Below are 114572 nucleotides of genomic sequence, written 5' to 3'. Positions count from 1 at the left end.
CACCATCTTGAGCACGCGATCTCCGGCAACATGACCAAAGCGGTCGTTGACCTGCTTGAAAAGATCGATATCGCCCAATATCACGCCATAAGGTCGCAGCTGATTCTGAGCCTGGAGCTGGTTGCGCTTGAGCTCGATCTCGCCTGCATGGCGGTTGAGCAAGCCGGTCAGCTTGTCGCGGTTTGCACGCTCACGCAACTCCATCTCTCGTTGCACCATGCGACTGATGTCTTTTGATGCCCCTACATAGTGGCTGATCTGCCCTGACTCGTCGCGCAGAGCTGCAATGCTTTGCTCGGCGTAATACACGCCGCCGCTTTTGTGACGGTTGATGAAGGTGGCGCGAAAATTGTGGCCAAGACTCAATGCTTCCTGCAACTGGGCATAGAACTCGGGCTCATGCAGGCCCGAGCGCAGCATCTCGGTGGGCTGGCCCAGCAGTTCCGCCGCGCTATAGCCCGTGAGAGCTTCAAAAGCCTGGTTGACAAAGACGATGGTGGAGTCGCGATCCGTGATCAAAATGCCGTCATTGGCCGCATTCAATGCCCTGGCGAGCAGCGCGCGCTCCTGCTCGGCCTGCACACGCTCCGAAATATCGCGCTGCACCGCCACAAAATGCCGAATGACGCCCTTGTCATCACGCACAGGGGAGATATTCCACTCCACATGGTAGGTGCTGCCGTCCTTGCGGTAGTTCACCACACTGCCCTGAAGTGGCAGGCCTTGCTCCAGGGACTCATGCAAACGCTGCAATACCAGTTGATCCGTCAGCGGCCCCTGCAACATGCGCGGCGAGTGGCCCAGAAGCTCTGCTTCGGTGTACCCGGTCATCTCGCACATGGCCGCATTGCAGTACTCGATGACAGGCCCCTCTCCATCCAACCTGGCATCGGTAATCATCACCGCGCAAAAGGACTGAGCCATGGCGATCTCCAGCAGCGGGCCGGTGATCGTTCGCTTTGTGATGGCATTGGCACGAATCATGTTTGGAACCTCGAGCGCGCTTGCAGTCGTGGAGGCTCATTATTCGTTACTTTGCGTCACTTGCGTATACCAAAAACACAGCATCTCAGCTTGTCCACGCGGAGCTGCCCGCGCCCGCTCCCCGTGCGCATCCCCATGCGCAGGGATATCGACAGCTCAGACCGTGCATACCCGATACCTGCATGACACGAATACTGAACACCGCTTCCGGATGCCATCGGATGGCAGCTGCCAGCCTCAGTCCGAGCGCAATGTGAGCACGGGGCCGCCCCTTACCAGCCGGTTTTGCATTGCCGAAGCCGCCGAGCGGCAAATCCGGAAAAGGCAGCCACCCCAGTGGCGTGCCGCAGCCATGTCCATGATTCCTGGAAGTAAACACCCATCAAAAGAAAGCACGGTGGCTGGCCTCAAGGACCAGACCGTTGTGGCGTCCGGCAGTGGCTGCGGCATGGGCCGGGGCACGCATCGTGATTGCCGAAATCGAGGCTCTGGCTACCCAGGGCGATTGAGCCACGAGGCCCATGGGCACGCTCGCGCCACCTGACCTGCGCGGGGTCGCCTTCCAAGCATAAGCACCTCGTGCACCAGGCGGAAAAAAGGCGCAACGTCCCGGCCTCTGACAGGAAAGGTGCGCCACGGGACTCTCTGTCAGGCTGCTTTCCAGAAAATATAGTCGGCCTGATACTGCACGACCTGCTTGCTGCCCAGATTCGCGGCTGCGCAGGCCATGCTCGGCGCGACGCCCCCCCTGGTTGCCACACGCTGGATATAGGTCACCCCCTGCATGGCTCCCATGCCGGTGGCAGGATTGGCCTTGACCAGTTGCACAGGGATATTGCCCGCTCCGGCAGGAGCCACGGCAAGCTGCGTGGCAGTGACCTTGGAGCCGTCGTTATTCTCCCAAGTCGCTGGCGGCCCCCAGTATTTGCCGATGACCGTACCGCTTCGCGTTTGCAGCTTGGCATCGGGGCCTACAAACACCCATTCGTGCTCGGCTGCCATGTCCTTTTTGGCCCGGCACTCATAGGTGATCTGGCCAACACCCACGGTCTCCATGGCCACTTTGTGTCCTGCGGGCACTTGCACGGAAACCGGAAGTTCTGCTTGTGAGTACATGGAGTGAGAGCCCATGGATGAGCAAGCGCTCAGGCCAAGCGCGGACAGGCACAGAGCGGTTAGCGAAAGTGTGTATCGGTGCGTCATGAGTATTCCCTCAAACAAGATAAAAAAATGCACCGGGCGAGACTGCCCGGTACCCGGGGCTTCGCTAGGTCAGCCACCAAATGACAAGGCATTGCTTGGCAAGGGGCGGCCGAGGGCCGAGATCAGGGCCGTGTAGTGCATGGTTTCATCGGCGGCCAGACGTCCTGCGACCTTGGCCAGGTCACGGTTTTCGAAAGCAGGAATGACGCCCAGGTAGGCATTGGTCGCACCAAGCTCCAGTCTTGCAGCGAGAGCCAGTACATCAGCCTGGCTTTTCAGGGTTGCTGCCTTCAGCGATTCGGCATAGGTCTGCATCGAGGCCTCGGCCACCGGTTTTCCGCCCATCTTCTGGATGGTGGCAATCAGAGCGTCACGGTGGGCCTTGTGATGGCTTTGGAACAGCAGGGCCACATCCAGCACGGGCTTTTGCAGCAGGCCGCTACCAGCACCCAGCTGGTAGGCGTTGATGGCCTCATGCTCCAGCCCCAGGGCCACATTGAGAATGGATACATCCTTGGCTGGATCATTGCCCATGCCTTGGGCCAGAGCCTCGTTGCCTGCCAACATGGCGACCGCCACCGCTGACAAAGTGCCGGTAGTACCCAGAAATCCGCGACGCGAGGCCATGGGTGAGGAATGGCCTTCAAACAGATGGATGCTCATGATGACTCCTAATTGGATGTGGGGATCTGTCGGCTATTGCGGTGTCCGACATTTGGAATACGCATCCTTTGGCGCGGTGGATTCAAGTTTTCTGAAATTTTTTTTCAGCCATTTCGCGCGTTGTCCAAATCCAGTGGCTGAGTTGCTGCGTATAGGTGATTACCAGGAACTGCAACATGCCTTGGCAGTTATCCAACAGCACAGCATGAAGCAGGTCCGACTGATCAAAATGGCTGCATGAGCGCCAAAACACCGGACCACCAACTGATGGACTTGATCGACCGCGTAGCAACCCGGGACGAGGTTGCTCTCAAGCTGCTGTACGACCAGACCGCCTCACGGCTGTATGGCCTGGCTCTGCGCATACTTGGTAATAAAGAGTGGGCAGAAGATGTGCTGCAGGAGAGCTTTCTGGGTATCTGGCGCAGTGCGCAGACCTACCGGGACTCGCTCAGCCCACCCCTGGCCTGGATGGGCATGCTGGTGCGCAGCCGGGCCCTGGACTTTTTGCGCCGGCGCAGAGCCGAGCGCCTGCATCTCAATTTACCGATTGAGGACTTTGAGGAGTTGCCCCAGGACAAGGACGCGCAAGGACCAATGCAATTGGTGGAGGCCAGTGAACAAGCTGTGGTCTTGCACCAGTGTCTGCAAAAGCTGGAGCAGCCACAGCGCCAGGTGGTAAGCCTGGCCTATCTGAATGAATTAAGTCATAGCGAACTGGCCAGCAGCCTGAAGCTGCCGCTGGGCACCGTCAAGACTTGGATGCGCCGCAGCTTGGAGCAACTGCGCAAATGCATGGCGCGCCACGTCTGAGTGCCAGGAGTCGACATCATGAATCTGACCCAAAACCCTGAATTACTTGACCGACTGGCTGCCTCCTATTCACTGGGAACTTTGCACGGAGGGGCACGCCGTCGCTTTGAGCAACTGGCACGCGAATATCCACAGGTACGGGCGGCAGCATTGCTGTGGCAAGGTCGCTGGTCGGCCTTCTCCGAGGTTCAGACTCCCATACAGCCCGATGAAGCGGTCTGGACACGCATAGTCAATGTGCTGCAAGCCGAAAATGCCAACATCAGACTGGCTCGCCAACGTGAGGCTGCTGCGTCGAAGTCGCCAGTGCGGTCACTCTCTTGGTGGCGTGGGCTGGCCATGGCAGGCGGATTGGCCACTGTGGCGGCTGTCTCGGTGGGGCTTTGGTCTCATCAGGGGCTCAAAGACGCCTCACAGCAACAACTGTCTGCGCTGCAAGCTCAGCTCCAGATGACACAGGCTGCACTGCAGTCTACGCCCCAGATTCAGTATGTGGCGGTGCTGGCCGACGGCAAGGCCGATGCATCCATGCTGGTGACGTTCGATCCTCGACATAGGCAATTGGTGTTGCAGCGTGTGAGCGGCTTTAAGGAAGCGGATAACCAGTCTTTGCAACTGTGGGCCTTGCCCCAGCAAGGCGCACCGCGCTCCTTGGGCGTCATGGGTGATGGAAAGCATGAGCAACTCACTGCGCAGGAGAGCGATGTGAACGCAATCCCGGCCCTGGCCATCAGCCTGGAGCCGAAAGGCGGCGTCCCCAGCTCAACGGGGCCGACTGGCCCGGTGCTTTTCAAGGGCGCACTCATTCGCCGAGATCTCTGATTGGCGTCTGCATGGACACTGCAGCGCACTGTGCCCGATTTGTCCTGAACCATTGAGGTGCAACAGCTGCGATCAATGGCGAGTCCTGTCGCTGCTTTGTGCTGCAAAAACGGTGTAGCAGCTTGCTCTGCCGAATGAGCGCTTTTGATTGCTTGGCAAATGCGCGACCATCTTTCAGGCCTCTCGGAGGCGCAATATAAGTTGCGGCATCGCTGTATGACCACAGTGGCGCTGTTGCATAAAACAGTTTCGTGCCAGGCTATCGGCTTGTCCTTTGCTTTCGTGACACAGCTCAAGCGACGAATACGTGCAGAGTCGGAGCCGGCATTGTTAGCTCGCACCGATGGGCCGACGGACTTGAACAACCGCCGCAGACTCGACGAAATGCTGGATCAGGAATCGCACAGGGCAAGACGAAACCATAGTATTTTTTCATTGCTATTCGTCGATATTGACAGGTTCAAGGTCTACAACGACACATACGGACACCAAGCTGGGGATGACGTCATCGCAACCATCGCCAAATACATCGGTGACAGTATTCGCAGGCCAGGAGATATCTCAGCTCGTTATGGAGGCGAGGAGTTCATCGTTGTTTTGCCGGATACATCTCTAGAGGGTGCGTCATGCATTGCGGAAGACATCCGCGCCGTCGTTTCGCAACTCTCTGTTGAGCACTGCGGAAGCGAATTCGGCTACATCACAGTCAGCATTGGTTGTGCGGCATGGGTGCCAGAACACGATGCAGATGTAGCCTCGGTGATCCGTTCGGCCGATGAGGCGCTGTACAGGGCCAAGACGACAGGTCACAACAAAGTTGTTGTATTCACCAACAGTCCGACACAGCAAGTAGCAGACTTTCGGGGCACAACGCAAAGCCATAGCCAGTCCCTCATCTGAATCCGCCATGGAAGCGGCACCAGTACTGGTGCTCGATGAACACAAGAAAGAATGACGAACAGCTTGCAATGCCGCTTACCAATGTCTGCTTGCCCTGGCAGCAGCAAAGGCCGCAACGGATCTTGCCGAAGGCCAGAAGCTGTCTGTCACAAACTTCAGCTTCTGCGCTGGTGAGCTGCACTACGATCAACACCAAAACTGCCACTACATCCCCAGCGAACCAATCGAGCGACATCGAGTTGAGGAACGGATGCATGCGCATTGGCTGCTCAGGCTCTCGGAAGCCACAGACAATGTTGAAAGGCCATGCTCAGCCTGGATTGCTGGAGCATGCTCTGCGAGCTCAAGGGGTCCAGGCTGCGTGCACTACAGCCACTGGCCCTGCGGGCATTGTGAATGCGGCGCCAGCTCCGCATCTAACGGTCAATTCAGCAGGAGGAAGAGATGTCATATATCGATGGTTTTGTGATCGCTGTCCCCACCGCCAACAAGCAGAAATTCATTGAGCACGCGCGCAAGCTCGACCCGATATTCATCGAGCTGGGCGCAATCAGGGTGATCGAGGCTTGGGGAGATGACGTCCCCGATGGCAAAGTCACCGACTTCCGCCGCTCGGTTCAGGCTACGGCCGAGGAGACGGTTGCTTTTTCATGGGTCGAATGGCCGGACAAGGCCACGCGTGACGCCGCCATGAAGAAGATGATGGAAGACCCGCGCATGGACCCATCCGCCCCCGGCAACCCGCCCATGCCCTTCGATGGCAAACGCATGATCTTTGGGGGTTTCGAACAGGTCGTCGAAGTGAAGCCTTGAGGTCTGATGTTCAGCTCATTGAGCTGTCAGGTTCAAACCCAGGCGACATCCCCCTCTCACCCAGTTGCTTGATGCAATGCAGCCTGGTCTCCGCCAAGCTGCGCCGGTGATCCCCACGCCAGCCATGGCATGGCCTGCGTCCAAAGCGCCTGCATGCGGCAGTCGTTCTCATTGCGATGCATAAAGACATCGCCTTTGCGCATCCGGGCGCTCTCTCGGGGGAAGTGATGGGTGTGGAGGGGCGATATGCAGGGGCTACGTGTCATGAGCTCCATGAACTGTGACGGTCCACCGTAACTCGTCGCAGTGGGTTGTGCCTGCAATCTCGGCAGCACAGCCGCCCCGGGGGAATTTGAGTTCAGTGGACTCAGCAAGCACAAGCAGCCAACCTCGCTGGATTGATGCGCCGCTTGCCGATACCGGCTATCGCCACCTCCGGCACAAAGGCGGCGGCTGAGCGCTGCCTCGTACTGCGTCCAGTTGGTGCTCGATAGCGGGGCTGGACTGCTGGGAGCTGTGCCCAGAGCATCCAGACCTGCCTGCTGCCGCGACACTGATTGATTCAACAATGCCGCCGCAAGCATCCGCCAGATGAGGTTCAATGACGGTAGCACCTGGGCACACATGGGCATCCATATGTGACCGGGTGCATGTCAATCGTGCTTATTTGGGAGAGAACAGGAAGTTCATCACATCGCCGTCCCTGACGATGTACTCCTTGCCTTCGGCGCGCATCTTGCCGGCATCCTTGGCACCCTGTTCGCCCTTGAAAGCGACGAAGTCTTCAAAGGCAATGGTCTGGGCACGAATGAAGCCGCGCTCGAAGTCACCGTGAATCACGCCTGCTGCCTGAGGAGCCGTAGCGCCGACACGCACCGTCCAGGCACGCACTTCCTTTTCACCGGCGGTGAAATAGGTCTGCAGGCCCAGCAGTTTGAAGCCTGCACGGATCAGGCGGTTCAGGCCAGGCTCTTCCAGGCCCAGCTCCTGCAGGAACATATCGCGGTCTTCGTCTTCCATCTCGGCCATCTCGGCCTCGATCTTGGCGCAGATGGCCACCACGGGTGCGCCCTGAGCTTCTGCATATTCCTTGAGACGATCCAGAAAAGGATTGTTTTCAAAGCCGTCTTCGGACACGTTGCCCACAAACATGGCGGGCTTGGCAGTGATCAGGCAGAAAGGCTTGAGCAGGGGCGCATCTTCCTTGGACACCGGCACCACACGGGCGGGCTTGCCTTCATTCAGGGCTGCTTGAATGGGCGTCAGCAGCGCCACCAGCTTGGCAGCTTCCTTGTCGTTACCGGACTTGGCAGCCTTGCTGTAGCGGTTCACCGCCTTTTCCACCGTGGCCAGGTCGGCCAGGCACAACTCGGTCTGGATGACTTCGATGTCGGAAATCGGGTCCACCTTGCCCGCCACGTGGATCACGTTGGGATCTTCAAAGCAGCGCACCACGTTGACGATGGCATCGGTTTCGCGGATATGGGCCAGGAACTGGTTGCCCAGTCCTTCGCCCTTGGAAGCACCAGCCACCAGGCCGGCGATGTCCACGAACTCCACAATCGCGGGAACAATACGCTCGGGCTTGACGATCTCGGAGAGCTGATCCAGACGTGGATCGGGCACTTCCACCACGCCGGTGTTGGGCTCGATCGTGCAGAAGGGATAGTTTTCGGCGGCGATGCCGGCCTTGGTCAGGGCGTTGAAAAGAGTGGACTTGCCCACGTTGGGCAGGCCCACGATGCCGCATTTGAGGCTCATGGAAATTCCTTATGTATCAATGCACTATCGAGCACCACACCCATGTGGCGGAAGTGCCCGATCCGCATCGTCGCGAATCCGGTTCTTTTGAAGCGTGACCCATACGCACTCTGTTCACCCAGAGTTTCGTCCTGGTTTGGCCACGGAAAGCCCCCGATTGTAATGACCCGGCAATCTCTGCTCATCTGCGGTAGATTGCGCCGCTGTTGCGGCCAGACAGCAAAAAAGCCTGCGCAAAGACAGGCTTGGGAGAAAAAGTCCGAGAAATGCCGAATCAATCGGCAGCCAACGCCGGCGAACTCTGTCGCATGGGGCCAAACAATTGCTCCAGCCCGGCAGTCTCCTGCAGCAGCCGGAACTGGGATTGCGGACTGCACAGATATTTGGTCATGCAGGGTGTGCGACAGCCGCGCATCAAGGCCGGCACCTTCTGGGCAAACTCCAGCACCCAGTCTCCGGCCTCACAGCCAATATGACCATGACCGTCGGGCAGACAGAAATCGCTGCCGGGAGCACGAAAAGTCAGGCGAGCGATCTTTCCGGCAAACGCACTGCTGCCGGTGAGAACCACGAAATCGCCAGTTTTGAATTCAGCCATGCCGCCCTCCCCTCGTTGCCGCTGCCAATGGCCTTATTGGACACTGGTTCCGCTGCATCACTATTACAGGGATGCCCCAAGTCTTTGAGGGTCAAAGGCCTACTCCCTCAATCAAAGCGCAGATTACCCGCCAGTTGCTGGCCCACAGCCAGCTCTGCTGCTGCATCCGCAGCGTCCGGCAGACCCAGCACTAGGGCATTCATACCAAAAGTAATAGCACCATCCACACGCGAATCTTGGCGATAGCTGGAAATGGAGTCTCCCACTGCCGTGCCGGGTTCGGCGGTGTCGGGATCGATATCGGGAATCGGGCAGCGCGTACAGGGCTTGCAGGGCAGCAGGCTCAGACCGGGCAACTGGGGCAGCTCCAGCTGTTCCACACGATCTTCATCATGGGCCTCGATATCGGCAATCACGATATTCGGGCGAAAGCGCCGCGCATCGACAGCAGCCTCGCCGGCCTGCATCAGTCGCTGATTGAGCTCGTCCACGGCCGACTGGCTGAGCAGCAGCAAAGGGTAGCCGTCGGCAAAATGCACCGGAGCATCGCTATCGCCCACCCAGCGTTCGCTGGCCCGGCGCGGTTGCGAACTATCAAAGCGCACCAACTGGCAGTTATCCGCCAGAGCCCGGCTCAGCCAGCTGCGTGCAGGCGCGGCCCATTCACCGAGGTCCCAGGCATCGACCGTATCCTTCCAGACCCGCGCGCGGCATTTGCTGCCCTGTACCAGCAAAGGAATCTGCAAGCTGTCCATGCCCGGAAAATGCAGCAGCAAGTACTCATTCGTAATCTCGGGCCGGATCAGAGCCATGCGCGGATGACTGCGCTGCGTCAAGAAATCGCCATTGGCGTCGACCACCATCCAGTGCCGGTCCCATTGCAGGCCGTGGCGCGAGAGCTGGGCCTTCGGCACGGCAATACCGGCGCAGGATTTGACGGGGTAGATCCACAGTTCGGCAATCCGGCCCTGCACGTCATAGGCGTTGTCGGTCATCACATCTCCTTCGAATACGGATTCATCTCTCATTTTGCCCTCTAGTCCCTGCTTGACCTGCACAGCCCGCTATCAACAGCATAGCTGGCTGCAGCCAGCGACCGCATGGCACGAGGTTTCCTCTATGAGCGCAGGCCCTGTCCGCGCCTCCTACAATGCCGGACATGGCGCAAACCTTTGATGTATGTATTCGTGGAGCCGGCATTGTGGGCCGGACCTTGGCTCTTTTGCTGGCGCGTGAGCGTCTGCGTGTGGCGCTGGTGGCGCCGCCTCAGCCTCGATCCCCGCAACAAAAGGATGTGCGCGCCTATGCGCTCAATGCCAGTTCCAGGGCCGTGCTGCAGTCGTTGCGCTGCTGGCCTGACGACGAAGATGCCACACCCGTGGTCGGCATGCAGGTGTTTGGCGATCTGGACGGCCAGATCCAGTTCGACGCGGCTTCTCAGGAAGTGCCGGCACTGGCCTGGATCGTCGATGTCCCCGCGCTGGAGCAGCGCCTGGCCGAGGCCGTGCGCTATCAACCCCAGGTGGAAATCGTCAAGGAACCGGTGGAGGCCGCACTCACCGCCGTCTGCGAAGGCCGCTCCAGCAGCACGCGCACCGAATTCGGCGTGGAGTTCTCCGTCACGCCCTATTCCCAGCACGCCATTGCCACCCGGTTGAGCTGTGAGCTGGCGCATGGCGGCATTGCACGCCAGTGGTTCACGCCGGAAGGGATTCTGGCCTTTCTGCCCATGGGCGGACCCGACGGTCACGAAGTGGCCGTTGTCTGGTCGCTGGAACAATCGCTGGTGCCTGACTGGCTGGAAAGCGACGAAGAGAGCTTTACCACCCGCCTGCAGTCCATCAGCCAGGATGCGCTGGGCCAGCTGGAGCTGGTGGCCGAGCGCGCCACCTGGCCTCTGCAGCAGGCCGTGGCCGACCGCTGGTGCGGACCGCTGGACAGGAACAGCCAACAAAGCTGGGTGCTGGCAGGTGACGCCGCCCACAACGTCCACCCGCTGGCCGGCCAGGGTCTGAACCTGGGCCTGGGCGATGTGCAGACTCTGGCACGCATCCTTCAGGAGCGCGACTACTGGCGCAGCCCCGCCGATCTGAAGCTGCTGCGCCAGTACGAGCGTGAGCGCAAGGCATCTCTGGCCCCCATGGGCCTGGCCATGGACGGGCTGCAGCAGCTGTTTGCCCGTCCCGAAGTGCCTGTGCAGATGCTGCGCAACTGGGGCATGAAGGGTTTTGAGCGCAGCGGCCTGCTCAAGTCCTGGATGGCCAAGCAGGCCATGGGTCTGCTCTGAGAAGACGGCTCAGGGAACCCTTGACTCAGTCCGTAGTCCAAGCAACAGCCCTGCCGTTCATGCATAGTGGATGGCAGCCGACCTCATCCTTTCCACGCTGCAGCGCGCTGCAGCCCCATACATCTTCCATGAAACTTGTTGCCTGCCTGCTGGCCACCGCCAGCATGACCTTCGGCCTGAGCGTGCATGCCCAGGATGCCAACCTCAAGAAGACGCTGACCGAGCGCATTCCCCAGCTAGAGAAAATCGACGAGGTCCGCTCCACCCCCATGAGCGGCCTGTACGAAGTACGCGTGGGCACGGACATCTTCTACACCGATGCCAAGGGCAACTATCTGATTCAGGGCGAGCTGATCGACACCAAGGCGCGCCGCAACCTGACCGAAGACCGCATGACCCAGCTCACGGCCGTGGACTTCAAGCAGTTGCCCATCAAGGACGCCATCACCATCGTGCATGGCAAGGGCGAGCGCAAGATGGCCGTGTTTGAAGACCCGAACTGCGGCTACTGCAAGCGCTTTGAGAAAGACCTGCAGAGCGTGGACAACGTCACCATCCACCTCTTTCTCTACCCCATCCTGAGCCCGGACTCGGCCGAGAAGTCGCGCAATATCTGGTGCGCCAAGGACCAGGCCAAGGCGTGGCAGGAGCAGATGCTGAACAGCAAGAACGCGCCAGCCGCCCAGTGCGACCCTGCCGCCATCCAGCGCAATCTGGCTTTCGGCCGCAAGTACAAGATCACCGGCACGCCCACCGTGATTTTTTCCAACAATGTGCGTGTGCCCGGCGCCATCTCGGCTGCCGAGGTCGAAAAGCACCTGGCTGCCGCCAAGTAATCCCTGTCTCATTGCCGGAGCAGCGTGCACCTGATGAAGTTTCAGGCACGCTGCGATAGGTTCGCATGCTCCGGCCCGCATTTCTGGAGCTGCCATGACCTCTGATCCCAATACCTGCGGCATTCACTCCGACATCCGCTTCGCCGTGCAGGCCAGCGCGGTGGACGCCCATCTTTTTGATGTGGAGCTGCATATCGCCCAGCCTGCGGCGCAGCAGCTGCTGTCGCTGCCGGTGTGGATTCCGGGCAGCTATCTGGTGCGCGAGTTTTCCAAGAATCTGCAGGGCTTGAAGGCCACGCAGAACGGTGAGCCCGTGACCGTGCAACAGCTCAGCAAGAATCAATGGAAAATCGACTGCAACGCTGATTCAGCATGCGTTATCAGCTATCAGGTTTGCGCCTATGACACCTCGGTGCGCACGGCCTGGCTAGATCGCCGGCGTGGCTTCTTCAACGGCACCAGCCTGTGCCTGCGCGCGCATGGCCAGGAAGATCACCCCCATGCCCTGGAGCTGCTCGGCAGCCCCGCCACCGAGGGCTGGCAGGTGGCCACCGGCCTGAAGCCGGCGCAGGTCGACGCCAACGGCTTCGGCCTCTACACGGCAGCCCATTACGACGAGCTGGTGGACTGCCCCGTCGAAATGGGGCGCTTCTGGCGCGGCAGCTTTACGGTCGGCGGCGTGCCGCACGAGTTTGTGGTCGCCGGTGCCGCGCCCAGCTTTGATGGCGAGCGCCTGCTCGCCGATACGCAAAAGATCTGCGAGGCCGAGATCGCCTTCTGGCATGCCGACGGCAGCCAGCCGCCCATGGATCGCTATGTCTTCATGCTCAATGTGGTCGATGACAACTATGGCGGCCTCGAGCACCGCAACAGCACGGCACTGATCTGCGGCCGCCGCGATCTGCCGCGCAAGGCAGAAGCCAGGGCCGGCGAGGGCTACAACACCCTGCTGGGCCTGATCAGCCACGAGTACTTCCACACCTGGAACGTCAAGCGCCTGCGCCCGGCAGAACTGGCCCGCTACGACTACGAGCAGGAGAACTACACCGAGCTGCTGTGGTTCTTTGAAGGCTTCACCAGCTACTACGACGATCTGTTCCTGCGCCGCGCCGGACTGCTGGACAACAGCCAGTACCTCAAGCTCGTCACGCGCACCATCAACCAGGTGCTGCAGACGCCGGGCCGCCTGGTGCAGTCCGTGGCCGAGTCCAGCTTCGACGCCTGGGTCAAGTACTACCGCCAGGACGAGAACACTGCCAATCACACGGTCAGCTACTACACCAAGGGCTCGCTGGTTGCTCTGTGCCTCGATCTGGCCCTGCGCGCCAACGGTACGGGCAGCCTGGACGATGTGATGCGCGGCCTGTGGCGCTGCAGTGAAGGCGGCCCCATCAGCGAAGCCGATGTGCTGGCCGTGGTCAGCGAAGTGGGCAACCCCGAGATTGCCGGGCAGCTGCAAGCCTGGGTGCATTCCACCGAGGATCTGCCGCTGCGCGAGCTGCTGGCCACGCATGGAATCAAAAGCAAGGCCGAGCCCGCACAGCTGGCACAGAAACTGGGCCTGCGTGTCCAGGAAAACCATAGCGTGCAGATCAAGACCGTGCTGCGCGGCGGAGCTGCCGAGCAGGCCGGCATGATGGCTGGGGACGAATGGCTGGCCGTCGAGGCCGATGGTCAGCGCTGGCGCATCAACAAACTGGACGATGTGCAGCTGTACGCGGCCGGCTCCAATCAGCTCACGGCCTGGGTAGCACGTGACCAGCAGATTCTGCAGCTGACGCTGAACCTGGGCGGCCTGCTCGCCAAAGCCGCCAGCGAGGATGCAGATAGCGCCAGCCCCATCAGCAATCTGGGGCTTGAAATCAGCGACAAGGCCGCTGCAGAGCGCTGGCTGACGGGCATTGCGGCCTGAGCCCGCCCCCAAAGTGACGCTGCTGTGCGACAGCCGGCAGCCAGGCTCAGCGGTTATTCTTGGCAACAGCGATTCATTCTTTAGCAGGAGACAAACTTGGCCTACGAAACCATCGAAGTCCGCGTGGAAGCGGAAAAAGTCGGCATCATCACGCTGAACCGCCCCAAGCAGCTCAATGCCCTGAACGACCAGCTCATGGACGAACTGGGCGATGCGCTCAGGAAGTTCGATGCAGACAAAAGCATTGGCTGCATGATCATCACCGGCAGCGAACGCGCCTTTGCCGCCGGTGCCGACATCGGTGCCATGGCCAAGTACAGCTTTGCCGACGCCTATGGCGGCGACTACATCACGCGCAACTGGGAAACCATTCGCAGCATCCGCAAGCCCGTGATTGCCGCCGTCAGCGGCTTTGCCCTGGGTGGCGGCTGCGAGCTGGCGATGATGTGCGACTTCATCATCGCTGCCGATAACGCCAAGTTCGGCCAGCCAGAGATCAAGCTGGGCGTGATTCCCGGTGCCGGCGGCACGCAGCGCCTGCCGCGTGCCGTGGGCAAATCCAAGGCCATGGACATGGCTCTGACCGCCCGCATGATGGATGCCAGCGAGGCCGAGCGTGCCGGTCTGGTCAGCCGCGTCGTGCCTTTTGACAAGCTCATGGAAGAGACGCTGGGCGCCGCCATCATCATCAGCGGCTTCTCCCAGCTGGCCGTAATGGCTGCCAAGGAGTCCGTGAACCGCGCCTTCGAGAGCGGACTGTCCGACGGCGTGATGTTCGAGCGCCGCCTGTTCCACGCCCTGTTTGCCACCCAGGACCAGAAGGAAGGCATGGACGCCTTCGTGAACAAGCGCCCCGCTAACTTCACCCACCAGTAAGCACCAGGTTTTTCGCAAGAAATTTCAGCAAACCAATTGAAGCAGCTATTTTTTTGCATATAATCGCTGTCTTCGGTCGTATAGCTCAGTTGGTTAGAGCGCAGCATTCATAATGCTGATGTCGCAGGTTCGAGTCCCGCTACGACCACCAAACAGGAAACCGCAGTGCTTGCAAAAGCACTGCGGTTTTTTCTTTGTCCCCGAGACCGCTGCAGGCTGCGCACAAAAAATCCCAACTTGGCTGCCAAGGCAATTTCTTCCTATACAATTGCGGCCTGTCGGTCGTATAGCTCAGTTGGTTAGAGCGCAGCATTCATAATGCTGATGTCGCAGGTTCGAGTCCCGCTACGACCACCAAATTCAGGCCCCAGTTGCTCACGCAACTGGGGCTTTTCGCTTTTTACAGAGGCGACATTGCGCCGCGCTGCCCTTTCTGCCCCGCAGAAATCAACGCAGTCCGCGCCGCCATGCTCCAGCCGCTCAAACCTCCCCTTCAAGGACTTTTCCGTGCCCGTTGCACCTCAAGGATGCTGCACGCACGCTGCGTGCCCGCGCGCTGGTCTTGCGCCCAGCGGGGGCCTGCTTTTTTCTGCAAAAGCAGGCTCACAGGCCCGAAAAGTCCGTCTTCGCTCAAGGACTCTCCCGTGACCATACAAACCACAGGCGCCGTGGCAGGCACAGCCGCGCCCGCCGCTCCAACAGAAGTCAACGGATACAGCTGGAAAGCACTCATGGGCTCGGCCGTCGGCTACGCCATGGACGGCTTTGACCTGCTGATCCTGGGCTTCATGCTCTCGGCCATCTCCAAGGACCTGAACCTCACGCCCGGCCAGGCCGGCTCCCTCGTGACCTGGACCTTGATCGGTGCCGTCTTCGGCGGCATCGTCTTCGGCATGCTCAGCGACAAATACGGCCGCATCCGTGTGCTGACCTGGACGATTGTGCTGTTTGCCGTCTTTACCGGCCTGTGTGCTTTTGCACAAGGCTATTGGGACTTGCTGATCTACCGCACCATTGCCGGTATCGGCCTGGGCGGAGAGTTCGGCATCGGCATGGCACTGGCCGCCGAGGCCTGGCCCGCACGCCATCGCGCACGCGTCTCGTCCTATGTGGCGCTGGGCTGGCAACTGGGCGTGCTGGGCGCAGCCATGCTGACCCCGCTGCTGCTGCCCTCCATCGGCTGGCGCGGCATGTTTCTGGTCGGCGTGATTCCTGCTGTCGTGGCCTGGGTCATCCGCAACAAGCTGCATGAGCCCGAAGTGTTCGTGAACCGCAGCAAGCAGGAGCAGCCCTCGGCCATGCAATGCCTGAAGCTGCTGATGAAGGACAAGGCCACGCGCAAGATCAGCCTGGGCGTGATCGTGCTGACCTCGGTGCAGAACTTCGGCTACTACGGCATCATGATCTGGATGCCCAGCTTTCTGTCCAAGCAGATGGGCTTCAGCCTGACCAAGTCGTCGGTGTGGACGGCCGTCACCATCGTCGGCATGTCGCTGGGCATCTGGGTCTTTGGCCAGCTGGCCGACCGCATCGGCCGCAAGCCCACTTTCCTGATCTTCCAGGTCGGCTCCGTGATCTCGGTGCTGGCCTATTCCCAGCTCACCGATGCCACGGCCATGCTGTGGGTGGGCGCCATCATGGGCCTGTGCGTCAACGGCATGATGGGCGGCTATGGCGCCGTCATCAGCGAAGCCTACCCCACCGAAGCCCGCGCCACGGCTCAGAACGTGCTGTTCAACATCGGCCGCGCCGTCGGCGGCCTGGGCCCGGTCGTCATCGGTGCGCTGGCCATGGCCTACTCCTTCCAGGTGGCCATTGCCCTGCTGGCCGCCATCTATGTGCTGGACATGCTGGCCACGGTCTTTCTGATTCCCGAACTCAAGGGCAAGGAGCTTCATTAAAGATAGCTGCCATCGCAGACCCATCAAGCGCCAGAGCCTTAAAGCCTGGCGCTTTTTTTATTGCCCCTGAGTCGTCCCAAGGCAACAAACCTCCGCTTGGGCGCCCGACGCAGGGGCAGCGCGGCCACACGAAGCGGGCACGTATGAGGGCCTAGCCCCTTATCTGCGCTGCCCGAACACTTCGCTGACCAACTCCCTCAGCCACAGGTTCGCGGGCTCCTGCGCAAAGCGCCAGCTCCAGTGCAGCGACACATCGAAGGCACTGTCTGGCAGATCGGCCTGCAGCACCACATAGCCACCCTGTGCTTCAAACGTCTCGGCAATCTCGGCGGGCATGATGACGGCCAGATCCGTCTGGTGCACGATGGAGGGCACGGCCATGAAGTGGGCCGCCGACAGCCGCACCTGATCCTGCAGCTCGAGCTTGCGCAGAATGTGCAGCGTCTCGGAATGCGAGCGCACGGCCACATAGTCGAGCCCGCGCAAATGTTCAGCACTCAGCCTCTCGGTCTTCAAGCCCTTGAGCACCGGATGCCCCTGGCGCAGCAACAAGGCGTAGTGATCGGACAGCAGCACCTTCTGCTGCGTGCCCGTCACACCGGGCAGAAAGCCGATGGCGATATCCAGCGAGCCACGATCCAGCGCATCGGCAATCTCGCCCATGGGCATGGGCAGGGTTTGCAGCTGCACATGGGGCGCCCGGCCTCTCAAGGCCTGCATCAGTGGTGGCAAGAAGCGCGCCTCACCGATGTCGCTGAGGTGAATGCGAAAGCACTGATTCGCCTGCAAGGGATCAAAACTGTGCGCCTCTGCCAAGGCCACCTCCAGCGTTGCCAGCGCAGTTCTGACCGCCTGAGCCAGCCGCTCGGCACGCGGCGTGGGGCGTACGCCCCCATGCATGCGCTCGAACAGCGGATCGCCCAGCAAATGGCGCAGCCGCGTCACCGCCTGACTGGCTGCGGGCTGGGACAGGCCCAGCTCCTGCGAAGCGCGGCTGACGCTGCCGTGGCGAAACACCGCATCGAAAACACGCAACAGATTGAGATCCAGACCTGATATATCCATTAAACGAATATCTCTTAGATGTTTTATTCAATTGCTGGAAATTATCGCCAAAGGCAGGATGGATGCCAACAGTGCCAAGGCCCAGTGCCAGCCCGATCCAAGGAGAAATTTTTGCCTGCCAACACCGCCCCCAATGCCCAGGCCGCCGAGGTCTTCACCGTCCGCCACGCCGTCATCAACATGCTGCGCGAGCTGGGCATGACGCGCATCTTCGGCAACCCGGGCTCCACCGAGCTGCCCTTGTTTCGCGACTATCCCGAGGACTTCTCCTACATCCTCGGCCTGCAGGAAACCGTGGTCGTGGGCATGGCAGACGGCTATGCCCAGGCCACGCGCAATGCCAGCTTCGTGAACCTGCACTCAGCCGCCGGCGTGGGCCACGCCATGGCCAATATCTTCACGGCCTTCAAGAACCGCACGCCCATGGTCATCACAGCCGGCCAGCAGACCCGCTCGCTGCTGCAGTTCGACCCCTTCCTGCACTCCAACCAGGCCGCCGAGCTGCCCAAGCCCTATGTGAAGTGGAGCTGCGAGCCCGCACGCGCCGAGGACGTGCCCCAGGCCCTGGCGCGTGCCTACTACATCGCCATGCAGGAGCCGCGCGGCCCGGTCTTCGTCTCCATTCCCGCCGATGACTGGGATGTGCCCTGCGAGCCCATCACGCTGCGCAAGGTCGGCTTTGAAACCCGACCCGACCCACGCCTGCTGGAGAGCATCGGCCAGGCGTTGGAGAGTGCGCGCGCACCGGCCTTCGTGGTCGGAGCGGCCGTGGACCGCAGCCAGGCCTTCGAGGCCGTCCAGGCCCTGGCCGAACGCCACCAGGCTCGCGTCTATGTGGCCCCCATGAGCGGGCGCTGCGGCTTCCCCGAAGACCATGCGCTGTTCGGCGGCTTCCTGCCAGCCATGCGCGAGCGCATCGTGGACAGGCTCTCGGGCCATGATGTGGTCTTCGTCATCGGCGCACCAGCCTTCACCTACCACGTCGAAGGCCACGGCCCCTTCATCGCCGAGGGCACGCAGCTGTTCCAGCTCATCGAGGACCCCGCCATCGCCGCCTGGGCCCCCGTGGGCGACGCGGCCGTGGGCAATATCCGCATGGGCGTGCAGGAGTTGCTTGCCCGCCCCCTGACACATCAGCGCCCTGCGCTCCAGCCCCGGCCCGCCATACCGGCGCCGGCGGCACCCGAGCCGGGCGAGCTGATGACCGATGCCTTCCTCATGCACACACTGGCCCAGGTGCGATCGCGCGACAGCATCATCGTCGAGGAGGCGCCAGGCTCGCGCTCCATCATCCAGGCCCATCTGCCCATCTTCGCTGCCGAGACCTTCTTCACCATGTGCAGCGGCGGGCTGGGCCACAGCCTGCCTGCTTCCGTAGGCATCGCGCTGGCCAAGCCCGACAAGAAGGTCATAGGCGTCATCGGCGACGGCTCGGCCATGTACGCCATCCAGGCACTGTGGAGCGCAGCCCATCTGAAGCTGCCGATCACCTACATCATTGTCAAGAACCGCCGCTACGCCGCCCTGCAGGATTTCTCCAGGGTGTTCGGCTACCGCGAGGGCGAGAAGGTCGAGGGAACGGACCTGCCCGACATCGACTTCGTGGCCCTGGCCAAGGGCCAGGGCTGCGACGGCGTGCGCGTCACCGAAGCCGCCCAGCTGCCCCAGGTTCTGCGGGACGCCCTGCGCAGCCCGCGCGCCACGCTGGTCGAAGTCGAGGTCGCCTGACCCGCCCCGCGCCCTCGGAGACAAGACATGCACAACACACAAGAGCCGCAAGCGGCCACCGTCGGCATCCTGGGAGCGGGGGCCATGGGCACCCTGTTCGGCACCCGGCTGGCCCGGGCCGGCATCCCCGTCACGCTGGTGGATGTCAACGCGCAGCTGCTCCAGGCCATCCGCGAGCACGGCGTGCACTGCGAGACCGACCAGGGCCCGCTGCACGCAGGCGTTCAGGCCCTGCAGGCCCATGAGCTGACGCAGCCGCCCGCGCGCTGGCTGATCTTCACCAAGGCCGCCCACACCCAGGCCGCGCTGCAAAGCATTGCCCACCTGATAGGGCCCGGGACCCTGCTGCTCAGCCTGCAAAACGGCATAGGACATATCGAGACCCTGCACGGATTTGCCGATGCCCAGCAGATCGCCGTAGGTGTGACGACATGGCCGGCCCGGTTGCTGGCTCCCGGAAAAGTGAGTTCGCTGGGCAGCGGCAAGATCCGTTTCATGCCGCGCACCGGACAGGTGGAAGCCGGCTTCCAGGACTTCTGCGACGACCTCAACCGCGCCGGGCTGCATTGCGAGATCGATCCCGAGGTCGAGACGGCCATCTGGGAAAAGCTGGCCTTCAATGCGGCCTTCAACGGTCTGTGCGGCATCACGCGCCAGACCGTGGACGCACTGGCCAGCCCCCTGGGCCGCAGCCTGATCCGCGAAGTCCTGGACGAGGTCGTTGCCGTGGCTGAGGCCAACGGCATCGCTGTGGACGCCCTCCGTATCCAGGCCACGGTGGAGGATGCACTGAACCACCATGTGGGACACCAGCCGTCGCTGCTGCAGGACCTGCTGGCGGGGCGCCCCACCGAGACCGACTCCATCCACGGTGCGGTGGTGCGCGCGGGCGAGCGGCATGGCATAGCCACGCCCATGACACTTACCCTGCACCGGCTCATCAGCATGACACAGCAGCGCACGCCATAGGACCAGGACTGGGCGAAGACGCATCGAAGGCTCGGGAAGACAGCAAAACAAAAAACAGCAGGGACCGGGCCCACGGATTCAACAACAAGGAGACAACATGCGCAGAACCTTTCTCAAAGCCGGCGCTGCTTGCGGTGTACAGCTCATGCTGGGTACGGCCCACGCCCAGCCGGCGTCCGGCAGACCCATGGAATGGGTGGTCGGCTTTGCCGCGGGCGGTGGCTCGGATGCTGTGGCTCGCGGCGTAGCCGAGGCCTGGGCCAAGCCCATCCATCGCAACATCGTGGTGATCAACAAGCCGGGCGCCGGCACCAACATCGCCGCAGAATATGCGGCGCGCTCGCGCGACTATGGCAACCTGGTCTTCACCGCCGACTTCGCCACCCTGGCCGCCAACCCGCATCTGTTCCCCAAGCTGGCCGACAACGCCGAGCAGGACTTCGTCCCCATCAGCCTGCTGGCGCGCTTTCCGCTGCTGCTGGTTGTCAACAACGACTTGCCGGTGCGCAGCTTCCAGGAATTCGCGGCCTGGGCCAAGGCCAACCCCGGCAAGCTCAGCTATGGATCTCCCGGGCTGGGCACCCCGCACCACCTGGCCACCGAACTGCTGGCGCAGAAGATGGGCGTGAAGATGACCCACGCACCCTATCGCGGCGCCGGCCCGGCCATGCTGGATGTGATCGGAGGCCAGATTCCCTTCATGCTGGTGGACAGCGCCGCAGGCCTGCCCCACATCAACACGGGCAAGGTCCGCGCCATCGGCGTGGCCAGTGCGCAGCGACTCAAGACTCTGCCCCAGATGCCCACGCTCATCGAGCAGGGCGTGGCCGGCTTCGAGGCCTACGCCTGGCAGGGCCTGGTCGCGCCCAGGGGCACGGATGACGCCACCATACAGATGTGGTCCAGGACGCTGCAGGAAACCCTGAAGACGCCGGCGGTGCAGGCCCGCTTCGAATCACTGGCCCTGGAGCCCCTGCCCAGCACTCCCGAGCAGATGCGCGAGTTCTGGCTCTCCGAGAAGAAGCGCTGGGGTGAGGTCATCAAGACCGCAGGCATCAAGCTGGACTGAGCGATATCAATGACAAGCAGGAAAACACATATGGAGACTCCCATCACTCAACGCCCCTGTGCACACAAGCCGCTGCGCGCCCTGATCACCAAAGGCTGGGCCAGCCTGGGCATGGCGCTTTGCCTGGCGCCGGCCGCCCAGGCGCAGACATGGCCGGATCGCCCCATCCGCCTGATCGTGAACTTCGCCCCTGGCGGCGCCGCCGATGTGATGGGGCGCGCGATCTCGCCCGCCATGAGCCAGGTGCTGGGCCAGTCCGTGGTGGTGGACAACAAGCCCGGAGCCAACGGCAATATCGGTATCAGCGAAACCGTGCGCTCTGCCAAGGACGGCTATACGCTGCTGCTGAGCAGCGGCGGCGGCATCAGCATCAATCCGCTGATCTACAGCAAGCTGCCGTTCAACCCTGAAAAGGACTTGATCCCCGTGGCTGCCGTGGCACGCGTGCATGTGTTTCTGGAAACCAACCCCAGCCTTGCCGTGAGCAATGTGCAGGACTTCATCAAGCACCTGCAGGCCAACCCCGGCAAGCTGTCCTACGGCTCGCCAGGCCCGGGCAGCTCGCCTCATCTGGCCGGTGAAATGTTCAAGCGCGCGGCCAAGGTCGATGCCAGCCATATTCCCTACAAGGGTGCCGGTCCGGCCCTGACCGATGTGCTCAGCGGCCAGTTGCAATACTGGTTCGATCCAGGCCCGGGACTCAAGCAGGTCGAGGCCGGCAAGCTCAAGCTGCTGGCCATAGGCAGCCCACACCGCTCGCCGCTGTACCCCAAGGTACCCACGCTGGCCGAAAGCGGCCTGCCGGGCTTCGATGCCGACACCTTGTTCGGCGTCTACGCTCCGGCCGGCACGCCCGCACCCGTGGTGGATGCCGTGCGCGCCAGCGTGATCAAGGCACTGGAGCAAAAGAGCGTGGTCGATGTGATACAGGGCCTGGGCGCCACGCCCGAGCCGCGCATGAGCCGCCAGGACTTCGTGGACCACCATGCCAAGGAACGCGCCCGCTTTGCACCGCTGATCAAGGAAATCGGCTTGAAAGTGGATTAAGGAATTTGAGTTCAACGTGGGAGTCCGGTTGCCCGAAAACTCCCTTTTGACCGCCCGTCTGCAAGGACCGGCGGTCTTTTTTTTGGCTTACGCCAACAAGAATGCTCAACAGGCATGCCTACCGACAAAACACCAAGCCAGATCCGAATTTGCGCAAGTCGTGTTTTAGTGGGACGCCACCGCCACCACTACCGCAGACTCGGCCACCTCCAGCCAGACATTGTCATTGGCCACCAGAGCGCTCATGGCCGGCGCAAAGCCCACGATCTGCGCGCCCCAGCTCAAACGACAGATGGCTTCGTCGCAAGCCAGGCTCTCTTCCGTCACCGTGGCTGCGCCGTAGGTCGCGCGCTGCACCACGGCAGGCCAGATATTGATGGGCTGCGCGGATGCCGCAGGTCGCTCCTGCCCCGGCCAGACCTTGACGGCCGTGGCCTTGCACAACGCCAGCACCTGCACACCGGGTGCCAGACCCAGCAGCTCATAGCTTTCGGGCGTGATGCGCGCAGCAATCGTCCAGTCCGAGCCTGCATCGCTTGCGGCACGCAGCCAGACCCGAATCTGCCCGCCTATGGACTCGACCTTGAGCACGCTGCAAGGCCACTGATTGCGCATGCTGGTCATCAGACCCAGATTGGGCTGGCCGCCACCTGGCGTGCCGGCCTGCATGCGTTGCAGCAACTCGGCACGCAAGCGCATCATGGCCTCGGCCGCATGCAGCAGCTCCTCGCCCGCCGGCGTGATCTGTGCGCCGCCGCCGCCGGCGCCGCCCACGCTGCGCTCGACCAGCGGCACGCCAGCCAGATTGGTCAGGGTATCGATGGCCTGCCAGGCCGCCTTGTAGCTCACGCCCACGTCACGGGCAGCCTGAGAGATGGAGCCGCTTTGCGCAATGCCGCGCAGGATGGCAATGCGACGGTCGGCCATGTCATAGCCCAGCGCCTGGGAGACCGAGTCGGACGATAGTGCGCCACCCGACGCAGCCTCGTCGCCGGCCATATCCAATTGTTCTTGTTCGAAATTTTCTGTGTCTGACATAGACCGCCATCATGCCCTGACAGCCAATTTCCTCGCTCGACCTCAGTTGTTCATTCACGTTACACTCGCTATTCCATTAATGAATAGCGAAATTTCAATGACTCAGATCACTGCCCGCTCCACCGGTTTTTCCTTTCAACTGGCTCGCTCTGCGGCCGTGATCGGCACAGTCGTGCTGGGCCTGTGGTCTGCGCAGGCGCAGGCCGCTGAAGTGGCGGTCGCCGTGGCTGCCAACTTCACCGCTCCCATGAAGAAGATTGCGGCCGAGTTCGAGAAGGATACAGGCCACAAGGCCGAGCTGTCGTTTGGCGCCACCGGCAAGTTCTACGCCCAGATCAACAATGGCGCGCCCTTCGGCATTCTGCTGGCCGCCGATGACACTACACCCGAGAAACTGGCCAAGGAAGGCAAGGGCCTGGCCGATTCGCGCTTTACCTACGCCATCGGCACGCTGGTGCTGTGGAGCCCCAAGGCCGGCTATGTGGACGACAAGGGCGATGTGCTCAAGAGCGGCGACTACAAGCACATCGCCATCGCCAACCCCAAGCTGGCCCCTTACGGAACAGCTGCCATGGAAGTGCTGAACAAGCTCGGCCTGAGCGCTCAGGTGCAGCCCAGGGTGGTGATGGGCGAGAACATCGCCCAGACCTACCAGTTCGCCGCCACCGGTAATGCGCAGCTGGGTTTTGTGGCCCTGTCCCAGGTCATGGAGAACGGCAAGATCCGCGAGGGCTCGGCCTGGCAAGTGCCCGGCAATATGCATGAACCCATCCGCCAGGATGCCATTGTGCTCAATAGCGCCAAGGACAACGAAGCCGCTGCGGCTTTGATGAAGTACCTGCGCAGCCCCAAGGCGCACGACATCATCCGCTCCTACGGCTATAGCTTCTGACGCTAATCCACAAGCGCTAGAGCCCCATTCAACGCGAACTGTTCCGCTCTACCCTTGGCGCTGCTCGGCTAAGCTGGGCGCTCCAAGGGTCTTTTTCTGACGACTTGCGCAAATTCGGACCGGACATGGCGCTTTGCCGATAGAGATGTCCGTTGTGCATACTGGTTTGCGCAAGTCCTGTTTTTGATTCCATGCAACTGAATGCCGAAGACTACGCAGCCATCTGGCTCACGCTCAAGCTCGCGGGCGTGACTACCGTGCTGCTCATGCTGTTGTGCACACCGCTGGCCTGGTGGCTGGCCCATACCCGTTCGCGCTGGCGCGGCCCGATCGGTGCCGTGGTGGCACTGCCGCTGGTGCTGCCGCCCACCGTCATCGGCTTTTATCTGCTGGTCACCATGGGCCCCAACGGGCCCGTAGGCAAGCTCACGCAGGCCATCGGCCTGGGAACTCTGCCGTTCACCTTTGCCGGTCTGGTGGTGGGCTCGCTGATCTACTCCATGCCGTTCACCGTGCAGCCGCTGCAGCGCGCGTTCGAGGCCCTGGGCCCGCGCCCCATGGAGGCGGCGGCCAGCCTGGGCGCCAGTCCGCTGGACCGCTTTATGACCGTGGCACTGCCGCTGGCGCGCCCCGGGTTCATCACTGCCGCCGTGCTGACCTTTGCCCACACCGTGGGCGAATTCGGCGTGGTGCTGATGCTGGGCGGCAATATCCCCGGCGTCACGCGCGTGGTCTCGGTACAGATTTACGACCATGTGGAAGCCATGGAGTACGGCCACGCCCATATGCTGGCGGCCGGCATGGTGGTGTTCTCCTTCATCGTGCTGCTGGCTTTGAACTGGCTGCAACCCAAAGCGGAGCGCCGCGCATGACAGCCACGAATTTCATCACCGCGCAGCTCAGGCTGAGCCGGCCGGACTTCGAACTCGATGTGGATCTGCAGCTACCCGGCCAGGGGGTCACGGCGCTTTTCGGGCCTTCGGGCTGCGGCAAGACCAGCTGTCTGCGCAGCCTCGCCGGACTGGAGCGGGCGCAAGGCCGCGTCACCGTCAACCAGACCGTATGGCAGGACGACGCCGGCCGGCAATGGCTGCCCACGCACCAGCGCGCGCTCGGCTATGTGTTTCAGGAAGCCAGCCTGTTTGCGCATCTGTCGGTACAGCGCAATATCGATTACGGACTCAGGCGCACGCCGCAGGAGCGCCGCAAGGTCTCCAAGGAGCGGGCCGTGGAACTGCTGGGCATCGCCCATCTGATGGATCGCATGCCCGCCACGCTGTCGGGCGGCGAACGCCAGCGCGTGGCGATTGCACGGGCTCTGGCCACCAGCCCCGAAGTGCTGCTCATGGACGAGCCCCTGGCCGCGCTCGACGCCCAGCGCAAGGCCGAAGTCCTGCCCTATCTGGAGCAGCTGCAGCGCCATCTGCGGATTCCAGTGATCTATGTCAGCCACTCCATGGACGAGGTCGCGCGCCTGGCCCAGCATATGGTGCTGCTGGGTGCAGGCAAGGTGCTGGCGCAGGGCGGCGTCCCCGAGTTGCTATCCAGTCTCGATCTGCCGCTGGCCCATGGCGACGTGGCCTCCAGCGTGGTGCATGCCACGGTGCAGGCACATGACACGGCCGATCATCTGAGCACCCTGATCTTTGACGGAGGCCGGCTGCAACTCGTCATGGCCCGCCCGCGCGAGCCCGGCAGCACGGTGCCGCTGCGCGTGCAGGCGCGCGATGTCAGCCTGAGTCTGCTCAGGCCCGAGGGCAGCAGCATTCTCAACATCCTGCCGGTACAGGTGCTGGCCCTGCGCGAGGACGGACCGGGGCAGGTCATGGTTTCGCTGCAGGCGGGCGGCACGCGGCTGCTGGCCAGAATCACCCGGCACTCGGCCCGGGCCTTGCAGCTGCAGCCCGGCATGCCGGTGTATGCACAGATCAAGGGCATGGCGCTGCTGGACTAAGTGTCGGCTCAAATACTTGATTTACATCAAGAATTTTTCATCGCATACCCGAGGTATGCGCTAGCCTTTGCTGGACAAACATTCGCTTACTGAATAGATTCGCCATCCTTTGACTTTTATCTAAGAGTCAAACGACAAAAAGCTTGAGGGCTTTTGTCGCGCTTCCTCGCTTTGCGAGCCTGGCTGTGCCAGCCGGCTCAATTGCTTGCCATTGGCATCCCTCAACATTCGACGTGGCCCGTGAGGTCCGGCAATGCGTGAGCAATCGTCAAGGTCGAGGCCCCGAGTCCGGGCTGTTCCCCCGGCTCACGGGTGGCTGCATCTGCCCATGCAGCCACCTGCAAACCTAACGCCCTCCATGGTCATGGGAGCGCGGTTGAAGAAAACAACACATGATGAATCACGGCAGAAGACGTTTCTTCAAGCTGTGCGGTGCCGGTGTAGCCGGCGCCACTGCTGCATCCCTGGGCTTTGCCCCCTCGGTGGCCATGGCCACACTGCCCCGCCAGTACAAGCTGCTGCGCGCCAAGGAAACCCGCAACAACTGCACCTACTGCTCGGTGGGCTGCGGCATGCTGATGTACAGCCTGGGCGACGGCGCCAAGAACGCCAAGTCCAGGATCTTCCACATCGAGGGCGACCCCGACCACCCCGTCAGCCGTGGCTCGCTGTGCCCCAAGGGTGCAGGCGCGCTGGACTACATCCATTCGGAGCAGCGCCTGAAATACCCCGAGGTGCGTGAAGCCGGCAGCAACGAGTGGAAGCGCATCAGCTGGGACGAAGCCAACGAACGCATCGCGCGCCTGCTCAAGGACGATCGCGACGCCAACTTCATCGAGACGAACGACAAGGGCCAGCGTGTCAACCGCTGGCTCAGCACCGGCATGCTGGCCTCGTCGGCCGCCTCCAACGAAACCGGCATCCTGGACTTCCGCTTCGGCCGCGCCCTGGGCATGCTGGGCTTCGACTGCCAGGCCCGCCTGTGCCACGGCCCCACGGTGTCGGCCCTGGCGCCCTCTTTCGGTCGCGGCGCGATGACCAACCACTGGGTGGATATCAAGAACGCCAACGTGATCCTGGTCATGGGCGGCAACCCTGCCGAAGCCCACCCCGTGGGCTTCAAGTGGGCCATCGAAGCCAAGATCCACAACAAGGCTCACCTCATGGTGGTGGACCCGCGCTTCAACCGCACGGCCTCGGTGGCCGACTTCTACGCCCCCATCCGTGCGGGCTCGGACGCCGCCTTTCTCATGGGCGTGGTCAACTACCTGCTGCAGCACGACAAGATCCAGCACGAATACGTCAAGGCCTATACCAATGCCAGCCTGATCGTGCGCGAGGACTATGGCTTCGACGAAGGTCTGTTCAGCGGCTACGACGCCGACAGAAAAGCCTACGACAAATCCAGCTGGACCTATGAGCGCAATGCGCAAGGACATGCCCTCACCGACGAGAGTCTGCAGCACCCGCGCTGCGTGCTGAACCTGCTGAAAAAGCATGTGGAGCGCTACACGCCCGAGATGGTGCAGACCATCACCGGCACCCAGGTCGCCGACTTTGTGCATGTCTGCGAGCAACTGGCCAGCACCTGCGTGCCGGACCGCACGGCCACCTTCCTCTATGCCCTGGGCTGGACCCACCACACGGCCGGCGCACAGATCATCCGCGGCGCGGCCATGATCCAGCTGCTGCTGGGCAATATCGGCATGGCCGGCGGCGGCGTCAACGCGCTGCGCGGTCACTCCAACATCCAGGGCTATACCGACCTGGGCCTGCTCTCCACCCGCCTGCCCGGCTACCTGAACCTGCCCGAGGACAGGCAGCAGACAATAGAGCAGTACCTCGCGGACGCCACACCCAAGGCCGACCTGCCCGGCCAGGTCAACTACTGGAAGAACACGCCCAAGTTCTTCGTCAGCCTGATGAAGGACCTGTACGGCGAGCACGCCACGCGCGAGAACAGCTGGGGCTACGACTGGCTGCCCAAGTGGGACCGCAGCTACGACATGCTGGCCTATTTCGATCTGATGTATCGCGGCAAGGTCAACGGCTACATCGCCCAGGGCTTCAACCCCGTGGCCGCCATGCCCGACTCAGGCAAGATCCGCGACGCCCTGTCCAAGCTGAAGTTTCTGGTCATCATCGATCCGCTGCAGACCGAGACCTCCACCTTCTGGAAGAACTACGGCGAATTCAACGACGTGGACCCCGCGAAGATCCAGACCACGGTGTTCCGCCTGCCCTCTTCCTGCTTTGCCGAGGAGAACGGCGCCATCGTCAACTCCGGCCGCTGGCTGCAATGGCACTGGGCCGCGCAGGAGCCGCCGTTCGAGGCGCGCCACGACAGCCGCATCCTGGGCGGCATCTTCATGAAGCTGCGCGAGCTGTATGCCAAGGAAGGCGGCACCTGCCCCGAGCCCGTGATGAATATGCGCTGGGACTACCATGACCCTCACGACCCCCATCCCGAGGAAGTGGCCAAGGAGGCCAACGGCTACGCACTGGCCGATCTGTTCGACGACAGCGGCAAGCTGATCGCCAAAAAGGGCGAGCTGCTCTCCGACTTCGGCATGCTGCGCGACGACGGAACGACCTCCAGCTACTGCTGGATCTTCGCAGGCTCGTGGACCGAGGCCGGCAACCAGATGGCGCGCCGCGACAACACCGACACCGGCCTGGGCAACACGCCGGGCTGGGCCTGGGCCTGGCCGGCCAATCGCCGCCTTCTCTACAACCGCGCCTCGGCCGACCCGGCCGGCAAGCCCTGGGACCCCAAGCGCCAGATCCTGCATTGGGATGGCAGGAAATGGGGCGGCTCCGACGTGCCCGACTATCCGCTGACCGCCGCACCCAACAGCGGCGTGAGCCCCTTCATCATGCAGCCCGAAGGCCTGGGACGCCTGTTCTCGGCCAAGGGCATGAACGACGGGCCCTTCCCCGAGCATTACGAACCCACCGAAAGCCCGATTGCGGCCAACCCGCTGCACCCCAAGGTCAGCAAGAGCCCCGTGGCGCGCGTGTTCGCCGACGACGCGGCCCGCATGGGCTCGCGCGAGCAGTTCCCCTATGTGGCGACGACCTACTCCATCACCGAGATGTTCCGCCACTGGACCAAGCACTCGCGCCTGAACGCCATCGTGCAACCCGAGCAGTTCATCGAGCTGTCGGAAAAGCTGGCCGACAGGAAAGGCATCAAGGCCGGCGACATGATCCGGGTCTCCAGCAAGCGCGGCCACATCAAGGGCAAGGCCGTGGTGACCAAGCGCGTGATGACGCTGCAGGTCGATGGTCAGGAGATCGAGCAGATCGGCATCCCCTGTCACTGGGGCTATGAAGGCACGACGCGCAAGGGCTATCTGGCCAATACGCTGAGCCCCGGCATCGGCGATGCCAATGCCCAGACCCCCGAGTTCAAGGCCTTTCTGGTCAACATCGAAAAGGCATAAGGCGAGCACCCATGACCATGCAATCCCAAGATATCGTGCGGCGCTCGGCCACCAACGCGCTCACGCCCGCCGCGCGCGCCCGTGACCACAAGGCAGAGGTCGCCAAACTCATCGACGTCAGCATCTGCATTGGCTGCAAGGCCTGCCAGGTGGCCTGCAGCGAATGGAACGATCTGCGCGACGATGTGGGCGAGAACTTCGGCGTCTACGACAACCCGCGCGATCTCTCGCCCGAGAGCTGGACGCTGATGCGCTTTGACGAGTATGTCAACGAGCAGGGCAAGCTGGAGTGGCTGATCCGCAAGGACGGCTGCATGCACTGCGAAGACCCGGGCTGTCTGAAGGCCTGCCCCCAGCCCGGCGCCATCGTGCAGTACGCCAACGGCATCGTGGACTTCCAGTCCGAGCAATGCATTGGCTGCGGCTACTGCGTGGCCGGCTGCCCCTTCAACATCCCGCGCATCAGCAAGAAGGACAACAAGGCCTACAAGTGCACGCTGTGCTCGGACCGCGTGGCCGTGGGCCAGGAGCCGGCCTGCGTCAAGACCTGCCCCACGGGCGCCATCGCGTTCGGCAGCAAGGACGACATGCTGATCAAGGCCGAAGGCCGCGTGCAGGAGATGAAGACCCGCGGCTTCGACCAAGCCGGCATCTACGACCCGCAAGGCGTGGGCGGCACCCATGTGATGTATGTGCTGCACCATGCCGACCAGCCCGAGCTCTATCACAAGCTGCCCAAGGATCCCAAGATCAGCGCCGTGGTCGAGGGCTGGAAGGGCTGGTTCAAGCCGCTGGCCGCCCTGGGCTTCGTGGCCACGCTGGCCGGTGCTGCGGCCCACTACATGGCCACCGGCCCCAACGAGATCGACGAAGACGATGCGGGCGAGGACCGCGCCAAGAAAGGAGAAACGGCATGAACAAAGACCGCATGATCTTGCGCACCCCGCTGCCCGAGCGCCTGTGCCACTGGGCCATGGTGGTGTGTTTCTTTCTGGTCGCCCTGTCGGGCCTGTCCTGGGTGTTTCCCAGCCTGAACTGGCTCAACAGCGTCTTCGGCACGCCGCAGCTGGCGCGGCTGCTGCACCCCTTCTTCGGCATCGTGGTGTTTGTGGCCCTGGTCTATCTGTTCGTGCGCTTTGTGAAATACAACCTGTTCGTCAGGGAAGACCGCATCTGGGTGGAGAACGTGAAATCGGTGGCGGCAGGAGACCACAGCCAGCGGCTGCGCATCGGCAAGTACAACGCAGGCCAGAAGCTGCTGTTCTGGGGGATCATGAGCCTGATCTGCGTGCTGCTGCTCACCGGCCTGGTGATCTGGCGTGCCTACTTCGCACATCTGTTCCCGATCCCCGTGCTGCGTGTCGCGCTGGCGCTGCACGCTCTGGCGGGCGTGGGCCTGATATTGCTGATCCTTGGCCATATCTATCTGGCCTTCTGGGTCAAGGGCTCGATCCGCGGCATGGTCACCGGCTATGTCAGCCATGCCTGGGCTCGCGCCCATCACGACCGCTGGCATGAGGAGATCAGCGCCAAACCTGCGGCAGCAGGCAAAGCCAAGACAGGGAGCACACGATGAGCATCCATCTGGTTCCCGAAGCCGAACGCTCGCCGGGTGTGGGCCATATCGCTGCCGTGCAACTGCCCGCCGCCAAGCTGCCCTATGCCCGTCGCGCCAGCCGCCTGCAGCATCTGGCCCAGGGCCATGCCATGGCCGAGTATCTGCTGTGGGCCGCCGAGCTGGCCGGTGCCCAGCAGGCCACGGCCGAGGCCCTGCCCCTGCCCGAGCAGGAAGCCGCCGGCCTGGGCGCGGCCCTGCAACAGCGCACCCAAGCGCCTTTGCATTCGGCCCTGTGGCCGCGCTCTGCCCACTGGCTGGCCCTGCTCGACGAGCTGCTGAGCCGCATGGCACAGCAACCCCGCATGCAGACTCCCGCCATCGGCCAGGCATTGGCGCGCTTGCAACAGGCCGATGCAGCCCAGCGCGAAGCCTGGGCCGACGCCCTGCTGAAGGCGCTGCGCAGCGAAGCACTGGCCGACGACGCGGTACTGCCCGAAGCGGGCGTGGCCCAGCTGCTGTGGAGCGCACTGTCGCTGTACTGGCGCCAGCTGGCCAGCCAGTTGCCCGCCGCCGGCCGGGCCGAGCCGGGCGAGCAGCGCCATCTCTGCCCCGTCTGCGGCCATGTACCCACCGGCAGCCTGGTGCTCGGCGGCGCCCAGGCCGGCGTGCGTTATCTGCAATGCAGCCTGTGCGAATGCCAGTGGCATGTGGTGCGCAGCAAGTGCAGCAACTGCGACAGCACGCATGCACTGGACTACTGGTGCCTGGAAGACGAAAAAGCGCCCATCAAGGCCGAGAGCTGCAACGAGTGCCAGACCTATCTCAAGGCCTTCTACCAGCAGGCGGACCACCAGCTGGAAATGGTGGCCGACGACCTGGCCAGTCTGGCCCTGGATGCCGAGATGGAGGAAAAAGAGCTTGCGCGCAGCGGCATCAACCCCTTGATGCTGCCGCTGCTGGCCTAGGCACCGGCCGCAGGCCTGCACCGCCCCCCTGGCCGTGCAGGCCGGCCACGGATGCCCGGGAGCGCTGCCATGGCCTCCCCTCCACCATGCGTCGGCAGGCCCGCCGCGCCGGGCACTGAGCCAGAGTCCGCCCCTTGCCGGCAAGGAATGCGCCTGCTGACTATCATCAGCCCATGACCGAGTCCGCCTGCCCCATCCCTGCCCAGCCGATAGCACCGCTGCACACCCATGCCGTGAGCTTCTTCCACGCCGGGCAGCAGCAGCGCCAGGAGCGCGTGCTGGCGGCCGAGGTGCCGATTGCGCTGGTCTTCAACGGCATCTCGCATGCGGTGATGATGGGCTCGCCCACCGATGCGGAAGACTTTGCACTGGGCTTTGCGCTGACCGAGGGCATCATCGACAGCGCCGCTGACTGCTACGGCATCGAAGCCCGCCCCGTGTCTGCCGCAGCAGCCGGCCTGCCCGAAGGCATGGACGGCATGGAAGTGCAGCTCGACATCGCCTCGCGCTGCTTTGCCCGGCTCAAGGACCGGCGCCGCAGCATGACGGGCCGCACGGGTTGCGGCGTCTGTGGAGTCGAGAGCTTTGCGGCGCTGGACCTGTCGTTTGACGCCCTGCCGCCCCAGGACTGGCTGGAGCAGGTCGACGCAGCCACCGTGCTCAAGGCGATTGACGCCCTGCCACCACACCAGATTCTCAATGCCGAGGCCGGCGCCATCCATGCCGCAGGCTGGGCCACTTTGGCGGGCGACATCACGGATGTGCTCGAAGACGTGGGCCGCCACAATGCGCTGGACAAGCTGGTCGGCCGGCTGGCGCGCACGGGCCGCCTCGGCGAGCCCGGCTTGGTAGTGCTGTCCAGCCGCGGCAGCCATGAACTGGTGCGCAAATGCGCCAAGGTCGGCATCGCGGCGCTGGCCACGATTTCCGCGCCCACCTCCATGGGCGTGCGCATGGCTGAGCTGACGGGCCTGCGCTTCTGGGGGCTGTGCCGTCCGCCCCGGGCGGTGCTCTATGCGGCGGGCGGCAAAGCCTGAGCAAGCCCTGCTGCCAAGCGCCAGCCTCTAGAATCACGGCATTGCGGCCATGACTAAAGCTCTGACCGCCCCACGATCAGCCCCTGGATATACACCATGAACCGCTGCACCACCGACCTCATCAGCCGCCGCTTCGTGGCCTGCGCCTTGCTGGCTGCTGCCGCCAGCGCCGGCCTGCCGGCCCATGCCCAGGGCCTGCCCTCGGACGAGACGCGCAACTTTCCGCCCACGGCGCAGTTCGGCGAACTGACGGTCACCAACTTCCCCGAAGTGGCCATCAACGGCACGGCCATTCGCACCACGCCCGGCTTTCGCCTGTTCAGCAGCGAGCGCAGCATTGTTTTTGCCAGCAACTATGCAGGCCAGAAGATGCTGGTGGGCTATGTGATCGAGCCGCAGACCCAGGGCCTGCACACGGCCTGGATTCTGACCCCTGCCGAAATCGAGAAATACAAGCCGATCCAGCCGCGCACCCTGCTGCAGCGCGTTTTCGGCAGCTGAGTCCGGCTCGCGCCGACCGCTATTGATTAAAGAGCTGCTTGCGCTTTTTCCGCAAGCTTTTCAAACTGTTTTCATATCCAAATCAAGTGATGGCAAGCGCTAGCAGCTATCACTTTGTGCTTGCGAACTCTGCAAGCCCCGCACCCGACAACACCTGACAAGAGCGCCCCATGAGCAAGAAAGTCTTTATCAAAACCTTTGGCTGCCAGATGAACGAGTACGACTCGGACAAGATGGCCGATGTGCTGGGCGCGGCCCAGGGTTACGAGCCCACGCAGAACGTGGACGAGGCCGATCTGATCCTGTTCAACACCTGCTCGGTGCGCGAGAAGGCCCAGGAAAAAGTATTCAGCGATCTGGGCCGCATCCGCCACCTCAAGGAAAAAGGCGTGCTGATCGGCGTGGGCGGCTGCGTGGCCAGCCAGGAGGGTGCCGAGATCATCAAGCGCGCGCCGTTTGTCGATGTGGTCTTCGGCCCCCAGACCCTGCACCGCCTGCCCGAGCTGCTCAATCAGCGTGCGGCCAAGGCCAAGCCCCAGGTCGATATCTCCTTCCCCGAAATCGAGAAGTTCGACCACCTGCCGCCGGCACGCGTGGAAGGCGCTTCGGCCTTTGTCTCCATCATGGAGGGCTGCTCCAAATATTGCAGCTACTGCGTCGTGCCCTATACGCGCGGCGAGGAAGTCAGCCGCCCGTTCGAGGACGTGCTGGTGGAAGTCGCGGGCCTGGCCGAGCAGGGCGTCAAGGAAATCACGCTGCTGGGCCAGAACGTCAATGCCTACCTGGGCAAGATGGGCGACAGCAGCGAGATGGCCGACTTCGCGCTGCTGCTGGAATATGTGGCCGAGATTCCCGGCCTCGAACGCATCCGCTACACCACCAGCCATCCCAACGAGTTCACGCCGCGCCTGATCGAGGCCTACGCCAAGATTCCGCAACTGGTCAGCCATCTGCATCTGCCCGTGCAACATGGCAGCGACAAGATCCTCATGGCCATGAAGCGCGGCTACACGGCCATGGAATACAAGAGCACCATCCGCAAGCTGCGCGCCATCCGTCCCGATCTGGCCATGAGCAGCGACTTCATCGTGGGCTTCCCCGGCGAGACCGAGGAAGACTTCCAGAAGATGATGAAGCTCATCCACGATGTGCGCTTCGACAACTCGTTCAGCTTCATCTTCAGCCCCCGTCCCGGCACGCCTGCAGCCAATCTGCACGACGACACGCCGCACGAAGTCAAGCTGCGCCGCCTGCAGGAGCTGCAAGCCGTGATCAACACCCACATCAAGGAGATCAGCGAAGAGCGTGTCGGCACGGTGCAACGCCTGCTGGTCGAAGGCGTGAGCAAGCGCGACGGCAGCGAGCTGATGGGCCGCACCTATTGCAACCGCGTGGTCAACTTCCCCGGCAACGAGCGTTTGATTGGGCAGATGGTGGATGTGAAGATTACCGAAGCCAAGGCTTACACCTTGCGCGGCGAAGTCCTGCTCAAGGATTGACGGCCCGACAGTCCCTGGACTCATCCACCAAAAGCCTGCTTGCAATGCCAAGGCAGGCTTTTTTCATGACTGGTTATAAATTCTGTAACAAATGGTGATGCCCTGCCGGATGGCACACGCCTCTTCAATCCGCCGCTAGGATGATGGCCTATTGGGGCCAAGCTGCCTCGGATTGAACTCTGGACACCATGAACCAAACTGCCGCACTGCAGGGCGATGCCATCTACGCCTTGCTGGATCAAGCCCATGAGCTGCTGAACGACTACAACGACGACAAGCCCGGCAGCATCAGCCGTCAGGACCGCATCGCCGCTGCGGTGGAATTGATGGGGCAGCAGAACTTTGCCCCAGCCACCGTGCAGGAGCTCGAGCGCATTCACGACTTCTGGCTCTACCTCGATCAGCCCGAAGCGGCCAACAAGCTGCTTCAGCAGCATCGCGGCGCCGCCCTGGCCGCGGCCGACGAACTGAGCCCCGCAGAAGCCGCGCTGCGCCTGAGCCTGAGCGACATCCAGAGCCGCATGGGCTTTGACCAGCCCTCCGCGCAAGCCTTGCTGGGTTCGGCGGCACAGGCCATTGCCAGGCTGCCCGAGGATGTGGACAGCGACAACTACTGGCATGGCTGGCACTGGATGGCCTCGCAGCTCCAGGCCTGGGAAGCTGCGGCCACGGGCCTTGAGCTGCAACGAGCCCAGGAGCGTCGCAACCCCGATCTGGCCGAAGATGCGGCCTACCTCGATGCCATCGTCTGCGTTCGCAAGGCGGAAATGGCCCAGAAAAGCGGCCACGCCAGCGAGGCCGCCAGCCTGGTGCAGAACGCCATCAATCTCCTGCGCGATGCTGCGCCCGACCAGCAGGTGGACTTTGACCGCTGGATGACGCTGGCCGATCATGTGCTGCCGCTGGCCCCACAAAGCCTGCCCGCCTTGCTCATGGCCTGCGAGCAGCAATTGGCCGCCCTGGAAAATCCCCCGCCCTCGCAAGCCGTCAAGGTGCATCGCCAGGTCAAGATCGTGCGGCTGCAGGCCCAGGCCTGCGCTCAGGCCGGTCAGCTGGAGGCAGCCATTCAACTGGCGCCTCAGGGACACTTCGGACTGACGGATGACTCGGGCGACCCCTTCACCGCTTCCTGGCTGGGCTGGCTGGAGCAGGCCGGGCACCTGAAGCAAGCCGCCGATCTGGCGCTGCAAAGCGTGCTCCACGCTCGTCCCGTCTCGGCCGTGGCCGCCTTCGAGCTGGCCAACAAGCAGTTCAGCAACGACCCGGAAAACGCCATCACCTGGGCCCTGGTTCTGGCCATTGGTCAAACCGACGAGGACATGCGCCAGCTGCTTGCGCAAGAAGAGAGGCCGCTGCACCCGGCGGATTTCTATCTGAGCATGGTGCGCGCAGCCCAGCCGGCGCATCCGGTGCTGGCCTTGCTCGACGGTCTGCGTCTGGCACGCAAGCGCCAGATGGAGCAGGCTCTGCCGCTGCTGGAAATCGGCGTGGGCCAGCACCCCGAGATGGCCGACAGCGACAAGCTGCCCGCGCTCTGGGCTGCCCGCTTTGCCGCGCTGCCGCTGGAAGAAGCGCTGGCTCGGCCCTTCCCCCAGGGCCATGGCGCGCACTGGTGCTACGCCGCCGGCGTGGTCCTGGACGATGCAGACGATCTGGCTCCGCTGATGGGCGGCAAGAAGAAAGTGCCTGCGCAGGAGGTGCGCGAGCCTCTGGTCGTGCGCTACTACGAGGAAGGTCTTGCCCGCTTCGAGCATTTCTGGGCGACTGGCCAGGGCCGCTTCAAGGATGGCGACCTGCATGTGTACTCCATGCTCTGCAACAACCTGGCCATCAAGTACCGCTTCATGGATCGCTACGACGAGGCCGCCGAGCTGCACCACAAGGGACTGGGCAGCAGCCCGTTTGCCGAGCATCACAACGGCCTGCTGTGGTGCGCCGTGGGCAAGGACGACGATGAGCAGACCGTAGTCGAGGCCGAGCGCCTGTGGCATTTCGCCCAGGAGCATGGCTACAGCCGCCATGAACCCACGCGTTACTTCTCCACCGTCGCCCTGTCGCTCTACAAGCTCAACCGCGATGACGAGATCAGCATCTGGATGGAGCGTCTGGACCAATGGTTCCACGACCTGGATGAAGACGAGCAGCGCGACGTGCGCCGCAACTACCTGGCGTCCCTGATGTCCATGCTGGACTTTTTCTCCAGCACACGCCCCGAGCTGGTGCTGCCGCGCCTGCGCACGCATCAGCAAGAAGTCATTGCGCTGCAGGACTGCTATCCGCTGCGCCGCCTGGCCTGTGCGCTGGAAGCCTACCCCGAGCTGCTGGAGGAATCCGTGGCACTGCACAAGCAGGCCAACAGCTATCTGGACAAGGACGACGATGAGGACGAGCGGCGCATGTCGCAGTCCGGCATAGAGCGCGCCGAGCGCAAGCTGGCCGAGCGCGACGCCCAGAGCGGCGCAGCGGCATCGGGTCGCAAACCATGGTGGAAATTCTGGTGAATCAGGTCGTTGAAAAAGCCGCTGCCGCCAGTGCCTACAAGGCGCGCGATGTCGTCAACGCCCCAGCCATCAAGCAGCGCATCAAAGAGCGCAGCGCAGAGCGCGGTGACGCTGCCGATGTCGCCGCCTGGCTGGGCAACCATTTCTACCGCCATGTGGTGGGCAATCTGCAGGCCGACGAGCCTGCCGTGCTGCGCATTGCCGACGCCCGGCAGTTGCAGGAGCTCGCCGGCCGTCAGGAGCCGCCGGCCTGGGCGCTGGAGCGGCTGGCGCGCAAGCAGGCCGGCTTCGAGCTGCCCGACCTCTGGTGGGTGCTGCCCGACAGCGCCGCCCTGCTAGCGCTGGAGACGCGGCTGGTGGAATTTCTCTCCACCCGCAAGGGCACCTCTCTGGAAGGCAAGCTTCAGCGCGTGAACTGCCCACAGGCGCTGGCGCGCTGGACGCTGGAGCATCTGGCTTTCGAGAAAAAACAGAACAGCGGCCGGGTTGAGCACAGCCCAAGCGCCGTGCACGGGCTGCTGCGTGGCCAGCACGGCACGTTTGTGGAGTTTGACGCCACAAGTGCGCAGATGCGCCAGGAAATGGCCTATGAAAGCCAGATGATGGGCCACTGCGTGGGCCAGTTTGCCAACCGCAAGTCCTTCAGCGGCGGCTATGGAGAACATTACGCCGAGGGTCTCGAATCGGGGCGCATGCGGCTGTTCAGCTACCGCACGGGCACGGCCCAGCCCCGCATCACCGTCAATGCCTATGTTCAAAAGGACGGCAAGCTTCAGATCGAGCAGATCAAGGGCAAGCAGAACCGGCCGCCGATTGCACGCTATACGCCCGATGTGGTGACCCTGCTCAACCATCTGCCGCTCAACGACGAGGTACCCGAAGACGCTCTGTCCATGGGCATTGTGCGCCGCCCGCCCGAGCTGCTGAAGGCCCATCCGGGGCTGGCACCCTGGTGCTCGGTGCAGGAGCTGCAGACCGACGACGAGCAACTGTGGCTGATGCAGCAGCACCCCGCCCTGCTGCCCCGGCTCAATCTGCAGTCACCACTGATGCAGTGGATGGTGGCGGCACGCAAGGATTCGCTGGACAGCGAAGTCATTGAACGCATGCCCAAATCCGCCGCACTGAAACAGACCTTGGTGATGGCCAGAAAGCGCCCCGGTCGCGCAGGAGTGCGCACATGAGCATCTGGACGATCCTTTTGCTCATCGCTGCCCTGATCTACTGGGTGCTGCGCGGCGGCTTCAAGCGCCTCAAGGAGGCCAAGCAACGCGGCGACATCATCAGCTACCAGGCGGGCAGCCAGGAGCGCAACTGGGCCCTGGCGCTGGCCCACCCGATGGCCTACCACGCCATGCAAGGCGGCTTTGCCAGCGATCTGCATGGCGCTGACGAAGCGCTGGCCAGACAGCTGCGCCCCATGATCTTGCACCATCTTGGCCTGCGCACCGACCTCAGCGACGAACAGGTGCGCCTGCAACTGCCCGATGCACTGCGCCAGCGCTGGTTCATGCTGGATCTGCAGCGCCTGCAGCGCAGCGACGACGTGCGCGCCGCGATGGCGTTTGCCTGCGCGCGCGTGACCTTTTTTGTGCGCAGCGCCAGACTGCTGGAATGGACGGACGAAGCCCTGCATTGGGATATCCTTGAGCTCAACGCCCAGCGCGCCCAGCAATGCTTTGACAGCTGGCTTGCTTTCGGCCAGGCCTATGCCCAGGGCCGCGCGCAATGGCTGGCACAAGGCCGCAGCGATGTGCTGGGCAAGGCCTTCACGTCCGAAGAAGTGGCGCAATGGGTGACGCAGGAGCAGCACCCCTGGCATGCGATGAGCTGGAATCTGCCGCTGACCGGCGATGAGGCAAAGCCTGCCTCCGCGCCTGCGGCATAAGTGCGAGACACCCGCAAAAACCGAGGGACTGCCAGGCAGTCCCTTTTTTCATCCGCAGCGCAGGCGTTCAGGCAAAGATACTGCGGGCTTCCGTGAATCGCTTGGCGAAGTACACATTGTCCATGCGTACCCGCTGCACCGTTCCGCCGCTGGACGGCGCATGCACGAACTGTCCGTTGCCCACAAAAATTCCCATATGGGAATAGCGCCCGCCCAGAGTGTTGAAGAACACGAAGTCGCCGCGCATCAGATCACGTCCGCCGACCGGGTTGCTGGCCTGCGCCCATTGCGATGTGGTGCGGGGCAGACGGGTTTCCGTGATGCCGCCCACGGCCCACTGAATCAGACCGCTGCAGTCAAAACCGCCTTCAGGCGAGTTGCCGCCATAGGTGTAAGGCGTGTTGACCACCAGCATGGTGCGCGCCAGCAGTGACTCGCGCAGCTCTGCATCCAGGCTCAGGGCATTGGCCGGACGCACGGAGGACCCGCCTTGCGCAGCAGGCCGGGGCTTGTCTTTGGTGGTGGAGCACCCTGCCAGCACTGCCAGCAGCGAGCCCGCAAGCATCAGCGCGCTGCGGCGCTCCAGACATTGAGGCAGAGGTTGCCGCTGACCCGCCTCCACGAAAGTCCTGTCTTGTAGCTTCATGGAAAGGCATGTTCTCAGAAAGCCGCCGCCACATCCAGTATTTGCCCTGGATTGGCGCGCTTCTTTACAAAAAAGTGAGCTGCTCTCGCTTGCCATTCCTTAGATTCAGATGCATTTCTCATCAAAACTCATAAAAAACAAGCGCAAGTAGCTCACTTTTTATAGATCGCTGATCTCGAACCAAGCACACCCCAACTCAGGGACAGCGAGCAAGCGCCTATGCCGGCCGCGCCGCCGCGCAGCGAGGCTGTCGTCCTCCTCCCATAGCGCGCAGCGCGTAGAGAGAGGGGGAAGCGGCGGAGCCGCCTAGGCAAAGCCGCTCAGGGGGAGCTATCAGAACGGCAGCTTGGGCATGCCGCCGCCGCCCATCATGCCCTTCATCCCCTTCATGCCGCCCATCTTCTTCATCATCTTCATCAGGCCGCCGCCCTTGAACTTCTTCATCATGGTCTGCATCTGCTCGAACTCCTTGAGCAGGCGGTTGACTTCCTGCACCTGGACGCCGGCACCGTCGGCAATGCGCTTCTTGCGCGTGGCCTTGATGATTTCAGGCTTTTTGCGCTCCTTGAGCGTCATGGAGCAGATGATGCCTTCCTTGCGCTTGATCTCGCGCTCGGCCTTGTCCATATCGACCTGACCGGCCTTGCCGGCCAGCTCGGCGGGCAGCTTGTCCATCAGGTTCGAGAGACCGCCCATCTGCTTCATCTGCTGCAGCTGGGCCAGAAAGTCGTTGAGGTCGAAGCCGTCGCCGCTCTTGAGCTTCTCGGCCATCTTCTGCGCGGCTTCCATGTCCACGCCCTTGGTGACCTGCTCGACCAGGGCCACGATGTCGCCCATGCCCAGCACGCGCTGTGCGTGGCGGTCGGCATCGAAGACTTCCAGTCCGTCGATCTTTTCCGAGACACCGGCAAACTTGATGGGAGCGCCCGTGATCTGGCGCACCGACAGCGCCGCACCGCCGCGCGAATCGCCGTCGAGCTTGGTCAGAACGATACCTGTCAGCGGCAGCGCTTCCTTGAAGGCCTTGGCGGTGTTGACCGCATCCTGGCCCTGCATGGCATCGACCACGAACAGGGTTTCGACGGGCTTGAGCGTGGCGTGCAAATCCTTGATTTCGGCCATCAGCAGCTCGTCGATGGCCAGACGGCCGGCCGTATCCACCAGCAGCACATCGAAGAAATGCCTTTTGGCGTAATCAATCGCGGCCACGGCGATATCGTGGGGCTTCTGGTCGGGAGTGGAGGGAAACCACTCGGCGCCAGCCTGGGCCGTCACGGTCTTGAGCTGCTCGATGGCCGCAGGGCGATACACGTCACCCGAGACCGTGAGCACCTTTTTCTTGCGCTTTTCGATCAGATGCTTGGCCAGCTTGGCCGTGGTGGTGGTCTTGCCGGCGCCTTGCAGACCGGCCATCAAAATGACGGCGGGAGGCTGGGCATTGAGATTGATGTCGGCCACGCCCTCGCCCATGGTCGCCGCCAACTCCTTGTTGACGATGGACACCAGCACCTGGCCGGGCTGCAACGAGCTGATGACTTCCTGGCCCAGCGCCTTTTCCTTGACGCGGGCAATGAAGTCGCGCACCACGGGCAGAGCCACGTCGGCCTCCAGCAAGGCCATGCGCACTTCGCGCAGCATGTCCTGCACATTGGACTCGGTGATGCGGGCCTGGCCGCGCATCTCTTTGACAAGGCGCGAGAGTTTATCGGTGAGTGCGGAGGCCATAAGCAAAAAGCATTCGAAAGTTATGGATGGACGGGAGTCGTGCGCGAGCGAGCAGCACGACTATCCGGGCAGCTTGAGGACCCAGCTCAGGCGAGGCGAGGCTGCATGAACAGGCATTTTACCCGCTGCCCTTGATTGACGATGCCCCGCAGGCTTGTCCGTGATCTGCCTCAGATGTGCAACGTCGCTGCGCTTTGCTCCAAAGCTCCCCCGAAAAAGAGACCAGGCCGGTCCTGAATGGACCTGAATCAAGCTCTCCAGCCAGTCCTTGCTCCTGGCGCAAGACCGGCCCGCTGCCTGCTGCGCGGCAAGGCTGGAGACATCGCCCGGCCGCAGAAAATCCTTGAAGACCGGGCTCAAAAGTCGACGATCTGCTCTGCAAACACGCAAACACGCGCTCATGACCGGGCTCAGGCAGCGCTTTATGCGCAAAATTGACGGACGGCAGCGGCCTGCAAAAGAAGAGTAGGGGCCGGCGGCACTATCATAGAAAGCATGCTCTCCCAACCGCTCACTGCAGCTGGCCCCATTGGCTGGATCCTGGCCATGGCAGCGGCCATTGCCTACGCCATTCCTGCACTTGCCACCCAGCACCTGCAAGAAGCTGGTGCCCGTCGCTGCCTGCGCCTGGCCTGGGCACTGCATGCCCTGCTGCTGGGCTGGGGTTTGCTTGGCGAGCTGCCGCACTTCGGCTTTGCTCCCGCCCTGTCGATCACTGCCTGGCTGGTGCTGACCGTCTATGTGGTGGAGCAGCAGCTCTACCCGCAGCTGCGCTCGCGCTGGCCGCTGTCCATCCTGGGAAGCGTGGCCGTGCTTCTGGCGGTGGTGTTCCCCGGCACTCCGCTGCACGTCAACGCCTCGCCCTGGCTGCCGCTGCATCTGGCTCTGGGTATTGCCTCCTACGGCCTGTTTGCCGCAGCCGTCGTTCATGGCGCGCTGATGAGCCATGCCGAGCGGCAGATGCGCCAGGGCGGCGACCATGACAGCGGACTGCCGCTGCTGACGCTGGAGCGGCTGACCTTCCGTTTTGTCGGAGCGGGCTTTGTGCTGCTGACCGCCACACTGGCCGCAGGCTGGCTGTTTGGCGAGCAGCTCTATGGCAAGGCATGGGTGTGGAATCACAAATCCATTTTCTCCCTGCTGTCCTGGCTGGCATTTGCCGTGCTGCTGTTCGGCCGCAAGCGATTCGGCTGGCGCGGCCAAAGCGCCGTGCGTGTTCTTTATATCGGCGCCATCTTCTTGCTGCTGGCCTATGTCGGCTCGCGCTTTGTGATTGAAGTGCTGCTGGAGCGCGCAGCATGAAGTATTTGCTGGTCCTGCTGGTCGTGGTGGTGGCTGTCGGCATCTGGCGCGGCAAACGTCGCGCTGAAGTGGCCGAGCAGACCAGGCCTGCCAGCCCTCCCAAGCGCCTACAGTCCATGGTAGCCTGCGCTCACTGCGGCCTTCACCTGCCGCAGGCTGATGCCGTGAGCGACGCCTCTGGCAAGATCTTCTGCAGTGCAGAACACCGCCGCCTGGCCCAGCAAGACACTGAGCGCCACTGACCGCATGGTGAACTCCGCCTCGCCCTGGCAGCACACCGCCATCCCACTCGATGAAGCCATCAGCCGGCGCGCGGACGCCAGCCTCAATGCCCCGTTTGTGCGTCTGTGGCAGGCCTTCCTCAGCGGCCGCGTGCTGCTGGCGCTGGCGCTGGTCCTGCTGCAGACGCTGAATCTGCAGCTGCAGAGCATCAGCTCCCCCCTGGCCTGGCTGATCTGCTTCAGCTATCTGACGCTGACCATCGTGCTGCGCCTGGCTGCCGGACGCCACTTGCCAGCGCCTCGCGCAGCCCTGCAATGGCTGCCCGTGATCGGCGTCGACATTGCAGCGATCCTTTTGCTGCAGATCTTTCAGGTCAGCTCGCTCAACTACACCGCGCTGCTGGCCATTCCCGTCCTGATCTCCTCGGCGCTGGGCGGACTGATGCTGGCCTTTGGCACCACGGCCTGCATCACGCTGCTGACGCTGGCCTACACCTTCTGGCAATACCACGGCGGGCTCAACGACGACGCCCAGTCTTACTACCAGACGGCTTTTTCCTGCGCCGGCTATTTCTGCGTGGCCTATCTCACGCACGAGCTGGCCAAGCGTGTCCGACGCGAGCGTTCCCAGGCCCTGTTCAACCGCCTGCGCACCCAGACCCAGGAGCAGGTCAACAGCCTGGTGATCAACCACTTCTCAGACGGCGTGCTGGTGGTCGACTCAAGCTTGCAGGTGCTGCAGGCCAACCCGGCCGCATTGCAGCTGCTGGGCCTGCCCATAGATCATCCCCAGCCTTTTTCCCTGCAGGCCCATAGCTGGTGGGAGCCACTGGCGCATTCCACACAAGCGAGCTTTGCCCATGCCCGCCCGCTGTCCGCGACGATTCACCTGCAGGCCCATGAACGACACGGTGCCACCGGCATGCATGTGCGCACACGCATCACCGAGGTTTCGGCGCCCTATCTGGACGAGGGTCCGCAGGCGCAAGCCAGCCACTCGCTTTGCGTCATGTTTCTTCACGACCTGCGCGAGATGGAAGCGCAGCTGCGCACCGAAAAGCTGGCCTCCATGGGCCGCATGTCGGCTGCCGTAGCGCATGAAATACGCAACCCGCTCGCTGCCATCACCCAGGCCAATGCGCTGCTGGCCGAAGACCTGGCGAGCCAGCCCGGTCCGCAACAGCTATGCCGCATCGTGGGGCAGAACGCCGACCGTCTGGCCCGCATCGCCGAAGAAATCCTCAACCTGGCACGCGTGCAGCAGGGCGCAGAAACCCATCAGGGCCAGTCGCTGCCGCTGGACACCCTGCTGGCCCAGATCAGCCATGAATGGCGCATACAGGCCGCCCCGCCGCGCCAGCTTCTGCTGCGGCTCAATGCAACGGCCCGCCATATCCTGTTCGATGAAGAGCACCTGCGCCGCGTGCTGATCAACTTGCTGGACAATGCCCAGCGCCACCGCAGCCATGCCGGCAATGAAGCGGGCCTGCAGCTGATCAGCGGCTACGGGCCCTTGAACGGTCAGATCCAGGGTCTCGCACCGCAGGACGACACCTGCTGGTTCATGGTCTGGAGTGATGGAGCACCGCTGGAGTCCAGCGTCGAACGCCATCTGTTCGAGCCGTTCTTCTCCTCTCAAAGCCGCTCCAGCGGCCTCGGACTCTATATATGCCGCGAGCTGTGCCAGCGCTACGATGCCTCCATCAGCTATCAACGCCTGGCTCGCAACACACCGCAAGGCGATGTGAACGGCAACGCCTTTATCGTGACTCTGCGCAGCGGCCCTTCATCCCTCGCAAGCCACTCCCTGTTTGACTCGATCATGGTGTAAGCCCAGTGACCTCCTCGCCTCACTCATCCTCAGCGGCCAGCATTCTCGTGGTCGATGATGAACCGGATCTGCGCACGCTCTACGAGCTGACCCTGCTGCGGGAAGGCTACCGCGTGGAAACTGCGGGCTCGGTCCAGGAAGGCATGGCTCAGTTGCAAGGCCGCAACTTCGATGTCTTGATTACCGATATGCGCCTGCCCGACGGGATCGGCATGGAGCTGCTGCAGCTGCTGCGCGAGCAGTCACGCAGCGAGCGCTGCATCGTCATGACGGCCTACGGCTCTGCCGAAAACGCCGTCGAGGCCCTGCGCGCGGGCGCGTTCGACTATCTGACCAAGCCCGTGGACCTGCGCCAGTTCCGCCAGGTCGTGGCATCGGCCGTGCAAGGCATTGGCGCTGTGCCCAAGCCCGGCAACCCGCCAACCAGCGGCACAGGGGCGGGAGCGAAACCTGGCGCACTGGAGGCTCTGGTTGGCCAGTCTCAGGCCATGCAACTGGTCAAACAGCGCATTGTCAAGGTCGCCAAAGGCATGGCTCCCGTGCTGATTCAGGGTGAATCGGGCACGGGCAAGGAACTGGTGGCACGCGCCCTGCACGGCTGCAGCCAGCGGGCCGACGGTCCCATGGTCGCGGTCAACTGCGGTGCCATCCCGGAAAACCTGCTCGAAGCCGAGTTCTTCGGCGCGCGCAAGGGCTCCTACACCGGTGCCACGCAGGACAGGCCCGGCTACTTCCAGGCCGCACAGGGCGGCACCTTGTTTCTCGATGAAATCGGAGACCTGCCCCTGGCCATGCAGGCCAAGCTGCTGCGCGCCATTCAGGAGCGCAAGATTCGTCCGCTGGGCAGCACCCAGGAAGAAGCCGTCGATGTGCGCATCGTCAGCGCCACCCACCGCGATCTGGGAGCGCAAGTGCAGGCAGGCAATTTCCGCCAGGACCTGTTCTACCGTCTCAATGTCATCGAAATCGAGCTGCCCGCGCTGCGCGAGCGCCGTGAAGACCTGGGCCAGCTATGCCAGGCTTTGCTGCAAAAGCTGGCCCGCGAGTCCGGACTGCCCACGCCGGAGCTGGACAACATCAGCATCAGCCAGATCGCCAGGCTTCCGCTGGCAGGCAATGTGCGCGAGCTGGAGAACGTGCTGCACCGCGCCATTGCACTGGGCGAGGAAGGCCCGCTGCGTCTGCCCGAATCCGGCGTGCCGACCGAGGACGCTGGTGCGGCGGCAGCCGCCTTCTCGGACGCTGGGGCATCGAGTGCGCCGCAGCCGCAAGCTCGGCACGCAGACAGTCCGGCCACGCTGCCCGAAGATCTGCAAGGCTGGCTTGATCAGCAGGAGCGCAGCATTTTGGTCAGAGCCCTTCAGGACAACGGCTTCAACCGCACAGCCACGGCGGCCAGACTTGGCATCAGCCTGCGCCAGATTCGCTACCGCATCGACCGTCTGGGCATAGACCTGCCGGCCGAAGGCAGCAAACACCAGAGCGACAATGTCTGATCCGGCTCCTCATTTTTCATCCTTGCCGCTGCCACAGCAGCCTTGGCAGGCCGGCTGGTATGGTGCGGCACGCCAGCTGAGATCTCCCAATTTCGGCACTCGCCCCAGGGACGCGCAGATCGACCTCGTCATCATCCACTCCATCAGCCTGCCTCCGGGCCAGTACGGCACAGGCGCGGTGCAGCAGTTGTTCACCAATCAGCTGGACTGGGACGCCCATCCTTATTACCAGGGTATTCGCGGCCTCGAAGTCTCGTCACATTTCTTTATCACGCGTCATGGCGAGATCTGGCAGTTCGTCAGCTGCGACGACCGCGCCTGGCATGCCGGCGTGAGCCAGTGGCGCGGGCGCGAGCGCTGCAACGACGACTCCATCGGCATCGAACTCGAAGGCCTGGAAGGCCTGAGCTTTGAAGCTGCGCAGTACCAGGCTCTGCAGCAGCTTTGCATCGCCATCGCGGCGCACTATCCCGTGCACTACATCGCCGGACACGAGCACGTCGCGCCCGGGCGCAAGCAGGACCCCGGCCCGGGCTTTGACTGGCAGCGGCTGCAGCAGCAGCTGGGCAGCACGGACGGCACGCGCAGCTGGCAATTCCCCCCCAGTCCTTCAGCCTCAGGCGCAGCCTGAAATCTTCATAGCACCTACCGCCTTTCAGCACTCGATTTCATACACATTCGTAGCTGAAATCTTTTACTGGCAGGCGCTATGCGCTCCTCATTTTGAGAATCCCAAACATCCATCGTTGCAGGGCTTCGAAACGGCATGTCAATGGCGCGCGCGCAACAACTGTCGCCTGCATCAAACACGCAAATTTTTTACATATTTCCGGCCCGATCTGCCGCCGCGCGCAACCGCGCCACAGGCCTTTATTCATGCGGGATGAAGTCATTTTTGCGGCTGTCAAGCGGCGCTCGAAATGCCAGATTCGGTAGTTTCATCAGGTCGCTCGGATTTAAGCGCGATACACTACCGGTAGTGTTTTGAAGCGCCACAGACCCCATATCTAGTGTTTACAAGTTGTGCATACCCTGTGCAAACCATGTGTAAACCGAGGCGCCGAATCGTGTTTTTGATGGCCTGCCAGCAGTGCAGGCCTTTGTCTGCCTATCCACATACTGACTCAGAGGAACTTATGCAAGAAGCGTTGAACTCACTGCCTTCTGCCGCACCTGCCGGTGCAGCCAATTCTTCCTCCCCCAATGACAGCTATCAGATCATCCGCCGCAGCGGCGATGTGGTGGCTTTCGCGCCCCAGAAGATTGCCGTGGCCCTGACCAAGGCTTTCCTGGCCGTGCGCGGCGCGCAAGGCGCGGCTTCCGCCAGCGTGCGCGACACCGTCAACGAACTCACCGACGGCGTGGTGCGCGCACTGGTGCGCTCGCGCCCCGATGGCGGCACCTTCCATATCGAAGATGTGCAGGACCAGGTCGAACTGGGCCTGATGCGCGCCGGTCACCAGGACGTGGCCCGCGCCTATGTGCTGTATCGCGAGCGCCGCAACCAGGAGCGTGCCGAGCAGAAGAAGGTCGCCGAAGTGGCCGCCGCTGCCGCCGCCAAGCCCGTGCTGCATGTGACCGACAACGGCCAGCGCGTGCCGCTGGACCAGGAGCGCCTGGAGGCTCTGATCGTCGCTTCCTGCCGCCATCTGAATGCCGACATCCAGTCCGCGCCCATCGTGGCCGAGACCCTGCGCAATCTGTATGACGGCGTGCCCCTGGCCGAGGTCTACAAGGCATCCATCCTGGCCGCCCGTACGCTGATCGAAAAAGACCCCGACTACACCTACGTCACCGCCCGCCTGCTGCTGCACACCATCGTGCGCGAAGTCATGGGCCGCGACGTGCAGCCCACGGAAATGCAGGCCGCCTATGCCGACTACTTCCCCGGCTTTGTGCAAAAAGGCGTGGACAACGAGCTGCTCAACCCCGAGCTGCTGAACTACGACCTGCCCCGTCTGGCCAAGGCCCTGAAGGCCGAGCGCGACGAGCAGTTCGACTACCTGGGTCTGCAGACCCTGTACGACCGCTACTTCCTGCACGTGCGCAAGAGCCGCATCGAGCTGCCCCAGTCCTTCTTCATGCGCGTGGCCATGGGCCTGGCGCTGAACGAGCCCGACCGCAACGCCCGTGCCATCGAGTTCTACGAGCTGCTGTCGTCCTTCGACTTCATGTCGTCCACTCCCACGCTGTTCAACAGCGGCACGCTGCGCTCGCAGCTGTCGTCCTGCTACCTGACCACCGTGCCCGACGACCTGGACGGCATCTACGAATCCATCAAGGAAAATGCTCTGCTGTCCAAGTTTGCCGGCGGCCTGGGCAATGACTGGACCCGTGTGCGTGCCCTGGGCTCGCGCATCAAGGGCACCAACGGCGAATCGCAAGGCGTGGTTCCCTTCCTCAAGGTGGTCAACGACACGGCCGTCGCCGTGAACCAGGGCGGCAAGCGCAAGGGCGCTGTCTGCACCTATCTGGAAACCTGGCACCTGGACATCGAAGAATTCCTGGAGCTGCGCAAGAACACCGGCGACGACCGCCGCCGCACCCACGACATGAACACGGCGAACTGGATTCCCGACCTGTTCATGAAGCGCGTGATGGAAGCAGGCCAGTGGACCCTGTTCTCGCCCGCCGACGCACCCGATCTGCACGACCTGTACGGCGAAGCCTTCGAGAAGGCCTATACCGCCTATGAAGCCAAGACCGACAGCGGCGAGCTCAAGCTGTTCAAGCGCGTGCCGGCCGTGGATCTGTGGCGCAAGATGCTCTCGATGCTGTTCGAGACCGGCCATCCCTGGATCACCTTCAAGGACCCCTGCAACATCCGCTCGCCCCAGCAGCACGTGGGTGTGGTGCACTCGTCCAACCTGTGCACCGAGATCACGCTCAACACCAGCGACACCGAAACTGCGGTCTGCAACCTGGGCTCGGTGAACCTGGTCCAGCACATCAAGGACGGCAAGATCGACCACGACAAGCTGCGCAAGACCGTGAACACGGCCATGCGCATGCTGGACAACGTGATCGACATCAACTACTACGCCGTGCAAAAGGCCAAGGACTCCAATCTGCGCCACCGCCCTGTGGGCATGGGCCTGATGGGTTTCCAGGATGCGCTGTATGAAATGCGCACCGCCTACGCCAGCCAGGGCGCCGTCGAGTTCGCCGACGAAGCCATGGAAGCCATCTGCTACTACGCTTACTGGGCATCGACCGAGCTGTCCAAGGAACGCGGCACCTACTCCACCTTCAAGGGCTCGCTGTGGGATCAGGGCATCCTGCCTCCCGACACCCTGAAGCTGCTGGAAAAGGCCCGTGGCGGCTATGTGGAAGTGGACCGTTCGGCCAAGCTGGACTGGGATGCCCTGCGCGCCAAGATCGCCCAGGACGGCATGCGCAACTCCAACTGCGTGGCCATTGCCCCCACCGCCACCATCTCCAACATCGTGGGTGTGGATGCCTCGATCGAGCCTTCGTTCGGCAACCTGTCCGTGAAGTCCAACCTGTCTGGCGAATTCACCGTCATCAACCAGTACCTGGTGCGCGACCTCAAGCGCCTGGGCCTGTGGGACGACGTGATGGTCATGGACCTCAAGCATTTCGACGGCTCGCTGCGCGCCATCGACCGCGTGCCGCAAGAGATCAAGAACCTCTACGCCACCGCGTTTGAAGTCTCGCCCGAATGGCTGGTGGAAGCCGCCTCGCGCCGCCAGAAGTGGATCGACCAGGCCCAGAGCCTGAACATCTACATGGCCGGTGCATCGGGCAAGAAGCTGCACGACACCTACATGCTGGCCTGGCTGCGCGGTCTGAAGACCACCTACTACCTGCGCACCACCAGCGCGACCAATATCGAAAAGTCCACCGTGCAAAGCCGCGTGCTGAACGCAGTGTCCTCCGGCGCTCCTGCCGCGTCGGAGGCACCTGCTGCCAAGCCTGCGCTCAGCGCACTGGAAGCCGCTGCTGCCGCTGCCCGTGCCCAGGCACCCGCCACGGACATCAAGTTCTGTGCGATTGACGATCCGGGCTGCGAGGCCTGCCAGTAACTGGCAACACCCCCTGAGGCGCTTTGCCTCGGCGGCCCGCGCCTTCCCCCTCTCTCGCTTCGCGGGAGGGGGACGACACCCTCGGTGCGCGGCGGCGCTTCCTCGGTGTCTCTCGCTTTAGAGTGCGCCAGTATTTGAGTGGCGCCACTCCACCAATAAATGATTGAGAAGCTGGATGTCGATTGCACTGCACCCAGCTTTTGCCCTTCAAGGAATAAATATGCTGAGCTTTGACGACGACACCTTTGCCTCTTCCGCCACCAGCGCAGAAGCCGGCGCGTCCACCAGCACCCACAAGCGCGTGAATGCCGCCGACAAGCGCATCATCAACGCCAAGACCGACGTGAACCAGCTGGTTCCCTTCAAGTACAAGTGGGCCTGGGAAAAGTATCTGGCCACCTGCGCCAACCACTGGATGCCGCAGGAAGTGAACATGACGCGCGACATCGCGCTGTGGAAGGACCCCAACGGTCTGACCGAAGACGAGCGTCGCATCGTCAAGCGCAATCTGGGCTTCTTTGTGACGGCCGACTCGCTGGCCGCCAACAACATCGTGCTGGGCACCTACCGCCACATCACGGCGCCCGAGTGCCGCCAGTTCCTGCTGCGCCAGGCCTTCGAAGAAGCCATCCACACTCACGCCTACCAGTACATCGTTGAATCGCTGGGCCTGGATGAATCGGAAATCTTCAACGCCTACAACGAAGTCCAATCCATCCGCGACAAGGACGAGTTCCTGATCCCCTTCATCGAAGCGATCATGGACCCCAACTTCAACACCGGCACGCCCGAAACCGACCAGACTCTGCTGAAGTCGCTGATCGTTTTTGCCTGCCTGATGGAAGGCCTGTTCTTCTACGTGGGCTTCACGCAGATCCTGGCCCTGGGCCGCCAGAACAAGATGACAGGCGCGGCCGAGCAGTACCAGTACATCCTGCGCGACGAGTCCATGCACTGCAACTTCGGCATCGATCTGATCAACCAGCTCAAGCTCGAGAACCCGCATCTGTGGACGGCCGAATTCAAGCAGGAAATCACGGAGCTGTTCCAGAGGGCTGTGGAGCTCGAATATCGCTATGCCGAGGACACCATGCCACGCGGTGTGCTGGGCATGAATGCATCCATGTTCAAGGGCTATCTGCGCTACATCGCCAACCGTCGCGCCACGCAGATCGGTCTGGAGGAACTGTTCCCCGGTGAAGAAAATCCCTTCCCCTGGATGAGCGAAATGATCGATTTGAAGAAAGAACGTAACTTCTTTGAGACACGAGTGATCGAGTATCAGACCGGAGGCGCACTTTCTTGGGATTAATTGCTTCTAAGCAGGCACAATGCGAGTCATGACTTGCTTCACTTCATTGCTACAAAAAACTGAGATTTTTGGCGTGAAGCAAATTTGTGTTCCTAGCGATGCGTAACTCCACATCGCTTTGAATCGTCCGGCACTGCAAAGAGCCGGACGTCTTATGCAAATCAACGAAGGAGAAAATGATGGCAACTGCGAAGAAGACGGCCGCCAAGGCCACAACCGAAAAAAAGACCCCTGCCAAGAAGGCGGCCGCGCCCAAGGCTGAAGCTGTGAAGAAAACAGCTGCAACCAAGACTGCCGCCCCCAAGGCCGCTGCTCCTGCAAAGGCTGCACCCAAGAAGGCTGCAACTGCTGCCAAGGCTGCTGCTCCTGCAAAGGCTGCACCCAAGAAGGCTGCAACCGCTGCCAAGGCTGCTGCTCCTGCAAAGGCTGCACCCAAGAAGGCTGCAACCGCTGCCAAGGCTGCTCCTGCAAAGGCTGCACCCAAGAAGGCTGCAACCGCTGCCAAGGCCGCTGCTCCTGCAAAGGCTGCCCCCAAGAAGGCTGCAACCGCTGCCAAGGCCGCTGCTCCTGCAAAGGCTGCACCCAAGAAGGCTGCAACTGCTGCCAAGGCCGCTGCTCCTGCAAAGGCTGCACCCAAGAAGGCTGCAACCGCTGCCAAGGCCGCTGCTCCTGCAAAGGCTGCAACTAAGAAAGCTGCAACTGCTGCCAAGGCCGCTGCTCCTGCAAAGGCTGCAACCGCTGCCAAGGCTGCTGCCCCCAAGAAGGCTGCAACGACTGCCAAGGCTGCTGCCCCCAAGAAGGCTGCAACTGCTGCCAAGGCCGCCGCCCCCAAGAAGGCTGCAACTGCTGCCAAGGCTGCTGCACCCAAGAAGGCTGCAACTGCTGCCAAGGCCGCCGCTCCCAAGAAGGCTGCAACTGCTGCCAAGGCTGCTGCGCCCAAGAAGGCTGCAACTGCTGCCAAGGCCGCTGCACCCAAGAAGGCTGCAACTGCTGCCAAGGCCGCTGCACCCAAGAAGGCTGCAACTGCTGCCAAGGCCGCTGCACCCAAGAAGACTGCAACTGCTGCCAAGGCCGCTGCTGCTCCTGCAAAGACCGCTGCTCCTGCAAAGGCTGCACCCAAGAAGGCTGCCCCCAAGAAAGCTGCCGCACCTGCACCTGCCCCTGCCGCCGTCACCGAAACCACCGCACCCGTGGCACAGACCCGCCTGGCACCTCAAGCCGCCTGGCCCTTCCCCACAGGTAACAAGCCCTGATCGGTTCGCTGACCTGCACGCCATAAAAAAGCCCGAACTCTCTTACGAGAGTCGGGCTTTTTTACATGCCTGATTCAGTGCCGATATCAGTGCCCTCAAGGCACTGGCACCTCATCAGGGCTGGAAGTCCAGCTGATAGTTCTGCGGGCCGCGATGCGCCACCTTGAGCGCCCCCATGCGGTTTCCCAGTTCGGCGCAACGCAGCAGATCCCAACCACGCTCCAGGCCAAACAGGAACGCGCCACGCCAGGCATCGCCGCAACCTGTGGGATCGACCACGGCAGCGGGCTTCACCGAAGCAACCAGTGTCTTTTCACCCTGCTGCCAGACTTCGCAGCCTTCGGCGCCCAGTGTCACGACCAGGCCGCGCACCTTGCGCGAAATCTCCTCAAAGCTCAGGCCTGTGCGCTCGCTGAGCATCTTGCCTTCATAGTCGTTCACTGCCACCCAGTCGGCCTGCTCGATAAAGGCCTTGAGCTCGTCACCATTGAACATGGGCAGGCCCTGACCGGGATCGAACACAAAAGGAATGCCTGCAGCCTTGAACTGGGCGGCGTGCTCCATCATGGCTTGACGGCCATCGGGAGCAACAATGCCGATCTTGATATCGGCAGCCATGTCGGCCGTGATGCGGTTCTCGTGCGCCTGCATCATGGCGCCTGGGTGGAAAGCCGTGATCTGGTTGTTGTCACGATCGGTCATGATCATGCACTGCGCCGTATGCGTGCTCTGCAGCTGACCCACATGACGGGTCTCAATACCCAGATCCTTGAAGCGCTGCACATAGTCCGCACCGTCGCTGCCCACCATGGCCATGGGATGAGCATCGCCACCGAGCAGCTTCAGGCTGTAGGCAATATTACCGGCGCAGCCACCAAAATCGCGGCGCAGCGTGGGCACCAGAAACGACACATTGAGGATGTGCAGCTGATCGGGAAGAATCTGGTCGGCAAAACGACCTTCAAAGGTCATGATGTTGTCGAATGCCAGCGACCCACAGATCAAAGCGGCCATGATGCGTTCTCTTTCAGAAATGAATGAAGGGTGACTTGCGCCAACAAGGATGTACAACGGGCATTTCTATTAACAAGACGCCCCGCCTAATCCGAATTTGCGCAAGCCGTATTAGGGATAGAAAACCAGGGCCCGATAACCCGCCACGGCAGCGCCAAGATCCTGCACTTGCACAGGCACATTGACGCTCCACTCCTGGCGGGCTTGCAGCTGCTGCGGGGCCCCCAGAGGCTTGAGGTCGATCACTCGGCGCAGCAAAGGCCTGTCCTGTGCATCGGTCAAGGTCAGCTCGGCCATGGGCATGGCCACCGGCACATCGGAGCGATTCTCCAGGGTCAGGCTCCACTGGTACTGATGGGCATCGGCAAGCTGCTTGAAGCCCGAGCCGCTGATCACCACATCGGCAATCGCGCGGCGGGCCTGCAGCTCGCAGCCTGCCAGAGCGCAGGTCTTGGCCAGCAAGGGAGCCAGCGCCGGATACTGCGCAGCCAGCACATCGCGCTGCTGCCAGGCATGCTGTCCGACGACACCGGCTACGGCCGCCAGCGAACCCAGCACCAGCGCCACACGCATGCCTGCCGAGTGCCAGAAGGCCTGGCGACGGGCCTGGCGCACAAAGCCCGGCTCATCGCCAGCAAGGGCAGCAGCAGCCTCATCCTGATCCGTATCCGTATCCGTATCCGTATCCGTATCCGTATCCGTATCCGTGACAGCTTGCGCCCGGTCCCTGGCAGGTTGTATAGCGCCGATATCGGCGTGCAGCAGCGCCTCTTTCGAGACGGCCTCGACCCGGGCCTCATCCTCGACGTCCTGCGCCGCCTCGGGCATCAGGGCCTCGCCAGGCGGCGGCAAAGCCCGCAGCTCTGGCTCCAGCGCCGGCTCGGCGGGCGCGGGACTATCACCAGCTTCCAGCCCGCCTTCGGACTGCCTTGCATCCGGATGAGGATCTTGCCGGAGCGCCGCTGCACCCTCTTCAGCCAGAGAACGCGCCTGATCGACAAACGACGGCTGTGCATCCACCATCCCGGGCATGGACCCGGACAGCTCGGGTTCGGAAACCACATCGGCAGGCTCTGCTGCCGGTGCGGCTTCTGCGGCCTGAGCCACAGTCGGCGCAGCGTCCACCGAATCCGAATCCGAATCCGAATCCGAATCCGAATCCGAATCCGAATCCGAATCCAGCAAGGCCTCAGCCTTGTGCGCATCGAAGGCGGGAGCGGCCGGCGCAGAATCTGCGGCATCCTGCTGCGGCCAGGCCGGCGCCCGTTCGCCAGCCTGCGTCGGCTGTATTTCCGGCACGGGCGGCTTCTGCGGCACATCAGCTGCTTCCGGCTGCAGCAGCTCGTCGGGCACGGACTGCAAATCCTGCGAGGCATCAAAGACGCTTTGGCACATCCCGCAGCGCACCCAGCCCTGCGAGATACGCAGCTGGTCGGCAACCACTTTGAAGCGGGTTCCACAGGAAGGGCAACGGGTGACTTGGCTCATCAAGATGTCATTGTAGGCAGCAACCACCCACACACCTGCTGGCGGCGGGTCTGTCTCGCAATCAGGCCGCGCGCCGGGCGGTCATGAGAATCCAGCCGTCCTCGCTATCGGCCACTTCGAGCTTGAGGTGGGGCGCATAAGCCTCTTTCAGCTCATCGGCCTGACGCTCCAGAATGCCGGCCAGCACCAGATTGCCACCGGCCTGCACACGGCCGCACAGCAGCGGAGCCAGCACCTTGAGCGGCGTGGCCAGGATATTGGCCAGCACGGTCTGGTACTCGCCGTCGGCCGCATCGGGCAGACCGGCCTTGATCTCCACATGGTTGGCGCTGCTGTTGTAGTTGGTCGATTCCACGGCGGCGGGATCGATGTCCACTGCATCGACATCGGTCGCGCCGAACTTGGCTGCACCGATGGCCAAGATGCCCGAGCCGCAGCCATAGTCCAGCGTGCGTCCCAGATTTTCCTTGGGCTGGCGTGCAATCCAGCGCAGGCACATGCGGGTGGTGGGATGGGTGCCGGTGCCGAAAGCCAGACCGGGGTCCAGGCGAATGCTGACCTTGGCCTGCTCGGGCAATTCATGCCAGGTGGGCACGATCCAGAACTCAGGCGTGATGTCCACAGGCTCGAACTGCGACTGCGTCAGACGCACCCAGTCCTGCTCGGGCACGGGCTTGACGGCCAAAATCTTGCAGCCTTCGAAGAAGTCCTGCAGCTGCAGCAGCTCGCGCGCCTCGGTGGCCGCAGCCTCGCTGGGGTAGAGAGCGATCACGCGACTACGGCTCCAGCCTTCCTTGGGTGCGGGCATGCCAGGCTCGCCGAACAGCGCCTGCTCGGCTTCGGTCTGCGCATCGGCATCTTCGACGGACACGCTCAATGCATCGAGGGCATCCAGCGCATCGCTAATGGTTTCGACCCGGTCTTCGGGGCACAGCAGGCTCAGCTCAAACATGGCCATCCTTTCTAGCAACCGCGTCACTCATGTCAGGCCGGAGCCGACAGAGACAGCGCAAGTTGCACTTTCCTGAAAAACGAAAATGCTGGCCTCCGTTACCAGAGGCCAGCATGGGAACTCAGAGCAGCAAGGCTCCTGATCTCATCGCTTGCTGGGCGTGCGATGCGTCAGCCACTCTTCCAGATAGTGGATGTTGGTGCCGCCTTCCATGAACTTGGAGTCGACCATCAGATCCTGGTGCAGCGGAATATTGGTTTTGATGCCTTCCACCACGGTCTCCAGCAAGGCCGTGCGCATGCGGGCCATGGCCTGCTCGCGGGTATCGCCATAGGTAATGATCTTGCCGATCATGGAGTCGTAGTTGGGCGGCACGAAGTAATTGTTGTACACATGGGTGTCAACACGTACGCCAGGGCCGCCGGGAGCATGCCACGTGGAGATGCGGCCTGGCGAAGGGATGAACTTGTACGGATCTTCGGCGTTCACACGGCACTCGATGGCGTGCCCCTTGAACTCGATCTGGCGCTGGGTGAAAGGCAGCTTCTCGCCGGCAGCGATCATGATCTGGGTGCGCACGATGTCGATGCCCGTGATCAGCTCGGTGATGGGGTGCTCCACCTGCACGCGGGTGTTCATCTCGATGAAGTAGAACTCGCCGTTCTCGTACAAGAACTCGAAGGTACCCGCGCCGCGATAGCCGATCTTCTTGCAGGCTGCAGCGCAGCGCTCGCCGATCTTCTCGATCAGACGGCGGGGAATGCCGGGAGCCGGAGCTTCCTCGATCACCTTCTGGTGGCGACGCTGCATGGAGCAGTCGCGCTCGCCCAGATACACGGCACTCTTGTGCGTATCGGCCAGCACCTGGATTTCCACGTGACGTGGGTTCTGCAGGTACTTTTCCATGTAGACGGCAGGATTGCCGAAAGCAGCGCCGGCTTCGGCCTTGGTCATCTGCACGGCATTGATCAGCGCAGCTTCGGTATGCACCACACGCATGCCGCGACCGCCGCCACCGCCCGAGGCCTTGATGATCACGGGGTAGCCGATGGTCTTTGCAATGCGTTTGATGAGTGCAGGATCGTCGGGCAGTTCGCCGTCCGAGCCGGGCACGCAAGGCACGCCGGCCTTGATCATGGCTTGCTTGGCCGAAACCTTGTCACCCATGGTGCGGATGTTCTCGGGCGTCGGACCGATAAAGGTGAAGCCGCTCTTTTCCACGCGCTCGGCAAAGTCGGCGTTCTCGGACAGGAAGCCGTAACCGGGGTGGATGGCTTCCGCATCGGTCACCTCGGCAGCCGAGATGATGGCCGGCATGTTGAGGTAGGACAGCGGAGAAGGAGCCGGACCAATACACACGGCCTCATCGGCCAGCTTGACGTACTTGGCATCACGGTCGGCTTCGGAGTACACCATCACCGCCTTGATACCCAGCTCACGGCAAGCGCGCTGGATGCGCAGGGCAATCTCGCCCCGGTTGGCAACCAAAATTTTCTTAAACATGAAGTTCCTCGCAGCTTGGTGCCTGCGCCGCAGCACAGACCACTGCCAATGACTCAGTCGCGCAGCCAGTGGCTAGCGCACCTCGGCGCTGCAATGCGAACTGCATGCAACGCCTCATGATCTATCACTCGATCACGAACAGAGGCTGGCCGTATTCCACAGCCTGGCCGTTTTCACCCAGAACACGAACAATGGTGCCGCTCTTGTCGGCCTCGATCTCGTTGAGGATCTTCATGGCTTCGATGATGCAGATGGTTTCGCCTTCCTTGACCTGGCTGCCCACATCCACAAAGGCCTTGGCGCCAGGGCTGGAGGCACGGTAGAAGGTACCGACCATGGGAGACTTGACCACATGACCTTCTACAGCAGCAGGGGCTGCGGCCGCCACGGGAGCGGCGGCAGCGGGAGCGGCAGCCAAGGGAGCAGCCATCACAGGAGCCGCTTGCACGGGGGCAGCAACGTATTGGTGAACCACACCTTCGCTCTTGACGATACGGACCTTGCCCTCTGCTTCAGTGATCTCCAGTTCCGACACATTCGATTCGGACACCAGATCAATAAGGGTCTTGAGTTTTCGCAAATCCATGGGAGCTCCAGCGACGTATTTCTAAACAGGGCGCGAATTTACCTCAAATTCGGCCTTCTGCGTGCATTGGCAGATATTTTTCACTAACGTCGCCATGGAATTTAGTTACCTACACTTTTCTGACGACAAGAGCAATGTTCATTCGCTCTATTTGCTCCAATCTGTCAGATCTTCGCTGGAAAGCTCGCCTATTTTACGTTGCCGCACTTGTCCCTTGGCATCAAAAAGAACCGTGAATGGCAAGCCCCCCTGCAAGTTCCCCAGGCTTCTGCTCAGCCCCAATCCCCCTTGCATTGCGACGGCTACCGGGAATTGCACGGGCTGCCGCTGCAAAAAACGCAGCACGGCGTCGGATTTGTCAACCGCAAGGCCGACAACCTGAATACCTTTCGCACCTTGCTGCGCCGCAAATTCGCTGAGCATGGGCAGCTCCTTGACACAGGGCGGGCACCAGGTGGCCCAGAAGTTGACCAGCAAGGGGCGCCCCTGGAAGCCGGCCATGGCAAAAGGCTTGCCATCGGGCGTTTCGAAGGTCTGGCTCCACAGCTGCGCCTCGGCGCCAGGGCCCATGGCCTGAGGCTGGTTGCGCCACCAGGCCACTGCCCCACCGGCCACTGCCGCCGCGACGGCGACCGAGCCGGTCAGCCATAGACGGCGCGAGCCATTGGTCGACTGGTTCTCAGAGGTGTTTTCACTCATCGAGGCTCTCCTGAAGCAGCTTGCGCAAGGCCTTGGCATCGCCTCGCGGACTTTGGCCACGGCCATCGGGCTTCATGGCACCGCGCATGTCATCATGGTCGTAGACCAGAAGATGCACGCCCACGGTTTCATTGATCGGCTTGCACAGTGCGTGAATGGAAAGTGCCTCCACCGGCTTGCCCTGAAAGCCTGTGACCGTGCTTGGCTCGTATTGCACCTGGTTGTTGATGAGCGCTATTTCGGCTGACTTGGGATCATCACAGAACAGTTGCAGGTAGACATCCGACAGCCGCGTGGCCGTGCCGCGCCAGACCGCCCCGGCCAGATGCGGGCGAAACTCCTGCAGCCTGTCCATCCAGAGCAGGGCCAGTTCGCGCAGTGCCTGTAACTCCTGGGGCTGGGTGTCGCCGCAGAACAGCTCTATATATTCACGCACCGCTTCTTCAAGCTGGTCGTTGTCGGGCAGCGCCGTGCGACCGGGCAGACCAAGCTGACGCACGGCTCGCTGCTTGGCAGGACCCCATTCAAGGCCTTCCTCCACCACGATGCGGGCCGCCACCTGAGCAATTTCAGCAGTCACGTTATCCAAACTCATAGCGCAATTCCATCACGCCCGCCGCAGCAGGCGCGGCAGATCATCCCAGCATTGTGACCCAGATGAATGACCGCTCCTCGGCCTAGCCGCATCACCCCATGTTTTGATAGCTATGAGTGACGGCCTCATAGGGAACAGAAAGTAAAAACACATTTATATCTATATAGTTCAAGCGCAACCAGCTATCAATTTGATAAGAAAGGTTACCGCGCCTGCTCAGGCGCTCCGTGACTCGAATTAAGGTCACACAGGCAAACGTAGAATCCTCGGCCATGCACATACATATTCTGGGCATTTGCGGCACCTTCATGGGGGGCCTGGCCGCCTTGGCACGAGAAGCCGGTCACAAGGTGACGGGCTGCGATTCCGGCGTTTACCCGCCGATGAGCGATCAGTTGCGCCAGCTGGGCATCGAGCTGATCGAGGGCTATGGCGCCGACCAGATTGCGCTCAAACCCGATATGTATGTGGTCGGCAACGTCGTCAGCCGCAAACGCCTGCCCGACGGATCGCCCAAATTCCCTCTGATGGAAGCGATTCTGGACACCGGCGCCGCCTATACCAGCGGCCCGCAATGGCTGGCAGAGCATGTGCTGCGCGGTCGCCATGTGCTGGCCGTGGCCGGCACCCACGGCAAGACCACCACCACATCCATGCTGACCTGGGTGCTGGAGTGCGCGGGACTGCAGCCCGGTTTCCTGGTCGGCGGCGTGCCGCTGGACTTTGGCGTCTCCGCCCGCCTCGGTGCGGCACAGCGCCCCGTAGCGGGCCCTGGCCCCGTCGGTGACGAACCCGTGTTTGTGATCGAGGCCGATGAGTACGACACGGCCTTCTTCGACAAGCGCAGCAAGTTTGTGCACTACCGCCCCCGCACGGCCGTGCTCAACAACCTGGAATTCGATCATGCCGACATCTTTGACGATCTGGCTGCCATCGAGCGCCAGTTCCACCACCTGATACGCACCGTGCCGTCGAGCGGCCGTGTGGTGAGCAACGGCCTGGAAGAGAGCCTGACCCGCGTGCTGACCCAGGGCTGCTGGAGCGAAGTGCGCAGCTTCGGCTCGGCTGTCAGCGATTTCAGCGCCGATGGCGATCCCAGCGACTTTGCCGTGCTGCACCGCGGCAAAAAGGTGGGTCAGCTAACCTGGTCGCTGACCGGCGTGCACAACCAACTCAACGCGCTGGCGGCCATTGCCGCCGCTGACCACCTGGGTGTCAGCGCCGAAGTGGCTTGCGAAGCCCTGTCGCGCTTTCAGAACGTCAAGCGTCGCATGGAGCTGCGCGGCACCGTGAACGGCATTGAGGTCTATGACGACTTCGCCCACCACCCCACAGCTATCCGCACCACCCTGGACGGCCTGCGCCGCAAGCTGGGTGCGCAGGCCCGCATCCTGGCGGTGTTCGAGCCGCGCAGCAACACCATGAAGCTGGGCACCATGAAAAGCCAGTTACCCTGGTCGCTGGAAAGCGCCGATCTGGTCTTCTGCCACACTGCGGGTCTGGACTGGGATGCCGCCGAAGCACTGGAATCCATGGGCGTAGGCGCCGGCCAGCGCGCTCAGGTAGCGGGTGATATAGAGACCTTGATAGCGCAGATCAGTGCCGTCGTCCGACCCGGTGACCATATCGTCTGCATGAGCAACGGCGGCTTTGGCGGCATCCACGCCAAGCTGCTGCAAGCGCTGAAATAAGCCCCGAAAAAAGCAAATACCCGCCAAACGCGGGCATTTTCATCGGCGATCTTCAAAACTGGCATGCCTGAACACAGGGACAGCAAGCAAGAGCCGTCTCGCAGCGAAGCTGTCGCCCCCTCCACGTAGCAGAGAGGGGGAAGCCGCAAAGCGGCTCAGGGGTGTCAATAACTTATCGACATCGCCGGCACATCCACCCGGATCAAGGGCTTGCCCAGCACAGCATGCGCTGCCAGGGCATAGCTGTTGCGCCAGTCCTGGTTGTCAAACAGCTCGGGGCGATTGCGCGCCTCACGCGCCACCACCACCAGCTTGTCGGCCAGCAACACCTTGCCGGTAGCCCGCAAAGGCTCGCATTCGAGCGAGACAAACTGCTGGTCCAGCCAGCGCCGGCCTTCGTCCGAACTGATAGGGGACAGCGACTGGGTATCGACCCGATATTCACGGTCGCCATCCAAAACCACGATTACTTCACTACGCATAAATCTCCTCTGACCTGGTGACTCTTGCACCATTCGTTGTCGTGGCCACAGCTTAATGGTGACCGCGGTGCTGAAGACGCTGCAAGCTGACGGCTTGCAAACAGCTGCGGCAACCACTGCAAGGCCTGAAAGCGCGCCTCATGCATCACAGCGGTTACGGGAACATGGTGTGCAAAGCAATGCAAAAACATTAAATTTGATAGCATCACTCACATACTTGGCATCAATATAAGGGCAAAACCGTCTTTTTCAAGAGTCATTACGGACTCGTAACCCGTCAGTTATCTCCATCCGGGCTCCTGCCTTGAAAATGTGATGAGAGGACTTACATACTGGATAGATTTTTGACGAATACCAGTTTGCAGGCCTTGCAACGCCTTCAGGAACCATCACCATGACCGCTGAAAACATCCACCAAGAAATACGCGAGCATCTGCAACAGCTGGAGGCCGAACTGCAGGTCCAGAAGCTCTGGTCCGCCGCAGCCCCAGACCCCAAGGCACTGGAATCCACAACGCCTTTCATGTACGACACTCTCAAGCTGCACGAGTGGCTGCAATGGGTGTTCATCCCGCGCCTGCACGCCGTGATTGATGCCAAGGGCAGCCTCCCTCACCAAAGCCATGTCTATCCGCTGGCCGACCACGAGTGGCAGCAGCGCACCGACTTTGACAAGCAGCATCTGCTGCGCCTGCTCAACCGCATCGATGCCACACTCAATGGCTGCGAGATGACACCGGCATCAACGCCGGACACCAAACACTGATCGAGCAGGCAAGCAGCAGCCCCATTCCCATATAAAAACAAACAGGCCACAGGAAATACTCCCTGTGGCCTGTTTCGTTCACGCCCGCATCATCGATCAGGCGAGCACTTCGGCTTCCTGCTTGCTGGCAAGCGCAGAAGCGCGGCGCTGGCTCACGGCCTGCGACAGCTCTTGCAGCGTTGCCAGGGAATCATCCCAGCCCAGGCAGGCATCGGTAATGCTCTGGCCATAGGTCAGATCGCAGACCTCGTCCTTGCCGGGTGTGAACTTCTGCGCACCGCCGACCAGATGGCCTTCGATCATCACGCCGAACACGCTACTGGAGCCACCGGCGATCTGAGCCGCAATATCGCGGGCCACATCCTTCTGGCGCTCATGCTGCTTGTTGCTGTTGGCGTGGCTGCAGTCCACCATCAGCGAAGGCGTCAGGCCCGCTGCCTCCAGATCCCGGCAGGCGGCCGCCACATGAGCGGCATCGTAGTTGGGCGTCTTGCCACCGCGCAGAATCACGTGACAGTCCTGATTGCCTCCCGTGTGCACGATGGCGACCTGGCCGTTCTTGTGTACCGACAGGAAATGGTGGCCGCGGCTGGCCGACTGAATCGCGTCGGTGGCAATGCGGATATTGCCGTCCGTGCCGTTCTTGAAGCCAATAGGCGCCGAAATACCCGAAGCCAGTTCACGATGCACCTGGCTTTCCGTGGTGCGGGCACCGATGGCGCCCCAGCTGATCAGATCACCAATGTACTGGGGCGAGATCACGTCCAGGAACTCGCTGGCCGCAGGCACCCCGAGGCGGTTGATGTCGATCAGGAGCTGGCGCGCAATGCGCAGGCCTTCGTCGATGCGATAGCTCTGATCCAGGTAGGGATCGTTGATCAGCCCCTTCCAGCCCACGGTGGTGCGGGGCTTCTCGAAGTAGACGCGCATCACCACTTCCAGCGTGTCCTTGTACTGCTCACGCACCACGGCCAGGCGGCGGGCGTAGTCCAGGGCAGCAGCCGGATCGTGAATGGAGCAAGGACCGACGATGACCAGCAGACGGTCATCCTGCGCACGCATGATGTTGTGGATGCTGCGGCGAGTGTCGCTGATCAGCGTTTCCACGGCTGTACCGCAGATTGGGAAGAAGCGAATGAGGTGCTCTGGAGGGGGTAACACTGTGATGTCCTTGATACGTGCGTCGTCGGTCTGGCCTGTCTTGGGGGAGCCGGCGCGATACCAGGAATCGGTGGCGGAAGTGTTCAGAGCAGTCATGGCAATCTTTCGTGAGGTCTTGAATCTTTGAAAACCGGGGAGCTGGAACGTGGAAATAAAAAAACCGCCGGGCTTTGCAGCTTCGGCGGTTCTTTGGGAGGTGTTTGCAGGGTGCGCGCTATTACCTCTCAGCCGCCGGGGGCGAGAACCAAAAGTAAAAGAAATAGGCGCGTTGCGTTTGCATGTCTTTCAATGTAGCACAGCTCTTTTGCATTGCAACATCAGCAGCTCGCACTGCTGTTCTGTCAAAAACAGGTTCCCCCTCTGAAATGACGCATTTTTTAATATTTAATCCAACGCAGTATTTTTGCGTTTTTTCTTATTTTTCAGAATTTTATTGATATAAATTTCCATTTATCAAGTATCAGTGCAATTTTTCAGCGAATCAGCAATATTCAGCATCAGCCCATGAAAAACCATGAAAAACCCTGCTGCCAGGCGATACAAAGCGCTCTGCCACAAGCCTTGTTGCCGCTAACGGTCGGTGGCGAACGGTTTGCAGCACGCTGAAATGAAAAACCCCGCTCTGTCATGCAAAGCGGGGTTTGGTGCTCGCGGCGGGCCGACCCGCCATGAAATCTCTATCAGGCCGTGCCGCCAACCGTCAGGCCGTCAATGCGCAGCGTAGGCTGACCCACGCCCACAGGCACGCTCTGGCCTTCCTTGCCGCAGGTGCCCACACCCGAGTCCAGGCGCATGTCGTTGCCTATCATGCTGATGTGCTTGAGCGACTCCGGGCCGCTGCCGATGATGGTCGCGCCCTTGACGGGGTACTGGATCTTGCCGTTTTCCACCCAATAGGCTTCGCTGGCAGAGAACACGAACTTGCCGCTGGTGATGTCCACCTGACCGCCGCCGAAGTTGGTGGCGTACAGGCCCTTCTTGATGGAGCCAATGATCTCCTGCGGATCCTTGTCGCCACCCAGCATATAGGTGTTGGTCATGCGCGGCATGGGGATGTGGGCGTAGCTTTCGCGACGGCCATTGCCCGTGGGCTTGACGCCCATCAGGCGCGCATTCATCGAGTCCTGGATATAGCCCTTGAGAATGCCGTCCTCGATCAGCACATTGCTCTGGCTGACATGGCCTTCGTCGTCCACGTTCAGAGAGCCACGACGATCGGCAATCGTGCCGTCATCCAGCACGGTCACGCCCTTGGCAGCCACACGCTGGCCGATGCGGCCGCTGAAGGCGCTGGAGCCCTTGCGGTTGAAGTCGCCTTCAAGACCATGGCCCACGGCCTCGTGGAACAGCACGCCGGGCCAGCCCGAGCCCAGCACCACGGTCATCACGCCTGCAGGCGCGGGACGCGATTCGAGGTTGACCAGGGCTGCATGCACGGCCTCGTCCACATACTGGCTGATCTGCTCGTCACTGAAATAGGCCAGACCGAAGCGACCACCACCACCGGAGGAACCCACCTCGCGGCGGCCCTTCTGCTCGGCGATCACAGTCACCGACAGGCGCACCAGCGGGCGCACGTCGGCCGCCAGCGTGCCGTCTGCACGGGCCACCAGCACCACATCGTATTCACTGGCAAGACCGGCCATGACCTGTACCACGCGCGGGTCCTTGGCGCGGGCCAGCTTTTCCACCTTGCCCAGCAGCTCGACCTTGGCCGTGCTGTCCAGCGTGCTGATGGGGTCCAGTTCAGGGTACAGAGAGCGGCTTGGCGCAATCTTCTGCGCACCCGCCTTGACGCGGCGCGTCTGGGTGGCGCTGGAGATGGAGCGCACGGTACGTGCGGCATCCAGCAGCGAGGCTTCGGAAATATCGTCGGAATAGGCAAAAGCCGTCTTCTCGCCGCTGACCGCCCGAACACCTACTCCCTGGTCGATGGAGAAGGAGCCGGTCTTGACGATGCCTTCCTCCAGACTCCAGCCTTCCGCGCGGGTGTACTGGAAGTAGAGATCGGCGTCATCCACCTGGTGCGAGCGAATTTCGGCAAGCGCACGCGCAAGATGGGTTTCGTCCAGGCCGAAGGGCTCAAGCAGCAACTGACGGGCCGTGGCCAAGCGTTCGATGGTGGGTTCGCGGGAAATCATGAGTGCATTGTAGAGATAGCTGCAAGCCCTGACTTGTCTCGGGCTGCGCATAAAAAAGAGCGGAATGCTGCCCCACCAGGCTGAACAACATTCCGCTCCATTCACTTAGCTTCGCACTTGCCGGGTTCCGCCCTGCCCGCTTTGCATGACAAAACCCCACCTGGGTCTTTGCCGCTCCCGCTTGATCGGTCTTCTGACCCCCCAGAACCGTTTGTAAACGCTGTTTACAGTCGAAGCAAGACCTTGGACGGAACTACTGACATTTTTCAACGATCTAAGCCCGTCGCCCCGGCATGCAGTTTCACATAAAAACATTACCCAAAGCTTGCAAAGCATGGGATAGCAGCTCTCCTTTTAAGAGCATTCAATCCCAATCACGGGTCTTCACGCATGGGGAATATGCCCATCACTGCCGGGTAGTTGCCGCTGCGCCCGCGACACCGACATCAACACGCCCAGCGCCAGACCCAGCGTGACCATGGCCGTGCCGCCATAGCTGATGAAAGGTAGAGGCACACCCACCACCGGCAGGATGCCGCTGACCATGCCCATGTTCACGAACGCATAGGTGAAGAAGATCATGGCCACGGCCGCTGCCATCAGTCGGCCGAACAGCGAGTTGGCATTCATGGAAATGGCCAGCCCCCGCCAGACCAGCAGCAGAAAGCCGACGATGATGAAGAGATTGCCTATGAGGCCGAATTCCTCGGAATAGGCGGCAAAGATGAAGTCGGTGGTGCGCTCCGGAATGAATTCCAGGTGGGTCTGCGTGCCTGCCATAAAACCCTTGCCCCAGACACCGCCCGAACCGATGGCGATCATGCCCTGAATGATGTGAAAGCCCTTGCCCAGCGGGTCGCGCGTGGGGTCCAGCAAGGTGCAGACGCGTGTACGTTGATAGTCATGCAAAAAATACCAGCTCACGCCATCGGCGCAGAGCTGGGGTTCAAACCAGACAATGAGGAAAACGCCGACCAGGGCCAGCAGCACGGGCGGCACGATGAGTTTCCAGGGCAGGCCGGCAAAAAAGATCACAGACAGGCCGGCAGCCATCACCAGCAGCGAGGTACCCAGATCGGGCTGCTTCATGATCAGCCCCACGGGCACCATCAGCAGCACAAAGGCGATGGCAAAGTCCGATGCGCGCAGATTGCCCTCGCGGCGCTGGAACCACCAGGCCAGCATCAGCGGCGTGGCGATCTTCAAAAGCTCGGAGGGCTGAATCACCACACCCACATTCACCCAGCGCGTGGCTCCCTTCTTGGTGATGCCGAACAGCGCCACTGCCACCAGCAACACCACGCCCAGGGTGTAGAGCGGCACGGCCACCTTCATCAGCTGCTGGGGGGATATCTGGGCCAGCACGAACAGCAGACCTGCCGCAATCAGCATATTGCGGCCGTGGTCCACAAAGCGCGTGCCGTGGTCGAAGCCCGCCGAGTACATGGCCAGCAGCCCCGCACCCGCCAACATGGCGATAAAGAGAAGCAGCAGGAAATCAAAGCCGCGAAACAGCGGAACAATGCGTTGCAGCAGCGAGGGCTTATCGAATTCGATGGCGGACATGGGCCGCAATTATCGGGGGAGCCGACTGCCGTGCAGCTTGCAGGGTTGAGCTTTGCTGACGACTCAAGTCGGCCTACGCTCATTCCACCGCTTTAGGCCTTCTCCCCTGATAGTCTTGGGACAGACAGTCCACAATGACCGAGACAGAAGTGTTTTTCACCAGAGGAGATTGCCGCTATGACGACCACCCACCTGCTGTATCTGCATGGCTTTCGCTCCTCCCCTCAGTCCAACAAGGCACGCATCATGGCGGACTACGTGGGTGCCAGGCATTCCAAGGTACGCTGGTGGTGCCCTCAACTGCCGCCCTCGCCGCGCGAAGCGGCGGCCGTGATCGCCGAGGGCATCGCCAACTGGCCACGCCAGAACATGGCCGTCATGGGCTCGTCGCTGGGCGGCTATTACGCCAGTTGGGTGGCCCAGCTGGCACGCTGCAAGAGCGTGATGATCAACCCCGCCGTCAACCCGGCCCGCGACCTGGAAAAATACATTGGCGAGCAGTCCAGCTGGCATGACCCCGAGGAAAAGTTTTTCTTTCGCCCCGAATACATTGAGGAATTACGCCAACTCGACACCCGCACCATGACGCCGGCAGCACCCGAGATGGTGTTGATCGCCCAGGGCGACGAGGTGCTGGACTGGAACGAGATGAGCGAGCGCTACCCTCACGCCCTTCAACTGGTGCAAGAAGGCGGCGACCACGCCCTGAGCAACTTTGCCGAGTATCTGGGCCGGATCGACGAGTTTCTGGCCTTGGCCTGATCCCCTCGGCGACTCCATGCGCCGCCCCGAGGAACGGCTGTATTGCTGCAACGTGCCCCCTGTTCGCTACCCTGATCGCGCGGGGCCGCGCCTGATATTGACCGATCTCAAGCATGAACTGAATCACTTCCGAGCGCCGAATGTTCGGCTCGTGGGAAAATGCGCGGTTATGCACGCACTGTTTGAAGAAGCCGGCAAATTTCTGGCCGGACGCATCCTCTCCGAAGCCGAATCCTCTGCCCAAGTCGAGCTGGACTCGGGCAAGCGGGTCAAGGTCAAGGCCGCCAATATCCTGCTCAAGTTCGAGAAGCCGGCTCCTGCCGAGTTGATCGCCCAGGGCCAGGCCCAGGCCGCCGAGATCGATCTGGATCTGGCCTGGGAATTTGCGCCCGAGGAAGAGTTCGGCTTTGCCGACCTGGCGCGTGACTATTTTTCCGAATCCGCGACGCTGGCCCAGCAGGCCGGTGCGCTGTTCTGCCTGTACGACGCACCGCACTATTTCCGTCGTGCAGGCAAAGGCCGCTTCAAGAAGGCCCCTGCAGAAATCCTGCAGCAAGCCCTTGCCGCCATCGAGAAGAAAAAACAGATTCAGGCACAGATCGACGCCTGGGCCGAGGAATTGGGCCGCGGCGAGTGCCCGCAGGCAATCCGCGAGCAGCTCTACAAGATTCTGTTCAAGCCCGACAAGAACGCCCCCGAATACAAGGCCGTGGTCGACGCCAGCCGCGCCACCAAGCTGGCCCCGCTGGAGCTGCTGCATCGCGCTGGTGCCATCGACTCGTCCTACCAGTTCCACTGGAAGCGCTTCCTGTTCGACAACTTCCCCAAGGGCACGGGCTTTCCTGCCGTGCAGGCACCCCAGCCGCCGTCCGACCTGCCCGTGGCCGATGTACAGGCCTTCTCCATCGACGACTCGGCCACCACCGAAATCGACGATGCGCTGTCCGTCACCGGCCTGGGCACGGGCACCGTCACCGTGGGCATCCACATTGCCGCTCCCGGTCTGGCCATCACGCCCGGCGGCGAGCTGGACAAGCTGGGCCGCGCCCGCCTGTCCACCGTCTACATGCCCGGCTACAAGATCACCATGCTGCCCGACGACGTGGTGCATATCTACACGCTGGACGAGGGCCGCTCCAACCCCGCCGTTTCGCTGTATGTGCAGATCAACGAGGAGACGCTGGAGACCATCTCCAGCGAAACCCGTCTCGAACGCGTGCCCGTGGAAGTCAACTTCCGCTACGACAAGCTCGATCACATCGTCACCGAGGAATGGCTGACCGACTCCTCAATCGAGGTTGAAAATACGCCTGATTCATTGCTGGGAAAGCGCAAGGAGCTCACCTTTTTGCAGCGCTGGTCCAAGTTCCTCAAGGCCAATCGCGAAGTGGTGCGCGGCAAGCCCGAAAACTTCAACCGCCCGGACTACAACTTCCGTCTCGTCGGCAACGACGGCGCCGAGCCCAACGGCAGCGAGCAGGTGCAGATCACCGTGCGCAAGCGCGGCGCGCCGCTGGACCTGATCGTGGCCGAGGCAGCCATCGTGGCCAACAGCACCTGGGGACTGATGCTGGCCGAGCACGGTGTGCCCGGCATCTACCGCAGCCAGGCCAGCCTGGCACCCGGCGTCAAGGTGCGCATGAGCACCAAGGCCTTGCCGCATGCCGGCATCGGCGTGAAAGCCTACTCCTGGGCCACCTCCCCGCTGCGCCGCTATGTGGATCTGGTCAATCAATGGCAGATCATTGCCTGCGCCCGCCACGGCAAGACGGCCGCTCTGGCCGCGCCCTTCAAGCCCAAGGACGCCGAGCTGTTCGGCATCATCAGCAGCTTTGACGGTGCCTACAGCGCCTACAACGGCTATCAGGCCGGCATGGAGCGCTTCTGGACGCTCAAGTATCTGGAGCAGAACGGCATCAGCGAACTGACGGCCAGCGTGTTCAAGGAAGGCCCCAACGGTTCCTTCCTGGTACGCGCCGACAATCTGCCGCTGGTGCTGCCCGTGCTGGGTGCGCAGAACCTGCCTCGCGGCGCCCATGTACGCGTCAAGCTGGGCGAGATCGACGAGATCTCGCTGGACATCTCGGGCACGCTGATTGAGCACCTGGATGCAGGAGCCCAGGCCGAGAGCGAAGGTGAGGACAGCGGCGAGGACGATGACGACACCGTGGCCGGCCCCATCTCCATTGCAGTGGACATGAACGACGCCGATCCCGCTGCAGACCAGCCCAAGTCCTGACCTCCACTCCTCATCGCCCTGACGCTGCCGTGAAACTGCCCACCTCTCTTCGACGACTGAGTACGCTGCAGCTGGCGCTGAGCGTGTCCATCGCCGTCCATGCCGTGTTGCTGACCATCCGTTTCGTGGACCCGGAACGCTTCGAGCGCGTTTTTCAGGACACGCCGCTGGAAGTGATTCTGGTCAACGCCCGCGCCAACGAGACGCCGGACAAGGCCCAGGCCATTGCCCAGACCTCGCTGGCCGGCGGCGGCGATGCCGACCAGGGCCGCGCCACCAGCCCCATGCCCTACTCGGCCCTGACGACGGTGGGCGATGACTTCGAGGAAAAGCAGCGCCAGCTCGATGCCATGCAGGAGCAGCAGAACCAGTTGCTGACCCAGCTGCGCCAGCAGGTGGCCGCGCTGCCCCCCATAGACCCGCGCCTGAGCGCCGACAGCAAGGCCCTGGAAGCCCAGGAAGAAAAGCGCCTGCAGCTCATCAAGCTGCTGGCCGAGATTGAAAAGCGCATCAACGAAGAAAACGCCCGCCCCAAGAAGCGCTATATCAGCCCCGCCACCAAGGAGGCCGTGTATGCGGTCTACTACGATGCGCTGCGCCGCAAGGTCGAGGACAAGGGAACGGAAAATTTCCCCGAAAACAAGGGCAAGAAGCTGTATGGCGAGTTGGTCATGATGCTGACTGTGAATCATGACGGCCGCGTGCTCTCTACCGAGATCGTGCAGGGCTCGGGCAACCGCATGCTCGATACCCGTGCCGAGGCCATCGCCCGGGCCGCCGGCCCCTACGGCCACTTCGGCCCGGCCATGCGTACCAAGGCCGATCAGATTGCCGTCGTCTCGCGCTTCAGGTTCACGCGCGAGCAGACACTGGAAACCGACATAAGGTGACCCCGTGCCGCCTTCCCCCGCTCTCGCATCGCTTCGCTTGCGAGCGGGGAACGCAGCCAGCGCGGCGGCCTTGGCTTAGGCTTGGCCGGTTTCGCCGGCCACCGTCCCAACGCGTACCCAACTCAGCTCAGCGATTTATTTCGGCCCTTTTATGACAAATACGCTCGATGCCTACTGCGTCGTGGGCAACCCCGTTGCCCATAGCCGCTCCCCCTGGATTCATGCCCGCTTTGCCGAACTGACCGGCCAGCCCCTCAGCTACGACCGCGCCCTGGTACCGCTGGATGGCTTTGCCCACTTTGTGCGCGACTTTGCCGCGCGTGGCGGCAAGGGCTGCAATGTGACCGTTCCTTTCAAGCTGCAGGCGGCCGAGCTGGCCACCAGCGCCAGCGAGCGCGTGCGCCTGGCGGGTGCCGCCAACACTCTGGTATTTAGCGCCAACGGCATTCATGCAGATAACACCGATGGCCTGGGCATCGTGGCCGACATCACCCGCAATGCCGGCGTGGCCATCACCGGGCGCGATGTGCTGCTGCTGGGTGCGGGTGGCGCTGCAGCCGGCTCACTGGGTTCGCTGATCGAGCAACAGCCCCACCGCATCGTCGTCACCAACCGCACACAGGCCAAGGCGGTGGCGCTGGTTGAGCAGCACGCGGCCATTGCCGCACTACATCAAGTAGAGCTGGTAGCACTTGAAAGGCAAGTGCTTGAGACAGATTTAGCCCAAAACTTCGACATCATCATCAACGCCACGGCCAGCAGCCTGGCCGGGGCCGATGTGCCCGCGCCCGCCAGCGTGCTGCACGCACGCAGTCTGGCCTACGACATGATGTATGGCCCCGCCGCCCATAATTTTCTGAACTGGGCCAGCAGCCATGGCGCACTGGCGCGTGATGGCCTGGGCATGCTGGTGGAGCAGGCCGCCGAGTCCTTTGCGCTCTGGCGCGGCGTGCGTCCGCCGTCGGCACAGGTGCTGGCCGAGCTGCGTGCACTGCTGCTGACCGAAGCGGCCCACTGAGGCGGGCAGATCATGAAAGCTCTGGGCCGACTGTTGCTGCTGATACTTTGCTCGGCCTTGCTGCTGCAATTGTTTTTTGTGGCACGCATCGCAGTCATGGCCTGGCTGGACCCGGAGTCCACCAGCTATCAGCGCTCCGAAGCCTGGCAGCTTGCGCACAGCAGCGAGGGCCTGCGCTGGCGCCAGCAATGGGTGGACTACGACCAGATCTCCGGCAACCTCAAGCGCGCGGTGATTGCCTCCGAGGACGCCGGCTTCATGGAGCACCACGGCGTGGAATGGGATGCCGTTCAGAGGGCATGGCAGCGCAACGCACAAGCCGAGGCCAGGGCCATGCAGGCAGAAAAAGCCGGAAGCAACAGCAAGCCAGTCAAGGTCTATGGCGGCTCCACCATCACCCAGCAGCTGGCCAAGAACCTGCTGCTGTCGGGCGAACGCAATTTTCTGCGCAAGGGGCAGGAGCTGGTGCTGGCGCAATTGCTGGAGCTGATGCTGAGCAAACAGCGCATTCTGGAGATCTACCTCAACAATGTGGAATGGGGCCAGGGCGTGTTCGGCGCCGAGGCCGCCGCCCGGCATTACTTCCGCAAGAGTGCCGCCCAGCTCAATGCGGCTGAGGCAGCACGACTTGCCGCCATGCTTCCGGCGCCCAAGCGCTTCGAGAAAATGCCGCAATCGCGCTATCTGGCGCAGCGCAGCCGCACGATTGCGCGCTATATACCGATGGTGACGCCCCCCTGAGGCGCTTCGTCTGGGCGGCCCCGCGCCTTCCCCCAAGGGGAACGGTAGCATCGCCGCAAGGCGGCTCTTGCTTGCTGCCTACCCGCATGGAGCGTGAAGGTTTTGTACGTGGATAATCGACAGCCATGCGAATTCTAGGAATCGACCCCGGCCTGCAGACCACGGGCTTTGGCGTCATCGACATGGAAGGCCAGCGCCTGTCCTATGTGGCCAGCGGCACCATACGCACCAACAAGATGGAGCTCGGCGACCTGCCGGGTCGCCTCAAGGTGCTGTTTGACGGCATCTCCGAGGTTGCTGCCCGCTACCAGCCTGAGGTAGCCTCCGTGGAAATCGTTTTCGTCAACGTCAACCCGCAGTCCACGCTGCTGCTGGGCCAGGCACGCGGCGCGGCGCTGACGGCGCTGGTCAACGCCAATCTCGCGGTTTCCGAATACACCGCCCTGCAGATGAAAAAAGCCGTGGTCGGTCATGGTCGCGCAGCCAAGAGCCAGATTCAGGAAATGGTCAAACGGCTGCTGCAACTGCCCGGCCTGCCTGGTACCGATGCTGCCGATGCGCTGGGACTGGCCATCACCCATGCCCATGCGGCTGCCGCCATGGGGCTGATGGCCAAGTCCACCGATCTGCGCCGCAAGCAACATGCCATGTACCGGGGCGGACGGGTCTATTGAGCCAGTGCGGACCTGAGTCTGATCCACTGCGCGATCCAGGGAAACACATCGGATTGCGCATTGCCGGACATCAGCAACCGACTGTGGCTGTAGTCCTCCGCAAAGCCTGCGGCCTTGCTGCATAGCAGAAACTCCACATCAGGCCCTCCGAAGGCCCTGGCAAGGGCTTCGCAGCCCCGCCAGGGAGCGATCACACGGTCCGCAGATCCTGCCAGTGCCAGAACGGGAATCCGAACCTGGGCCAGGCTGCTCAGATAATCCATGCCGTCCTTCCCGACAAAGCTGCGGCGCAGGTTCCAATGGCACCACTGCCGCATCAGGCGAGCGCTTTCCCTCTCGGGGCCCACCATTGAGCTTGCGGTCAGCCATTGCCTACGGCCTATCCAGGCCCTGTACCCGTGGATGGCGATCCGCGCTGAAAAGATTGCAGCTGCATGGGTCGTCTGGGCGGCCAGCAACACGAGACCGGCCAGATGCGCCTGCGCACGCTCGGGCTGGCGCGCTGCCCAGATGGCTGCTGCAATGCCCCCACCACTATGCCCGATGAATACCATGGACCGACCTTGCTCCTGGCGGAGAATCTCTTGAAGAGCGCTGTCAACGTCCTGCTCGGCCACAGTTTCCAGGTCGTAATCGTGGCTGACTGACTGATTCAGCCCATGTCCTCGCCAATCGAAAAGCCAGACGCCAAAACCCTGCGCAGCGAGGAATCGACCCAGCCTCTGGCATGAGGAGGCGCTGGAAAACGTGCCGTGCGTCACGACCACCACCGCCCCCCGCGCGGGGCCGATGCGTGTCAGCACGATGGAATGCCCATCCCCGGTCGTTACATCGACTCTTCGCATATAAGGTCAACCCTCCGTGATCCGGATAACGCTCTTGCCTTCAGTGTGCATCGAAGAACGGCTCGCCCGCATTGCTTGCAAGCGAGCATGAGAGAACAGTGCCTGAATCATAGGGATCAAAAACTGCCCCACACCTACTATGTGGATGGCATCAGCGGATTTCTCTATCCATTGCCGGGCATCCAACTCCTCCCAGATTGGCTCGTAGTCTTCCACTACGTCAGAACCGAATGCTTGCGCATAACTATGCACATCCAGCTTCATCGCCTGCAACTGCTGGAATATATAAACCAGACGAATATCCTCCAGCGTATGCTCAAACTTCTTTTCAACAGGGAGAGCTCCCATATCAATGCACCTGAAATATTCTTCCAGCGAGCGTTTGTTCATCTGAGTCCAGTTGGGCCCACCCTTATATGGCCATGTCATGCAGCCACTGATGGCCGCACAGCCTATTCCAACCATATTGGAGACACCCCCCGTCACACCATCTGAGTTTTTATTAATGAATTCTCGGAGCTGCTGTTCATAATAATAGCCACCCGCATTTTCATGTGAGAACACCTCATTTTCAACCTCTATTTTTCCCCAATCGTAAAGTGTTTCCTGACGAAATCCACGCAACCTGAGATAATTGCAAGCAGCTTGGTACATCTCGTAAGTATCCTCGAAAGATGGAAGATATTTTCTCTGCTGTCGGCTGAAATCACTGCGACCCGCAATATTTAGCTGATAAAGTGTGATATGACGAACACCGAGATCACACACATCAAGAAGATCTTGGATCAAGTCTTGCATCGTCTGTTCAGGCCAACCATAAATAAGATCGACGTTGACAGAAAGACAAGCTGCATTGAACTCTTCCAAGGCACTAATCACCTGCTCATGGGCCTGCTTTCGGCCACTGTAGCGAATTAGCTTGTCGCTCATCTGCTGCACACCCATACTGACTCTATTGAATCCGGCCTCTTTTATGGCTTGTACCTTGTCGCGATTGAAGAGTTGAGGTATACCTTCAAGCGTTTGCTCTATATTTTTAGACGGTTCACCGAAAATCCGTTTAATGATATTATTCAAACGAATATAGTCCTCGCAGCGCAGCAAATTTGGAGTTCCCCCTCCTACATAAACAGATGAAATTCTGTCGTAACGAAGATGATGCTCCATCAGCCTGGCTTCTTTCTCCAAATAATCCAAGTACTTCAGCATTTCACCATTTCCGCCATAGTCTTGGGTTGGAAAAATACAGAACCCACAATGACTAGGTTTCGTCGGAAGACAATAAGGTATTCCGATATAAAAATTAGTATTTATTGGTCTCTCATGACTTATTTCACAGCGAGCATTCCAAAGAGCACTTTCATTTCCATCTGACTCCGACCAATACATAGGACTCGGGTGGGCATGCAAAACCTTATTACTCTAAGGACGCCTCATTTCTTCTTCGATGAACTGACGGGCTTGCTCGCGAGATGCAATTTTTCTCCATGAATTCTCCTTTATCATCTTCAGCCTATCTGATGCCCACCGTAAGCACCTAGCGGGTATCAAAACACTAAAACATTCATAAAGAGAAAAAAAATAAGAATTTTCTGAAAATGAAGTGGACGATCAGGTTTCCTCCACTTCACCGACCCCTTCAAACACTATGGCTTGCATGCAGGTTAAAAAATATGTCGAGTAGCTCAACTGAGAAAGTGCTCAGGACTACCACCGACATTGTTGGCAGACATCAGACCAGGCTGGCGATATCTGGTCGCCTAAACTGCAAGAAACCAAATGCACCTACTGATCGCCTTGCTGACTACCTAGTGAAGCTCAGCGCCGAAGCCAGATGCAGCCCGCCGCCACGTGGCAAATGGTGACTACGCGGCATTTCCACGTTGGTAGGGCCAAAGCGATATCGTGTCTGCAGTTGTCCAACTTCCTATGTCGAGCCGCACCTACTGTCCTGCAAAGTCCAGGATGGCTAAACGCCTGCTGCAAGTGCCCGACGCCAATAAAACAAATGCACCAGGACTCGCCAACACTTACGCCATATGGTTGCTGCCAAGTCTTACTCCCTATTGAAATGCAAGCTGGCAGCGCCTGTTGCGGACTCATATCATCGCCAAGGTGTGCCAGGCCCGCACGGATTCCTGTCTGGCGCCCAAAAACTGAACCGAACTTGCTTACACGCATCCCCTAATGCAAAAAAGCCGCGGCATGCCACGGCTTTTCGAGAGGTGTCACGGTTTAGTAATTGCCCAGCACCATGGAGGCGATCACGCCTGTGGCAATGGCAACCAGCAGATAGTCGCCGCCGTTCTGAATCCAGTGATAGCCGCGTGGCGGTGCCGACAGATGATGGCCGCGCCAGTCATTCACCACATAGTGATGGCTGCGGTATTGCGGCGGCACGCGACTGCCCTTGTACCAGTTATGGTCGGGACCACCGCCACGGCGACCATTGTCGTGACGATCGGCACGTCGGTCGTCGCGCCTGTCATAGCGCTGCTCATGCCGGCCACGATCATCATGGCGACCGTCATGGCGCATGTCGTGCGCACCATGTCCATTGCCGCGACCGGGCGGCGGGCCGGGCTGCGCCTGGGCGGCCAGACTGCCCAGCCCCAGGCAGGCGGCAATGGAGACAGAAAGAATGCGGGTAGTCAAACGGGACATGGGTACTCCTTTGTCGAGTCGTTTCGGTCAACAAGGTGTGCGGCCAGTCATGGCGGCCGCAGCAGATCCATCTTTACCTAATTTCGGCACCGCAAGAAATGAGCAACTGCCGATTTACCACTTTTTGCGCGCCGTTTACAGAACAGAAACCCATGAAGCGCCGAGCCGGATTTGGCAAGCCGCTATCAATATTCATCAGCTCTCAGATGATGCGCCCGACAAACATCACGGCAAAAAAGGCCAGACCGGCGATCACCGTCCACTTGAACAGCAAGAAGCCCAGGCGCTTGTAGTGCACCTTGCCGGTTCCCATGTAGAAGGCAAAGCTCAGTGCCGAAGCCAGAATCAGCAAGGTGGCCAGCCAGCGAAAGATCAGCATGGAGGTCTCGCTCACCAGGCCTGGGCGGGCATGGCAAAGCCCTGGGGAGCCTGCCGCTCGCTCTCAAAGGTCGCCATCTCCCAGGTCTCCGGCTGAGCGATCATGGCGCGCAGCAGCTTGTTGTTGAGGCCGTGACCCGAGCGAAAGGCGCTGTAGGCACCGAGAATGGGCTTGCCGATCAGATACAGGTCACCAATCGCATCAAGGATCTTGTGCTTGGCAAACTCGTCGTCATAGCGCAGGCCGTCGCTGTTCAGGACCTTGTAGTCGTCCATGACGATGGTGTTGTCCAGCCCGCCGCCCAGTGCCAAGCCGTTGTTGCGCAGCATTTCCACATCCTTGGTGAAGCCGAAGGTGCGCGCGCGGGCGATATCGCGGGTGTAGTTGTCCAGACCCATGTCGAACTCCACGCACTGCCCCGTGGAGTCCACTGCGGGGTGAGCGAAGTCGATCTCGAAGCGCAGCTTGAAGCCATGGTAGGGATCGAAGCGCGCCCACTTGAGGTTCTGGCCTTCACCTTCACGCACTTCGATCGGGCTCTTGATGCGGATGAAACGCTTGGGCGCCTTCTGCAGCTCGATTCCGGCGCTTTGCAGCAGAAACACGAATGAGGACGAGGAACCATCGAGAATCGGCACTTCTTCGGCAGTGATGTCCACATAGAGGTTGTCGATTCCCAGACCTGCGATGGCCGACATCAGGTGCTCTACCGTATGCACCTTGGCACCGCCGCTGCCGATGGTCGAGGCCATGCGCGTATCGGTCACTGCCTCGGCGGAAATGGGGATATCCACAGGCTCGGGCAAGTCCACGCGACGAAACACGATGCCGGTATCAGGCTGGGCAGGGCGCAGCGTCAACTCGACACGCTGGCCGCTGTGCAGGCCCACGCCTACGGCACGGGAAATGGTCTTGATGGTACGTTGCTGAAGCATGCTGGTATTTTAAATGGGACAACCCCGAGCCGGCTTACGCCGACCCAGGGTTGTCTTAATCGCTGCGATACAGCGAACTGATGGGTCTTCAGTCCTTAACGAACCAAAGGCCTTTGCGGCTGACCTCTCAAATACTGGCGAGCACCAACTCAGAGATGCCGAGCAAGGGCCGCCCCCGCAGCGATGGCGTCGTCCCCCTCCTGCGAAGCGAGAGAGGGGGAAGCGGCGCAGCCGCTCAGGGGGTGTCGGGCTGTCAGTCCGCCTGCTTGCGCAGGAAGGCCGGGATCTCCACATCGTCCATGCCGCCAGAGGCCAGAGCGCTCACGCGCTCCGAAGCCTGGGTGCGGTTGGTGCGCCAGACGCTGGGCACATTGGTGTTGGCCGTGCCGTATTCCATGCCGCCCAGGGGAGGCAGGCCCACAGCCACGTTGTCGGTACCGGTACGCAGACCGCCCTGCACCACCTGGATGTTCTGGCGACGCACATTGGGACGCGACAGGCCGGTGGCCACCACGGTCACGCGGATCTCGTCGCCCAGCGAGTCATCGTAGGCGGCGCCATAGATCACATGCGCATCGGGAGACGCATAGGCGTTGATGGTGGACATGGCCAGACGCGACTCGGACAGCTTCAGGCTGCCCTTGGCGGCCGTCACCAGCACCAGCACGCCCTTGGCGCCGGACAGATCGATGCCTTCCAGCAGCGGGCAGGCCACGGCCTGCTCGGCGGCGATACGGGCACGATCGGGACCGGCGGCCTTGGCCGTACCCATCATGGCCTTGCCGGGCTCGCCCATCACGGTGCGCACGTCTTCGAAGTCGACGTTCACATGGCCGTACTCGTTGATGATTTCGGCAATGCCGCCCACGGCGTTCTTCAGAACATCGTTGGCATGGGCAAAAGCCTCGTCCTGGGAGATATCGTCACCCAGCACATCGAGCAGCTTTTCGTTGAGCACAACGATCAGCGAGTCCACATTCGCTTCCAACTCGGCCAGGCCGGCGTCAGCGTTCTGCATGCGGCGACCACCTTCCCACTCGAAAGGCTTGGTCACCACACCCACCGTCAGAATGCCCATTTCCTTGGCCACTCGTGCAATCACAGGCGATGCACCGGTACCCGTACCACCACCCATGCCTGCCGTAATGAAGAGCATGTGCGCGCCTTCGATGGCAGCGCGAATATCTTCCACAGCAGCTTCCGCAGCATCGCGGCCCTTGTCGGGCTTGCTGCCGGCACCCAGGCCGCTGCCACCCAGATGGATGGTGCGGTGAGCGCGGCTGCGCAAAAGAGCTTGAGCATCGGTATTGGCCGTAATGAATTCGACGCCCTGAACGCTGCGTTCAATCATGTGGTCGACGGCGTTGCCGCCGCCGCCGCCGACGCCGATCACCTTGATCTGCGTGCCTTGGTTGAATTCTTCGGTTTCAATCATGTCGATAGGCATGGTGGTGCTCCTGTTCTCTAGTGGTGGTTTGTCGCTGCTGTGGAAAAGAAATTTCGAACTCTTGAAGTCTTCGCGGTCTTCGTCGTCGATACCGCGAAAAATCCATCTGTGGTGGTCCGGTGATGAACATGCGATAAGTGCTCATATCAGAAGTTCCCCACGATGAAGTCTTTGAACCGGCCAAAAGCGGTCTTCATGGAACCGCTCTTCTGGGCCACCTTGTAGCCACGCAAACGTGCCAGGCGTGCTTCATCGAGCAGGCCCATCACCGTGGCGGCACGGGGCTGGGCGACCATGTCGGCCAGCGCACCGGAATATTTGGGAAGCCCGCGACGCACGGGCTTGAGGAAGATGTCTTCGCCCAACTCGATCATCCCGGGCATGACGGCGCTGCCGCCCGTGAGCACGATGCCCGAGGACAGTACTTCTTCGTAGCCCGACTCGCGGATGACCTGCTGCACCAGCGAGAAGATCTCCTCCACACGGGGCTCGATCACGCCGGCCAGGGCCTGCTTGCTGATCATGCGCGGGCTGCGGTCACCCAGACCAGGCACTTCGACCTGGGCATCGGGGTCGGCCAGCAACTGCTTGGCGTAGCCGCTCTCGACCTTGATGTCCTCGGCATCCTTGGTGGGAGTGCGCAGGGCCATGGCGATGTCGCTGGTGATCAGGTCACCGGCAATCGGGATCACGGCCGTATGGCGAATCGCACCACCGGTGAAGATGGCCACATCGGTCGCACCCGCGCCGATATCCACCACGGCCACGCCCAGCTCGCGCTCGTCGTCGGTCAGCACGGCCTGGGCCGATGCCAGCGGGTTGAGCAGCAGCTGCTCGACTTCCAGGCCGCAGCGGCGCACGCATTTGATGATGTTCTCGGCCGCGCTCTGGGCGCCGGTCACGATATGGATCTTGGCTTCAAGACGAATACCACTCATGCCGATGGGCTCGCGCACCTCGTGGCCGTCGATGACGAACTCCTGCGCCTCGACCAGCAGCAGACGCTGGTCGGACGAGATATTGATGGCCTTGGCGGTTTCCATCACGCGGGCCATATCGGTGGACGAGACTTCCTTGTCCTTGATGGCCACCATGCCGCTGGAATTGAGGCCGCGGATATGACTGCCCGTAATGCCGGTGCACACTCGCTGAATCTTGCAATCCGCCATCAGCTCGGCCTCTTTGAGCGCCTGCTGGATGCTTTGCACGGTCGCATCGATGTTCACGACCACGCCGCGCTTCAAGCCATTGCTGGGGGCTACGCCCAGACCTGCCAGCTTGAGCTCGCCATTGGACATGACCTCGGCCACCACCGCCATGACCTTGGCCGTGCCGATATCCAGCCCAACAATCACATCCTTGTATTCTCTTGCCATATCAGCTTCCGCCCCCGGTAGGTTCTGTCTTGTCTTTGTGTGCGCCTTGCATGTCTGCTCCCCTGCTCCCGCTTATCGTCTGGCCCTGGCAGCAGTTGCCGGCGCGGAGGTTCCAGTGGTCACGCCCTTGAGTCGCAAGGCATAGCCGTCTTCGTAACGCAGGTCTGCAGACTCCAGTGCCGCAGCCGAGCGCTTGTATTGAGAGGTGACCTGAGGCAGCGTGCGTACAAAGCGCTGCACGCGCCGCAATATGTCTTCAGTCGTGCCGCCGCCCAGCTCCAGCAGCGCATCGTTGTCCAGCACCAGAGTCCAACTGCCACGCGCATCCAGAGTCAGGCTGTCCAGCGCCACATCAAGCGGCTTCAAGGCCGGCTCCAGCGCTCGATACATCTGCAGAACACGCGGGGCCGAGCCCTCGGGGCCTTGCAGACGCGGCAGACCTTCGCGGTCCAGTTCGCCCAGATTGGCTTCAAACACTTCGCCGGCCTTGTTGACCAGACCGGCACCGGTCTCAGCCCCCCAGAAGGCCTCGGCCACATGCTCCTTGAGCGCAACGCGCAAGCCGTTCGGATATTCGCGGCGCACCCGCGCCTCCTGCACCCAGGGCACTTGCTCGAATGCGTGCTGAGCCGCCTTCAGGTCCACCGTGAAGAAGTTGCCTTTGAGCACTGGCGCCACATTGGCACGCAGCGTCACAGCGTTGTTATGCACCAACTCGCCTTCCACCACGATACGGCCAATATTGAAGGCCGGAGTTCGCATCAACCACCAACCCACGGCCATCACGCACGCCGTCAAGCAACCCATGAACATCACCGTGGCAGTGATGTTCATGAGCTTGACGTCGAACGGGACGGCGGCTGTGGGCTGGTTGCGGTTCATGGCTGCTCCGCTTCTCCATCCAGCGTGCTCATGGCCAGAATGCCAAGGCACAGGTTTTCGTAGCTCACGCCGGAGGCGCGCGCAGCCATGGGGACGAGAGAATGCCCCGTCATGCCAGGAGAGGTGTTGATCTCCAGCAAGAAAGGCTTGCGGTCGCTGGCGCGAATCATGATGTCGGCACGCGCCCAGCCACGGCAGCCCAGGGTGCGGAAGGCTTTCTCCACAATGCGCTGGATCTCGGCTTCCTCGGCAGCCGGCAGGCCGCTAGGGCAGTGATACTGCGTGGTATCTGTGAAGTACTTGTTCTGGTAGTCGTAGTTGCCTTCAGGCGCAACGATTCGGATCACCGGCAGCGCAGCGGCCTTGGCTCCCGTGCCCAGCACGGGGCAGGTGGTCTCGTCACCGGCAATGAACTGCTCGCACAGCACTTCTGCGTCGTACTGGGCCGCCAGCTCGTAGGCCTTGGCGCATTCGTCGGCATTCATCACCTTGGTCAGGCCAATGCTGGAGCCGTCGCGTGCGGGCTTGACGATCATGGGAGCGCCCAGGGCCTGCAATGCATCACGGGTGGCTTCGGCCGAATCGACCATGCGCCAGTCCGGTGTGGGCAGGCCCTCAAAGCGCCAGATGCGCTTGGTCATGATCTTGTCCATGGCGATGCTGGAAGCCATCACGCCCGAACCCGTATAGGGGATGTCCAGCAACTCCAGCGCGCCCTGCACCGTGCCGTCCTCGCCGTAGCGGCCATGCAGCGCTATGAAGCAGCGGTCAAAGCCTTGTACCTTGAGCTGGTCCAGCCCCTGTTCGGCAGGGTCGAACTTGTGGGCGTCAACACCCTTGGACAGCAATGCGGCCAGCACGCCAGCGCCGGACATCAGAGAGACCTCGCGCTCGGACGAGCGCCCCCCCATGAGCACGGCGACCTTGCCCAGTGCCTTCACGTCGATATTTGTACCAAACATGCTCATTGCGCGCTCCCTGCGGGCGCAGCCAGCTCTTGTTTCTGAAGCATTTCAACCAATTTCCCAGGCACGGCGCCAATTGACCCGGCACCCATGCACAGCAATACATCGCCCGCTTGCGCATTGGCAGCGATGGCTGCCGGCATATCGGCAATGTTTTCCACAAATACAGGCTCGACCTTGCCGGCCACACGCAAGGCGCGAGCCAGGGATCGACCGTCGGCGGCCACGATGGGGGCCTCGCCTGCGGCATAGACCTCGGCCAGCAGTACCGAGTCGGCGCTGCCGATGACCTTCACAAAGTCCTCGAAACAGTCGCGCGTGCGGCTGTAGCGGTGTGGCTGGAAGGCCAGCACCAGGCGCTGCCCCGGAAAGGCACCGCGCGCCGCAGCCAGCGTGGCTGCCATTTCCACGGGGTGATGTCCGTAGTCGTCGATGACGGTGAAAGTGCCGCCATTGGCAGCCGGCAGCTCGCCATAGCGCTGGAAGCGCCGTCCTACACCCTTGAAGCCTTCCAATGCGCGCAGCAGCGCCTCGTCAGAAATCTCGAGTTCCATGGCCACCGCCACGGCAGACAGGGCGTTGAGCACGTTGTGCTCGCCGGGCAGGCTCAGCACGACTTCCAGATCGGGGTAGCTCTGGCCGTTCTGGCGGCGCACGGTAAAGCGCATGCGACCGGCTTCGGCACGCACGTTCACGGCGCGCACCTGGGCATCTTCGGCAAAGCCGTAGGTCGTGACCGGACGCGCCAGCTTGGGCAGGATCTCGCGCACGGCAGGGCTGTCGACGCAGAGAATGGCACGACCGTAAAACGGCATGCGATGCAGGAAGTCGACAAAGGCCTGCTTGAGACGGCCGAAGTCATGGCCGTAGGTTTCCATGTGATCGGCGTCGATATTGGTGACGACTGCCATCACAGGCAGCAGGTTCAGGAAGGAGGCATCGGACTCGTCAGCCTCGACCACGATGTAGTCGCCCTGACCCAGCTTGGCATTCGCGCCGGCGCTGTTGAGCTTGCCGCCGATCACGAAGGTGGGATCCAGACCGGCCTCGGCCAGCACACTGGTCACCAGGCTGGTGGTGGTGGTCTTGCCATGCGCGCCGGCAATGGCGATGCCCTGCTTGAAACGCATCAGCTCGGCCAGCATCAGTGCACGAGGAACCACAGGAATCTTTTTCTCGCGCGCAGCCAGGACCTCGGGGTTGTCGCCCTGCACAGCCGTGGATGTCACCACGGCATCGCTGCCAACAACGTTCTCGGCCGCGTGACCGACAAAGGTCTTGATGCCCAGGCCCGCCAGGCGGCGCAGCGTGGCGCTGTCAGCCAGGTCGGAGCCTGAAATGGCGTAACCCAGGTTATGCAGAACCTCTGCAATACCGCTCATGCCGGCGCCGCCAATACCGACAAAGTGAATGTGATGAATGGCGTGTTTCATGCTGCCAACTCCTCACAAGCGGCGACCACCTTCGCGGTGGCATCAGTCTTTTGCATTTTCTTCGCGAGTTCAGCGCGCTCCAACAGCGTCGCACGCTGCATATTTTGTAGCATTTCCGCCAACCCTTGGGCGCTCAAAGTACTTTGAGGCTGTAACCAGCCGCCACCGGCGTCCACCAGGAATCGGGCATTGCTGCTCTGGTGGTCGTCCACCGCCGCCGGGAAGGGCACATAGACCGCTGCCGCCCCAACGGCGGCAATCTCGGTCACGGTGCTGGCACCGGCACGGCAGACGATGAGGTCGGCATCGGCAAAGGCCTTGGCCGTGTCGTCGATGAAGGGGGTCAGCTCGGCCTGCACGCCAGCGGCCTGATAGTTGGCACGCAGCGCATCGATCTGGGCCGTGCCGCTTTGGTGCAGCACCAAGGGGCGCTGATCGACGGGTATCAGGGCCAGAGCCCTGGGCACGATCTCATTGAGCGCCCTGGCTCCCAGGCTACCGCCCACCACCAGCAGCCTGAGCGGGCCGCTGCGCCCGGCAAAGCGCTGGGCGGGCTCGGCCTGCTCCAGAAACGCCTGACGCAGCGGATTGCCCACCCATTCACCCTGGGAAAACACCTTGGGGAAAGCCGTGAACACGCGCTTGGCCACCTTGGCCACGACCTTGTTGGCCATGCCGGCCACGGAGTTCTGCTCGTGCAGCACCACGGGAACGCCCGAAGCCGCAGCCATCAGGCCACCTGGCACGGTGAGGTAACCGCCCAGGCCGATGACCACATCGGGCTGCACGCGCTTGATCACGGCACGCGCCTGCGAGAAGGCCTTCGCCAGCCTGAACGGCAGTTGCACCAGGGTCTTGAGCCCCTTGCCGCGCACGCCGCCAAACTCGATCAGCTCCAGTGCAAAGCCCTGGGGCGGCACGATGCGCGACTCCATGGAGCCGGGCGCGCCCAGCCAGTGCACATTCCAGCCGCGCGAGCGCAGCTCCTGTGCCACGGCCAGACCGGGGAAGATATGACCGCCGGTACCACCGGCCATGACCAGTGCCGTGCGTGGCTTGTTTGGCTTGATGAGACGGCTCATGCGTGGCCCCCCTTCATCAGCAGCTTGTTTTCGTAATCGACTCTGAGCACCACAGCTATCGCAATCAAATTCATCAAAATGGCCGAACCGCCAAAGCTCATTAACGGCAGAGTCAGGCCTTTGGTTGGCAAGGCGCCCAGATTCACACCCATGTTGATAAAGGCCTGGAAGCCCATCCAGATCGCCACGCCCTCGGCCACCAGTCCGGCAAAGACACGATCCAGCGCGATGGCCTGACGGCCGATCAGCATGATGCGGCGGGTCAACCAGAAGAAGACGGCAGCAATCAGCAGCAGGCCGACCAGACCAAATTCTTCGCCGATCACAGCCAGCAGAAAGTCGGTATGCGCCTCAGGCAGCCAGTGCAGCTTTTCCACGCTGCGGCCCAGACCCACGCCAAAGATCTCGCCCCGCCCGATGGCAATCAGCGCATGCGAGAGCTGGTAGCCCTTGCCCAGCGCATGCTTCTCATCCCAGGGATCGAGGTAGGCAAAAATACGTTCGCGGCGCCACTCCGAGGTGGCGATGATCATGCCGAAGGCCGCCACCACCAGCAGTGCGATGATGAAGAACATGCGCGCGTTCACGCCGCCCAGGAACAAAATGCCCATGGAGATCACGACGATCACCATGAAGGCCCCCATGTCGGGCTCGGCCAGCAGCAGCACGCCCACCACGACCACGGCCAGGCCCATGGGCAGCACGGCGCGGAAGAAGCGCTCCTTGACCTCCATCTTGCGCACCATGTAGTCGGCCGCGTAGATCAGGATGGAGAACTTGGCCAGCTCGGAAGGCTGGAAGTTCATGATGCCCAGCGACAGCCAGCGACGCGCGCCGTTGACCACCGTGCCCACATGCGGGATCAGCACCGCCATCAGCAACACGATGGAGATCAGAAACAGCTTGCGCGCCACCTTCTCCCAGACATTCATGGGCACCTGGAAGGCCAGCAGCGCGGCCACAAAGGCCATGCCTATCGACATGGTGTGGCGCAGCAAAAAGTGATAGGGCTCGATCTTGCCGAAGCGCGGGTTGTCGGGCATCGCAATCGATGCCGAATACACCATGACCAGACTCCAGGACAGCAAGGCGATGACGACCCAGATCAATGCCTGATCCAGCCCCAGCACGCTCGCCGGAGTACGGGTGGGACGGTCGTACAGCGGCCCGCCTACGCGCACAGGCAGCACATCGATGGGCCTTTCCTCTGCGCTGCGGAACCACGAGCGCATGCGGCCGGAGAGGCTGGTCAGGAAGGCGGCTGTCATGCGCCGTCCTCCAGTTGCTGGCCGGCGTCAAGCGCCAGCTCGCGCACCGCTTCCACAAACTGGTGGGCGCGGTCCGCATAGTCCTTGAACATGTCCATGCTCGCGCAAGCGGGCGAGAGCAGCACCGCATCATTGGCATGGGCCAGGCGCGCGGCCTGCTGCACGGCGTCCTGCATGGTGGCGGCATCGACCAGGCTCACGCCGGTGTCGCCCAGTGCCTCGCGGATCTGCGGCGCATCCTGGCCGATCAGCACGGCCGCGCGCGCATAACGCGAGACGGGTGCGGCCAGCGGCGTGAAGTCCTGGCCCTTGCCCAGTCCGCCCAGGATCACCACGATGCGGTGGTCCTGCCCCAGGCCCATGAGGGCGGCCACGGTGGCGCCCACATTCGTGCCCTTGCTGTCGTCAAAGTATTCGACATCGCCCACCCGGCCCACGGGCTGCACGCGGTGCGGCTCGCCCCGGTATTCGCGCAGGCCGTATAGAAGCGGTGCCAGCGTGCATCCCGCACCGGTCGCCAGCGCCAGGGCCGACAGCGCATTGATGGCGTTGTGGCGGCCGCGGATGCGCAGCGCATCGGCGGGCATCAGGCGCACGATGTGCAGATCGTCGACGTTCTTGCCCTTGCTGGTTTCGTCAGCCTCATGGGCGCGCACCAGCCAGGTCATGCCGTTGACCACCTCCAGACCAAAGTCTCCGGGGCGGCGCGGCATGTCACCGCCAAAGGTGACATGGGCCCGCTGGAAAGTCTTGCCACGCTTGCCGGGCACCGCCACGGGCGCGGGCAGCATGGCCATGACGACGGGGTCTTCGCGGTTGAGCACCATCAGAGCCTGCTCGCCAAAGACATGGGCCTTGGCATCGGCATAGGCCTGCATGCCGCCATGCCAGTCCAGATGGTCCTGGGTGATATTGAGCACCGTGGCTGCCGTGGGCTCGAAGCCGTGGCAGTCGTCGAGCTGAAAGCTGGACAGCTCCAGCACCCAGGCCTGGGGCAGGGTCTCGGCATCGATGCGCCCGGACAGGGTGTCGAGCAGCGTGGGACCGATATTGCCGGCCACGCCCACGCTCAGTCCGCCATGCTCCAGCAGCTGACCGGTCAGCGAGGTGACCGTGGTCTTGCCATTGGTGCCGGTGATGCCCAGCACCTTGGGCGCATAGCCATGGGCTTCGCGCAGGCCCTTGAGCGCAAAGGCAAACAGGTCCAGCTCGCCCCCCGTGGGCAGGCCGATGCTGCGCGCGGCATTGAAGACCGGTGCCACGCTGGCCGGGCTCAGGCCCGGCGAGCGATAGACAGAGCTCAGGCTCTGGCCGTCGACCAGAGCCGCCGTGAACTCGCCTGCGACAAAGCGCACGCCGGGCAGCTCGGTCTGCAGCGCGGACAGATAGGGAGGGGCTTCACGGGTGTCGGCCACCGTAACCTCGGCACCGGCACGCACGCACCAGCGGGCCATTGCAATGCCCGAGATGCCCAGACCCAGAATCAGCACACGCTGACCCTGCAGGTGCTGGGCCGCGCCTTGCGGCCAATGCACGGGGACAGGCGGCAGCTCCACCACCTCCTGCGGCTCGGCTTCGGGCTGCGACTCGACTTCGGTCACTTCGGCATCGGCCGCATCGGAGATGCTGGGGTCGGCAAAGATCTGTGCCACAAAGGCGGCTGCGTCCCTGGCCGCCGTCAAGGTGGAGATATCGGGCACCGGCTCGGCGTCCAACGCCTTGGCGATGATCACAGGTGCTACAAATTCAGTAGCCTCTTGCGCTTGCTCCTGAATAATTTCAGACATAATTCCATCTGAAATGCTTTGTGGATCAGCGGAAGGCGCTTGCATATGCATAGCACCCGATTCCGCATCCGGCTGCAGAACCTGATCGTCGAGCTTGAGATCTTCGTCTTGCATGGCGATTACCTCAGCTTCAGGGTGGACAGGCCCAGCAGGCACAGCAGCATGGTGATGATCCAGAAGCGGATCACGACCTGGGTCTCCTTCCAGCCGCTCTTCTCAAAGTGGTGGTGCAGCGGCGCCATCTTCAGCAGGCGGCGGCCCTCTCCATAGCGCTTCTTGGTGTACTTGAAGTAAGTCACCTGCAGCATCACCGAGATGGCTTCCGCCACAAAGATGCCGCCCATCACGGCCAGCACGATTTCCTGGCGCACGATCACGGCAATCGTGCCCAGAGCGGCGCCCAGCGCCAGCGCGCCCACATCGCCCATGAAGACCTGGGCGGGGTGCGCGTTGAACCAGAGAAAGGCCAGACCTGCGCCTGCCATGGCGCCGCAGAACACCATCAGCTCGCCCGTGCCGGGGATGCTGGGAAACAGCAGATAGCGCGCATAGGTGGCGTTGCCGGTCACATAGGCGAAGATGCCCAGCGCCGTGCCCACCATGATGACGGGCATGATGGCCAGGCCGTCGAGACCGTCGGTCAGGTTCACGGCATTGCTGGCACCCACGATGACCAGATAGGTCATGACGATGAAGCCCAGCACGCCCAGCGGGTAGCTGACTTCCTTGAAGAAGGGCACCATCAGGCCGGCCTTGGGCGGCAGATCCATGGAAAAGCCCGACTGCACCCAGGAGACGAACAGCCCGAAGACCTCGGCATTACTGTTCTCGGAGATGCAGAACACCAGATACAGGGCGGCCAGCAGACCGATGACGGACTGCCAGAAATACTTCTCGCCCGAGCGCATGCCCTCGGGGTCCTTGTTGACGACCTTGCGCCAGTCGTCCACCCAGCCAATCGCACCGAAGCCCAGCGTGACCAGCAGCACGATCCAGACAAAGCGGTTGGACAGGTCAAACCACAGCAAGGTGGACACGGCAATCGAGAACAGAATCAGCACCCCACCCATGGTCGGCGTGCCGCTCTTGACCAGATGGGTTTCCATGGCATAGCCACGCACGGGCTGGCCGATCTTGAGCGCGGTCAGCATGCGGATGGCCTTGGGGCCGATCCACAGACCGATCAGCAAGGCGGTGACGGCGGCCAGCACGGCGCGCAGCGTCAGGTACTGGAAGACGCGCAGGAAGCCGAACTCCGGCGAGATACCCTGCAGCCATTGAGCCAGCATCAGCAGCATGCGGCCTCCTCGCAGTTGCCCTGCTTCTTGTCTGCGCAGGCCTCAATGCTCTGCACCACTTGCTCCATCTTCATGAACCGCGAACCCTTGACCAAAACACTACCTACTTTGGGTAAAACTGCGCACACCGCCTGCTGAAGGGCGGCCATGCTATCAAAATACTGAGCACCACTGCCGAAGGCAGAGGCAGCAAACGCGCTCTGGTCACCCAGAGCAAAGAAATGGGCAATACCTGCCTGCTGTGCCAGCACGCCGGCCTCGGCATGGAACTGCGGGCCGTTATCGCCCACCTCCCCCATGTCGCCCAGCACCAGCAACTGCGGTGCGGGCAGCTCGGCCAGCACGGCAATGGCAGCAGCCACGGAATCGGGATTGGCGTTATAGGTGTCATCGACCACCGTCACGCCTTGACCCTTGATCTGCACGGCCAGCGCGCGCGAGCGGCCGGTCACGGGCTCGAAGCCGGACAGCCCCTTCGCAATGGCCGCCAGAGACACACCGGCGGCATGGGCACAGGCAGCCGAGGCCAGTGCGTTGCGCACATTGTGGCGGCCCGCAATATGCAGCTGCACGGCAGCCACGCCTTGCGGCGTGTTCAGTGCAAAGCTCCAGGCTCCATTGGCCCAGACCACATCGCCGGCAAAAACCTGGGCCCCATCAGCGGCCTCGCCAAACATCAGATTTGAGCGACCGGCGCTCAGCTCCGTCCACAGCGGCGTGTATTCATCTCCTGCGGGGAAGATGGCCACGCCGTCCTTGGGCAGAAAGTCCAGCACCGAGCCGTTTTCACGCGCCACGGCTTCCACCGTGCCCATGAACTCCTGGTGTTCGCGCTGGGCGTTGTTGACCAGCGCCACCGTGGGCTGGCCGATGGCGGCCAGCTCGGCAATCTCGCCGGGGTGGTTCATGCCCATCTCCAGCACCGCAATACGATGCGAGCCCGTCATGCGCAGCAGGTTCAGCGGCATGCCGATGGAGTTGTTGAAATTGCCGCGCGTGGCCAGTGCTGCCTCGCCCTGCCCGCCCACGTGCGCGCGCAGGATGGACGCAACCATCTGCGTGACCGTGGTCTTGCCATTGCTGCCGGTTACGGCAATCAAGGGCAGATCGAACTGCGCACGCCAGGCCCGCGCCAGCGCACCCAGCGCCAGCAGCGTATCCGGCACTTCGATGCCGGCCATGCCTGCCGCTTCCAGCCCGTGGCTGGCAATGGCCGCTACGGCACCGGCGGCCTGCGCCTGAGGCAGAAACTCATGGGCGTCAAAACGCTCGCCCTTCAGGGCCACGAACAAGTCCCCGTTCTGCAGCGTGCGCGTATCGGTGTGCACGCGTGCCAGCTCCAGCTGGCCGTTGCCGACCAGGCGGGCTTGGGGGATATGCGTCTGGATCAGCTCCAGCGCTTTTGCCAGGGTCATCATGACCGAATCTTTCCTTCGCGGGCTGCGAGCGCCTTGTGCGCCTCAGCCATGTCGGAGAACGGATGGCGCACGCCCTTCGTCTCCTGATAGTCCTCATGTCCCTTGCCGGCAATCAGCACCACGTCGCGCGCATCGGCACGGGCAATGGCTTGGGCAATGGCCGCCGCGCGGTCGGCCTGAACATGCAATGTCTCGCCCGCCTGCATGCCGGCCAGAATCTGGTCGATGATGCTTTCGGGCACCTCACTGCGCGGGTTGTCGCTGGTGACGAAAACGCCGTCGGCATTCGCCTGTGCGGCCTGTCCCATCAACGGGCGCTTGCTGTTGTCCCTGTCACCGCCGCAGCCAAACACGCACCACAGCTTGCCCTGGCGCTGGCGCGCTGCAGGCTGCAAGGCGCGCAGGGCTTTTTCCAGCGCATCGGGGGTATGGGCATAGTCCACGGCCACCAGAGGCAAGCCGGGCTTGACGATCTGCTGCATGCGACCGGGCACGGGCTCCAGATCGGCACAGGCCTGCACGGCCTGCTCCAGCGTCAGTCCCAGGCAGCGCAGCGTGGCCAGCACCCCCAGCAGATTGGAGACGTTGTACTGGCCGACCAGACGCGTGTTCATGCGCAGGCTGTGACCGGCTTCGAGCACGGTAAAGCTCAGGCCTTCGTCGCCCAGTCCGATGTCCTTGGCCTGCAGGCGCGCCGGTCCTTGAATGGAAACACTCCAGACATCCATCGCACGGCCCTGCAGCCTGGCCCAGAGCCTGGCGCCGTGTGCGTCATCGATATTGACCACAGCCGCCGGCAGGCCGGGCCAGTCGAACAACTGGGCCTTGGCCTGCCAGTAGGCATCCATGCTGCCGTGGTAGTCCAGATGGTCCTGCGTGAAATTGGTGAACAGGGCCACGCGAATCTTGCTGCCGTCCAGACGGTGCTCGACGATGCCGATGGACGAAGCCTCGATGGCGCAGGCCGCGAGGCCCTGGTCGGCGTAGCTGCGGAACACGCGCTGCAGCAGCACCGGGTCCGGGGTGGTCATGCCCGTCGACTCCAGCGCAGGCGGCACGCCCACGCCCAGGGTGCCCACCAGCGCACAGCCGGTGCGCGCGCTCAGCGTCACTTTAGAGAGCGCATGGGCCAGCCACCAGGCGGTGGTGGTCTTGCCGTTGGTGCCGGTCACGGCCAGCACGTCGAGCTCGCCACTGGGATGTGCAAACCATTGATCGGCAATCAGCCCCGTCGCGGCCTTCAGACCCTTGAGAGCAGCAATACGGCCGCCGCTCAGATCGAAGGCCTGCAGGCCTTCGGCCTCCACCAGCACGGCAGCGGCGCCCTGCTCCAGTGCCTTGCCCACATAGGCCCGGCCGTCAGTGGCAGCTCCGGGCCAGGCGACAAAGGCATCGCCTGCCTTGACCTTGCGACTATCGGTGTGCAGATCACCCTGCACGCGGCTGCGCAGCCAGGCAACGGCCTCGGCTGCATTGTTCAGGATTTGAATGGGGGTGCTCATAGCACAGGCTCCTCAGCGGGTGCAGCCACGATCTGAGGCTTGACTTCCTTGTCGGGCTGAACGCCCATGAAACGCAATGTCTGCTGGACCACGTCCGCAAACACCGGGCCGGCCACCGTGCCGCCGTAGTAGGAACCTGTCGTAGGCTCGTCCACCATCACGGCCACGATAATGCGCGGCTTGTCGATGGGAGCAATGCCCGTGAACCAGGCTCGGTACTTGCCCGCGGCATAGCTCTTGCCCACCTGCTTGCGGGCAGTGCCCGACTTGCCGCCAATGGTGTAGCCCTCGGCCTGGGCCTTCTGGCCGGTACCGCCCGGGCCGGCAGCAAGACGCAGCATGTGCAGCACCGCCTCGGCGTTTTCCTTGGAGATCACACGCACGCCCACGGGAGGCTCGCTTGTTTTCAGAATCGTCGAGGGAATGACGTTGCCGTCGTTGGAGAACACGGTGTAGGAACGTGCCATCTGGAACAGCGAGGCCGACAGGCCATAGCCATAGGACATGGTGGCCTGCTCGATAGGCTTCCAGGTCTTCCAGGCACGCAGACGACCCGAGACCGCACCCGGGAACTGGATCTGCGGCTTCTGGCCGAAGCCCAGCGCACTGAAGTACTCCCACATCTCTTGGGGCGACAGCCTTTGCGCCACCTTGGTCGCGCCCACGTTGCTGGACTTCTGGATCACGCCCTCCACCGTCAGCGCGCCGTAGTTGTGCGTGTCGGTGATGGTGGAGCCCGTCACCGTGTAGCGGCCGGGTGCGGTATCAATGATGGTGCTCGGCTTGACACGCTTGAGCTCCAGGGCGGCGGCCACCGTGATGGGCTTCATGGTCGAACCCGGCTCGAAGGTGTCGGTCAGCGCGCGATTGCGCAGCTGCTCGCCCGTCAGGTTCTTGCGGTGGCCGGGGTCATAGCTGGGATAGTTCGCCAGGGCCAGCAACTCGCCGGTGTGCGCATCCATGACCACCACGCTGCCTGCCTTGGCCTTGAAGGTCTCGACCTGCTGCTTGAGTTTCTGGTAGGCGTAGTACTGGACCTTGCTGTCAATGGACAGCTGAATGTCCTGACCGTCCTGAGGCGGCACTTCATCGCCCACGCCCTCCACCACGCGGCCCAGACGATCCTTGATCACACGGCGCGAGCCAGCCTTGCCGGCCAGTTCCTTGTCGAACGCCAACTCCATGCCTTCCTGACCATGGTCTTCCACATTGGTGAAACCCACGATGTGCGCCGCAGACTCCCCTTCGGGATACTGGCGCTTGTATTCCTTGCGGTTGTAGATGCCCTTGATGTTGAGCGCCACGATCTTCTGGCCCACATCCCAGTCCAGCTGACGCTTGACCCAGACAAAGGTCTTGTCCTCGACATCCAGCTTCTCCATCAGGGAGCGCAGCGGCATGTCCATGAGGCGCGCCACCTCCTTGAGCTTTTGCTGGACTTCAGGATCCTTCAGATCCACGTCCTCGGGAATGGCCCAGATACTGGCCGCCGGCACGCTGGACGCAAGAATCAGTCCATTGCGATCCAGCAAACGGCCACGATTGGCCGGCAGCTCCAGGGTACGCGCAAAGCGCACCAGACCCTGGCGCTTGAAGAAGTCGTTGCCGAAGACCTGCACATAGGCTGCACGCGCGCCCAGGCCCACAAAGCCCAGGGCCAGCGCAGCCACGATGAACTTGCTGCGCCACAGCGGTGTTTTCGAAGCCAGCAAAGGGCTGGTGGTATAGAGCACACTGCGTGTCATTGCGCAGTTCCTGCAGCCGTTTCATGCACGTACTGCGTAATCGCCTGAGAAGCCTGCTTCATCTGCAGCTTTTCTCGCGCCACTGTCTCGATGCGCTGAGGCGTGGCCTGGGCGCGTTTTTCCACCTGCAGGCGCAGCTGATCCGTCGCCAGCCGACGCGCCTCTGCCTCGGCGCGGTCCAGCTCGGTGAACAGGCGGCGCGACTCATACTGGGTATGCACCAGAAAAATGGCGCTGGTCATGACCGCCAGCAACAGCAGCAGGTTTATGCGCAGCATGGCAGCCCTCCCGCAACCATGCTCGGAGCGGCATGGCGATGCCTCATGCAGGCACCTCGGTGCGCTCGGCGACGCGCATCACGGCGGAGCGCGAGCGGGGATTGGCACCCACCTCGGCAGCACTGGGCTTGATGCGCTCTAGCGCCTTCAGACGCATGGGCGTGGGAGGCGCAAACGGTGCACGGCGGTCGTAAACCTCCTTGGAATGCTTGGCAATGAACTGCTTGACGATGCGATCTTCCAGCGAGTGGAAGCTGATCACGGCCAGACGGCCGCCGGGGGCCAGCACGCGCAGACTGGCTTCTAGCGCTTGCTCAAGCTCCTGAAGTTCGGCATTGATGAAAATCCGAAGAGCCTGGAAGGTCCGTGTTGCCGGGTTCTGCCCAGCCTCGCGGGTCTTGACCGCGCCAGCCACGAGTTGGGCCAGCTCGGCAGTGGTGCGTAATGGGCCCTGGCTTTCGCGCCGAGCAACAATCGCCTTTGCAATGGGGCCAGCAAACCGTTCTTCGCCGTAGTCACGTATCACCTCCGCAATCTGCTGCACTTCCGCATCTTCGAGCCACTCGGCCACGCTCTGGCCACGCGTGGTGTCCATGCGCATGTCGAGGGGGCCGTCAAAGCGAAAACTGAAGCCCCGGTCCGGGTTGTCGATCTGGGGCGAGCTCACCCCCAGGTCCATCAACACTCCCTGCACACTGCCTTCGGGCAGTTCGCCCAGATGGCGAAATCCTTCATGCCGAATCGAAAAACGCGCATCGGTGATGCGCGCCGCCTCAGCAATTGCGTCCGGGTCTTTGTCGAACGCGATCAAGCGCCCGTCCGGCCCCAGCCTTTGCAAAATGAGCCGGGAATGACCGCCTCGACCGAACGTCGCATCGACCCACTGGCCGGCTGGCGGCTCGGCGGTACCACCCAGCAAGGCATCCACGGCCTCGTCCAGCAAGACGGTGATATGTTGCAACGGCTGATTCACAAGCACTTCCTACAAAACAAAATCCTGGAAAGCCGCCGGCATCGGTTGCTGGCGCGCTTCCGCTTCGCGCATTTCATAAGTGGCCTTGTCCCAGACCTCGAAATGCGCCCCCATGCCCAGCATCAAGACCTCTTTGGTCAGACCTGTAGCCTCACGCAACTCGGGCGAAATCAGCAGCCGACCGGTTGCATCCATCTCCGCATCCATGGCGTTGCCCAGAAAAATCCGCTTCCACCACTGAGCCGTGATCGGCAGTTGCGCGACACGTTCGCGAAACTGCAGCCACTCGGGGCGCGGAAACAGCAACAGACAGCCATCGGGATGCTTGGTGAAAGTGACCTGCCCCTCCGCCAAGGACAAAAGGGCGTCACGATGCCGGGTCGGCACTGAGAGCCGCCCCTTTCCATCGAGATTCAGCGAAGACGCCCCTTGAAACACGGCAAGTTACTCCGGTCATCTGGAGCCGCTCGTTCCCCAAAAATGGGCGCGAGGGCAGCTTTCACCACTTAATTGCACTTTTTTGCACTGTATCAGCAATTTAAGGTGAATCCAAACCCGACGGGACAATTATTTGCAATGAAATCAAGCACTTAGAGAGAAAAAGAAAAGCCCTATTTTGAAAATATCTTTCCTTTACAAGCACTTAGCAAAGTCAATGCAAGTGGACTCTCATTAGTAGGCGTCAATTGCAACCATTCAATTCAATGGAAAGAACTGATTGAAGTCTCGACCTTCTCCTACAAATGCAAACTGCCCGCACAGGCGGGCAGCTCGCTTCAAGCGCTCGGTTCTTCAAAGAATGAAGCGCGACAGATCCTCATCCTTGCTCAGCACCTGCAGGCGCTGATCCACATAGGCTGCATCGATCACCACGGTCTGACCCGAAAGCTTGGCCGCATCGAAGCTGACCTCATCAAGCAGACGCTCCATCACTGTGGACAGACGCCGTGCACCGATGTTTTCGGTACTCTCGTTGACATCAAAGGCAATCGTAGCCAGACGCGTGATGCCCTCTGACTTGAACTCCAGAGTCACGCCTTCGGTCGCCAGCAGCGCCTGATATTGCTTGACCAGGGAGGCGTGAGTCTGCATCAGAATCGCCTCGAAGTCCTGTACCGACAGCGATTCCAGTTCCACGCGAATGGGAAAGCGCCCCTGCAGCTCGGGAATCAGATCGCTTGGCTTGGACAGATGGAAAGCACCCGAAGCGATGAACAGAATGTGGTCTGTCTTGACCACACCGTACTTGGTCGAGACGCTGGTGCCTTCGACCAAGGGCAGCAGGTCGCGCTGCACACCCTGACGCGATACATCGGAGCCACTGGTTTCCTGGCGCGTCGCCACCTTGTCGATTTCGTCGATGAAGACAATGCCGTTTTGCTCGGCATTGGCAATGGCGCGTGTCTTGACGTCCTCCTCATTGACCATCTTTGCCGCTTCCTCATCGGTCAGCAGCTTCAGGGCCTCGGCGATCTTGAGCTTGCGCGTCTTGCGCTTTTCCTGGCCCATATGGCTGAACATGCCGCGCAGCTGCTCGGCCATCTCTTCCATGCCCTGGGGGCCCATGATCTGCACCTGAGGCATCTGCTCGGCGATATCGATCTCGATCTCCTTGTCGTCAAGCTGACCTTCGCGCAACTTCTTGCGGAAAACCTGACGCGCCGTGTTGTCCGCCGGTACTTCGCCGGTGCGGGCCTGCGGGATCAGCACATCGAGAATGCGCTCCTCGGCAGCATCTTCGGCGCGGGCGCGCATCTTCTTCATGTCCGACTCGCGCGTCTGCTTGACGGCAACTTCGGCCAGATCGCGGATGATGGCGTCCACATCCTTGCCCACATAGCCCACTTCGGTGAACTTGGTCGCCTCGACCTTGATGAAGGGAGCATCGGCAAGTTTGGCCAGGCGGCGGGCGATCTCCGTCTTGCCCACACCCGTGGGGCCGATCATCAGAATGTTCTTCGGTGTGATTTCCTGGCGCAGGCCATCGGGCACCTGCTGGCGGCGCCAGCGATTGCGCAAGGCAATCGACACCGCGCGCTTGGCACCATGCTGGCCGACGATGTGCTTGTCCAGCTCGGAGACGATCTCCTGGGGAGTCATGGCAGAAGACATGTGAATTCTCAGTCAAATATGCCTCTAGCGCCCATCCATAAAGCGCCAGCAGCTATCAATTCGGATAGACGAGGTGCTTACAGCGTCTCGATCGTGTGATTCATATTGGTGTAGATGCACAGCTCGCCGGCAATCGCCAGAGACTTGCGCACCACATCCTCGGCCGACAGCTCGGTATGGTTGAGCAAGGCCTTGGCTGCGGAATGCGCATAGGCGCCGCCGGAGCCGATGGCCACGATGCCCTGCTCGGGCTCCAGAACGTCGCCATTGCCGGTGATGATGAGCGAGGTCGTCGCATCGGCCACGGCCAGCATGGCTTCGAGCTTGCGCAGCACACGGTCGGTACGCCACTCCTTGGTCAGCTCGATCGCGGCGCGGGTCAGGTTGCCCTGGTGTTTTTCCAGCTTGGCCTCGAAGCGCTCGAACAGCGTGAAGGCATCTGCTGTTGCCCCCGCAAAGCCCGCCAGCACCTTGCCGTGATAGATCTTGCGCACCTTGCGCGCCGTGCCCTTGATGACGATATTGCCCAATGTGACCTGACCATCACCGCCGATGGCGACTTGTACGCCCTCGGGAGTCTGGCGGCGCACGCTCAAAATGGTGGTGCCGTGAAACTGTTCCATCCGGAGCAGATGGGGGCAGGCAACATCGACCTCAAGGGGCCCTGAAAAATTAAATTTGCAGCGCTTGCTGTGGATAAGGCCTCAAGCGGCCCGACGCCCATCAGCGACACAGCCCCTTAGCGGAGGCGACATGGCCACTCTGGGAGCTAGTCCCGCCTTGGAATCACCTGGGCATGTTCCTGAATGCCCACAACATTGAAGAACACCGCCAGCAACTGGTGCAACTGACTGAACTGCAACACGTGACCCCGCTCCTGCATCTGCGCAGCCCAGTTCAGCACCGAGCCTGCGGCAGCAAAGTCCATGCGCGCCAGGCGCGAGCAGTCAATGGCAATGGCTTCGCCAAGCTTGGCCTTTTCCTGAACCTCGGAAAGCCAGGGCAATGCATCGCCGTCGATCACGCCTTGCAGCGCAAAGCGCGGCTGATGCTCCTTCCAGAGCATGCCGGGCTGAATCGTATCCGGCCCCAGCAGCCGGCTATCTTGGGCACGCAGGTTCTGTGCCTGCCCTTCATTCGAATACGCACAGACCGGATCATCCCACGAGGGTGGCGACAGCTCGTAGGTCACGCAATAGTCCAGCGCCGTCAACTCAAATTCGTCCTGCATACGCATCAGGCGCTGTATGGCCAGACGCAAGTACCACCAGTCCTGATCGACGGCGCGATCACCGGAAGGGGTGTGCTTGCTGAGCACGGCCTGCAATCTTTCATGACCGGCAAAAACCAGTGATCCCTTTTCGTCGGCCCATCGCTGTGCCGCATCCAGCAGCGGCTTCTTCACGCCGGGGTCGAGGCTTTCCAGAGCACTCCAGTCCATGACCGAGCTGCCGGCGCTGCGCGCCTTGCTGGCCAGCAGGGCCTTGAAACCAGCCTCATCCAAATGCACAGGAGCCTGCCAGCGAAAGCCGGTCTGCACTGCTGCGGCATCCGGTGCGGTTTCGCTGAGCCTGCCCGCCTGCTGCGGCATCACAAACCATTGCGGGGCCGAACGACCGAAGCGCGCCACAAAGTCCATGGCAGCGTCTTCAAACTGAGCCTGCATGCCTGCTGCGCGGTACATGTCCAGCAGTGCCAGCCAGACCTGCAGCTGTGCCGGCGTATCCTGAGCACGCTCGGCAATCAAGGCCTTGAGACTGCTCTCGGCGGCGACGCTGTCACCGCTGGCAAAGACAATCGCTGCATCCTCCAGCGCGGCATCATGCTCGAAGCGCGCAAAGGACGGCGGAACCATGTTGATATCGGTGGGAGCAGAGACCTCGGTTGTGGCAAACGCCGGCGAAAAGTCTGTCTCGCCACGCAGGCCCGGCAAAGCAACAGGATTGCCCTGCCGACCCGATTGCGGCAGCTCCAGATCGCTTGGCAACACATCCTGAAGCAAAGGCAGCGTGCTGATCGAAAGTGGCTGGTTTTTAAAACCCGAAGGCATGCTGCCACCGCCCTCGGGCAGCGGCAGCGGCATGGTGGCGGCATCGGCGGCCTGCTTGCCGCGCCACCATTGCTGGGCCATCTGCGCTTCGATCTCGTCGATCTTCTTGATGGTTTCTGCGCGCTCGCCCGGCACGGAGCTTTGGGCAGTGTGCAAAAAAGAGGAAGGCGCTAGTGGGGTCGGAGTCTCGAGTGGAGCCCTGGCAGTCACCGCGGTCTTGGAAAACTGAGCCTGACGCAGCTTGCGCAACTGGTCAAACTCGCGCTTTCGCACAAAGTCGTTCTGGCGCTTGCGCTCCAGCATGTCCTTGAGCGCCTGCTTGCTGTACTGGCTTTCTTCGCTTTCCTGGTTGAGATTCTCCAAATCGGACCAATTCACCGTCGGGTGGCGCACAAAACGCACCACCTTGGACAGCAACCCTCCCGACTTGTTTTCTTCTTTTGCCATGATCCTCTACTTTGCCGCCTGCAGCCCCGCCAACGCCTGACGCAGATCAATCGCCGTACATCTTCTGCTTGAGCTCACGACGCTGCTGAGCTTCCAGCGACAGTGTAGCCGTCGGGCGAGCCAACAGCCGTCCCACACCGATGGGCTCACCGGTTTCGTCGCAGTAGCCGTAGTCACCGGCATCAATGCGGGCAATGGACTGATCGATCTTCTTGAGCAGCTTGCGCTCACGGTCGCGGGTGCGCAGCTCGAGAGCGTGCTCTTCCTCTATGGTGGCACGATCGGCAGGATCGGGCACCACGACGGTGTCTTCACGCAGGTTTTCCGCAGTCTCGCCCGCATTCACATGCATATCGTTCTTGAGCGCGACCAGCTTGCGACGGAAATAGGCCAGCTGGGCGTCGTTCATGTAATCGTCATCAGACATGGCCAGCACTTCAGCATCGGTCAGCTCCTCTACCGACTTGGTCTTCCAGGCGTTGGCCAGCTTGGGATCTTTCTTGGGCACAGCTTGCTTTGTGTTGGTCATTGCTTTCGTATCTCTCATGGTTGCCGCAGCCTTGACTGCCGAAGCTGCCAGGGGCGGAACATCTGTTTCAGGCTGCCGCGCTGGAGGCGATGCAGAACGCTTGGATCTGGACGATTTGGAAGATTCCCCCGCTGCTGCAGATACCAGCACCGGGTTGTCCAACGCAGCGTCCACCAAAGAGGTCTCGACGCTGCGGGGGTGCACAGCCGCTGCCGCAGCGTTGGCTGCAGCCTTGGGCAGATTACTTTTCACAGCAGTCACGTCCTGTCTCCTTACAGTACAGAGCCCTTGCAGGGCCGGATTGCTCCAACACCCTCTTTAGGGCCGGCATTGTAGCCACGCCAGTCGCCCCAGCCCGACTCCGTTGCACATACCCCACAATTTGCAACAAAGCCTGCGCCTGTTTCAGTCAGTTTGCGAGAAATAACAGACAAACAAAACGGCCTGCTTGGCAGGCCGTCAGTCATTGTCAGCAAACCGTTAGCTTTCGCCGAAACAGCTGCCAAAGCCAGGGTTTACACCAGGCATTGATCCAGTCCCTGGCGAAGAATGTCCTGCGGCAGATCGATACCGATGAAGACCATTTTGCTGACTCGCTTTTCATCGGCTTCCCACTCGGGGCCCAGATCGCTGCCCATGAGCTGGTGCACGCCCTGGAAGATGACCTTGCGGCTGGTGCCCTTCATGTCGAGCACGCCCTTGTAGCGCAGCATCTTGGGGCCGTAGATATTGACGATGGCGCCCAGGAAGTCTTCCAGCTTGGCCGGGTCGAACGCGCGATCGGCCCGGTAGACAAAGCTCTTCACATCATCGTCGTGATGATGGTGATGTGGGTGATTGCAGTGCTCGCCGTGCTCGTGGTCATGGTGGTCGTGGCCACAATGCTCGTCATGCTGGTGTCCATGGTCATGATCGTGTTCGCATTGGCCATGGTCATGGTCGCAAGCGCTGTGGTCGTGATGATCGTGGTCGTGATCATCTTCCTTGAGGAAATCGGGGTCGATGTCCAGCTTGGCGTTCAGGTTGAAGCCACGCAGATCGAGCACTTCGGACAGGGGCACATCGCCAAAATGAACGGCACGGATGGGCGCACGAGGGTTCATGTGCTTGAGGCGATGGATCAGCGCCTCCTTTTCCGCATCCGTTACCAGGTCGGTCTTGGACAGGAACATCTGGTCGGCAAAGCCCACCTGACGGCGCGCTTCCTGGCGGTCGTCGAGTTGTTGATTGGCATGCTTGGCATCCACCAATGTGATGATGGAGTCGATCAGATAGGTCTCGGCGATCTCGTCATCCATGAAGAAGGTCTGGGCCACGGGGCCGGGGTCTGCCAGGCCGGTGGTCTCGATGACGATACGGTCGAAGTCCACCTGTCCCTTGCGGCGCTTGGCGGCCAGCAACTGCAAAGCCTCACGCAGGTCTTCGCGGATGGTGCAGCAGATGCAGCCGTTGCTCATCTGCAGAATCTGTTCTTTGGATTCGGTCTTGAGAATGTCGGTGTCGATGTTCTCCTCGCCGAACTCGTTCTCGATCACGGCAATCTTCATGCCGTGGGATTCGTGCAGCACGCGCTTGAGCAGCGTGGTTTTGCCCGAGCCCAGAAAGCCCGTGAGGATGGTGACTGGAATGAGAGCCATGCGTTAAAACCTCTTGCTGCGGCCAGCCGCCACATGCGGCTGTCCAAAAAACACGGGCAGCGCATCCCTATGCGCGCTCCGGTGATGACAGCTGGGGAGTGTAGCGGCGCTTTCAAGCGCGCATGGACAGCAGGGACGGTAGAAATTTCAGCAAAAATCCTTCGCCATCACATATTCAACAATCACTTCACGCTATCAAATCAGGACTCTTCAGTCTTGCTCTTCGTCGTCCGGCGTGCCCAAGGGAGCGGGCATCTCGCCGACACTGCGGCGCTGCGCACGCGGATGGGATTTTTCATAAGCCTGGGCCAGATGCTGAAAATCCAGCCGCGTATATATCTGTGTAGTGGCAATGCTGGAATGGCCGAGCAGCTCCTGCACGGCACGCAGATCGCCACTGGACTGCAGCATATGGCTGGCAAAGGAGTGACGCAGCACATGCGGGTGCACGCCAGTCGCAAGCCCCGCTTGCTGGCCTCGCTGCTTGAGACGTGACCAGACCGACTGGGCGCTGAGCCGCTCGCCCCGGCGGCCGACGAACAAGGCCGCTTCGTCCTGTGCCTTGAGCTGTGCAGCGCCGGTCAGCGCGCTGCTGCGCAGCGCCAGCCAGCGCTGCAAGGCCTGGGTCGCCATGCGCCCCACGGGCACGATGCGGCGCTTGCTGCCCTTGCCTTGAACATGGGCATCGCCCGCCGCCAGATCAATCCAGCCCCGGCCTTCATGCCGGCTATGCTGGTCGGGGCGCAGATCCAGCCCCACCAGCTCGGCCACACGCAGGCCACAGCTGTAGAGCAGCTCGGTCATGGCGACGTCACGCGCCTCTATCCACGGATCGGCCTCGGGGTTCTGAAAACTGGCCAATTGCACGGCGTCGTCCACTGCCAGAGCCTTGGGAAGAGGCTTGGCAGCCTTGGGGCCGCGCACGCCCTCCACGGGGTTGAAAGGTACCAGCTCGCGCTGGGCCGCCCAGCGAAAGAAGCTGCGCCAGCCCGAAAGAATCAGCGCGATGCCGCGTGCACTGCGGCCCGCGCCATGCATTTGCGCAGCAAAGCGGCGGATATGCGAGGGTTGCAGCGTCAAAAGCTCCTGGGCTGCCGCCTGCGCAAAGCTCTGCAGCTTGATCAGGTCCAGCGCATACAGCGTATGCGTGCGCTCGGCCAGGCGCTTTTGCACACGCACATGCTCCAGATAGCTGTGGACAACTTCCGGAAGCTGCGCGTACTGCTCCTCAAAAGAGGGCTGCTCGCGCTCTTGCATCAATCTCTACACCCTTTTGCAGCTTCAGCCGTGCGCCAGCGTCAGCGCAGGAGCGCGCATGCGCGAGAGCGAGGCACTGGCCAGCTCGGAGATGCGTGAAAGGAATTCAAGACCCATGGTGGCATCGAAGCGCAGCGGGTCGGGCGAGCCCAGCACCAGCATGCCAAAGGCGTTGGAAGTGCTGTCCATGGCACCGTCATGCAGGGTCAGCAGCGCCACCGACTGCACCGCATTGGGGTTTGGCAGCCAGGTCACGGGCTCGAAACCCATATTGGGGCCGCAGAACGGCATGGTCAGCGACGAGGCGAAGGCCTTGGCATCATCGCTCACGCCCATGGTGTAGACGGTGCCGCTGTGCGCGCCCGCCACATTCCAAAGACGCAGCGCGACCTGGGGTACATCAAACGTGTGCTGCAGGCTGGCGGTGAGCGCATGGGGCAGCTCGCGCAGGTCCTGCACCTTGACCAAGGCATGGGTCCACTGGTGAATCTTGTTGGCGATGGAGGCGTTCTCGCTGCCATGGCGCACCATGTCCATGATGCGATGCTCCAGACCCTTGATCTTTTCGCGCAGCATCTCGGCCTGACGTTCCTGCAGGCTGACGGCACGTGGGCCATGGCCGCTGATCAAACGCACGCCCGTCAGCATCTCGGCGTGGCGCTCGAAGAAATCGGGGTTTTCCTGGAGGTAGTCGGTAATCGACTCTTCGGTCATGGCGGTATCGGTCAAGCTGTTCATAAGGTATCAGGTATGTCGATCTGGCCTTCAAAAACAAATTCGGCAGGGCCTGTCATGCGCACGCGATCCTGCGCACCGCCAGCCCATTCAATGGTCAGCAGACCGCCACGGGTATGCACATCGACGCGCTGGTCGAGCAGGCCCCAGCCAATGCCGGCCACTACGGCGGCGCAGGCCCCCGTGCCGCAGGCCAGGGTCTCGCCAGCACCGCGCTCATAGACGCGCAAGCGGACTTCACCACGGTTGAGGATCTGCATGAAGCCGGCGTTCACACGCTGAGGAAAACGGGCATGGTTCTCGATCAACGGGCCGTGCAACTCCACCAAAGCGGCATTCACATCGTCCACCAGTTGCACCGCATGCGGGTTGCCCATGGAAACGGGCGCTATCCAGACTGTAGCTGGCTGCAAAGGTGTATCAATCGTCAGAGGCCATTTTTGTGCTGACCCCAAGGCTTCTGGCTCCAGACCGTCGGTCGTGAACGGCACCTTGGCCGGATCCCGCTGAGGCGCACCCATATCGACCGTGACGCGGCCATTGCCATGAATTTCGGGGGCGATGACGCCCGAGAGGGTCTGTACTCGGATCACGCTCTTGTCGGTCAGCCCCTTGTCATGCACATAGCGCGCAAAACAGCGTGCGCCGTTTCCGCACTGCTCGACCTCGCCACCATCGGCGTTGTGGATGACATATTCAAAGTCAACGCCCTCTGCGGGTGCCGGGCGCACCGTCAGGATCTGGTCGGCGCCCACGCCAAAGTGACGATTGGCCAGGTAGCGGTACTGGGCGGCGCTCAAGCCCAGACGAGCCTGGGTTTCGTCGAGCACGACAAAGTCGTTGCCCGCGCCTTGCATCTTGGTAAAGCGAATCTGCATGATGCCGCACATTATCGCGCCGGGCGCAGGATCTGCGCCATGCCATGGGATCAGCGGTACAGCTTTTGCAACAACGCCATGAGCTGCACCTGCTCGGCAGCACTCAGATGCGCGATGGAGCGGGCCTCGCTGCTCTTGAGTTCGGGCTCGGCCGTCTCCACCAGATCGCCCCCTGCGGCGGTCAGGTACAGACCCGTGGCGCGGCCGTCTCGCGGGTGCGGACGCCGCTCCACAAAGCCGCGCTTGCCCAGCGCATCGATCATGCCCACCATATTTGGTGGCAGCACGGCCAGTTGCTGACAGAGCTGACGCGAGGTGATGCCCGGATTGCTGCCCACCAGCGACAGCACGGAAAACTCGACAATCTTGAGGTCATAACGTTCCATGCAGCTCATGAAAACCCCCACCAGAGCGAGCGAGGCGCGCCTGGCGTTGTAGCCCAGCAGCGACTCCAGAAAGCTGGCATTGACCTGATCGACGGCAAAAACTTCGGCACTGTCCCTGGGCTCCTGCCCCGAGCCCGGGAGGTCCGAGCCGGCCTCTTTGGAGCGCGTTCCGCGCAAAGAGCGTGCAGGTTTGGAATCTGGTTCAGCAGTCTTGTGAGCGAGCATTGGCGATGTCAACTTCGAAGGCAAAAGAGCAATCCAGGAGCGCGATGAAAAGACTGCAATTGTGCCGGTATTGCTCGCATCTTGCAGCCATTTAGATCAATGCGCGGAGGTGAACAGCTGGTTGCCGTGCACGACGGAAGCCTGCGCCCACTGCGCCTTCATCAGAGTCAGACGCCAGTCCATTTCAGGCAATATGCGCTGCTGCACCTGCTTGCAGGGGCCTCGCCAGCGCTCACTATCCCCCCCTGCTGTGGCAGCAATACGCGCCCACGCCCAGCCCAGCAGCACCACGGCCACGCAGCGCAGATAGTCGTCGGCCACGCGCCAGGCCAGGGTGTCATCTTCCTTCCAGGCCTGCGCCAGCACCGTGGTGAAGTAGCGCAGTTGGGCCAGGCAGCGCAGCACTTCTGCATCCAAAGCCCGCCCGGCATCAAGGCTGCTGCGCAACGTCAGCAGCCATTGCCCCATGGCCTGCCCCCCGTCCGGCAGCACCTTGCGCACCAGCAGGTCAATGGCCTGAATTTCATTCGTGCCTTCGTAAATCATGGCCACGCGCGAATCACGCACGATCTGCTCTATGCCCCACTCGCGGATATAGCCGTGGCCGCCGAATACCTGCAGGCAGGCGCTGGAGCCCTCGAACGCCTGCTGGGTCCAGGCCGCCTTGAGCACGGGCGTGATCAGACTGCACCACTGCTGGGCCAGATCACGCTCACGGGCGCTTTCGGCATGTCGCGTCATATCGAGATAAATACCGGTCTGGTAGGCGAGCACACGCCCGCCATCCACCCAGGCACGCTGGAGATCGAGCGTGCGGCGAATGGCCGGATGCTCGATGATCAAATCTGCTGCATCGCCAGCGCCACGCGAGGCAGGCACCGTCCCTGGCGCGCGCATCTGGCGGCGTTCCAGCGCATAGGCATGGGCCTTCTGCCACGCCGCATCCAGCAAACCTATGCCCTGCAGCGCCACGTGCAGGCGCGCGGCATTCATCATGACGAACATGGCGTTCAGGCCCGCTCCGGGCTGACCGATCAGCCAGCCGGCAGCCGCATCAAAACGCATCACGCAGGTAGGGCTGCCATGCAGGCCCATTTTTTCCTCGATGCGCTCGCAGACCACGCTGTTGCGCTCGCCATCTGGCAATAGCTTGGGCACAAGAAAAAGCGACAAACCCTTGGGCCCTGCAGGAGCCCCCGGCAGACGCGCCAGCACCAGATGCACGATGTTGTCGGTCAGATCATGCTCGCCGCCCGAAATGAAAATCTTGCTGCCGCTGATCTCGAAGCGCTCGCCCAGCTCGGATTCGCCCGCCGGCACGGCCTGCGTGCGCACCTGCCCCAGGTCGCTGCCCGCATGGGCCTCCGTCAGGCACATGGTTGCCAGCCATTCGCCGCTGGCCACCTTGGGCAGATAGGCACTCTTCAAGGCCTCGCTGCCATGGTGCTTGAGGCACTCATAAGCGCCGTGCAGCAAGCCCGGAGCCATGGTCCACCCATGGTTGGCGGCGCTCAGCCATTCATAGAGCACGCCTTCCAGCACCCAGGGCAGGCCCTGGCCGCCGTCCTCCTCGGCACAGGCCAGCGCAGGCCAGCCGGCCTGCCAGAAGTCCTGATATGCCTGGGCAAATCCAGGCGGCGTGGTGACCTTGCCCGCTGCAAACTGCACGCCGACCTCATCGCCTTCGCGCGACAGCGGCGCCACCACCTCGCCCACCCACTTGCCGGACTCCTCCAGCACTTGCTGCATCAGCCCCCGGTCCGTTGCCGCATGCGCCGGCAGGCGCTGCAACTGCTCATCGGCCTTGAGCACATCGAAAAGAAGAAAAGCGTTATCGGCGCTGGCGGGCAAATAGGACATACAAAACCGGCTGCCAAGCAGCAAATGAAAATCTCTAAAGGCTGCCCCATTCATGCCGAAGCGCGGCCCAAGCCAGCGATGCCAAGCCAGGGCCGCCCCGCAGCGAGGGCATCGTCCCCCTCCCGCGCAGCGAGAGAGGGGCAAGCCGCAAAGCGGCTCAGGGGGTGATCAGGTATCAGCCGTAAAGCCGATCTGCTTGACCAGCGGCCCCCAGCGCTCGAACTCGGCCTGCTGCGAACGGGCCATCTCCTCGGGCGTGGAGCTGGTGGCAATCAGGCCGACCACACCCACGCTTTCCTTGAGAGCCTCGCTCTTGAGCGCTGCCGCGATGGCCGCATGGGCGCGTGCACGCACCTCGGCGGGCGTCTTGGCATTGGCATAGAAGCCAAACCACTCCTCGGCCGTCAGATCGGCAAAGCCCTGCTCGGCAAACGTGGGCACATTGGGCAGATAGGGATTGCGCTGGGGGCCGCTGGTGGCCAGCACGCGCAGCTTGCCGGCCTTGTAGTAGCTCAGGAAGTCGCCGCTGGGGCCCATCACGGCAGCAATCTGACCACCGGCCAGGTCGGACACGGCAGGCGCCGTGCCGCGATAAGGCACATGGCTGAGCTTGATGCCCGAACGCAGGCTGAGCAAGGAGCCGATCAGATGCGGCTGGGTGCCTGCTCCCGGGCTGCCGAAGCTGGCCTTATCGGGGTTGTTCTTGCACCAGGCCAGAAAGTCCTTGAGCGTCTTGACCTCGGCCGGCACGGCAGGGCCGACCGCCAGCCCGTGGTGCATGATGGCCCCAATCGAAATTGGCTCGAAATCCTTGGCCTGATAGGTCAGCTTGCTATAGATATGGGGATAGATGGAGAAGGCCGAGACCTGCGACAGCACGATGACCGAGCCGTCCCCCACGGAGTTGCGCAGATTCTCCAGCGCGATGCGGCCACCGGCACCAGGCTTGTTTTCCACCACGCCCATGTTCTTGGAGTAGCTGGTGCCACCGATCTTTTCGGCCACGCGGCGCGCCACCGAGTCCCCGGCGCTGCCTGCAGGAAAGCCGTACAGAATGCGCACCTGCTCCAGCGGCCCGCTGCCCTGGGCATAAGCACTGCGGCCGGCGATGCCGCCGAAGGCGGCCAGCGCTGCGCCAGCGCCCAGGCCTTTGACGAAATTGCGACGATCTTGCATGTTTGTCTCCTTTATTGTTCGATCGCTATGTGCAGGCTTGAGCCTGTCTGAAAAATCCCAGCTCGAATGCTATTCGATACCAAGGGGTCATCAGGAGTCGCCCGTAAAACCGATCTGCTTGACCAGAGGCCCCCAGCGCTCGAACTCGGCCTGCTGCGAACGGGCCATCTCTTCGGGCGTGGAGCTGGTGGCAATCAGGCCCACCACACCCAGGCTTTCCTTGAGTGCCTCGCTCTTGAGCGCCGCCGTAATCGCCGCATGGGCGCGTGCACGCACCTCGGCCGGTGTCCTGGCATTGGCGTAGAAGCCGAACCACTCCTCGGCCGTCAGATCGGCAAAGCCCTGCTCGGCAAACGTCGGAACATTGGGCAGATAGGGATTGCGCTGGGGGCCGCTGGTGGCCAGCACGCGCAGCTTGCCGGCCTTGTAATAGCTCAGATAGTCGCCGCAAGGCCCCATGATGGCGGCGATCTGTCCGCCCACCACATCCGAGACACCGGGCGCCATGCCGCGATAAGGCGCATGGCTGAGCTTGATGCCCGAACGCAGGCTCAGCAATGCCCCCAGCAGATGCGGCTGGCTGCCGGCACCGGGGCTGCCGAAGCTGGCCTTGTCGGGGTTGTTCTTGCACCAGGCCAGAAAGTCCTTGAGCGTCTTGACCTCGGTCGGCACGGCGGGGCCGACCGCCAGTCCGTGGTGCATGATGGCGCCGATGGAGATCGGCTCGAAATCCTTGGCCTGATAGGTCAGCTTGCTATAGATATGCGGGTAGATGGAGAAGGCCGAAACCTGGGAAAGCGCAATCACCGAGCCATCCCCCACGGAGTTGCGCAGGCTCTCCAGCGCGATGCGGCCACCAGCGCCGGGCTTGTTTTCCACCACCCCCATATTTTTGGTGTAGCTGCTGCTGCCCATTTTTTCGGCCACCCGGCGAGCCACCGAGTCCCCGGCGCTGCCTGCGGGGAAGCCGTAAAGAATGCGCACCTGCTCCAGCGGGCCACTGCCCTGAGCATAAGCACTGCGACCGGCGATGCCACCGAATGCGGCCAGCGCGGCACCAGCGCCCAGACCTTTGACGAAATTGCGACGACCTTGCATGACTTGTCTCCTGCTTGAAATACGGACTCTTCGGTCCTGTGGAATCAATACCTGTCTCAATCTTTGGCACTGAGCTGGCTCTGGCACTCTCCAAGCCAGAGACATCGAGCAAGGGCAGCCCCGCAGCGATGGTGTCGTCCCCCTTGGGGGAAGGCGCAAAGTGCCTCAGGGGGGTAACACTTACCTAGGCGCCATGCGCAGCGCTCCATCCAGGCGAATCACCTCGCCATTGAGATGATCGTTGTGCACGATATGCACGGCCAGATCGGCAAACTCCGAAGGCTTGCCCAGGCGCGAAGGAAAGGGAATGGAGGCCGCCAGCGATTGCTGCACGGGCTCGGGCAGCTCCTTCATCAACGGTGTGGCGAACAGGCCTGGTGCCACGGTGCAGACACGAATGCCGTGCTGGGCCAGATCACGCGCCATGGGCAGCGTCATGCCGACCAGTCCGCCCTTGGATGCGCTGTAGGCCTGCTGCCCCACCTGGCCATCGAAGGCGGCCACCGAGGCCGTATAGAGAATCACGCCGCGCGCGCCATCCTCCAGCGCCTCCAGCCTGGCGCAGCGTGCGGCAAACAGCCGCGTCATGTTGTAGCTGCCGACAAGGTTGACGCGGATCACGCGCTCAAAGTCTTGCAGCGGCGCAGGCTCGCCGTCGCGGCCGATCACGCGCTTGGCCGTGCCGATACCGGCGACGTTCATGAGAATGCGCGCATCCGATCCCCATTGCTCGCGAACCGCATCGAGCGCCGCCGTGACGCTGGCCTCATCGCAGATATCGCACTCCTGCGCCAGTGCGCCAATCTCGGCGGCCACTGCACGGGCCTTGTCGATCTGGCGATCCAGCACGGCAACCCTGGCCCCTGCGGCAGCCAGCGCACGCGCCGTGGCTTCGCCGAGGCCGGAGGCTCCTCCGGTCACGATGGCAATCTGATCCTGAACTTGCATATCACTATCCTTTTCAAAGCTGCTTGCGCTGTCTGTTATCAGGCCCAAGCCTTTTGCGGCTCAGAGTTTGGGCTTCAGGATCAGGGCCAGCGTCTCGTCATACAGGCCGCTCACCACATCGGCGCGATGCTGTAGCACGGCACGCTGGTTGATGGAGCCCTTGTCCGTGACTTCACCCAGATCCAGCGAAGGCGGCTTGATCGCCGCCACCGCCCGCGCAATGCGGGTGGCACTGCCGGTCGCCGTCTGTGCCAGCTGATTCAGAACCGTCTGCAAATGCTGCTGCACGGGTTCGCTGTGCATGATCTGCTCCAGCGTCGCTCCCGCTTCCAGGCCGCTTAAGGCTGCACAGGCAGGGGTTCCGAAAACGATGGCACCGACCTCCTTGCGATCCAGGCCGGTCAGCACCACGTCCTGGATATAGGGCGCACCTGCATGGATGATCTTGGCGCGCAGCGGCCCCACATTGACGAAAGTGCCGGTAGCCAGCTTGAAGTCTTCGGCAATGCGGCCATCAAAGCGAAGGCCCTGGTTTCTATCCTGCGGGTCGCGCCACTGCACGGCGTCGCCGGTGCGGAAAAACCCCTCCTCGTCGAACGCCTCGGCCGTCGCCTCGGGCGCACGCCAGTAACCGGGCGTGACGTTCGGGCCTCGGTAGCGAACCTCCAGCTTGCCGTCCACAGGCGCCAGCTTGAGCTCCAGACCCGGCACCGGTACACCCAGGTCTCCGGAGCGCACATCGGGACGATTGATGAACAGCGCTGAAGGCGAGGATTCGGTCATGCCCAGGCCGGTTCCCATCACGATGCGCTCGCCGCACTCGGACTCCTGCGTGCGGTGCAGGCTATCCCAGACGGGCTGGGCCAAAGAGGCGCCCGCATAGAAGAACATCTTGACGCGCTTGAGCAGCGTGCTGCGCAGTTGCGCATCGCTCTCCATGGCGCGGGCAATGTATTCAAAGCCCGTGGGAACGTTGAAATACACGGTGGGAGAGATCTCCCGCAGATTGCGCAGCGTCTCGGCAATGCCCGTCGCCGTAGGCTTGCCTTCATCGATATAGACCGTGCCGCCGTGATAGAGCGCGAGGCCGATGTTCTTGTTGCCGCCAAAAGTGTGATTCCAGGGCAGCCAGTCCACCAGCACGGGCGGGCCTTTGACCATATCGGGCATGGTCTGGGCAATTTGCTGCTGGTTGGCGCACCACATTTTGTGGTTGTTGATCACGGCCTTGGGCAGCTTGGTCGAGCCCGAGGTGAACAGGAACTTGGTGATGGTGTCGGGTCCGGTGGCCTGCATGGCGGCATCCACCGCAGCGGTGGGCTCGGTCGCCAGCAAGTCGGCAAACAAGGTGCAGCTCTGGGCATCGACGGCCGGCTTGCGGTACACCACCTCACAGCCCTCGGGCAGCACGGCGCGTACCGCCTTGTCATAGCGCACCGCATCGGCCGCGAAGATCAGACCGGGCGTGAGCGTCTCGACCACATGGCGCAGCTTGGCGTAATCGGTGCTGACCAGCGAATAGGCCGTGGAGACCGAGCAATAGGGAACGCCCGCATACAGGCAGCCCATGGCCAGCATGGCATGGTCCAGGTCGTTCTCGCTGAGGATGATGACGGGACGCTCTGCCGAGAGCTTTCTGTCCACCAGTGCCTGCGCAATGGCCCGCGCCGCTGCCAGCGTCTGGGCATAGCTGATGCGTTGCCAGTCTGCCGTGCTGCCGTCGGCCAGTCGCTCGCGCTGGGCGATGAAGGTCTGCTGCGGCGTGGTCTGCGCCCAGTGCACCAGCTTGTCGGTCATGCGCGCCGCATGCCCTGCCAGCTCCTGGTCGGAGCGCACGTAGAACGTGCCGTTGCCCGCTTCAGCGACGCGGATGCTACGCACGCCGAACTCCAGCTTGCGGTAGCGGGGTCTGCCCCCCTCTGCCACCTGGCCCAGGGCCTGCATGGCTGTGTCTGTCTCCTGCATTGTCTTTGTCTCCACAGCGTTGTTTTTTGAGGTTGCTTTCAGTCCTTGCTGACCTTGGCTGCCCGCCCGGACAGGAATTCCTGCAAACGGAACTTGGCTTCCGGCGCACTCTGCGCCACGGCGGCCATCAGAGCTTCTGTCATCAGCCCCTGATCGGCGGGCTGATCGGCAATCCGGGGCAACGCGTGCATCAGCGCGTAATTGGTCATGGGGGCGTTTTCGGCAATGCGCAGCGCCAGCTCCACGGCCTTGTCCAATGCATGTCCTTCGGGCACCAGATATTGCGACAGGCCAATGCGCTCACCCTCTTCGGCCTTGTACACACGGCCGGTGAACATCATGTCGGCCATGCGTGCGGCTCCGATCAGGCGCGGGATGCGCACCGAGCCGCCGCCACCCACGAAAATGCCGCGCGAACCTTCGGGCAAGGCATAGAAGGTGCTGCTGTCGGCCACACGGATATGGCAGGCGCTGGCCAGCTCCAGGCCGCCGCCCACCACGGCACCATGCAGGGCAGCGACAACGGGCACCGGGCCGAACTGCACCTGGCGCAGCGCCTCATGCCACATGCGCGAATGCAAAACGCCCTGGGCCGCATCGCGCTCGCTGAGCTCGCTCAGATCCAGGCCGGCGCAGAAATGCGGTCCATCGCCATCCACCACGGCC

At 62.1% G+C, this 114572-nt stretch carries 99 protein-coding genes, 2 tRNA genes and 1 pseudogene (2 of these 102 only partly in view); 45 read left to right on the top strand and 57 right to left on the bottom strand.

What is annotated here, in order from left to right:
* The 3 genes from QYQ99_RS16370 to QYQ99_RS16360 all read right to left on the bottom strand — a co-directional run.
* On the bottom strand, nucleotides 1–984 hold the 5' portion of the coding sequence (locus QYQ99_RS16370; protein ID WP_302089140.1) for a sensor domain-containing diguanylate cyclase. The gene continues 405 nt to the left of window position 1, outside the view; only the first 984 of its 1389 coding nucleotides appear in the window; the start codon lies at nucleotides 982–984; its stop codon lies beyond the left edge, outside the window.
* 648 nt (nucleotides 985–1632) lie between these two features.
* Nucleotides 1633–2100: a DUF3455 domain-containing protein gene (locus QYQ99_RS16365; protein WP_437439043.1), complete on the bottom strand. Its 468-nt coding sequence runs from the start codon at nucleotides 2098–2100 to the stop codon at nucleotides 1633–1635.
* Between the two features lie 156 nt (nucleotides 2101–2256).
* Entirely contained in the window at nucleotides 2257–2850 is a 594-nt protein-coding gene (locus QYQ99_RS16360) for a ferritin-like domain-containing protein (RefSeq protein WP_302089138.1), read from the bottom strand.
* Here QYQ99_RS16360 and QYQ99_RS16355 point away from each other — a divergent pair.
* The 4 genes and pseudogenes from QYQ99_RS16355 to QYQ99_RS16340 all read left to right on the top strand — a co-directional run.
* Nucleotides 2849–3091: a hypothetical protein gene (locus QYQ99_RS16355; protein ID WP_302089137.1), complete on the top strand. Its 243-nt coding sequence runs from the start codon at nucleotides 2849–2851 to the stop codon at nucleotides 3089–3091. The genes QYQ99_RS16360 and QYQ99_RS16355 overlap by 2 nt on opposite strands.
* On the top strand, nucleotides 3088–3663 hold the full coding sequence (locus QYQ99_RS16350; RefSeq protein WP_302089136.1) for an RNA polymerase sigma factor: 576 nt from the start codon (nucleotides 3088–3090) through the stop codon (nucleotides 3661–3663). Before QYQ99_RS16355 ends, QYQ99_RS16350 begins: the two co-directional genes overlap by 4 nt.
* 18 nt (nucleotides 3664–3681) lie before the next feature.
* Nucleotides 3682–4485, top strand: coding sequence for an anti-sigma factor (locus tag QYQ99_RS16345; protein ID WP_302089135.1), 804 nt, complete (start codon nucleotides 3682–3684; stop codon nucleotides 4483–4485).
* Between the two features lie 258 nt (nucleotides 4486–4743).
* A pseudogene (locus QYQ99_RS16340) lies at nucleotides 4744–5385 on the top strand (GGDEF domain-containing protein); the annotation flags it as partial.
* Here the strand turns inward: QYQ99_RS16340 and QYQ99_RS16335 are convergent.
* Nucleotides 5378–5641 carry a hypothetical protein gene (locus tag QYQ99_RS16335; RefSeq protein ID WP_302089134.1) on the bottom strand — a complete coding sequence of 88 codons (264 nt, stop codon included), beginning with the start codon at nucleotides 5639–5641 and terminating at the stop codon, nucleotides 5378–5380. The pseudogene QYQ99_RS16340 and the gene QYQ99_RS16335 sit on opposite strands and share 8 nt — an antisense overlap.
* 188 nt (nucleotides 5642–5829) lie before the next feature.
* Between QYQ99_RS16335 and QYQ99_RS16330 the strand changes: the two genes are divergently transcribed.
* Nucleotides 5830–6198, top strand: coding sequence for a DUF1428 domain-containing protein (locus QYQ99_RS16330; protein WP_003071059.1), 369 nt, complete (start codon nucleotides 5830–5832; stop codon nucleotides 6196–6198).
* A gap of 663 nt (nucleotides 6199–6861) precedes the next feature.
* On the opposite strand, the gene ychF is transcribed toward QYQ99_RS16330, so the two are convergent.
* The 3 genes from ychF to QYQ99_RS16315 all read right to left on the bottom strand — a co-directional run bounded on the left by ychF (nucleotide 6862) and on the right by QYQ99_RS16315 (nucleotide 9552).
* Entirely contained in the window at nucleotides 6862–7959 is a 1098-nt protein-coding gene (gene ychF / locus QYQ99_RS16325) for a redox-regulated ATPase YchF (RefSeq protein WP_302089133.1), read from the bottom strand.
* Nucleotides 7960–8233: 274 nt separating this feature from the next.
* Nucleotides 8234–8557 (bottom strand): hypothetical protein, encoded by a 324-nt coding sequence (locus QYQ99_RS16320; RefSeq protein WP_302089132.1) that lies wholly within the window; start codon nucleotides 8555–8557, stop codon nucleotides 8234–8236.
* Nucleotides 8558–8664: 107 nt separating this feature from the next.
* Nucleotides 8665–9552: an MOSC domain-containing protein gene (locus tag QYQ99_RS16315; RefSeq protein WP_302089131.1), complete on the bottom strand. Its 888-nt coding sequence runs from the start codon at nucleotides 9550–9552 to the stop codon at nucleotides 8665–8667.
* A gap of 164 nt (nucleotides 9553–9716) precedes the next feature.
* Between QYQ99_RS16315 and QYQ99_RS16310 the strand changes: the two genes are divergently transcribed.
* From QYQ99_RS16310 to QYQ99_RS16280, 7 genes are all read left to right on the top strand, one after another.
* Entirely contained in the window at nucleotides 9717–10844 is a 1128-nt protein-coding gene (locus QYQ99_RS16310) for an FAD-dependent monooxygenase (RefSeq protein WP_302089130.1), read from the top strand.
* Nucleotides 10845–10972: 128 nt separating this feature from the next.
* Nucleotides 10973–11680 carry a DsbC family protein gene (locus tag QYQ99_RS16305; protein WP_302089129.1) on the top strand — a complete coding sequence of 236 codons (708 nt, stop codon included), beginning with the start codon at nucleotides 10973–10975 and terminating at the stop codon, nucleotides 11678–11680.
* 94 nt (nucleotides 11681–11774) lie between these two features.
* Entirely contained in the window at nucleotides 11775–13592 is a 1818-nt protein-coding gene (locus QYQ99_RS16300) for a M61 family metallopeptidase (RefSeq protein WP_302089128.1), read from the top strand.
* Nucleotides 13593–13688: 96 nt separating this feature from the next.
* On the top strand, nucleotides 13689–14468 hold the full coding sequence (locus QYQ99_RS16295; RefSeq protein ID WP_302089127.1) for an enoyl-CoA hydratase: 780 nt from the start codon (nucleotides 13689–13691) through the stop codon (nucleotides 14466–14468).
* A 74-nt stretch (nucleotides 14469–14542) separates the two neighbouring features.
* Nucleotides 14543–14619: transfer RNA gene (locus tag QYQ99_RS16290), tRNA-Met, on the top strand.
* A 129-nt stretch (nucleotides 14620–14748) separates the two neighbouring features.
* Nucleotides 14749–14825, top strand: a tRNA-Met gene (locus QYQ99_RS16285).
* A 374-nt stretch (nucleotides 14826–15199) separates the two neighbouring features.
* Nucleotides 15200–16369: an MFS transporter gene (locus tag QYQ99_RS16280; protein WP_302093196.1), complete on the top strand. Its 1170-nt coding sequence runs from the start codon at nucleotides 15200–15202 to the stop codon at nucleotides 16367–16369.
* 159 nt (nucleotides 16370–16528) lie between these two features.
* Here the strand turns inward: QYQ99_RS16280 and QYQ99_RS16275 are convergent, their stop codons facing one another.
* Complete coding sequence (locus QYQ99_RS16275; RefSeq protein ID WP_302089126.1) at nucleotides 16529–17434, bottom strand: LysR family transcriptional regulator; 906 nt, start codon at nucleotides 17432–17434, stop codon at nucleotides 16529–16531.
* A gap of 111 nt (nucleotides 17435–17545) precedes the next feature.
* Between QYQ99_RS16275 and mdlC the strand changes: the two genes are divergently transcribed.
* From mdlC to QYQ99_RS16255, 4 genes are all read left to right on the top strand, one after another.
* Complete coding sequence (gene mdlC / locus QYQ99_RS16270; protein WP_302089125.1) at nucleotides 17546–19162, top strand: benzoylformate decarboxylase; 1617 nt, start codon at nucleotides 17546–17548, stop codon at nucleotides 19160–19162.
* Between the two features lie 27 nt (nucleotides 19163–19189).
* A complete protein-coding gene (locus tag QYQ99_RS16265) occupies nucleotides 19190–20131 on the top strand; it encodes a ketopantoate reductase family protein (RefSeq protein ID WP_302089124.1) in 942 nt (313 codons plus the stop codon).
* A gap of 97 nt (nucleotides 20132–20228) precedes the next feature.
* The gene (locus QYQ99_RS16260; protein WP_302089123.1) at nucleotides 20229–21200 is read left to right on the top strand and encodes a Bug family tripartite tricarboxylate transporter substrate binding protein; all 972 of its coding nucleotides are present in this window, start codon (nucleotides 20229–20231) and stop codon (nucleotides 21198–21200) included.
* Between the two features lie 30 nt (nucleotides 21201–21230).
* Nucleotides 21231–22247, top strand: coding sequence for a Bug family tripartite tricarboxylate transporter substrate binding protein (locus QYQ99_RS16255; RefSeq protein ID WP_302089122.1), 1017 nt, complete (start codon nucleotides 21231–21233; stop codon nucleotides 22245–22247).
* Between the two features lie 165 nt (nucleotides 22248–22412).
* Here the strand turns inward: QYQ99_RS16255 and QYQ99_RS16250 are convergent, their stop codons facing one another.
* A complete protein-coding gene (locus QYQ99_RS16250; RefSeq protein ID WP_302089121.1) occupies nucleotides 22413–23285 on the bottom strand; it encodes a TOBE domain-containing protein in 873 nt (290 codons plus the stop codon).
* 97 nt (nucleotides 23286–23382) lie between these two features.
* Between QYQ99_RS16250 and modA the strand changes: the two genes are divergently transcribed.
* From modA to QYQ99_RS16185, 13 genes are all read left to right on the top strand, one after another.
* Nucleotides 23383–24177 carry a molybdate ABC transporter substrate-binding protein gene (modA, locus tag QYQ99_RS16245; protein WP_302089120.1) on the top strand — a complete coding sequence of 265 codons (795 nt, stop codon included), beginning with the start codon at nucleotides 23383–23385 and terminating at the stop codon, nucleotides 24175–24177.
* A 191-nt stretch (nucleotides 24178–24368) separates the two neighbouring features.
* A complete protein-coding gene (gene modB / locus QYQ99_RS16240; RefSeq protein WP_302089119.1) occupies nucleotides 24369–25049 on the top strand; it encodes a molybdate ABC transporter permease subunit in 681 nt (226 codons plus the stop codon).
* Nucleotides 25046–26131, top strand: coding sequence for a molybdenum ABC transporter ATP-binding protein (modC, locus tag QYQ99_RS16235; protein WP_302089118.1), 1086 nt, complete (start codon nucleotides 25046–25048; stop codon nucleotides 26129–26131). Before modB ends, modC begins: the two co-directional genes overlap by 4 nt.
* Before the next feature lie 395 nt (nucleotides 26132–26526).
* Complete coding sequence (gene fdnG / locus QYQ99_RS16230; RefSeq protein ID WP_302093195.1) at nucleotides 26527–29577, top strand: formate dehydrogenase-N subunit alpha; 3051 nt, start codon at nucleotides 26527–26529, stop codon at nucleotides 29575–29577.
* Between the two features lie 11 nt (nucleotides 29578–29588).
* Complete coding sequence (fdxH, locus tag QYQ99_RS16225; protein ID WP_302089117.1) at nucleotides 29589–30494, top strand: formate dehydrogenase subunit beta; 906 nt, start codon at nucleotides 29589–29591, stop codon at nucleotides 30492–30494.
* Nucleotides 30491–31153, top strand: coding sequence for a formate dehydrogenase subunit gamma (locus QYQ99_RS16220; protein ID WP_302089116.1), 663 nt, complete (start codon nucleotides 30491–30493; stop codon nucleotides 31151–31153). The genes fdxH and QYQ99_RS16220 overlap by 4 nt, the downstream gene beginning before the upstream one ends.
* Nucleotides 31150–32100 carry a formate dehydrogenase accessory protein FdhE gene (fdhE, locus tag QYQ99_RS16215; RefSeq protein ID WP_302089115.1) on the top strand — a complete coding sequence of 317 codons (951 nt, stop codon included), beginning with the start codon at nucleotides 31150–31152 and terminating at the stop codon, nucleotides 32098–32100. Before QYQ99_RS16220 ends, fdhE begins: the two co-directional genes overlap by 4 nt.
* 173 nt (nucleotides 32101–32273) lie before the next feature.
* Nucleotides 32274–33137, top strand: coding sequence for a formate dehydrogenase accessory sulfurtransferase FdhD (gene fdhD / locus QYQ99_RS16210; RefSeq protein WP_302089114.1), 864 nt, complete (start codon nucleotides 32274–32276; stop codon nucleotides 33135–33137).
* A gap of 96 nt (nucleotides 33138–33233) precedes the next feature.
* Nucleotides 33234–33638 carry a hypothetical protein gene (locus QYQ99_RS16205; RefSeq protein WP_302089113.1) on the top strand — a complete coding sequence of 135 codons (405 nt, stop codon included), beginning with the start codon at nucleotides 33234–33236 and terminating at the stop codon, nucleotides 33636–33638.
* Nucleotides 33639–33808: 170 nt separating this feature from the next.
* The gene (miaB, locus tag QYQ99_RS16200; RefSeq protein WP_302089112.1) at nucleotides 33809–35137 is read left to right on the top strand and encodes a tRNA (N6-isopentenyl adenosine(37)-C2)-methylthiotransferase MiaB; all 1329 of its coding nucleotides are present in this window, start codon (nucleotides 33809–33811) and stop codon (nucleotides 35135–35137) included.
* Between the two features lie 188 nt (nucleotides 35138–35325).
* Nucleotides 35326–37638: a hypothetical protein gene (locus QYQ99_RS16195; RefSeq protein ID WP_302089111.1), complete on the top strand. Its 2313-nt coding sequence runs from the start codon at nucleotides 35326–35328 to the stop codon at nucleotides 37636–37638.
* Nucleotides 37620–38822 (top strand): hypothetical protein, encoded by a 1203-nt coding sequence (locus tag QYQ99_RS16190; RefSeq protein ID WP_302089110.1) that lies wholly within the window; start codon nucleotides 37620–37622, stop codon nucleotides 38820–38822. Before QYQ99_RS16195 ends, QYQ99_RS16190 begins: the two co-directional genes overlap by 19 nt.
* Nucleotides 38819–39526: a DUF1266 domain-containing protein gene (locus QYQ99_RS16185; protein WP_302089109.1), complete on the top strand. Its 708-nt coding sequence runs from the start codon at nucleotides 38819–38821 to the stop codon at nucleotides 39524–39526. Before QYQ99_RS16190 ends, QYQ99_RS16185 begins: the two co-directional genes overlap by 4 nt.
* Nucleotides 39527–39593: 67 nt before the next feature.
* Here the strand turns inward: QYQ99_RS16185 and QYQ99_RS16180 are convergent, their stop codons facing one another.
* Nucleotides 39594–40172 (bottom strand): C40 family peptidase, encoded by a 579-nt coding sequence (locus QYQ99_RS16180; protein WP_302089108.1) that lies wholly within the window; start codon nucleotides 40170–40172, stop codon nucleotides 39594–39596.
* A 333-nt stretch (nucleotides 40173–40505) separates the two neighbouring features.
* Nucleotides 40506–41897, bottom strand: coding sequence for a signal recognition particle protein (gene ffh / locus QYQ99_RS16175; RefSeq protein WP_302089107.1), 1392 nt, complete (start codon nucleotides 41895–41897; stop codon nucleotides 40506–40508).
* Between the two features lie 495 nt (nucleotides 41898–42392).
* On the opposite strand from ffh, the gene QYQ99_RS16170 reads away from it, so the two are divergent.
* The 8 genes from QYQ99_RS16170 (at nucleotide 42393) to QYQ99_RS16135 (ending at nucleotide 53358) form a co-directional block, all read left to right on the top strand.
* The gene (locus tag QYQ99_RS16170; RefSeq protein ID WP_003075234.1) at nucleotides 42393–43199 is read left to right on the top strand and encodes a cytochrome C assembly family protein; all 807 of its coding nucleotides are present in this window, start codon (nucleotides 42393–42395) and stop codon (nucleotides 43197–43199) included.
* Entirely contained in the window at nucleotides 43196–43441 is a 246-nt protein-coding gene (locus tag QYQ99_RS16165) for a PP0621 family protein (protein WP_302089106.1), read from the top strand. The genes QYQ99_RS16170 and QYQ99_RS16165 overlap by 4 nt, the downstream gene beginning before the upstream one ends.
* Before the next feature lie 4 nt (nucleotides 43442–43445).
* Nucleotides 43446–45251, top strand: a complete 1806-nt coding sequence (locus QYQ99_RS16160) for a sensor histidine kinase (RefSeq protein ID WP_302093194.1) — start codon at nucleotides 43446–43448, stop codon at nucleotides 45249–45251.
* Between the two features lie 47 nt (nucleotides 45252–45298).
* Nucleotides 45299–46747: a sigma-54-dependent transcriptional regulator gene (locus tag QYQ99_RS16155; protein ID WP_302093193.1), complete on the top strand. Its 1449-nt coding sequence runs from the start codon at nucleotides 45299–45301 to the stop codon at nucleotides 46745–46747.
* Nucleotides 46740–47378 (top strand): 1,6-anhydro-N-acetylmuramyl-L-alanine amidase AmpD, encoded by a 639-nt coding sequence (gene ampD, locus QYQ99_RS16150; RefSeq protein ID WP_302089105.1) that lies wholly within the window; start codon nucleotides 46740–46742, stop codon nucleotides 47376–47378. The genes QYQ99_RS16155 and ampD overlap by 8 nt, the downstream gene beginning before the upstream one ends.
* A gap of 505 nt (nucleotides 47379–47883) precedes the next feature.
* Nucleotides 47884–50793 (top strand): ribonucleoside-diphosphate reductase subunit alpha, encoded by a 2910-nt coding sequence (locus tag QYQ99_RS16145; RefSeq protein ID WP_302089104.1) that lies wholly within the window; start codon nucleotides 47884–47886, stop codon nucleotides 50791–50793.
* Nucleotides 50794–51013: 220 nt separating this feature from the next.
* Nucleotides 51014–52105: a ribonucleotide-diphosphate reductase subunit beta gene (locus QYQ99_RS16140; protein ID WP_302089103.1), complete on the top strand. Its 1092-nt coding sequence runs from the start codon at nucleotides 51014–51016 to the stop codon at nucleotides 52103–52105.
* A 176-nt stretch (nucleotides 52106–52281) separates the two neighbouring features.
* Nucleotides 52282–53358, top strand: coding sequence for a hypothetical protein (locus QYQ99_RS16135; protein ID WP_437439042.1), 1077 nt, complete (start codon nucleotides 52282–52284; stop codon nucleotides 53356–53358).
* Nucleotides 53359–53472: 114 nt separating this feature from the next.
* Here the strand turns inward: QYQ99_RS16135 and QYQ99_RS16130 are convergent, their stop codons facing one another.
* From QYQ99_RS16130 to QYQ99_RS16100, 7 genes are all read right to left on the bottom strand, one after another.
* Complete coding sequence (locus QYQ99_RS16130) at nucleotides 53473–54372, bottom strand: carbohydrate kinase family protein (RefSeq protein WP_302089102.1); 900 nt, start codon at nucleotides 54370–54372, stop codon at nucleotides 53473–53475.
* A gap of 111 nt (nucleotides 54373–54483) precedes the next feature.
* Complete coding sequence (locus QYQ99_RS16125; protein WP_302089101.1) at nucleotides 54484–55860, bottom strand: zinc-ribbon and DUF3426 domain-containing protein; 1377 nt, start codon at nucleotides 55858–55860, stop codon at nucleotides 54484–54486.
* A gap of 61 nt (nucleotides 55861–55921) precedes the next feature.
* Nucleotides 55922–56812: a 50S ribosomal protein L11 methyltransferase gene (gene prmA, locus QYQ99_RS16120; protein ID WP_302089100.1), complete on the bottom strand. Its 891-nt coding sequence runs from the start codon at nucleotides 56810–56812 to the stop codon at nucleotides 55922–55924.
* A gap of 144 nt (nucleotides 56813–56956) precedes the next feature.
* Nucleotides 56957–58315 (bottom strand): acetyl-CoA carboxylase biotin carboxylase subunit, encoded by a 1359-nt coding sequence (gene accC, locus QYQ99_RS16115; protein ID WP_302089099.1) that lies wholly within the window; start codon nucleotides 58313–58315, stop codon nucleotides 56957–56959.
* A 124-nt stretch (nucleotides 58316–58439) separates the two neighbouring features.
* Nucleotides 58440–58901: an acetyl-CoA carboxylase biotin carboxyl carrier protein gene (gene accB / locus QYQ99_RS16110; protein WP_302089098.1), complete on the bottom strand. Its 462-nt coding sequence runs from the start codon at nucleotides 58899–58901 to the stop codon at nucleotides 58440–58442.
* A 147-nt stretch (nucleotides 58902–59048) separates the two neighbouring features.
* Nucleotides 59049–59600: a TlpA family protein disulfide reductase gene (locus QYQ99_RS16105; RefSeq protein WP_302089097.1), complete on the bottom strand. Its 552-nt coding sequence runs from the start codon at nucleotides 59598–59600 to the stop codon at nucleotides 59049–59051.
* Nucleotides 59593–60195 carry a hypothetical protein gene (locus tag QYQ99_RS16100; protein ID WP_302089096.1) on the bottom strand — a complete coding sequence of 201 codons (603 nt, stop codon included), beginning with the start codon at nucleotides 60193–60195 and terminating at the stop codon, nucleotides 59593–59595. The genes QYQ99_RS16105 and QYQ99_RS16100 overlap by 8 nt, the downstream gene beginning before the upstream one ends.
* Before the next feature lie 272 nt (nucleotides 60196–60467).
* On the opposite strand from QYQ99_RS16100, the gene mpl reads away from it, so the two are divergent.
* A complete protein-coding gene (gene mpl / locus QYQ99_RS16095) occupies nucleotides 60468–61886 on the top strand; it encodes a UDP-N-acetylmuramate:L-alanyl-gamma-D-glutamyl-meso-diaminopimelate ligase (RefSeq protein WP_302089095.1) in 1419 nt (472 codons plus the stop codon).
* Between the two features lie 164 nt (nucleotides 61887–62050).
* Here the strand turns inward: mpl and QYQ99_RS16090 are convergent, their stop codons facing one another.
* Nucleotides 62051–62368, bottom strand: a complete 318-nt coding sequence (locus QYQ99_RS16090; protein ID WP_302089094.1) for a hypothetical protein — start codon at nucleotides 62366–62368, stop codon at nucleotides 62051–62053.
* Between the two features lie 394 nt (nucleotides 62369–62762).
* Here QYQ99_RS16090 and QYQ99_RS16085 point away from each other — a divergent pair, with 394 nt between their 5' ends.
* On the top strand, nucleotides 62763–63134 hold the full coding sequence (locus tag QYQ99_RS16085) for a YqcC family protein (protein WP_302089093.1): 372 nt from the start codon (nucleotides 62763–62765) through the stop codon (nucleotides 63132–63134).
* A gap of 96 nt (nucleotides 63135–63230) precedes the next feature.
* Here the strand turns inward: QYQ99_RS16085 and QYQ99_RS16080 are convergent, their stop codons facing one another.
* The 3 genes from QYQ99_RS16080 to rodA form a co-directional block, all read right to left on the bottom strand.
* A complete protein-coding gene (locus QYQ99_RS16080; RefSeq protein WP_302089092.1) occupies nucleotides 63231–64391 on the bottom strand; it encodes a 3-deoxy-7-phosphoheptulonate synthase in 1161 nt (386 codons plus the stop codon).
* A gap of 584 nt (nucleotides 64392–64975) precedes the next feature.
* On the bottom strand, nucleotides 64976–66436 hold the full coding sequence (gene tldD, locus QYQ99_RS16075; RefSeq protein ID WP_302089091.1) for a metalloprotease TldD: 1461 nt from the start codon (nucleotides 66434–66436) through the stop codon (nucleotides 64976–64978).
* 384 nt (nucleotides 66437–66820) lie between these two features.
* Nucleotides 66821–68002, bottom strand: a complete 1182-nt coding sequence (rodA, locus tag QYQ99_RS16070; protein ID WP_302089090.1) for a rod shape-determining protein RodA — start codon at nucleotides 68000–68002, stop codon at nucleotides 66821–66823.
* Between the two features lie 177 nt (nucleotides 68003–68179).
* Between rodA and QYQ99_RS16065 the strand changes: the two genes are divergently transcribed.
* The 6 genes from QYQ99_RS16065 to ruvC all read left to right on the top strand — a co-directional run bounded on the left by QYQ99_RS16065 (nucleotide 68180) and on the right by ruvC (nucleotide 74326).
* Nucleotides 68180–68764 carry a YqiA/YcfP family alpha/beta fold hydrolase gene (locus QYQ99_RS16065; protein WP_302089089.1) on the top strand — a complete coding sequence of 195 codons (585 nt, stop codon included), beginning with the start codon at nucleotides 68180–68182 and terminating at the stop codon, nucleotides 68762–68764.
* A gap of 169 nt (nucleotides 68765–68933) precedes the next feature.
* A complete protein-coding gene (locus QYQ99_RS16060; RefSeq protein WP_302089088.1) occupies nucleotides 68934–71003 on the top strand; it encodes a ribonuclease catalytic domain-containing protein in 2070 nt (689 codons plus the stop codon).
* A 29-nt stretch (nucleotides 71004–71032) separates the two neighbouring features.
* A complete protein-coding gene (locus tag QYQ99_RS16055; protein ID WP_302089087.1) occupies nucleotides 71033–71893 on the top strand; it encodes an energy transducer TonB in 861 nt (286 codons plus the stop codon).
* Nucleotides 71894–72044: 151 nt separating this feature from the next.
* Nucleotides 72045–72911 carry a shikimate dehydrogenase gene (gene aroE / locus QYQ99_RS16050; RefSeq protein WP_302089086.1) on the top strand — a complete coding sequence of 289 codons (867 nt, stop codon included), beginning with the start codon at nucleotides 72045–72047 and terminating at the stop codon, nucleotides 72909–72911.
* A gap of 12 nt (nucleotides 72912–72923) precedes the next feature.
* Nucleotides 72924–73652, top strand: a complete 729-nt coding sequence (mtgA, locus tag QYQ99_RS16045) for a monofunctional biosynthetic peptidoglycan transglycosylase (protein ID WP_302089085.1) — start codon at nucleotides 72924–72926, stop codon at nucleotides 73650–73652.
* A gap of 125 nt (nucleotides 73653–73777) precedes the next feature.
* On the top strand, nucleotides 73778–74326 hold the full coding sequence (gene ruvC / locus QYQ99_RS16040) for a crossover junction endodeoxyribonuclease RuvC (protein WP_003081116.1): 549 nt from the start codon (nucleotides 73778–73780) through the stop codon (nucleotides 74324–74326).
* Here the strand turns inward: ruvC and QYQ99_RS16035 are convergent.
* From QYQ99_RS16035 to QYQ99_RS15865, 35 genes are all read right to left on the bottom strand, one after another.
* Entirely contained in the window at nucleotides 74320–75171 is an 852-nt protein-coding gene (locus tag QYQ99_RS16035) for an alpha/beta fold hydrolase (protein ID WP_302089084.1), read from the bottom strand. The genes ruvC and QYQ99_RS16035 overlap by 7 nt on opposite strands.
* A gap of 6 nt (nucleotides 75172–75177) precedes the next feature.
* Nucleotides 75178–76380, bottom strand: a complete 1203-nt coding sequence (locus QYQ99_RS16030) for a coproporphyrinogen-III oxidase family protein (protein WP_302089083.1) — start codon at nucleotides 76378–76380, stop codon at nucleotides 75178–75180.
* Between the two features lie 1026 nt (nucleotides 76381–77406).
* A complete protein-coding gene (locus QYQ99_RS16025; protein WP_302089082.1) occupies nucleotides 77407–77835 on the bottom strand; it encodes an RcnB family protein in 429 nt (142 codons plus the stop codon).
* A 202-nt stretch (nucleotides 77836–78037) separates the two neighbouring features.
* On the bottom strand, nucleotides 78038–78214 hold the full coding sequence (locus QYQ99_RS16020; protein ID WP_302089081.1) for a hypothetical protein: 177 nt from the start codon (nucleotides 78212–78214) through the stop codon (nucleotides 78038–78040).
* 11 nt (nucleotides 78215–78225) lie between these two features.
* Nucleotides 78226–79149, bottom strand: a complete 924-nt coding sequence (gene lpxC / locus QYQ99_RS16015; protein ID WP_302089080.1) for a UDP-3-O-acyl-N-acetylglucosamine deacetylase — start codon at nucleotides 79147–79149, stop codon at nucleotides 78226–78228.
* 253 nt (nucleotides 79150–79402) lie between these two features.
* The gene (gene ftsZ / locus QYQ99_RS16010; RefSeq protein ID WP_003051295.1) at nucleotides 79403–80596 is read right to left on the bottom strand and encodes a cell division protein FtsZ; all 1194 of its coding nucleotides are present in this window, start codon (nucleotides 80594–80596) and stop codon (nucleotides 79403–79405) included.
* 146 nt (nucleotides 80597–80742) lie between these two features.
* Entirely contained in the window at nucleotides 80743–81972 is a 1230-nt protein-coding gene (gene ftsA / locus QYQ99_RS16005; RefSeq protein ID WP_003051293.1) for a cell division protein FtsA, read from the bottom strand.
* A gap of 72 nt (nucleotides 81973–82044) precedes the next feature.
* Nucleotides 82045–82854, bottom strand: a complete 810-nt coding sequence (locus QYQ99_RS16000; RefSeq protein ID WP_302089079.1) for a cell division protein FtsQ/DivIB — start codon at nucleotides 82852–82854, stop codon at nucleotides 82045–82047.
* A complete protein-coding gene (locus tag QYQ99_RS15995; RefSeq protein WP_053283330.1) occupies nucleotides 82851–83822 on the bottom strand; it encodes a D-alanine--D-alanine ligase in 972 nt (323 codons plus the stop codon). The genes QYQ99_RS16000 and QYQ99_RS15995 overlap by 4 nt, the downstream gene beginning before the upstream one ends.
* On the bottom strand, nucleotides 83819–85252 hold the full coding sequence (gene murC, locus QYQ99_RS15990) for a UDP-N-acetylmuramate--L-alanine ligase (RefSeq protein WP_003081129.1): 1434 nt from the start codon (nucleotides 85250–85252) through the stop codon (nucleotides 83819–83821). The genes QYQ99_RS15995 and murC overlap by 4 nt, the downstream gene beginning before the upstream one ends.
* Nucleotides 85249–86334: an undecaprenyldiphospho-muramoylpentapeptide beta-N-acetylglucosaminyltransferase gene (gene murG / locus QYQ99_RS15985; protein WP_302089078.1), complete on the bottom strand. Its 1086-nt coding sequence runs from the start codon at nucleotides 86332–86334 to the stop codon at nucleotides 85249–85251. Before murG ends, murC begins: the two co-directional genes overlap by 4 nt.
* A complete protein-coding gene (ftsW, locus tag QYQ99_RS15980) occupies nucleotides 86331–87602 on the bottom strand; it encodes a putative lipid II flippase FtsW (RefSeq protein ID WP_302089077.1) in 1272 nt (423 codons plus the stop codon). The genes murG and ftsW overlap by 4 nt, the downstream gene beginning before the upstream one ends.
* A complete protein-coding gene (gene murD, locus QYQ99_RS15975; protein ID WP_302089076.1) occupies nucleotides 87599–89503 on the bottom strand; it encodes a UDP-N-acetylmuramoyl-L-alanine--D-glutamate ligase in 1905 nt (634 codons plus the stop codon). Before murD ends, ftsW begins: the two co-directional genes overlap by 4 nt.
* Before the next feature lie 5 nt (nucleotides 89504–89508).
* Complete coding sequence (mraY, locus tag QYQ99_RS15970) at nucleotides 89509–90687, bottom strand: phospho-N-acetylmuramoyl-pentapeptide-transferase (RefSeq protein WP_302089075.1); 1179 nt, start codon at nucleotides 90685–90687, stop codon at nucleotides 89509–89511.
* On the bottom strand, nucleotides 90678–92105 hold the full coding sequence (locus QYQ99_RS15965; RefSeq protein ID WP_302089074.1) for a UDP-N-acetylmuramoyl-tripeptide--D-alanyl-D-alanine ligase: 1428 nt from the start codon (nucleotides 92103–92105) through the stop codon (nucleotides 90678–90680). The genes mraY and QYQ99_RS15965 overlap by 10 nt, the downstream gene beginning before the upstream one ends.
* Entirely contained in the window at nucleotides 92102–93607 is a 1506-nt protein-coding gene (locus tag QYQ99_RS15960) for a UDP-N-acetylmuramoyl-L-alanyl-D-glutamate--2,6-diaminopimelate ligase (protein ID WP_302089073.1), read from the bottom strand. Before QYQ99_RS15960 ends, QYQ99_RS15965 begins: the two co-directional genes overlap by 4 nt.
* Nucleotides 93604–95352, bottom strand: a complete 1749-nt coding sequence (locus QYQ99_RS15955) for a peptidoglycan D,D-transpeptidase FtsI family protein (protein ID WP_302089072.1) — start codon at nucleotides 95350–95352, stop codon at nucleotides 93604–93606. The genes QYQ99_RS15960 and QYQ99_RS15955 overlap by 4 nt, the downstream gene beginning before the upstream one ends.
* Nucleotides 95349–95630, bottom strand: a complete 282-nt coding sequence (gene ftsL / locus QYQ99_RS15950) for a cell division protein FtsL (protein ID WP_003081142.1) — start codon at nucleotides 95628–95630, stop codon at nucleotides 95349–95351. Before ftsL ends, QYQ99_RS15955 begins: the two co-directional genes overlap by 4 nt.
* A 43-nt stretch (nucleotides 95631–95673) precedes the next feature.
* On the bottom strand, nucleotides 95674–96603 hold the full coding sequence (gene rsmH, locus QYQ99_RS15945) for a 16S rRNA (cytosine(1402)-N(4))-methyltransferase RsmH (RefSeq protein ID WP_302089071.1): 930 nt from the start codon (nucleotides 96601–96603) through the stop codon (nucleotides 95674–95676).
* A 9-nt stretch (nucleotides 96604–96612) separates the two neighbouring features.
* A complete protein-coding gene (gene mraZ / locus QYQ99_RS15940) occupies nucleotides 96613–97041 on the bottom strand; it encodes a division/cell wall cluster transcriptional repressor MraZ (RefSeq protein WP_003051254.1) in 429 nt (142 codons plus the stop codon).
* A gap of 354 nt (nucleotides 97042–97395) precedes the next feature.
* Entirely contained in the window at nucleotides 97396–98715 is a 1320-nt protein-coding gene (gene hslU, locus QYQ99_RS15935) for an ATP-dependent protease ATPase subunit HslU (RefSeq protein WP_302089070.1), read from the bottom strand.
* Nucleotides 98716–98792: 77 nt separating this feature from the next.
* Complete coding sequence (gene hslV / locus QYQ99_RS15930) at nucleotides 98793–99338, bottom strand: ATP-dependent protease subunit HslV (RefSeq protein ID WP_302089069.1); 546 nt, start codon at nucleotides 99336–99338, stop codon at nucleotides 98793–98795.
* 146 nt (nucleotides 99339–99484) lie between these two features.
* A complete protein-coding gene (locus QYQ99_RS15925; RefSeq protein WP_302089068.1) occupies nucleotides 99485–101212 on the bottom strand; it encodes an STAS domain-containing protein in 1728 nt (575 codons plus the stop codon).
* A 46-nt stretch (nucleotides 101213–101258) separates the two neighbouring features.
* On the bottom strand, nucleotides 101259–102002 hold the full coding sequence (gene dksA / locus QYQ99_RS15920; protein ID WP_302089067.1) for an RNA polymerase-binding protein DksA: 744 nt from the start codon (nucleotides 102000–102002) through the stop codon (nucleotides 101259–101261).
* 254 nt (nucleotides 102003–102256) lie between these two features.
* Nucleotides 102257–103378 (bottom strand): CobW family GTP-binding protein, encoded by a 1122-nt coding sequence (locus tag QYQ99_RS15915; protein WP_302089066.1) that lies wholly within the window; start codon nucleotides 103376–103378, stop codon nucleotides 102257–102259.
* 210 nt (nucleotides 103379–103588) lie between these two features.
* Complete coding sequence (locus QYQ99_RS15910; protein ID WP_302089065.1) at nucleotides 103589–104635, bottom strand: tyrosine recombinase XerC; 1047 nt, start codon at nucleotides 104633–104635, stop codon at nucleotides 103589–103591.
* Nucleotides 104636–104659: 24 nt separating this feature from the next.
* Entirely contained in the window at nucleotides 104660–105373 is a 714-nt protein-coding gene (locus tag QYQ99_RS15905; RefSeq protein WP_302089064.1) for a DUF484 family protein, read from the bottom strand.
* Nucleotides 105370–106248: a diaminopimelate epimerase gene (dapF, locus tag QYQ99_RS15900; protein ID WP_302089063.1), complete on the bottom strand. Its 879-nt coding sequence runs from the start codon at nucleotides 106246–106248 to the stop codon at nucleotides 105370–105372. Before dapF ends, QYQ99_RS15905 begins: the two co-directional genes overlap by 4 nt.
* Before the next feature lie 50 nt (nucleotides 106249–106298).
* Nucleotides 106299–106859: a MarR family winged helix-turn-helix transcriptional regulator gene (locus QYQ99_RS15895; protein WP_302089062.1), complete on the bottom strand. Its 561-nt coding sequence runs from the start codon at nucleotides 106857–106859 to the stop codon at nucleotides 106299–106301.
* A gap of 96 nt (nucleotides 106860–106955) precedes the next feature.
* Nucleotides 106956–108719 (bottom strand): acyl-CoA dehydrogenase family protein, encoded by a 1764-nt coding sequence (locus QYQ99_RS15890; protein WP_302089061.1) that lies wholly within the window; start codon nucleotides 108717–108719, stop codon nucleotides 106956–106958.
* Between the two features lie 168 nt (nucleotides 108720–108887).
* Nucleotides 108888–109895, bottom strand: coding sequence for a Bug family tripartite tricarboxylate transporter substrate binding protein (locus tag QYQ99_RS15885; RefSeq protein ID WP_302089060.1), 1008 nt, complete (start codon nucleotides 109893–109895; stop codon nucleotides 108888–108890).
* Nucleotides 109896–109985: 90 nt separating this feature from the next.
* The gene (locus tag QYQ99_RS15880) at nucleotides 109986–110993 is read right to left on the bottom strand and encodes a Bug family tripartite tricarboxylate transporter substrate binding protein (RefSeq protein WP_302089059.1); all 1008 of its coding nucleotides are present in this window, start codon (nucleotides 110991–110993) and stop codon (nucleotides 109986–109988) included.
* 180 nt (nucleotides 110994–111173) lie between these two features.
* Nucleotides 111174–111941 carry an SDR family NAD(P)-dependent oxidoreductase gene (locus QYQ99_RS15875; RefSeq protein ID WP_302089058.1) on the bottom strand — a complete coding sequence of 256 codons (768 nt, stop codon included), beginning with the start codon at nucleotides 111939–111941 and terminating at the stop codon, nucleotides 111174–111176.
* A 60-nt stretch (nucleotides 111942–112001) separates the two neighbouring features.
* The gene (locus QYQ99_RS15870) at nucleotides 112002–113906 is read right to left on the bottom strand and encodes a feruloyl-CoA synthase (protein WP_302089057.1); all 1905 of its coding nucleotides are present in this window, start codon (nucleotides 113904–113906) and stop codon (nucleotides 112002–112004) included.
* Between the two features lie 38 nt (nucleotides 113907–113944).
* Nucleotides 113945–114572, bottom strand: partial view of a crotonase/enoyl-CoA hydratase family protein gene (locus QYQ99_RS15865; RefSeq protein ID WP_302089056.1) — the 3' portion only. 155 nt of this gene lie beyond the right edge of the window; 628 of the gene's 783 nt are visible here — the last part of the coding sequence; its start codon lies off the right edge, out of view — the gene reads right to left on this strand; the stop codon is at nucleotides 113945–113947.

The organism is Comamonas testosteroni, assembly GCF_030505195.1.
GTDB classification, from domain to species: Bacteria; Pseudomonadota; Gammaproteobacteria; order Burkholderiales; family Burkholderiaceae_C; genus Comamonas; species Comamonas testosteroni_G.
This window is presented reverse-complemented; position numbering and strand designations above follow the sequence as displayed.

Excerpts from the sequence above, each read along its gene's own strand:
- QYQ99_RS16365 (WP_437439043.1), bottom strand. The coding sequence starts at position 2,100 with ATGTACTCACAAGCAGAACTTCCGGTTTCCGTGCAAGTGCCCGCAGGA.
- QYQ99_RS16355 (WP_302089137.1), top strand. The coding sequence starts at position 2,849 with ATGATGACTCCTAATTGGATGTGGGGATCTGTCGGCTATTGCGGTGTC.
- QYQ99_RS16360 (WP_302089138.1), bottom strand. The coding sequence starts at position 2,850 with ATGAGCATCCATCTGTTTGAAGGCCATTCCTCACCCATGGCCTCGCGT.
- QYQ99_RS16350 (WP_302089136.1), top strand. The coding sequence starts at position 3,088 with ATGAGCGCCAAAACACCGGACCACCAACTGATGGACTTGATCGACCGC.
- QYQ99_RS16345 (WP_302089135.1), top strand. The coding sequence starts at position 3,682 with ATGAATCTGACCCAAAACCCTGAATTACTTGACCGACTGGCTGCCTCC.
- QYQ99_RS16335 (WP_302089134.1), bottom strand. The coding sequence starts at position 5,641 with ATGCATCCGTTCCTCAACTCGATGTCGCTCGATTGGTTCGCTGGGGAT.
- QYQ99_RS16330 (WP_003071059.1), top strand. The coding sequence starts at position 5,830 with ATGTCATATATCGATGGTTTTGTGATCGCTGTCCCCACCGCCAACAAG.
- ychF (WP_302089133.1), bottom strand. The coding sequence starts at position 7,959 with ATGAGCCTCAAATGCGGCATCGTGGGCCTGCCCAACGTGGGCAAGTCC.
- QYQ99_RS16320 (WP_302089132.1), bottom strand. The coding sequence starts at position 8,557 with ATGGCTGAATTCAAAACTGGCGATTTCGTGGTTCTCACCGGCAGCAGT.
- QYQ99_RS16315 (WP_302089131.1), bottom strand. The coding sequence starts at position 9,552 with ATGACCGACAACGCCTATGACGTGCAGGGCCGGATTGCCGAACTGTGG.
- QYQ99_RS16310 (WP_302089130.1), top strand. The coding sequence starts at position 9,717 with ATGGCGCAAACCTTTGATGTATGTATTCGTGGAGCCGGCATTGTGGGC.
- QYQ99_RS16305 (WP_302089129.1), top strand. The coding sequence starts at position 10,973 with ATGAAACTTGTTGCCTGCCTGCTGGCCACCGCCAGCATGACCTTCGGC.
- QYQ99_RS16300 (WP_302089128.1), top strand. The coding sequence starts at position 11,775 with ATGACCTCTGATCCCAATACCTGCGGCATTCACTCCGACATCCGCTTC.
- QYQ99_RS16280 (WP_302093196.1), top strand. The coding sequence starts at position 15,200 with ATGGGCTCGGCCGTCGGCTACGCCATGGACGGCTTTGACCTGCTGATC.
- QYQ99_RS16275 (WP_302089126.1), bottom strand. The coding sequence starts at position 17,434 with ATGGATATATCAGGTCTGGATCTCAATCTGTTGCGTGTTTTCGATGCG.
- QYQ99_RS16265 (WP_302089124.1), top strand. The coding sequence starts at position 19,190 with ATGCACAACACACAAGAGCCGCAAGCGGCCACCGTCGGCATCCTGGGA.
- QYQ99_RS16260 (WP_302089123.1), top strand. The coding sequence starts at position 20,229 with ATGCGCAGAACCTTTCTCAAAGCCGGCGCTGCTTGCGGTGTACAGCTC.
- QYQ99_RS16255 (WP_302089122.1), top strand. The coding sequence starts at position 21,231 with ATGGAGACTCCCATCACTCAACGCCCCTGTGCACACAAGCCGCTGCGC.
- QYQ99_RS16250 (WP_302089121.1), bottom strand. The coding sequence starts at position 23,285 with ATGTCAGACACAGAAAATTTCGAACAAGAACAATTGGATATGGCCGGC.
- modA (WP_302089120.1), top strand. The coding sequence starts at position 23,383 with ATGACTCAGATCACTGCCCGCTCCACCGGTTTTTCCTTTCAACTGGCT.
- modB (WP_302089119.1), top strand. The coding sequence starts at position 24,369 with ATGCAACTGAATGCCGAAGACTACGCAGCCATCTGGCTCACGCTCAAG.
- modC (WP_302089118.1), top strand. The coding sequence starts at position 25,046 with ATGACAGCCACGAATTTCATCACCGCGCAGCTCAGGCTGAGCCGGCCG.
- fdnG (WP_302093195.1), top strand. The coding sequence starts at position 26,527 with ATGAATCACGGCAGAAGACGTTTCTTCAAGCTGTGCGGTGCCGGTGTA.
- fdxH (WP_302089117.1), top strand. The coding sequence starts at position 29,589 with ATGACCATGCAATCCCAAGATATCGTGCGGCGCTCGGCCACCAACGCG.
- QYQ99_RS16220 (WP_302089116.1), top strand. The coding sequence starts at position 30,491 with ATGAACAAAGACCGCATGATCTTGCGCACCCCGCTGCCCGAGCGCCTG.
- fdhE (WP_302089115.1), top strand. The coding sequence starts at position 31,150 with ATGAGCATCCATCTGGTTCCCGAAGCCGAACGCTCGCCGGGTGTGGGC.
- fdhD (WP_302089114.1), top strand. The coding sequence starts at position 32,274 with ATGACCGAGTCCGCCTGCCCCATCCCTGCCCAGCCGATAGCACCGCTG.
- QYQ99_RS16205 (WP_302089113.1), top strand. The coding sequence starts at position 33,234 with ATGAACCGCTGCACCACCGACCTCATCAGCCGCCGCTTCGTGGCCTGC.
- miaB (WP_302089112.1), top strand. The coding sequence starts at position 33,809 with ATGAGCAAGAAAGTCTTTATCAAAACCTTTGGCTGCCAGATGAACGAG.
- QYQ99_RS16195 (WP_302089111.1), top strand. The coding sequence starts at position 35,326 with ATGAACCAAACTGCCGCACTGCAGGGCGATGCCATCTACGCCTTGCTG.
- QYQ99_RS16190 (WP_302089110.1), top strand. The coding sequence starts at position 37,620 with ATGGTGGAAATTCTGGTGAATCAGGTCGTTGAAAAAGCCGCTGCCGCC.
- QYQ99_RS16185 (WP_302089109.1), top strand. The coding sequence starts at position 38,819 with ATGAGCATCTGGACGATCCTTTTGCTCATCGCTGCCCTGATCTACTGG.
- QYQ99_RS16180 (WP_302089108.1), bottom strand. The coding sequence starts at position 40,172 with ATGAAGCTACAAGACAGGACTTTCGTGGAGGCGGGTCAGCGGCAACCT.
- ffh (WP_302089107.1), bottom strand. The coding sequence starts at position 41,897 with ATGGCCTCCGCACTCACCGATAAACTCTCGCGCCTTGTCAAAGAGATG.
- QYQ99_RS16170 (WP_003075234.1), top strand. The coding sequence starts at position 42,393 with ATGCTCTCCCAACCGCTCACTGCAGCTGGCCCCATTGGCTGGATCCTG.
- QYQ99_RS16165 (WP_302089106.1), top strand. The coding sequence starts at position 43,196 with ATGAAGTATTTGCTGGTCCTGCTGGTCGTGGTGGTGGCTGTCGGCATC.
- QYQ99_RS16160 (WP_302093194.1), top strand. The coding sequence starts at position 43,446 with ATGGTGAACTCCGCCTCGCCCTGGCAGCACACCGCCATCCCACTCGAT.
- ampD (WP_302089105.1), top strand. The coding sequence starts at position 46,740 with ATGTCTGATCCGGCTCCTCATTTTTCATCCTTGCCGCTGCCACAGCAG.
- QYQ99_RS16145 (WP_302089104.1), top strand. The coding sequence starts at position 47,884 with ATGCAAGAAGCGTTGAACTCACTGCCTTCTGCCGCACCTGCCGGTGCA.
- QYQ99_RS16140 (WP_302089103.1), top strand. The coding sequence starts at position 51,014 with ATGCTGAGCTTTGACGACGACACCTTTGCCTCTTCCGCCACCAGCGCA.
- QYQ99_RS16135 (WP_437439042.1), top strand. The coding sequence starts at position 52,282 with ATGATGGCAACTGCGAAGAAGACGGCCGCCAAGGCCACAACCGAAAAA.
- QYQ99_RS16130 (WP_302089102.1), bottom strand. The coding sequence starts at position 54,372 with ATGGCCGCTTTGATCTGTGGGTCGCTGGCATTCGACAACATCATGACC.
- QYQ99_RS16125 (WP_302089101.1), bottom strand. The coding sequence starts at position 55,860 with ATGAGCCAAGTCACCCGTTGCCCTTCCTGTGGAACCCGCTTCAAAGTG.
- prmA (WP_302089100.1), bottom strand. The coding sequence starts at position 56,812 with ATGTTTGAGCTGAGCCTGCTGTGCCCCGAAGACCGGGTCGAAACCATT.
- accC (WP_302089099.1), bottom strand. The coding sequence starts at position 58,315 with ATGTTTAAGAAAATTTTGGTTGCCAACCGGGGCGAGATTGCCCTGCGC.
- accB (WP_302089098.1), bottom strand. The coding sequence starts at position 58,901 with ATGGATTTGCGAAAACTCAAGACCCTTATTGATCTGGTGTCCGAATCG.
- QYQ99_RS16105 (WP_302089097.1), bottom strand. The coding sequence starts at position 59,600 with ATGAGTGAAAACACCTCTGAGAACCAGTCGACCAATGGCTCGCGCCGT.
- QYQ99_RS16100 (WP_302089096.1), bottom strand. The coding sequence starts at position 60,195 with ATGAGTTTGGATAACGTGACTGCTGAAATTGCTCAGGTGGCGGCCCGC.
- mpl (WP_302089095.1), top strand. The coding sequence starts at position 60,468 with ATGCACATACATATTCTGGGCATTTGCGGCACCTTCATGGGGGGCCTG.
- QYQ99_RS16090 (WP_302089094.1), bottom strand. The coding sequence starts at position 62,368 with ATGCGTAGTGAAGTAATCGTGGTTTTGGATGGCGACCGTGAATATCGG.
- QYQ99_RS16085 (WP_302089093.1), top strand. The coding sequence starts at position 62,763 with ATGACCGCTGAAAACATCCACCAAGAAATACGCGAGCATCTGCAACAG.
- QYQ99_RS16080 (WP_302089092.1), bottom strand. The coding sequence starts at position 64,391 with ATGACTGCTCTGAACACTTCCGCCACCGATTCCTGGTATCGCGCCGGC.
- tldD (WP_302089091.1), bottom strand. The coding sequence starts at position 66,436 with ATGATTTCCCGCGAACCCACCATCGAACGCTTGGCCACGGCCCGTCAG.
- rodA (WP_302089090.1), bottom strand. The coding sequence starts at position 68,002 with ATGTCCGCCATCGAATTCGATAAGCCCTCGCTGCTGCAACGCATTGTT.
- QYQ99_RS16065 (WP_302089089.1), top strand. The coding sequence starts at position 68,180 with ATGACGACCACCCACCTGCTGTATCTGCATGGCTTTCGCTCCTCCCCT.
- QYQ99_RS16060 (WP_302089088.1), top strand. The coding sequence starts at position 68,934 with ATGCACGCACTGTTTGAAGAAGCCGGCAAATTTCTGGCCGGACGCATC.
- aroE (WP_302089086.1), top strand. The coding sequence starts at position 72,045 with ATGACAAATACGCTCGATGCCTACTGCGTCGTGGGCAACCCCGTTGCC.
- mtgA (WP_302089085.1), top strand. The coding sequence starts at position 72,924 with ATGAAAGCTCTGGGCCGACTGTTGCTGCTGATACTTTGCTCGGCCTTG.
- ruvC (WP_003081116.1), top strand. The coding sequence starts at position 73,778 with ATGCGAATTCTAGGAATCGACCCCGGCCTGCAGACCACGGGCTTTGGC.
- QYQ99_RS16035 (WP_302089084.1), bottom strand. The coding sequence starts at position 75,171 with ATGCGAAGAGTCGATGTAACGACCGGGGATGGGCATTCCATCGTGCTG.
- QYQ99_RS16030 (WP_302089083.1), bottom strand. The coding sequence starts at position 76,380 with ATGCTGAAGTACTTGGATTATTTGGAGAAAGAAGCCAGGCTGATGGAG.
- QYQ99_RS16025 (WP_302089082.1), bottom strand. The coding sequence starts at position 77,835 with ATGTCCCGTTTGACTACCCGCATTCTTTCTGTCTCCATTGCCGCCTGC.
- QYQ99_RS16020 (WP_302089081.1), bottom strand. The coding sequence starts at position 78,214 with ATGCTGATCTTTCGCTGGCTGGCCACCTTGCTGATTCTGGCTTCGGCA.
- lpxC (WP_302089080.1), bottom strand. The coding sequence starts at position 79,149 with ATGCTTCAGCAACGTACCATCAAGACCATTTCCCGTGCCGTAGGCGTG.
- ftsZ (WP_003051295.1), bottom strand. The coding sequence starts at position 80,596 with ATGCCTATCGACATGATTGAAACCGAAGAATTCAACCAAGGCACGCAG.
- ftsA (WP_003051293.1), bottom strand. The coding sequence starts at position 81,972 with ATGGCAAGAGAATACAAGGATGTGATTGTTGGGCTGGATATCGGCACG.
- QYQ99_RS16000 (WP_302089079.1), bottom strand. The coding sequence starts at position 82,854 with ATGAACCGCAACCAGCCCACAGCCGCCGTCCCGTTCGACGTCAAGCTC.
- QYQ99_RS15995 (WP_053283330.1), bottom strand. The coding sequence starts at position 83,822 with ATGAGCATGTTTGGTACAAATATCGACGTGAAGGCACTGGGCAAGGTC.
- murC (WP_003081129.1), bottom strand. The coding sequence starts at position 85,252 with ATGAAACACGCCATTCATCACATTCACTTTGTCGGTATTGGCGGCGCC.
- murG (WP_302089078.1), bottom strand. The coding sequence starts at position 86,334 with ATGAGCCGTCTCATCAAGCCAAACAAGCCACGCACGGCACTGGTCATG.
- ftsW (WP_302089077.1), bottom strand. The coding sequence starts at position 87,602 with ATGACAGCCGCCTTCCTGACCAGCCTCTCCGGCCGCATGCGCTCGTGG.
- murD (WP_302089076.1), bottom strand. The coding sequence starts at position 89,503 with ATGCAAGACGAAGATCTCAAGCTCGACGATCAGGTTCTGCAGCCGGAT.
- mraY (WP_302089075.1), bottom strand. The coding sequence starts at position 90,687 with ATGCTGCTGATGCTGGCTCAATGGCTGCAGGGTATCTCGCCGGAGTTC.
- QYQ99_RS15965 (WP_302089074.1), bottom strand. The coding sequence starts at position 92,105 with ATGATGACCCTGGCAAAAGCGCTGGAGCTGATCCAGACGCATATCCCC.
- QYQ99_RS15960 (WP_302089073.1), bottom strand. The coding sequence starts at position 93,607 with ATGAGCACCCCCATTCAAATCCTGAACAATGCAGCCGAGGCCGTTGCC.
- QYQ99_RS15955 (WP_302089072.1), bottom strand. The coding sequence starts at position 95,352 with ATGACACGCAGTGTGCTCTATACCACCAGCCCTTTGCTGGCTTCGAAA.
- ftsL (WP_003081142.1), bottom strand. The coding sequence starts at position 95,630 with ATGCTGCGCATAAACCTGCTGCTGTTGCTGGCGGTCATGACCAGCGCC.
- hslU (WP_302089070.1), bottom strand. The coding sequence starts at position 98,715 with ATGTCTTCTGCCATGACTCCCCAGGAGATCGTCTCCGAGCTGGACAAG.
- hslV (WP_302089069.1), bottom strand. The coding sequence starts at position 99,338 with ATGGAACAGTTTCACGGCACCACCATTTTGAGCGTGCGCCGCCAGACT.
- QYQ99_RS15925 (WP_302089068.1), bottom strand. The coding sequence starts at position 101,212 with ATGGCAAAAGAAGAAAACAAGTCGGGAGGGTTGCTGTCCAAGGTGGTG.
- QYQ99_RS15915 (WP_302089066.1), bottom strand. The coding sequence starts at position 103,378 with ATGGCTCTCATTCCAGTCACCATCCTCACGGGCTTTCTGGGCTCGGGC.
- QYQ99_RS15910 (WP_302089065.1), bottom strand. The coding sequence starts at position 104,635 with ATGCAAGAGCGCGAGCAGCCCTCTTTTGAGGAGCAGTACGCGCAGCTT.
- QYQ99_RS15905 (WP_302089064.1), bottom strand. The coding sequence starts at position 105,373 with ATGAACAGCTTGACCGATACCGCCATGACCGAAGAGTCGATTACCGAC.
- dapF (WP_302089063.1), bottom strand. The coding sequence starts at position 106,248 with ATGCAGATTCGCTTTACCAAGATGCAAGGCGCGGGCAACGACTTTGTC.
- QYQ99_RS15895 (WP_302089062.1), bottom strand. The coding sequence starts at position 106,859 with ATGCTCGCTCACAAGACTGCTGAACCAGATTCCAAACCTGCACGCTCT.
- QYQ99_RS15890 (WP_302089061.1), bottom strand. The coding sequence starts at position 108,719 with ATGTCCTATTTGCCCGCCAGCGCCGATAACGCTTTTCTTCTTTTCGAT.
- QYQ99_RS15885 (WP_302089060.1), bottom strand. The coding sequence starts at position 109,895 with ATGCAAGATCGTCGCAATTTCGTCAAAGGCCTGGGCGCTGGCGCAGCG.
- QYQ99_RS15880 (WP_302089059.1), bottom strand. The coding sequence starts at position 110,993 with ATGCAAGGTCGTCGCAATTTCGTCAAAGGTCTGGGCGCTGGTGCCGCG.
- QYQ99_RS15875 (WP_302089058.1), bottom strand. The coding sequence starts at position 111,941 with ATGCAAGTTCAGGATCAGATTGCCATCGTGACCGGAGGAGCCTCCGGC.
- QYQ99_RS15870 (WP_302089057.1), bottom strand. The coding sequence starts at position 113,906 with ATGCAGGAGACAGACACAGCCATGCAGGCCCTGGGCCAGGTGGCAGAG.